General features: G+C 58.0%; 85 protein-coding genes. 36 read left to right on the top strand and 49 right to left on the bottom strand.

The features are described from left to right. Positions 1-384 precede the first annotated feature (384 nt). A complete protein-coding gene (locus ACUNV4_RS03435; protein WP_430877095.1) occupies positions 385-1,332 on the top strand; it encodes an SDR family oxidoreductase in 948 nt (315 codons plus the stop codon). A 245-nt stretch (positions 1,333-1,577) separates the two neighbouring features. Here the strand turns inward: ACUNV4_RS03435 and ACUNV4_RS03430 are convergent, their stop codons facing one another. From ACUNV4_RS03430 to ACUNV4_RS03420, 3 genes are all read right to left on the bottom strand, one after another. Continuing rightward, a complete protein-coding gene (locus ACUNV4_RS03430; protein WP_430877094.1) occupies positions 1,578-3,278 on the bottom strand; it encodes a glycoside hydrolase family 16 protein in 1,701 nt (566 codons plus the stop codon). Positions 3,279-3,810: 532 nt separating this feature from the next. Then, positions 3,811-6,246, bottom strand: a complete 2,436-nt coding sequence (locus tag ACUNV4_RS03425) for an EAL domain-containing protein (protein WP_430877093.1) — start codon at positions 6,244-6,246, stop codon at positions 3,811-3,813. Positions 6,247-6,421: 175 nt separating this feature from the next. Next, positions 6,422-9,826, bottom strand: coding sequence for a methylmalonyl-CoA mutase family protein (locus ACUNV4_RS03420; RefSeq protein ID WP_430877092.1), 3,405 nt, complete (start codon positions 9,824-9,826; stop codon positions 6,422-6,424). A gap of 75 nt (positions 9,827-9,901) precedes the next feature. On the opposite strand from ACUNV4_RS03420, the gene ACUNV4_RS03415 reads away from it, so the two are divergent. From ACUNV4_RS03415 to ACUNV4_RS03385, 7 genes are all read left to right on the top strand, one after another. Further along, the gene (locus ACUNV4_RS03415; RefSeq protein ID WP_430877091.1) at positions 9,902-10,297 is read left to right on the top strand and encodes a MerR family transcriptional regulator; all 396 of its coding nucleotides are present in this window, start codon (positions 9,902-9,904) and stop codon (positions 10,295-10,297) included. A gap of 96 nt (positions 10,298-10,393) precedes the next feature. Then, positions 10,394-11,590 (top strand): acetyl-CoA C-acyltransferase, encoded by a 1,197-nt coding sequence (locus ACUNV4_RS03410; RefSeq protein ID WP_430877090.1) that lies wholly within the window; start codon positions 10,394-10,396, stop codon positions 11,588-11,590. Further along, positions 11,587-12,723, top strand: a complete 1,137-nt coding sequence (locus ACUNV4_RS03405; protein ID WP_430877089.1) for an acyl-CoA dehydrogenase family protein — start codon at positions 11,587-11,589, stop codon at positions 12,721-12,723. The genes ACUNV4_RS03410 and ACUNV4_RS03405 overlap by 4 nt, the downstream gene beginning before the upstream one ends. Before the next feature lie 41 nt (positions 12,724-12,764). Next, the gene (locus tag ACUNV4_RS03400) at positions 12,765-13,379 is read left to right on the top strand and encodes a 2-hydroxychromene-2-carboxylate isomerase (RefSeq protein WP_430877088.1); all 615 of its coding nucleotides are present in this window, start codon (positions 12,765-12,767) and stop codon (positions 13,377-13,379) included. 69 nt (positions 13,380-13,448) lie between these two features. After that, positions 13,449-14,222: an enoyl-CoA hydratase-related protein gene (locus ACUNV4_RS03395; protein ID WP_430877087.1), complete on the top strand. Its 774-nt coding sequence runs from the start codon at positions 13,449-13,451 to the stop codon at positions 14,220-14,222. Positions 14,223-14,352: 130 nt separating this feature from the next. Beyond that, entirely contained in the window at positions 14,353-14,790 is a 438-nt protein-coding gene (locus tag ACUNV4_RS03390; protein ID WP_430877086.1) for a universal stress protein, read from the top strand. A gap of 11 nt (positions 14,791-14,801) precedes the next feature. Next, positions 14,802-16,355, top strand: a complete 1,554-nt coding sequence (locus ACUNV4_RS03385; RefSeq protein WP_430877085.1) for an alanine/glycine:cation symporter family protein — start codon at positions 14,802-14,804, stop codon at positions 16,353-16,355. Between the two features lie 118 nt (positions 16,356-16,473). On the opposite strand, the gene ACUNV4_RS03380 is transcribed toward ACUNV4_RS03385, so the two are convergent. Together ACUNV4_RS03380 and ACUNV4_RS03375 are read right to left on the bottom strand one after the other, a co-directional pair. Then, on the bottom strand, positions 16,474-16,890 hold the full coding sequence (locus ACUNV4_RS03380; protein ID WP_430877084.1) for a response regulator: 417 nt from the start codon (positions 16,888-16,890) through the stop codon (positions 16,474-16,476). A 5-nt stretch (positions 16,891-16,895) separates the two neighbouring features. Beyond that, the gene (locus ACUNV4_RS03375; RefSeq protein ID WP_430877083.1) at positions 16,896-18,305 is read right to left on the bottom strand and encodes a sensor histidine kinase; all 1,410 of its coding nucleotides are present in this window, start codon (positions 18,303-18,305) and stop codon (positions 16,896-16,898) included. 362 nt (positions 18,306-18,667) lie between these two features. Here ACUNV4_RS03375 and ACUNV4_RS03370 point away from each other — a divergent pair, with 362 nt between their 5' ends. Genes ACUNV4_RS03370 through ACUNV4_RS03360 form a run of 3 tightly spaced genes read left to right on the top strand, consistent with a single transcriptional unit; the run spans position 18,668 to position 21,872 of the window. Next, a complete protein-coding gene (locus ACUNV4_RS03370) occupies positions 18,668-20,449 on the top strand; it encodes a vWA domain-containing protein (RefSeq protein WP_430877082.1) in 1,782 nt (593 codons plus the stop codon). 23 nt (positions 20,450-20,472) lie between these two features. Next, positions 20,473-21,045, top strand: coding sequence for a sigma-70 family RNA polymerase sigma factor (locus tag ACUNV4_RS03365; RefSeq protein WP_430877081.1), 573 nt, complete (start codon positions 20,473-20,475; stop codon positions 21,043-21,045). Continuing rightward, on the top strand, positions 21,042-21,872 hold the full coding sequence (locus tag ACUNV4_RS03360) for a hypothetical protein (protein ID WP_430877080.1): 831 nt from the start codon (positions 21,042-21,044) through the stop codon (positions 21,870-21,872). Before ACUNV4_RS03365 ends, ACUNV4_RS03360 begins: the two co-directional genes overlap by 4 nt. Before the next feature lie 15 nt (positions 21,873-21,887). Here the strand turns inward: ACUNV4_RS03360 and ACUNV4_RS03355 are convergent, their stop codons facing one another. The 8 genes from ACUNV4_RS03355 to wbaP all read right to left on the bottom strand — a co-directional run bounded on the left by ACUNV4_RS03355 (position 21,888) and on the right by wbaP (position 33,145). Next, a complete protein-coding gene (locus ACUNV4_RS03355) occupies positions 21,888-24,419 on the bottom strand; it encodes a GumC family protein (RefSeq protein WP_430877079.1) in 2,532 nt (843 codons plus the stop codon). A gap of 64 nt (positions 24,420-24,483) precedes the next feature. Further along, positions 24,484-25,659 (bottom strand): glycosyltransferase, encoded by a 1,176-nt coding sequence (locus tag ACUNV4_RS03350; protein WP_430877078.1) that lies wholly within the window; start codon positions 25,657-25,659, stop codon positions 24,484-24,486. Between the two features lie 18 nt (positions 25,660-25,677). After that, positions 25,678-26,571 (bottom strand): glycosyltransferase family 2 protein, encoded by an 894-nt coding sequence (locus ACUNV4_RS03345; protein ID WP_430877077.1) that lies wholly within the window; start codon positions 26,569-26,571, stop codon positions 25,678-25,680. Beyond that, complete coding sequence (locus ACUNV4_RS03340) at positions 26,568-27,659, bottom strand: glycosyltransferase family 4 protein (RefSeq protein WP_430877076.1); 1,092 nt, start codon at positions 27,657-27,659, stop codon at positions 26,568-26,570. Before ACUNV4_RS03340 ends, ACUNV4_RS03345 begins: the two co-directional genes overlap by 4 nt. Next, positions 27,656-29,176, bottom strand: a complete 1,521-nt coding sequence (locus ACUNV4_RS03335; RefSeq protein ID WP_430877075.1) for a hypothetical protein — start codon at positions 29,174-29,176, stop codon at positions 27,656-27,658. The genes ACUNV4_RS03340 and ACUNV4_RS03335 overlap by 4 nt, the downstream gene beginning before the upstream one ends. 32 nt (positions 29,177-29,208) lie before the next feature. Further along, complete coding sequence (locus ACUNV4_RS03330; protein ID WP_430877074.1) at positions 29,209-30,714, bottom strand: mannose-1-phosphate guanylyltransferase/mannose-6-phosphate isomerase; 1,506 nt, start codon at positions 30,712-30,714, stop codon at positions 29,209-29,211. Next, positions 30,695-31,555, bottom strand: coding sequence for a sulfotransferase family 2 domain-containing protein (locus tag ACUNV4_RS03325; protein WP_430877073.1), 861 nt, complete (start codon positions 31,553-31,555; stop codon positions 30,695-30,697). Before ACUNV4_RS03325 ends, ACUNV4_RS03330 begins: the two co-directional genes overlap by 20 nt. 63 nt (positions 31,556-31,618) lie before the next feature. Then, positions 31,619-33,145, bottom strand: coding sequence for an undecaprenyl-phosphate galactose phosphotransferase WbaP (wbaP, locus tag ACUNV4_RS03320; protein ID WP_430877072.1), 1,527 nt, complete (start codon positions 33,143-33,145; stop codon positions 31,619-31,621). 574 nt (positions 33,146-33,719) lie between these two features. Between wbaP and ACUNV4_RS03315 the strand changes: the two genes are divergently transcribed. From ACUNV4_RS03315 to ACUNV4_RS03300, 4 genes are all read left to right on the top strand, one after another. Further along, the gene (locus tag ACUNV4_RS03315) at positions 33,720-35,204 is read left to right on the top strand and encodes an oligosaccharide flippase family protein (RefSeq protein WP_430877071.1); all 1,485 of its coding nucleotides are present in this window, start codon (positions 33,720-33,722) and stop codon (positions 35,202-35,204) included. Positions 35,205-35,370: 166 nt separating this feature from the next. Next, positions 35,371-36,042 (top strand): sulfotransferase family 2 domain-containing protein, encoded by a 672-nt coding sequence (locus ACUNV4_RS03310; protein WP_430877070.1) that lies wholly within the window; start codon positions 35,371-35,373, stop codon positions 36,040-36,042. A 237-nt stretch (positions 36,043-36,279) separates the two neighbouring features. Then, positions 36,280-38,016 (top strand): DUF1800 domain-containing protein, encoded by a 1,737-nt coding sequence (locus ACUNV4_RS03305; RefSeq protein WP_430877069.1) that lies wholly within the window; start codon positions 36,280-36,282, stop codon positions 38,014-38,016. 8 nt (positions 38,017-38,024) lie between these two features. Then, on the top strand, positions 38,025-39,443 hold the full coding sequence (locus ACUNV4_RS03300; protein ID WP_430877068.1) for a DUF1501 domain-containing protein: 1,419 nt from the start codon (positions 38,025-38,027) through the stop codon (positions 39,441-39,443). Positions 39,444-39,471: 28 nt separating this feature from the next. On the opposite strand, the gene ACUNV4_RS03295 is transcribed toward ACUNV4_RS03300, so the two are convergent. Beyond that, on the bottom strand, positions 39,472-39,795 hold the full coding sequence (locus ACUNV4_RS03295; RefSeq protein ID WP_430877067.1) for a hypothetical protein: 324 nt from the start codon (positions 39,793-39,795) through the stop codon (positions 39,472-39,474). A gap of 405 nt (positions 39,796-40,200) precedes the next feature. Here ACUNV4_RS03295 and ACUNV4_RS03290 point away from each other — a divergent pair, with 405 nt between their 5' ends. Continuing rightward, positions 40,201-40,767, top strand: a complete 567-nt coding sequence (locus ACUNV4_RS03290; RefSeq protein WP_430877066.1) for an HAD family hydrolase — start codon at positions 40,201-40,203, stop codon at positions 40,765-40,767. A gap of 61 nt (positions 40,768-40,828) precedes the next feature. On the opposite strand, the gene ACUNV4_RS03285 is transcribed toward ACUNV4_RS03290, so the two are convergent. From ACUNV4_RS03285 to ACUNV4_RS03275, 3 genes are all read right to left on the bottom strand, one after another. Beyond that, positions 40,829-41,128 carry a hypothetical protein gene (locus ACUNV4_RS03285; RefSeq protein ID WP_430877065.1) on the bottom strand — a complete coding sequence of 100 codons (300 nt, stop codon included), beginning with the start codon at positions 41,126-41,128 and terminating at the stop codon, positions 40,829-40,831. A 172-nt stretch (positions 41,129-41,300) separates the two neighbouring features. Then, positions 41,301-42,851: a M12 family metallo-peptidase gene (locus tag ACUNV4_RS03280; protein WP_430877064.1), complete on the bottom strand. Its 1,551-nt coding sequence runs from the start codon at positions 42,849-42,851 to the stop codon at positions 41,301-41,303. 703 nt (positions 42,852-43,554) lie between these two features. Further along, a complete protein-coding gene (locus ACUNV4_RS03275) occupies positions 43,555-44,262 on the bottom strand; it encodes a GntR family transcriptional regulator (protein WP_430877063.1) in 708 nt (235 codons plus the stop codon). Between the two features lie 130 nt (positions 44,263-44,392). Here ACUNV4_RS03275 and uxuA point away from each other — a divergent pair, with 130 nt between their 5' ends. Continuing rightward, a complete protein-coding gene (gene uxuA / locus ACUNV4_RS03270) occupies positions 44,393-45,613 on the top strand; it encodes a mannonate dehydratase (RefSeq protein WP_430877062.1) in 1,221 nt (406 codons plus the stop codon). Between the two features lie 158 nt (positions 45,614-45,771). On the opposite strand, the gene ACUNV4_RS03265 is transcribed toward uxuA, so the two are convergent. The 4 genes from ACUNV4_RS03265 to ACUNV4_RS03250 form a co-directional block, all read right to left on the bottom strand. Beyond that, positions 45,772-46,209, bottom strand: a complete 438-nt coding sequence (locus ACUNV4_RS03265) for a GFA family protein (RefSeq protein WP_430877061.1) — start codon at positions 46,207-46,209, stop codon at positions 45,772-45,774. A gap of 275 nt (positions 46,210-46,484) precedes the next feature. After that, positions 46,485-47,264, bottom strand: coding sequence for a DUF4159 domain-containing protein (locus ACUNV4_RS03260; RefSeq protein WP_430877060.1), 780 nt, complete (start codon positions 47,262-47,264; stop codon positions 46,485-46,487). Beyond that, complete coding sequence (locus tag ACUNV4_RS03255) at positions 47,261-48,841, bottom strand: M48 family metalloprotease (RefSeq protein WP_430877059.1); 1,581 nt, start codon at positions 48,839-48,841, stop codon at positions 47,261-47,263. Before ACUNV4_RS03255 ends, ACUNV4_RS03260 begins: the two co-directional genes overlap by 4 nt. A gap of 112 nt (positions 48,842-48,953) precedes the next feature. Continuing rightward, positions 48,954-49,475 carry an FKBP-type peptidyl-prolyl cis-trans isomerase gene (locus tag ACUNV4_RS03250; RefSeq protein ID WP_430877058.1) on the bottom strand — a complete coding sequence of 174 codons (522 nt, stop codon included), beginning with the start codon at positions 49,473-49,475 and terminating at the stop codon, positions 48,954-48,956. A gap of 92 nt (positions 49,476-49,567) precedes the next feature. Here ACUNV4_RS03250 and ACUNV4_RS03245 point away from each other — a divergent pair, with 92 nt between their 5' ends. Continuing rightward, positions 49,568-50,551: a DUF6279 family lipoprotein gene (locus tag ACUNV4_RS03245; RefSeq protein ID WP_430877057.1), complete on the top strand. Its 984-nt coding sequence runs from the start codon at positions 49,568-49,570 to the stop codon at positions 50,549-50,551. Between the two features lie 14 nt (positions 50,552-50,565). On the opposite strand, the gene ACUNV4_RS03240 is transcribed toward ACUNV4_RS03245, so the two are convergent. The 3 genes from ACUNV4_RS03240 to ACUNV4_RS03230 all read right to left on the bottom strand — a co-directional run bounded on the left by ACUNV4_RS03240 (position 50,566) and on the right by ACUNV4_RS03230 (position 53,730). After that, positions 50,566-51,765 carry an MFS transporter gene (locus ACUNV4_RS03240; RefSeq protein WP_430877056.1) on the bottom strand — a complete coding sequence of 400 codons (1,200 nt, stop codon included), beginning with the start codon at positions 51,763-51,765 and terminating at the stop codon, positions 50,566-50,568. After that, positions 51,758-52,525 carry a DeoR/GlpR family DNA-binding transcription regulator gene (locus tag ACUNV4_RS03235; RefSeq protein WP_430877055.1) on the bottom strand — a complete coding sequence of 256 codons (768 nt, stop codon included), beginning with the start codon at positions 52,523-52,525 and terminating at the stop codon, positions 51,758-51,760. Before ACUNV4_RS03235 ends, ACUNV4_RS03240 begins: the two co-directional genes overlap by 8 nt. A gap of 92 nt (positions 52,526-52,617) precedes the next feature. Continuing rightward, the gene (locus ACUNV4_RS03230; RefSeq protein ID WP_430877054.1) at positions 52,618-53,730 is read right to left on the bottom strand and encodes a tRNA dihydrouridine synthase; all 1,113 of its coding nucleotides are present in this window, start codon (positions 53,728-53,730) and stop codon (positions 52,618-52,620) included. Positions 53,731-53,902: 172 nt separating this feature from the next. Here ACUNV4_RS03230 and ACUNV4_RS03225 point away from each other — a divergent pair, with 172 nt between their 5' ends. The 4 genes from ACUNV4_RS03225 (at position 53,903) to ACUNV4_RS03210 (ending at position 57,584) form a co-directional block, all read left to right on the top strand. After that, positions 53,903-55,042: a CvfB family protein gene (locus tag ACUNV4_RS03225; RefSeq protein WP_430877053.1), complete on the top strand. Its 1,140-nt coding sequence runs from the start codon at positions 53,903-53,905 to the stop codon at positions 55,040-55,042. Beyond that, on the top strand, positions 55,042-56,004 hold the full coding sequence (gene ylqF, locus ACUNV4_RS03220) for a ribosome biogenesis GTPase YlqF (RefSeq protein ID WP_430877052.1): 963 nt from the start codon (positions 55,042-55,044) through the stop codon (positions 56,002-56,004). Before ACUNV4_RS03225 ends, ylqF begins: the two co-directional genes overlap by 1 nt. A gap of 514 nt (positions 56,005-56,518) precedes the next feature. Next, positions 56,519-56,851 (top strand): hypothetical protein, encoded by a 333-nt coding sequence (locus ACUNV4_RS03215; protein WP_430877051.1) that lies wholly within the window; start codon positions 56,519-56,521, stop codon positions 56,849-56,851. Between the two features lie 58 nt (positions 56,852-56,909). Beyond that, positions 56,910-57,584, top strand: coding sequence for an FKBP-type peptidyl-prolyl cis-trans isomerase (locus tag ACUNV4_RS03210; protein ID WP_430877050.1), 675 nt, complete (start codon positions 56,910-56,912; stop codon positions 57,582-57,584). A gap of 176 nt (positions 57,585-57,760) precedes the next feature. Here ACUNV4_RS03210 and betA read toward each other — a convergent pair whose 3' ends face one another. The 3 genes from betA to ettA form a co-directional block, all read right to left on the bottom strand. After that, positions 57,761-59,449 (bottom strand): choline dehydrogenase, encoded by a 1,689-nt coding sequence (betA, locus tag ACUNV4_RS03205; RefSeq protein WP_430877049.1) that lies wholly within the window; start codon positions 59,447-59,449, stop codon positions 57,761-57,763. A 201-nt stretch (positions 59,450-59,650) separates the two neighbouring features. After that, complete coding sequence (gene upp, locus ACUNV4_RS03200; RefSeq protein WP_430877048.1) at positions 59,651-60,310, bottom strand: uracil phosphoribosyltransferase; 660 nt, start codon at positions 60,308-60,310, stop codon at positions 59,651-59,653. Positions 60,311-60,366: 56 nt separating this feature from the next. Further along, on the bottom strand, positions 60,367-62,034 hold the full coding sequence (gene ettA, locus ACUNV4_RS03195; RefSeq protein WP_430877047.1) for an energy-dependent translational throttle protein EttA: 1,668 nt from the start codon (positions 62,032-62,034) through the stop codon (positions 60,367-60,369). Between the two features lie 205 nt (positions 62,035-62,239). Here ettA and sbmA point away from each other — a divergent pair, with 205 nt between their 5' ends. After that, a complete protein-coding gene (gene sbmA, locus ACUNV4_RS03190; protein ID WP_430877046.1) occupies positions 62,240-63,481 on the top strand; it encodes a peptide antibiotic transporter SbmA in 1,242 nt (413 codons plus the stop codon). Positions 63,482-63,605: 124 nt separating this feature from the next. Here the strand turns inward: sbmA and ACUNV4_RS03185 are convergent, their stop codons facing one another. Further along, entirely contained in the window at positions 63,606-64,130 is a 525-nt protein-coding gene (locus ACUNV4_RS03185; protein WP_430877045.1) for a gamma carbonic anhydrase family protein, read from the bottom strand. Positions 64,131-64,318: 188 nt separating this feature from the next. On the opposite strand from ACUNV4_RS03185, the gene ACUNV4_RS03180 reads away from it, so the two are divergent. Continuing rightward, positions 64,319-64,828, top strand: a complete 510-nt coding sequence (locus ACUNV4_RS03180; RefSeq protein ID WP_430877044.1) for a hypothetical protein — start codon at positions 64,319-64,321, stop codon at positions 64,826-64,828. A 169-nt stretch (positions 64,829-64,997) separates the two neighbouring features. Here the strand turns inward: ACUNV4_RS03180 and ACUNV4_RS03175 are convergent, their stop codons facing one another. The 7 genes from ACUNV4_RS03175 to ACUNV4_RS03145 form a co-directional block, all read right to left on the bottom strand. Further along, positions 64,998-66,371, bottom strand: a complete 1,374-nt coding sequence (locus ACUNV4_RS03175) for a TRAP transporter large permease (RefSeq protein ID WP_430877043.1) — start codon at positions 66,369-66,371, stop codon at positions 64,998-65,000. A 1-nt stretch (position 66,372) separates the two neighbouring features. Next, entirely contained in the window at positions 66,373-66,996 is a 624-nt protein-coding gene (locus ACUNV4_RS03170; protein WP_430877042.1) for a TRAP transporter small permease, read from the bottom strand. A 98-nt stretch (positions 66,997-67,094) separates the two neighbouring features. Further along, positions 67,095-68,090 carry a DctP family TRAP transporter solute-binding subunit gene (locus ACUNV4_RS03165; RefSeq protein WP_430877041.1) on the bottom strand — a complete coding sequence of 332 codons (996 nt, stop codon included), beginning with the start codon at positions 68,088-68,090 and terminating at the stop codon, positions 67,095-67,097. Positions 68,091-68,395: 305 nt separating this feature from the next. After that, positions 68,396-70,081, bottom strand: coding sequence for an ABC transporter ATP-binding protein (locus ACUNV4_RS03160; RefSeq protein ID WP_430877040.1), 1,686 nt, complete (start codon positions 70,079-70,081; stop codon positions 68,396-68,398). Then, positions 70,078-70,908, bottom strand: a complete 831-nt coding sequence (locus ACUNV4_RS03155) for an ABC transporter permease (protein WP_430877039.1) — start codon at positions 70,906-70,908, stop codon at positions 70,078-70,080. The genes ACUNV4_RS03160 and ACUNV4_RS03155 overlap by 4 nt, the downstream gene beginning before the upstream one ends. 2 nt (positions 70,909-70,910) lie before the next feature. Then, positions 70,911-71,897, bottom strand: coding sequence for an ABC transporter permease (locus tag ACUNV4_RS03150; protein ID WP_430877038.1), 987 nt, complete (start codon positions 71,895-71,897; stop codon positions 70,911-70,913). Between the two features lie 15 nt (positions 71,898-71,912). Beyond that, on the bottom strand, positions 71,913-73,511 hold the full coding sequence (locus ACUNV4_RS03145; RefSeq protein WP_430877037.1) for an ABC transporter substrate-binding protein: 1,599 nt from the start codon (positions 73,509-73,511) through the stop codon (positions 71,913-71,915). A gap of 177 nt (positions 73,512-73,688) precedes the next feature. Here ACUNV4_RS03145 and ACUNV4_RS03140 point away from each other — a divergent pair, with 177 nt between their 5' ends. Further along, positions 73,689-75,896 carry a N,N-dimethylformamidase beta subunit family domain-containing protein gene (locus ACUNV4_RS03140; RefSeq protein ID WP_430877036.1) on the top strand — a complete coding sequence of 736 codons (2,208 nt, stop codon included), beginning with the start codon at positions 73,689-73,691 and terminating at the stop codon, positions 75,894-75,896. Positions 75,897-75,901: 5 nt separating this feature from the next. Here ACUNV4_RS03140 and ACUNV4_RS03135 read toward each other — a convergent pair whose 3' ends face one another. The 5 genes from ACUNV4_RS03135 to alkB form a co-directional block, all read right to left on the bottom strand. Beyond that, complete coding sequence (locus ACUNV4_RS03135) at positions 75,902-77,254, bottom strand: amidase (protein WP_430877035.1); 1,353 nt, start codon at positions 77,252-77,254, stop codon at positions 75,902-75,904. Positions 77,255-77,354: 100 nt separating this feature from the next. Further along, positions 77,355-78,215 (bottom strand): esterase/lipase family protein, encoded by an 861-nt coding sequence (locus ACUNV4_RS03130; RefSeq protein WP_430877034.1) that lies wholly within the window; start codon positions 78,213-78,215, stop codon positions 77,355-77,357. A gap of 135 nt (positions 78,216-78,350) precedes the next feature. Then, the gene (locus ACUNV4_RS03125; protein WP_430877033.1) at positions 78,351-79,265 is read right to left on the bottom strand and encodes a DMT family transporter; all 915 of its coding nucleotides are present in this window, start codon (positions 79,263-79,265) and stop codon (positions 78,351-78,353) included. 66 nt (positions 79,266-79,331) lie between these two features. Then, positions 79,332-80,153, bottom strand: coding sequence for a hypothetical protein (locus ACUNV4_RS03120; RefSeq protein WP_430877032.1), 822 nt, complete (start codon positions 80,151-80,153; stop codon positions 79,332-79,334). Between the two features lie 27 nt (positions 80,154-80,180). Then, positions 80,181-80,861, bottom strand: coding sequence for a DNA oxidative demethylase AlkB (gene alkB / locus ACUNV4_RS03115; protein WP_430877031.1), 681 nt, complete (start codon positions 80,859-80,861; stop codon positions 80,181-80,183). A gap of 26 nt (positions 80,862-80,887) precedes the next feature. Here alkB and ACUNV4_RS03110 point away from each other — a divergent pair, with 26 nt between their 5' ends. From ACUNV4_RS03110 to urtE, 7 genes are all read left to right on the top strand, one after another. Continuing rightward, the gene (locus ACUNV4_RS03110) at positions 80,888-81,160 is read left to right on the top strand and encodes a hypothetical protein (protein ID WP_430877030.1); all 273 of its coding nucleotides are present in this window, start codon (positions 80,888-80,890) and stop codon (positions 81,158-81,160) included. 50 nt (positions 81,161-81,210) lie between these two features. Further along, positions 81,211-83,031 carry a glutamine--fructose-6-phosphate transaminase (isomerizing) gene (glmS, locus tag ACUNV4_RS03105; protein WP_430877029.1) on the top strand — a complete coding sequence of 607 codons (1,821 nt, stop codon included), beginning with the start codon at positions 81,211-81,213 and terminating at the stop codon, positions 83,029-83,031. Positions 83,032-83,245: 214 nt separating this feature from the next. Further along, positions 83,246-84,544 (top strand): urea ABC transporter substrate-binding protein, encoded by a 1,299-nt coding sequence (urtA, locus tag ACUNV4_RS03100; RefSeq protein ID WP_430877028.1) that lies wholly within the window; start codon positions 83,246-83,248, stop codon positions 84,542-84,544. 71 nt (positions 84,545-84,615) lie between these two features. Beyond that, entirely contained in the window at positions 84,616-86,262 is a 1,647-nt protein-coding gene (gene urtB / locus ACUNV4_RS03095; protein WP_430877027.1) for an urea ABC transporter permease subunit UrtB, read from the top strand. 2 nt (positions 86,263-86,264) lie between these two features. After that, positions 86,265-87,386, top strand: coding sequence for an urea ABC transporter permease subunit UrtC (gene urtC, locus ACUNV4_RS03090; RefSeq protein WP_430877026.1), 1,122 nt, complete (start codon positions 86,265-86,267; stop codon positions 87,384-87,386). After that, entirely contained in the window at positions 87,383-88,234 is an 852-nt protein-coding gene (gene urtD / locus ACUNV4_RS03085) for an urea ABC transporter ATP-binding protein UrtD (RefSeq protein WP_430877025.1), read from the top strand. Before urtC ends, urtD begins: the two co-directional genes overlap by 4 nt. Continuing rightward, positions 88,228-88,923, top strand: a complete 696-nt coding sequence (urtE, locus tag ACUNV4_RS03080) for an urea ABC transporter ATP-binding subunit UrtE (RefSeq protein ID WP_430877024.1) — start codon at positions 88,228-88,230, stop codon at positions 88,921-88,923. The genes urtD and urtE overlap by 7 nt, the downstream gene beginning before the upstream one ends. A 45-nt stretch (positions 88,924-88,968) precedes the next feature. Here the strand turns inward: urtE and ACUNV4_RS03075 are convergent, their stop codons facing one another. Next, a complete protein-coding gene (locus ACUNV4_RS03075) occupies positions 88,969-89,361 on the bottom strand; it encodes a VOC family protein (RefSeq protein ID WP_430877023.1) in 393 nt (130 codons plus the stop codon). A 90-nt stretch (positions 89,362-89,451) separates the two neighbouring features. Here ACUNV4_RS03075 and soxR point away from each other — a divergent pair, with 90 nt between their 5' ends. Next, entirely contained in the window at positions 89,452-89,922 is a 471-nt protein-coding gene (gene soxR / locus ACUNV4_RS03070) for a redox-sensitive transcriptional activator SoxR (RefSeq protein ID WP_430877022.1), read from the top strand. An 80-nt stretch (positions 89,923-90,002) separates the two neighbouring features. Here soxR and ACUNV4_RS03065 read toward each other — a convergent pair whose 3' ends face one another. The 4 genes from ACUNV4_RS03065 to ACUNV4_RS03050 are packed head-to-tail and all read right to left on the bottom strand — an operon-like array spanning position 90,003 to position 95,474. After that, positions 90,003-92,258, bottom strand: coding sequence for an acetate--CoA ligase family protein (locus ACUNV4_RS03065; RefSeq protein ID WP_430877021.1), 2,256 nt, complete (start codon positions 92,256-92,258; stop codon positions 90,003-90,005). Between the two features lie 7 nt (positions 92,259-92,265). Then, on the bottom strand, positions 92,266-93,339 hold the full coding sequence (locus ACUNV4_RS03060; RefSeq protein WP_430877020.1) for a TRAP transporter substrate-binding protein: 1,074 nt from the start codon (positions 93,337-93,339) through the stop codon (positions 92,266-92,268). Positions 93,340-93,390: 51 nt separating this feature from the next. Further along, complete coding sequence (locus ACUNV4_RS03055) at positions 93,391-94,986, bottom strand: TRAP transporter large permease (RefSeq protein WP_430877019.1); 1,596 nt, start codon at positions 94,984-94,986, stop codon at positions 93,391-93,393. Continuing rightward, complete coding sequence (locus ACUNV4_RS03050) at positions 94,986-95,474, bottom strand: TRAP transporter small permease subunit (protein WP_430877018.1); 489 nt, start codon at positions 95,472-95,474, stop codon at positions 94,986-94,988. The genes ACUNV4_RS03055 and ACUNV4_RS03050 overlap by 1 nt, the downstream gene beginning before the upstream one ends. A 186-nt stretch (positions 95,475-95,660) precedes the next feature. Between ACUNV4_RS03050 and ACUNV4_RS03045 the strand changes: the two genes are divergently transcribed. Beyond that, positions 95,661-96,296 (top strand): hypothetical protein, encoded by a 636-nt coding sequence (locus ACUNV4_RS03045; RefSeq protein ID WP_430877017.1) that lies wholly within the window; start codon positions 95,661-95,663, stop codon positions 96,294-96,296. A 26-nt stretch (positions 96,297-96,322) separates the two neighbouring features. Continuing rightward, complete coding sequence (locus ACUNV4_RS03040; protein WP_430877016.1) at positions 96,323-97,540, top strand: sugar-binding protein; 1,218 nt, start codon at positions 96,323-96,325, stop codon at positions 97,538-97,540. 81 nt (positions 97,541-97,621) lie between these two features. Here the strand turns inward: ACUNV4_RS03040 and ACUNV4_RS03035 are convergent, their stop codons facing one another. Further along, entirely contained in the window at positions 97,622-99,382 is a 1,761-nt protein-coding gene (locus ACUNV4_RS03035) for an ankyrin repeat domain-containing protein (RefSeq protein ID WP_430877015.1), read from the bottom strand. Between the two features lie 158 nt (positions 99,383-99,540). On the opposite strand from ACUNV4_RS03035, the gene ACUNV4_RS03030 reads away from it, so the two are divergent. Beyond that, complete coding sequence (locus tag ACUNV4_RS03030; RefSeq protein WP_430877014.1) at positions 99,541-102,519, top strand: insulinase family protein; 2,979 nt, start codon at positions 99,541-99,543, stop codon at positions 102,517-102,519. Positions 102,520-102,735: 216 nt separating this feature from the next. On the opposite strand, the gene csrA is transcribed toward ACUNV4_RS03030, so the two are convergent. The 3 genes from csrA to ACUNV4_RS03015 all read right to left on the bottom strand — a co-directional run bounded on the left by csrA (position 102,736) and on the right by ACUNV4_RS03015 (position 107,809). Further along, on the bottom strand, positions 102,736-102,945 hold the full coding sequence (gene csrA / locus ACUNV4_RS03025; protein ID WP_430877013.1) for a carbon storage regulator CsrA: 210 nt from the start codon (positions 102,943-102,945) through the stop codon (positions 102,736-102,738). 824 nt (positions 102,946-103,769) lie between these two features. Beyond that, positions 103,770-106,139 (bottom strand): ATP-dependent DNA helicase, encoded by a 2,370-nt coding sequence (locus tag ACUNV4_RS03020; RefSeq protein ID WP_430877012.1) that lies wholly within the window; start codon positions 106,137-106,139, stop codon positions 103,770-103,772. Then, a complete protein-coding gene (locus ACUNV4_RS03015) occupies positions 106,136-107,809 on the bottom strand; it encodes a VRR-NUC domain-containing protein (RefSeq protein WP_430877011.1) in 1,674 nt (557 codons plus the stop codon). Before ACUNV4_RS03015 ends, ACUNV4_RS03020 begins: the two co-directional genes overlap by 4 nt. Positions 107,810-108,069 lie beyond the last annotated feature (260 nt).

The following is a 108,069-nucleotide window of genomic DNA, read 5'->3' as shown; positions in this document are numbered from 1 at the left end:
CACCCTCACACCCTCACACCCTCACACCCTCACACCCTCACACCCTCACACCCTCACACCCTCACCCCTTCATCCCTTCATCCCTTCATCCCTTCATCCCTTCATCCCTTCATCCTTTCATAACCTCACACGGGCACATCGTCACGTTGCCGGGTTCTCGGCAACGACCACATGCGCGATGAGGTGAAGATCAGTCTGCGCATGCGCATTGAGACAATCAGGCAATCATTCGCGACGAATTCGCCTGTTGCCAGACAAGAACGATAGTTATATTCCTGATCAGACTGGCGGTAAAAGCCTCTACGAATCGCTCGAAAGCCGAGCCCTGGAGAATCGGGCAGCCAACTATCGGGTGATGCCCTCACGATCACAAGGAATCAGAAGATGAAAGATGCACTGTTCGGCCCTGCGGGATGGACTCCAGACCGTATCGACTCGCTCGCGGGCAAAACCTTCGTCATTACCGGCGCCAATGCGGGCGCAGGGTTTCAGGCTGCACGCATTCTCCTGTCAAAGAAGGCCAGAGTGGTGATGCTGAATCGCAGCGCCGAGAAGTCGCATGCTGCCGTGAACGATCTGCAGCAGGAATTCGGTACGACAGCCGAAGTGAGTTTCATCCGCATGGATCTGGCGGAGCTCGCATCCGTACGCGCGACGGCAGAGGAAATATCGAGAACCGTGCCACGCATCGATGCACTGATCTGCAATGCTGCCATCGCTCAGGTTCCAGGCCGCAAGCTGACTCCCGACAGGTTCGAGAGTCAACTCGGCACGAACCACTATGGACACTTCGTGCTCTGCGGCATGCTCTTCGACCGAATCGAGGAATCAGGAGGTCGGATCGTCGTTGTGGCCAGTCTCGGTTACAAGATGGGACTGCGCACGATTCGCTTCGACGACATGAACTGGGACGTAGGCTACAGCGCCAACCCGGCCTACAGCCAGAGCAAGCTGGCGCAGATGATGTTCGCCTACGAGTTGCAGGACCGGGTGAAAGAGGCTGGCAGACACATCGAAATCCTTGTCTGTCACCCTGGCTCTTCCGCGACGTCGCTGATCAAGACCAGCGGCGGACTCGGCACCAGGATCATGTTCGGGCTCATGTCACTCTCGCCTCTGGTGCAATCGGCAGAAAAGGGAGCCTATCCGGAAGTCATGTGCGCCACTGAAGAAGGTCTCGAACAGCGCGCCCTCTACGGCCCCACCGGACGCATGGAATGGGTTGGCCCGGTGGGTCGCGGTACGCTCGAACCCTACGCTTACGACAAGCCGGTCATGAACAGACTGTGGGAGCGTTCGGAGAAGGATACCGGCTTTTCCTGGTCGCTCTGATCGGCCATCCCGACACCTCGAAAGACAGGTCTGACACCAGCCAATCCTGTCTCTAGACATGTCGCCCTCTTTACAGTCGGCAGTAACAGCCCTTCAGGATCGGTGGTTCACGGGGCAGGAAAAAAACGCTTCAGGGTGAAATCACTGCCCACAAAAAAGGGCGCCTGAACAAGGGCGCCCTTTTTCTTTCAGCGGCATATCCCTTGCCGCCTGGTTCAGAACAGGCTGCAGAGAGCCCCTTGCTGCTACTTGCGCTTGTAGACCCGTACGTAATCGATCTCCAGAGCAGGATTGGCAAACTCGTTCAGATCGTTGGCGTTGGGGTAGCGCTCGTTGGATGCTCGACCCAGACCACCTGAATTGGTCGGGAAGTTGGTCCAGTTGCCACCCATTGCAAGGTTCAGCATCAGGTAAAGCTCTTCGAAATCCGCTTCGCTGTTGTACATCTCGCTCATCTTCTCACCATCGATGTACCAGACTACCTTGCCCTGAGTCCACTCTACTGCATAGACATGGTAGTCCTGGCTGTAGTCGATACCGGTGTAAACCTGACCACTGGGCTGCGGCTTGATGAAGTTGGCATCGCCGCTATACGTGGCTGTCACGTTCTTGAAGTAGTGGAAAGAGTTGTAGATGTACCAGGGAGCGTGACCCAGGTTCTCCATGATGTCGATTTCAGTCCGCTGAGTACCTTCCCAGGCGCGATTCTCATGGAACAACCAGAAGGCAGGGAACGTACCGACGTGACTTGGAATCTTGATGCGAGCTTCGAAGTAGCCATATTTCTGGCTGAACTTCTCGTGTGTGGACAGAGCGCCTGACAGAAATGTCTGCTGTGTGGAGATCTCATCCAGTGAACCGTAGGTCTTCTTGTTGCTGTGGTTCTTCAACGGGTTCTTGGCAGCCCGGATGGACAACGTCGAGCCGTCGAACTGGAAGGGGTTGTAGACCGGAACGATATCGTTCTGATGTTCGCTGTCCGGACTCAGAACGTTCACGTAGAACTGATCTTCACCATTGATGACACGGTACTCGTATCGTTCGCCGTTGAATTCACCGTCCCAGCGCAGCTGCGAGTGCCATCGATAGGGGTTCAGTGCGGTGCCATTGAATTCGTCACTGAAGACCAGTTCGTAGCCGTCCTTCTGGGTGACTTCGGGATAGTTGTAGGAGGCGGGATCGATCAGGCTCTGGACGCTGGCGGCGTTCTGGTCACCTTGTACGGGTGCCGGTGCCAGGCCCGCGCTGCTGACAGCATCGTTTTGCGCTGTAGAGGTGGAGCTACTGGCAGCACCGGTAACATTGATCTTGACAGTGTCTGACTGTACTGATTTGTTACCGCTGGCGTCAATGGCCTTGACCGTCATCGAATGTTCACCAACCCAGAGGTTGCTGCTGCTGTATTGCAGATTGCTGGTTTCACCTGCGACAGCACCGTCGACAGTGACTTCGTATCGAGAGGCACCTGATACGGCATTCCATTCCCATTTGACCCCACCATTTCCGGTTTCGCTGCCGCGAGGACTCTGTGGCGCCTGGAAACTGCTGCTGGCACTGGCTGCGACCGGTGTCGTGCTGACGGTTGCAGAGTTAGAGGATGAAGTGCTGGATGAGGAACTTCCGCCAACCACGACACTGCGAGCCAGTGATGAAGGGTTGAATCGGGAGTTGACGACGATCTTGACCGTTGCCGTGCTGGAGGAATAATTGCCGTTGGCGTCAATCGCTCGCACTCGCATGGAGTGATCACCCGGCCACAGATCACGACTGTAGTATTGAGGATCGCGGGTGATGCCCTTGTAACTGCCGTCAATGGAGACTTCGTAAGTCACGGCGCCGGGAACACTGGCCCACTCCCACTTGACTACGGATTGGGCAATTTCTGTGCCCCGAGGGTCTTTGGGAACCTCGATGGCATAGCTTGGAGTGGCAAGGAAACCGGACAAGGCTAGTAACAGGCATGACCTAATTACAATCTTCTTACTAGTCATCGTTAATCGTCTAAAGTATCGAAGTGATTTTCGTGAGCAGCACTGGCCCTACCCTGGTGCACCGCCACAATCGTCACTAAACATTTGGATAGGCCGTAAACATCCCCCACGAATCGTTCCTCTCGCGGTAAATGAAATACGGCACATGAAATCAGCCGCCTGCAGAACCGCCCTGAAGATTTCAGGACGCCATGCAGAGGCAAACGTAAACAATCTCAACTGATGGAAAGTCTAAAGGAAAAGACCCACGAATCCGGCCAATCCTGCCTTGTTATTCGTGAGGATTTGGACATGATTAACGAGTGAACAAGTGCCGAAATGGCCGTGCCATAACCTTTGCAATTACTGCACAAGTGTTATTAGTGACTGCTTGGCAACGATAACGCCTTAGCTAAGATGGCGCCAGAATGGGCTTTCAGAACATTTGCAGGAATTATGATGCCTGAATTTCGAGCGACATCACGCTTCGAATTTCTCGCTTAACACCTCAGCTGATCAGCTCAGGCTTACCAAGATGAAATCCTTGCCCGAAGTCGATGCCAATGTTCTTCGCTGCCCGAAGCAACTGCGGGGACTCGATGAACTCGGCCACCGTACGCTTGCCCATTGACCTGCTGATATCACTGATGGCCTTGACCAGGGTGAAATCGGTGTGGTCCTGCAATATATCCTTGATAAGCAGACCATCGATCTTCAGAAACTCGACCGGTAGTTTTCGCAGATAGGCGAACGAGGACAGGCCGGAACCAAAGTCATCAATGCCGAATCGGCAGCCGATCATGGCCAGTTCGCTCATGAAGGCTCCCACCTTGGACAGATTGGCGATGGCGGCAGTCTCGCTGATCTCGAAACACAGCTTGCTGGCCGGCACGTTGCTGTTTTCAATGAATCCGATCAGTCGGGAAGCGAATTCCGGGTCCGTGATGGAGCCCGCGGACAGGTTGATGGCCACATGCCGAATATCTTCCAGCATTCCCGGATTGGCAGAGAGCCAGTTCAGTGTCAGCTTGATCGCCCGCTCGTCCAGGGTTGATATCAGACCGTAACGTTCTGCGGCAGGCAGAAACGCTCTGGGCACCACCAGTTCGCCATCCGGCATCTCCAGACGCAGCAGCATTTCCAGGCGCAGACCACGTGCCTGCCTGTCGTCCAGTGCCATGATCTTCTGGCTGGCCAGGCGCAGCCGGTCGGTTTCCAGGGCGGAATTGATTTCCTCGACCCAATGCGTGGAGACCTTGCGATTACTGGCATTGCCTTCGCCATCACGGTAGACCACCACCCGATTGCGACCTTCGTTCTTGGCGAGATAGCAGGCAGAGTCGGCAGCGGCAAACAGTGACTCGATGCTGTCCCAACGATCATCCACGATCACCAGACCGACACTGACTCCGATGGTGAACCGGTTTTCATGCCAGAGGAACTGGAAATTCTCCACCTCGTGACGAATCTGATTGGCCAGCTTCAGGGCCTCCGGAACATCACATTTGTACAGCAGGATGCCGAATTCATCCCCCCCAAGACGGGCCAGCACATCGCTCTTGCGCACCAGAGAATCGAACAGCTGCGTCAGCTGGCGCAACAGTTCATCTCCTGCCTGGTGACCACAGGTGTCGTTGACGATCTTGAACGAATCGAGATCGAGAAAGCACAGCGCATGCGATTTACGGCTCTGTCTTGATGTACACAGGGCCTCCTTGACGGTCTGCTCGAAACTGCGGCGATTGATCAGGCCGGTCAAGGCGTCATGATTGGCATGGTAGGCCATGGTTTCCGCCTGCCTGACCGTGGCCGTGACATCGCAGCCCACTCCACGGTATCCGACAAATTCCCTGGCCATGTTGAAAACCGGGATACCGCTGTAGCGCACCATGCGCGAATCACCGTTGACCGACCAGCGAAACTCGAAATCCCGGAACGGCTGACAATCGCGCAGCAAGGCCAGATGCTCGGTCCAGTGGGACTCCTCATTGATGTTGGCCGGGTGGTCCAGCAACTGATCCAGCGTTCTACCCACGATGTGCTCGCGTGGGATTCCCAGTACTCGCACCAGACCATCCGAGGCAACCCGGAAGGTCAGCTTGGCATCAAGCTCCCAGAAGAAATCGGCAGCGGCACTGGCATAGTGACGGTAACGCTGTTCATTGGCCCGAATGCGCTTCAGGTCAGCCAGCTGATGGTTGATGACTTCGGCAGGCAACACCGTGCCGCCGTCAGTGACTGGCTCTGACTGGCCGATAATGGCCACATCCACGAAGGACAGCAGTATGGCGTCTGCACTCCCCCAGTGTATGCGAGTGACCTTGGCAATGAGTCGCACCTGGCTGCCGGTCAGCGATGCGGCTTGCAGATTCAGGCGCTGGGTGTCGACGGTCGAGGCTATCTCGCTGCCGCTGCCAGCGGCACTGGAGATCAGTCCCAGCTCCCGGTCTTCGAAGATATCGGCGGCACTGGCATTGTCCATCAAGGCCTGCGCACTGGGATAACCGAACACATTGGCAGCAATGTCATTGGCGTAGAGAACACCATCGCCATCGAGAATGAGACTGCCCTGAATGCCACCATTGACCAGAGCCTGATAATCGAGAGTCTGCTGTGCGGGCGGGCCACCGAGCAGACGAATGTCGATACCAGCCACCTTGTTGTCTGCTGCAATCAGTGGCGTGCGAACGATCATCATGCGTACCGCCCCCCTGTCGCCAGTCAGGCTGATGGTGCTGATGCCCGCCTCTGCCGAAAACATGATCTGACTGTCGAGCGCCATCTGTTCGCGCGCCACCTCGCCTTCGAACAGGTCGAAATCGGTCTTGCCGATGACTTCATCGGGCGACTGCCGACCCACACTGCGCGCAAAGGCCATCGAACAGGCGCGATACACCAGTCGTCCATCCTTGAGTGCGACACGATCAGCAGATTGTCCAGGCACGCCGCCCCGACTCAGCATCTGCACGATCGTTCAACACCTGGCCAACTGGAATTCACGGGGTTCAATTCAACTTCTCTGGTCCTGCCGGAAGTGAATTGATTATAGTTTAATTGTCCATTGGCAATTGCGGATCAGATCAGAGTTTTTTGTTGGTTTTTCGCCACACTGATGACGACTACAAGTTACGCCTGTACTGTCCCCCGACTTCAAAAAGCACCTCTGTCAGTTGTCCGAGTGAGCAGACCTCTACCGCATCCATCAGCGCAGAGAACACGTTTTCACCCGCCATTGCACTATTCCGAACCCGCTGCAGGGCAACAGGCGATCTCTCACGATGCGCCGCATGAAAGGCTTCAAGCCGTGCTATCTGATCCTCCTTTTCCGCATCGGATGAGCGCGCCAGCTCGACAGTCTGTGGTGGCTCTTCCTGCGGGTTGAGAAAGGTATTGACCCCCACGATGGGTAGGGAACCATCGTGTTTTCGATGTTCGTACAGCATGGATTCTTCCTGAATCCTGCCCCGCTGATAGCCGGTTTCCATGGCGCCCAGTACACCACCACGATCGGACAGGCGATCGAATTCCTGCAACACGGCCTGCTCCACCAGATCGGTCAGCTCATCGATGATGAAGCTACCCTGGTTGGGATTTTCATTGCAAGCCAGTCCCCACTCACGGTTGATCACCAGCTGTATGGCCATGGCCCGGCGTACCGATGCATCGGTTGGTGTGGTAATGGCTTCGTCGTAGGCATTGGTATGCAGGGAATTGCAATTGTCGTAGATCGCGATCAGCGCCTGCAGCGTGGTGCGGATATCGTTGAACGCCATCTCCTGAGCATGCAGTGATCGGCCGGATGTCTGGATATGATATTTCAGCTTCTGACTGCGCTCATTCGCACCGTAACGCTCGCGCATGGCCACCGCCCAGATGCGCCTGGCCACCCGCCCCATGACCGTGTATTCGGGATCCATGCCATTGCTGAAAAAGAAGGACAGATTGGGTGCAAAATCGTCGATGGCCATGCCTCTTGCCAGATAGCTCTCGACATAGGTGAAGCCATTGGACAGGGTCAGTGCAAGCTGCGTGATCGGATTGGCACCGGCTTCGGCAATGTGATAACCGGAGATGGACACCGAGTAGAAATTGCGCACCTCATTCTCGATAAACCAGGCTTGTATATCAGCCATCATCTTCAGACTGAACTCTGTCGAGAAGATGCAGGTATTCTGCCCCTGGTCCTCCTTGAGAATATCGGCCTGTACCGTGCCGCGAACCTGTTGAAAGGTCGAGCGCCGAATGCTCTGCCGTTCGCTGTCATTCGCCGCACGGCCCTGTTCCGCTTCGAAACGCGCCAGCTGCTGGCGCAAGGCCGTCACGAAATAGAACGCCAGAATGGTCGGTGCCGGACCGTTGATGGTCATGGAGACAGAGGTTGCCGGATCGCACAGATCGAACCCGTCGTACAGATCCTGCATGTCGTCGACGGTGGCAACAGACACACCGGCATTTCCCACCTTCCCGTAGATATCGGGACGTCGAGCCGGATCATGACCGTAGAGCGTGACGGAATCGAAGGCGGTGGACAGGCGCTTTGCCGGAGCATGCTCCGACAGTGCCTTGAAGCGGCGATTGGTACGCCGAGGCCCGCCCTCACCGGCAAACATGCGGGTTGGATCCTCGCCGCTGCGCTTGAACGGAAAGACGCCGGCCGTGAACGGAAAATGTCCCGGCAGATTGTCGCGCCGCAACCATGCCAGCAGATCCCCGTGATCGGAATAGCGCGGCAAGGCCACCCGTGACACGCGTGTACCCGACAGGCTGGTGACATGGGTACCGGTGCGAACTTCGCGACCCCGTACCTGCGAGACCAGTTCATCGGCAGAGTAGGCCTCCAGGGTGGCGGGCCAGTCTCGCAGCAACTGTCGCGTATCGGCGTCCAATTGCGCCTGGCGCTGATCGATCAATGCCCGCAGCGAAGCCGGAACGGCTTCGTCGACATGTTGCATCGCAGCGTTGTGGCTCGATGCATCATCGACTGCGCGCCGACGCTCTGCCGGCGCCGCCTCCTCCTGCGCCGGGCGTACGATTGCTCCCTCGCCCGATCCCGAGGCAGCATGCAACATGGCTGCTGCCGCCGACAGTTGCTGGATTTCCCGCACCAGTTCGGCCTGTGCGCTGGTCTGAGTATGGTAGTCACGCAGACAGATGGCGATGTCGGACAGGTAGCGTTGCGCCGAGGAGGGAATGATGGCTGACTGTCGGGTACTGGCACGCACGGACACACGTGGCAGAGCCCCGTCGGACAGGCTCAGTCCATGCTCACGCAGCTTTTCTGCCAGCGCCTGATACAGGGCAGTGACGCCATCGTCGTTGAAGCGTGCGGCGATGGTGCCGAACACCGGCATCTCGTCCGGTGTCTGAGCGAAGGCCGCACGGTTGCGCTGTACCTGCTTTCTGACATCACGCAGCGCGTCGTCACCGCCCTTTCGCTCCAGCTTGTTGATGGCCACGATATCGGCAAAATCGAGCATGTCGATCTTTTCCAGCTGGCTGGCAGCGCCGAACTCCGGCGTCATGACATACAGGGAGACATCACTGATATCAACGATACCGGCATCCCCCTGGCCGATTCCGGGCGTTTCCACGATGATCAGATCGACTCCGGCCAGGCGGCAGGCCGCCACCATGTCATCCAGTGCCGCAGGGACTTCTGCGGCTGCAGTGCGCGTCGCCAGCGAGCGCATGTACAGTCGTTCGTGCTCGATGGCATTCATGCGGATACGGTCACCGAGCAGCGCGCCACCGGTCTTGCGTCGCGTGGGGTCGATGGCCAGCACGGCAATGGACAGCGCATCCCGCTGATCCAGCCGCAGGCGTCGCACCAGCTCGTCGGTCAGAGATGACTTGCCCGATCCACCGGTGCCGGTAATGCCCAGTACGGGCGCAGTTCGCGACAGACCGGCGGCAGCCGTGCGTAACGACTGTTGCTGAGCAGGCGTCAGTTCCTCGTTCTCGAGCGCACTGAGCAACCGCGCCAGGGGCCCGTGCGTCGCCTGTCCGAACGTCTGCGACTGTGGCTCAAGCACCGCATCGAGCGCGCTATCTGCCGGCGGCAGCCGGGCCGCGGACAGGCGTCGAGTGGTGTCGATCATGTGCTCGATCATTCCCTGCAACCCCATGCTCTGCCCATCCCGGGGGGAATAGATATGGGCAACACCGTACTCATGCAGTTCGCTGATTTCCTCCGGAACGATGACCCCGCCACCGCCGCCGAAGACAGCGATATGCTGTGCGCCCTGCTCACGCAGGCAGTCGATCATGTACTTGAAATATTCGACGTGACCGCCCTGGTAGGAGCTGATGGCGATGCCCTGCGCATCCTCCTGAATGGCCGCAGTCACGATCTCGGACACCGAGCGGTTGTGTCCCAGATGCACCACCTCAACGCCTGATGCCTGCAGCATGCGTCGCATGATATTGATGGAGGCATCGTGCCCATCGAACAGACTGGCTGCCGTGATGAATCGCAATGGGATTGCCCTGGCATCAGGGACAACGGAAAGTGCGGCGTCGGACATGTCGAGACTCCTTCAGACTGGCCATCAGCATGCCGCCTCTTGACGTTAACGTCAACGTTAACCTACTCTTCCCGCATGAATACTTCTCCCAGTGATCTCGACCCCGTGTTCTCCATTGCCGAGCTGGCTCAGGAAATGGATATCACGACACGCACCATTCGCTTCTACGAAGACAAGGGCCTGTTGCGTCCCGCCCGCCGTGGTCAGCAGCGCGTCTACTCACGAGCAGACAGAACGCGCCTGAAACTGGTTCTGCGTGGCAAACGCCTGGGCTGGCCATTGGACGACATACGCGAGATGATCGAGCTGTACGACACCCCGGACGGTGAGCGCAGGCAGCTGGAAGTGATGTTGCGAAAACTCTCGCACAGCCGTTCAGTCCTGCAACAGCAGCGCGAGGATATCGACCTGGCGCTGCGGGAGCTCGAGGAGATCGAAGAACGTTGCCAGCTGCAGTTGCAACAGACATGAGTGCGGGGACGGACAGGCCATGTGCGGATGTCACGAGCGCACAGCCTCACCCGTTTTCCGACACTTGCCACCCACACCACTCAGGTGATTTTCGCCATGAACACACACTCTTCCGACCCGATCGTCATCGTTGACGCGGCCCGTACTCCCATGGGGGGCTTTCAAGGCACCCTGTCTCCCGCCACTTCTCCACAACTGGGCGCGGTCGCCATTCGTGCGGCCCTGCAGCGAGCCGGGATCAACGGCGAGGATGTGGATGAAGTCATCATGGGCTGTGTCCTGCCTGCCGGCCTCGGTCAGGCACCGGCACGCCAGGCGTCACTGGGAGCCGGCATTCCGCAAGCGGCCGGCTGCACCACCATCAACAAGATGTGCGGCTCCGGCATGAAGGCGCTGATGTTCGCCCATGATCTACTGCTGGCGGGCAACAATAGCGTCATGGTGGCCGGTGGTCTCGAGAGCATGAGCAATGCTCCCTACATTCTGCCAAAGGCGCGCAGCGGATTTCGCATGGGCCATGGCGAGGTCAAGGACCACATGTTTCTCGACGGTCTGGAAGATGCCTACGAACCGGGCAAGCTGATGGGCTGCTTCGCCGAAGCCACGGCCACCCACTATCAGTTCACCCGGGAGGCACAGGATGAGTTCGCCATCACCTCACTCAAGCGCGCGCAGCAAGCCATGCAGTCGGGTGCCTTCGGCAAGGAGATCGAACCGGTCATCCTTGACACCCGCAAGGGTGAACAGCTCATCAGCGAGGACGAGCAGCCGCCGAAAGCCAACCTGGACCGCATCCCGTCCCTGCGCCCTGCGTTCAGCAAGGACGGCACGGTCACCGCTGCCAATTCGAGTTCGATCTCCGATGGTGCTGCGGCCCTTGTATTGATGCGAGAGTCCGAAGCCGAGCGCCGTGGTCTGACCCCGAGAGCCCGTATCCTGGGGCATGCCACTCATGCCCAGGCGCCGGCCTGGTTCACCACGGCACCGGTGTATGCCATGGAGAAGCTGCTGGACAGATTGGGCATGCAGAGCAAGGACATCGATCTGTACGAGATCAATGAAGCCTTTGCGGTTGTCACCATGGCGGCCATGCAGGAAATGTCGCTGCCGCACGAGAAGGTCAACATCCATGGTGGTGCCTGCGCACTGGGACATCCCATTGGCGCTTCGGGTGCACGCATCATCGTCACTCTGCTGAATGCGCTGGAACACCATTCGCAATCCATCGGCATGGCTTCACTGTGTATCGGCGGGGGCGAGGCCACAGCCGTCGCCATCGAGCGACTGTCATGATGAGGCTCAGCGAAGAGCAGCAGCTGATTCGTGACACCGCGCGCGATTTCGCACGCACGGTGCTGGCTCCCGAGGCTGCGAACAATGATCGCGAATCACGATTTCCTGCCGACGCCATCCGGGAAATGGGACAGTTGGGGTTTCTGGGCATGCTGGTGCCCGAAGCATTCGGCGGTGCGGCGGCCGATAACGTGGCCTACGCCCTGGCACTGGAGGAAATCGCCGCCGGTGAAGGCGCCTGCTCCACCGTCATGAGTGTACATAACTCGGTGGGCTGCATGCCCATTCTCCGTTTCGGCACGGATGAACAGAAGACGCAGTACCTGCCGGCCATGGCCGAGGGACGCCTGCTGGCAGCCTTCTGCCTGACCGAACCGGACGCCGGGTCGGATGCCGCGGCCCTGCGCTGCACCGCTGTGCGCGACGGTGATGGTTACCGACTCAATGGCACCAAGCAGTTCATCACCTCGGGCAAACACGCGGATATCGCCATCGTCTTCGCTCGCACCGGAGAGGGCAAGCAGGGTATCAGCAGCTTCATCGTGCGAACCGACAACCCCGGCTATATAGTGAACCGCGTGGAGGACAAGCTTGGCCAACGCGCCTCGGATACCTGCCAGATCCAGTTCGACGACTGTCTTGTCCCCCTCGCCGACCGGCTGGGCGACGAGGGAGATGGCTACCGGATTGCCTTGGCCAATCTGGAAGGCGGGCGCATCGGCATTGCGGCCCAGTCGGTGGGCATGGCCCGAAGTGCCTACGAACACGCGTTGGCATTTGCCCGGGAACGCCGCAGTTTCGGCAAGCCGATCATCGAGCACCAGAGCATCGCCTTCAAGCTGGCCGACATGGCGACCCAGATCGATGCGGCCCGGTTGCTTGTCCTGCGTGCTGCCGATTTGCGCGATGCCGGTGAACCCTGTCTGGTGGAAGCCTCGATGGCCAAACTGTTCGCCAGCGAGATGGCCGAGAAGGTCTGTTCGGAGGCCATACAGATACACGGCGGATATGGCTATTTGCGCGACTACGCAGTTGAACGCATAGCCCGGGATGTGCGAGTCTGTCAGCTGTACGAGGGAACATCCGAGATTCAGCGTCTGGTGATCAGCCGAGCACTGGCTGGACAGAGCTGAACCGAGGCGGATGCCTGCCGAAACGCACTTGCCGGAGCCACATGAGCAGTACTATCGATTTCTATTTTGATTTTTCCTCACCGTATGGCTATCTGGCCAGCGAACGGATCGAAGCCATCGCCGAACGATGCCAGCACCGCCTGGTCTGGCATCCCATTCTACTGGGTGCCGTGTTTCGCGTGACCGGCCAGGCTCCCCTGACCGAGGCGCCGCTCAAGGGCGATTACTCGGTTCACGACTTTGCCCGCTCGGCCCGTGAGCATCAGGTTGCCTATCAGCATCCGCAGACATTTCCGATCGCCTCCGTGGCTGCCAGCCGCGCCGTGCTGTGGCTGCGCGAACATGACGATCAGCGTCTGCAGGCGCTCACCGGACGCATGATCCACGCCCTGTATCGCGCCTATTTCACCCAGGGCCTGGACATCACCGACAACGACGTGATCGCCAGTATTGCCCAGACCCTGGATCTGGACTCGCAAGCCATGATGCAAGCCCTGTCCTCCCCGGCAATCAAGGATGCTCTGCGCCATGAAGTGGAGCAGGCCATCGAACTGGGTGTGTTCGGTTCGCCCATGATGATCGTTGATGGGGAACCCTTCTGGGGACACGACAGACTGGAACAGATGGAACGCTGGATCAAGACCGGTGGCTGGTAAGCGCTTCAACCTCGACCTTCCGGCACGACATTCTCTCCGCTCACCTGACATCAACGACGCAGCTCATACATGGCCTATCTGACAAGCGAGACCGACAAGCGCGGTGTAACCACAGTCACGCTGAACCGTCCCGAACAGCACAATGCAATAGATCGGGCGTTCATCGATGAATTCACGACCCTTTTGCAGCAACTGAACAGCGATACACGCGTCCTCGTGATTGCCGGGGCCGGCAAGAACTTCTGCGCCGGTGCCGACATCAACTGGATGAAAGCCTCCGCCCAGCTCAGTGATGAACAGAACGCCGACGATGCGCGTGCCCTGTCCAACATGCTGGAGACTCTGAACAGCTTTCCGCGTCCCACCATCGCACGCGTTCACGGGGCGGCCCTGGGGGGTGGAACGGGACTGGTGTGCTGCTGCGATATCGTCGTGGCCGACGAAACTGCCCAGTTCGGCTTTTCGGAAGTGCGCCTGGGCATCCTGCCGGCAACCATCAGCCCCTATGCCATTCAGGCTATCGGTCCGCGAGTCGCGCGACGCTACTTTCTGACCGGCGAGCGCATTGACGCCGTCGATGCCTACCGGCTTCGACTGGTGCATGACGTGTGCTCCACGGACAACATGAATCGCCGGGTGGAAGAAAAGATCGAGGCTCTGCTCAGCGGCGCACCGGGTGCCCAGGGTGCGACCAAGCAACTGATCGCCGATGTTACCGGCAAGACCATCGACGACACCTTGCGACAGGAACTCAGCGAACGGCTGGCCGGCATTCGTACCGGCGAAGAGGCACAGGAAGGACTGGCTGCCTTCCTGCAGAAACGCCCCGCCAGCTGGACCTGAATTTCATATTGGACAAACAGTCAACGATCTGTAGACTCAATGGCCACAATGACCATGTGAATTGCAATTTAAGGTTAATCTGCTGTTCGGTTTCGCGAATACTGGTCATTCAACAAGGAGATAGATTTTCATGACAACAAAACTGGTTATCGGTCTGGACGGACATGGTTCCGGAGATCGAGCCCTGGCCTACGGCAAGGGCATGGCAGACCTCATCGGGGATTGCGAGTTGCTCATCGTGTATGTCATCGAGTGGTCGCCCTACTCGTTTCAGACGGCGGAGGAAAACGCGCAACGGCACAAGCGGCGTGAAGAGGAAATCAGCACAGCTACCGAGCGTGTCGTGGCCCCGGCCATACAGAGACTGGAGGCTGCCGGTATCAAGACCCGTGGCATGGTACGTCACGGCGATGTGGCCAGTATTCTCAATGCCGTCTCACTGGAAGAAAATGCCCAGCAGATCATCGTGAGCCGCTCGAGCGAAGGCGGTTTCACCAAACGTCTGTTCGGTTCATCAACAGCCAACCTCGTGATGAGCAGTAGTGTGCCCGTCACGGTTGTCGGATAAGGGAAGATCACATGACATCGATTTCACGCATTCTATTCTCCCTTGTTGCATTGTTGCCTTTCGCCGGCAGCGCCATGGCTCAGGAAACCATGACGCTGGACCAGAAAGTCAACGAAGTGTTTGCCAACTTCACAGGCCCGTTTGTCAGCCTGATCTTCGCACCACTGCCAGGAACCTCCTTTCCCTGGATCGTACTGTGGCTGGTGGTCGCCGCGACCATCTTCACCTTCTACTTCGCTTTCGTGCAATTGCGCTTCTTCGGGCATGCCATCTCACTGGTGAAGGGTGACTACTCTGACCCCAACGATGCCGGTGAGGTCAGTCACTTCCAGGCTCTGGCTACAGCTCTGTCCGGAACGGTCGGTCTGGGCAACATCGCCGGTGTGGCCGTGGCTGTCGGTATCGGTGGTCCGGGCGCTACCTTCTGGATGATTCTGGCCGGCCTCATGGGCATGGCTTCGAAGTTCACCGAATGTACTCTGGGTGTGAAATACAGAAACGAGTATGCCGATGGTTCGGTATCTGGTGGCCCGATGTACTACATGTCCAAGGGCTTCAAGGAACTCGGGCTACCAGGCGGCAAGTTCCTGGCCGTCCTGTTTTCCATCTTCTGCATCCTCGGCGCTCTGGGTGGCGGCAACATGTTCCAGGCCAATCAGGCGCATGCCCAGATCTCCGGTATCGTGGGCGAATACCCCGGATGGATCACGGGTGTCATCTTCGCGCTCATCGTGTTCTCGGTCATTGTCGGCGGTATCAAGTCCATCGCCAACGTGACCGAAAAGGTCGTGCCTTTCATGGGATTGCTTTACGTCGGTGCTGCCATCGTCATCCTGATCGTCAACTATGACAAGATCGGCTGGGCATTCGGTCAGATCTTCGCAGGCGCGTTTACCGGCCTGGGTGTGGCGGGCGGTTTCGTCGGTGCCCTGATTCAGGGCTTCAAGCGTGCGGCATTCTCCAACGAAGCCGGTGTCGGCTCCGCGGCCATTGCGCACTCCGCGGTCAAGACCAAGGAACCGATTACCGAAGGATTCGTCTCCCTGCTCGAACCACTGATCGATACCGTGGTCATCTGCACCATGACGGCTCTGGTCATTACCATCTCGGGTCAGCTGATCGTCGATCCTGCCTCAGGCAACTACGTGCTGAACGAAGCAGGCAGTGCCATTGCCACCGTCGGTGACACTTCCGGCGTCGCTCTGACATCGGCCGCCTTTGGCTCTTCCATCAGCTGGTTCCCGTATGTACTGGCCCTGGCCGTGGTGCTGTTTGCCTTCTCCACGATGATCTCCTGGTCGTACTATGGCCTGAAGGCCTGGACCTATCTGTTCGGTGAGGGCAAGACAGCCGAACTGACCTTCAAGCTCATCTTCTGCGTCTTCATCGTCATCGGCGCCGCCGCCAGTCTGGGCCCCGTCATCGACTTCTCGGATGCAGCGATCTTTGCCATGGCCGTGGTCAACATCACCGCCCTGTACTTCATGATGAAGGTCGTGCGCAAGGAGCTCAACTCGTACAGCGCTCGCCTGAAGAGCGGTGAAATCCGCAAGTTCAAGCACTGAGCTGATCTGAGTTGATGCAGCTGGCCCCGCTGCAGGGAGGTGGCGGGGACTGGCCGAACACGGGAATTTTCTTCCGTGTTCCCTCCACCCGGTATCAGGTGGGCAGGCCGATCTACTGTCAGTGTTCGGGGTGGATGACCTTGGCGGTCTCGAACCAGAAGCTCAGCAGATTGTCGATGTCGGTTCTGATGGTCTTGTTGTCGATGCCCTTGGACATATAGGCATTGGCGTGATTCTGATAGCAGAATTCAATGTCATCCGGGTTGTCAGACGTCGTCATCATGACAATCGGAATCTGCTGGTGCTGTTCATCATGCTTCAGATGTGCCAGTGCCTCTCGGCCATCCATCAACGGCATGCGAATATCCATGACAATGATTCTGGGCCGCACCGTGTTCAACAGGTCGATCGCCTCTCGTCCATTGACAGCTCTGACGATCCTGATATCCGGGCGCAGGCTGTGGATACTGCGCTCCAGCATCATGGCATCGATATCGTCATCTTCGACCAGCAGTATGGTGTTGTCGTGAGCCATGTCAATTAAAAGCCTTGTACGTCGTCGATTTGTTCATCACACGGTAAAGTAAAACATATACGCGTCCCTTTCTGGTAGGAGTCTGAGATTTCTATATCTCCGCCGTGGGCATGGATGACCGTCTTCGCCAGCGACAGACCAATCCCGTTTCCTGCATAGGGAATCTGCTTGCTGTGCAGTCGATGCATGGGCTCGAAAACCCGTTCTCGGAATTCCGGCGCAATTCCGATGCCATTATCACTGATGATGACCTGGATACGACGCTCCGGAAGCTCATGCAACTGTTTCGTCTCGATCCTGATGGCCGGTGTATCGCCTTCCGCCACATACTTCAGACTGTTCTCCAGGATATTGTAAATTACCCGTCTCAACAATTGCGCATCGGCGAACACTTGTCCGGCTGCCTCGACACTGACCGTGGCCTGCGTTTCATCAATCCTCGGCCGCAGTTCTTCGACAGTCTGATGGATCAATTCGGAAATATCGATCATTGAGCGCTCTGGCTCCTTGAAGCCCGTCTTGGTGAAATCCAGCAGGCTGCTGACCATACCGGTCATGCGCTGGACCGACTGCTTGACCATGGCCGCATGTTCGCGGACCAGATTCTTGTCGTCGATGTCCTCGAGAATCTGCTCGTTGAACAGATTGATATGACGCAGGGGCGACTTGAGGTCGTGTGACACGATACCGGCGAACTGCTTGAGCGAGGTGTTGGCGTCGCTCAGGTTGGCGTTGCTTTCAGCGAGCCGGGCATTGAGACCGGCAATCGATTGCAGATGTGCAATACGATTGCGACGCTGAATGTACAAGGTCAGGATGAATACCGACAGAATGATGGTACCGGCAAGACTGACCAAGCCCAGTACGAGCCCCTGCCGGTCGATGTCTTCAATCTGCCCAGTGACCGCTGCAGTCAGGTCGGACAGCAATTGACTGATTTCCCGTAAGGCAAAGGAATCGTCGAGGCGCAGTTGATCGTCGATTTCCATGAGCGTCAGGCCGGAATTGATCAGCGGCCGGACACGTTCCAGCCGCGCCCGGTAGCCGGCAATCATGGCGCGGGTCTCGGTGAGCGTGGCCTCGATCCCCAGTTCATGGGCATTGATTTCCAGTTTGCCCACCAGTTCCGTCGCTTGATCGGCGGAAGCCAAGCCTTCGTCCAGATATTGCAGCTCTGCAGGACGCAGCAGATAATTCTTGAAATTATGAATCAATCCACCGTAGCCCAGTGCCTGTGTCAACTCCAGTGCCAGACTGTAGGTGTTGTCCAGATTGTAGCGAAGCTCCTGCGTGCGCTGCTTGACACTGGCGGTGAACGCGTACTGCACAAGGATCAGGCCCGCAATGATGATAGGCAGCAACAGCAGATAGCCTGCACCGAGCTGCCTGTTTCCCTGGTGGGTCTGTGTACCCATGTCAGGACGACGGTATTTCGCAGCGACTGACAGCCATGACGCCTGTCAAGGAGCTGACCACACCCATGGTCGATGCCGCTTGTTCACCTGAACGTATCACTGATTCTTTTCCCTGAAGTCCCTGTCAGCAGCCATCAAGGCAGTCGATCGCGAATTTCCTGACGCCCTGATACCGTTTTCCACTGCCAAAGACGTGCCTGCGATACCACGATTGTATAGCGAAAGGGTAAGCCGATACCCCCTGCATTTCGTGACACGCCGACTGAACAGTTACAAATCGGGAAAAGGCACCATCGCCTGACCCCTTTTCGGCACGCCGAACGTTCTGATCAATAGACACCACAGGAAAATGTTCTCAGACCATGAAACCAGACACGTTGATCATTGCCGTACTCACCCTTTCGGCAAGCATTGCGCTGCTGAGCGGTTGCCACAGTGATGGCGATGAGACTCTTGCCAACAAGCCGGCGCCGCACCACTCGGTGAAGCTCAGCCGGACCGCGACAATCAGTGCCGAGACTGTGCAGGGAATTGTATTGTCGGATGACAGACAGGCGATTCGGCAGGTCAGCAGCAAACGCCAGGCAAGCGACATGGCCACTGCCCTGCTGCCACCGATGCCGGTGTCAACACAAGAGCGATCAATGATGACTGCAGACCTCTACGGAGGTGAAAACTATGCAGAAATGACTCGCAATGCGACGATCCAGACAGTCTCACAACCGGTTTCAACTTTCAGTATCGATGTCGATACCGGCTCCTACGCCAACGTCAGGCGCTTCCTGCAGGCCGGCCGTCTGCCTCCGGCAAACTCGGTTCGTGAAGAAGAACTGCTCAATTACTTTTCCTACGACTACAACAACGCTTCTGACACAGAGCAGCCTTTCAGTCTGACGACGGAGCTCGGGCGCACCCCCTGGAACGCACGTACTCGTCTGCTGCATATCGGCCTGAAAGGCTATGTACCACCGACCTCAGAGATCGCAGCGGCCAACCTCGTCTTTCTCATCGATGTGTCCGGCTCCATGAACAGCCCCGACAAACTCGGCTTGCTGAAATCCTCCATCAGCCTGATGACGCAACAACTCGATGAAAACGACACCGTCAGTCTGGTGGTCTATGCCGGATCATCAGGCATCGTGCTCGAGCCCACCGCCGGCGATCAGCACCGCAAGATCGATCAGGCGCTGTCCCGACTGAGCGCCGGCGGTTCGACCAACGGTGCCCAGGGCATCGAGCTGGCCTATCAGTTGGCAAGCGAACACTTCAAGGAAGATGGTGTAACCCGTGTCATTCTGGCAACCGACGGTGATTTCAATGTCGGCATCAGTGATGTCGATCAGTTGAAGCAGCTCATCGCGCGTAAACGGGAGTCCGGGATTGCCTTGACGACTCTGGGTTTCGGCACTGGCAATTACAATGATCATCTGATGGAACAACTGGCCGACACGGGCAATGGCGCCTACGCCTACATCGATACCTTGAGTGAAGCGCGCAAGGTGCTGGTGGATCAGTTGCAGGCCACATTGCTGACCATTGCCAGTGACGTGAAGATTCAGATCGAATTCAATCCGGCGGTAGTCAGTGAGTATCGCCTGATCGGCTACAGCAATCGCCAACTGGCCAATGAGGACTTCAACAATGATCGCGTCGATGCTGGAGAGATTGGTGCCGGCCATACCGTGACGGCACTGTACGAGATTGCCCTGCACGGTGAAGGGGGCGAGAGACATTCGCCGAGTCGTTATGGCCGCCAGGACGACAAGGTCTCGAATGAGGCTGACGATGCATCGTTGTCGAGTGAAGTTGCCGAGCTGCGACTGCGCTATAAACTGCCCGGCGAGAACGACAGCCGCTTGAGCACACGCATCGTCAGCCTGGGCGATTCGGGACTACAGAACCTTCAAGCCAACTCTGACAACTTCCGTTTTTCTGCCAGCGTCGCCGCCTTCGGGCAATTGCTGCGAGGTGATGACCGTCTGGCCGACTATGATTATCAGGATGCCCGAAGGCTGGCTGCCAATGCCATGGGCGATGACCCCTTTGGCTATCGTGCCGAATACCTGCGGCTACTGGACCTGGCCGGCAGTCTGGACAGGCTCAGCCGGATGGATCAGTATTCACCGCATCGTGAAGAAGGTTGAACTGAGCCTGACCGGAAAACAGCTTGAGCCACGAACAGGAAGATGAATACTTGATGCTGGCCTATGCCCGCGGGGATGCTGAGGCCTTTGACAGGCTGTATGCCCGTCATGGCCAGCCGCTGTACCGCTTCGTGAAACGCTCATGCGCCAGTGAAGCACTGGCGCATGAGCTGTATCAGGATATCTGGATGCGAGTGATCCATGCACGCAAGACATACTCACCGGAGGCACCCTTTCGCGCCTGGCTGTTTCGCATTGCACGCAACCGCCTGACAGACCATTATCGGCAGCAGTCACGTATCGATTCGCACGAGACGGCTGAAGATCCGGATGCCATGGCCTCGCAGGTGTCTCCGTTGACGAGCACTCCTCTGTCGCCCGAGGTGGTTGCCAGTCTTGGTCAGGAGAGCGAAGTGCTCGAACGGGCCTTGCAACAATTGCCGGCAGTGCAGCGAGAGGCGGTGTTGCTGCGCCACATGGTGGGCATGAGCGTCAAGGAGATTGCTGAGGTCATGGACCAGGGGGCAGAGACCATCAAGAGCCGATTGCGCTATGGCACAGCGCGACTTCGGTTGATTTTGCAGGAGTTGGCATGAGCGAAGATGAGGGAAAAATGCCTGACCAGGGGCTGCCATCCGATGATGATGGTCAGGACATTGGTGCAATGCTCGATGCCGGCAATGAGGTTGTGCCCCATAGTCTGAACCAGCAAATTCTGTCGGCTGCGCGTGAGGCAATTGCAAACGAGAGTACAGCAGACAGTGTCACGACACCCTTGCCCACTGAGGTGACGCAGCTGCAGCCACGACGATCCGCCAATCACCGCTGGCAGACTCGAAACCGCTGGATAGCCATGGCCGCTTCCGTGATCCTCGCGGTGACGGTAGTGCCATTGATGCTGCGTTCTCCGGATTCCAGCCTTGACAACTCTGCCGAACTGGCGTCGCAGAAGATGCTGCAACGCTCGATAGCCATCTCGTTGGATAGCGCAGCCGATGGTCTGGAAGTCGACGAGTCACAATCCCTGACGTCATTTGTACGAGAGTCAATGCCCTCGACCAATCCGTCGACGGATTCCTCGGCGAGCACCTCGTCTGCGCCAATCGCCCGCTCCTCCAGTCCGAGACTGCAGACGCCGGAGGCCTCACCCGTTGTGCCGGCCATTCGGGCACAGAAACGCTCGGCACCCGCTGATGCAGCGGCAGGCCCGGCAACGGACCTTGCCGCAGACAGTGATGAAAGGTCGAGCGCCGACAAGAGCACTGGCGACAGCGACTTCCGCAAGACGCCCGACAGCTGGGTAGCCCGGATTCGACAGCTGCAGAAGGATGGTCGATACGATGAGGCGATAGAGGAGTATGAGTTGTTTCGGGGGCGATATCCGAACCATGAACCCGAGTTGTCCGCACCTCGGCGACCATGACCGGCCTGAGCCAACTTACAGAATGTCCTCCAGCAGGTTTTCAATCTGATACTCACCGGGCTTTACTCGCTTCTGCTGCCTGTCCAGCTCGATTTCCAGGCCCGCCTTTGGAGAATTGATTGCCGCCAGCCTTTCCGGAGTCAGTTCAAATTGTCCGTGAGGCGGACTGGACTCCTGAACTTCCGAAGAATCATAGTAATCGAAGTATCCCTGATGATAACTGTTGCCACCATAGGCCTTGACCTTGTCGACATCGACCTGCGTGAGCAATACACCGGCGACGCGTGCTCCGGCACTTCGTAATCGTTGAATGCCACGCTTCACGTGTTCACTGGAGGTGTCATTGTATTTGACCGCGTAGACCACGGTGTCGCTGAGTGGACACAGCATCAAGGCATCGGCCACGGCCTGAATGGGTGCACAATCAATGATGATGCGATCATAACGCCGGGCAAGCCCCGTCAATATATTGGCAAATCGTTTGGATCCCAGCAGTTCCAGCGGTTGAACCGGAATGGGCCCCGAGGGCAACACGTCCACACAGCCATTCAACATGCCCCGATGAATGCAACTCCATGCCGGCTCCGTATCCAGAATGAGGTTGCTGAGACCATTGGCATTATTCTTCAGACCAACCGATTTCGCTATTCTCGGCTTGCGCATGTCGCAGTCGATCAGAAGCACTTTCTCGATCTGTCCATACGAGTAAGCGAGGTTCAAAGAGACAGTGGACTTGCCCTCTCCGGCGACCGAGGACGTCACCATGACCACCTTCTTGGAGGAAGAGGTGTTGGCCTTGTCCAGACCGATAGACGCCCTGACAGAATTGACGGCTTCGGTGAATGTTCGTCGACTATCCTCCAGGCTCAAGGGGTCGAGCGGGTCCTCTTTTTTCTTTCGGAACTTGCCGGCCTTCATCAGCGGGGTGATTCCCAGCAATACCATGCCCAGCTTGTTCTCGACATCGTAAGTAGTCTTCACCGAATCATCACGAAATTCTCGCCAGAACAAGATCATCAGATACAACAATACCGAACCGGCACAGAACAAGGCCACGATCAGCTTGCGATTGGGTGCTATCGCCTCCAATGGCACAACCGCATAATCGGAGACACGCGCATTGCGTTGTTGCAGTTCTCCGGATGAACGTTCCCGACTGACGCGATTGAAAAACGATTGATAGATCTCTCGGTTGGTCCTGACCTCCCTTTCCAGCGCTTGCACGTCATTGGCCTTGGAGGCAGAATCCAGTATGGCCCGCTTGCTATCTTGCAGTTTCAGCTCCAGGGAGGCCTCTTGCTGAACCAGCAGAAGATAGTTCTTTTCCATCGCCCCAATGGCTGTTGCAATGCTGTCCTTGAACGCAGCAGTGCGCGATGCCAGCTCTGAACTCGCGTCAATGACCAATGGATGACGCACGCCATAGCGATTGAGCAATTCATCCAGCTTGCGTTGCGAAGCATTGACGTCCAGCTTATTGCGCTGCACCAGCGTATCATCACGAATACCCGGCAGGCTCTCAAGTATATTGGACTGCGTACGATAGTCGTTCACATCATCGAAGTTCTGCTGGGCTATCGCCAATTTCCCGCGTACATCCGTGAGCTCACTGGAGAGGCGCAGAACCTCCTGCTCGATCAGGTTGTGTACGCTACCGCCGATGTCCGTCAGGCTGTTCTCCTTCTTGTAGTCGATCAGGCGTCTCTCTGAATCAGCCAGCGTCTCCTTCAGTGCCAGCAATCGCTCATCCAGCCAAGAGGTGTTCTGCGCCCGTTGCTCCGAGCGCATGGAAGCATAATTGTTGATGTACTGTCTGGCGATGGAGTTGGCCACCTGCGCAGCCAGCTGCGGCTCAGCCGAGCGGTACTCTATTCTGACCAAACGCGTGTCTCGCACCGAATAAACCGAAACATTTGCCATGAAGCGATTGATGACCCTGTCCTCTTCATGCTGTCGACGCGCCGCAGCGCTCATACCAGCGGCTGGTCCATCCTCGCTGGTAATCGAAGAATCGTCGGCATCACCTTCACTCACGAGTCCGGGAAACGCGCCCCAGATTGCTGCGCGAAGTTGACCAAGTATGCCGATGGCCCTGGCCTTTAGCCGATCTACAAGCCTGTCGGACTCCTCAGCGACCCCTGTGCTCTCAGTACTCGCGCTGCGCAATTCCGGATGCTTCCATAGACTCAGCGTATCGATGACCTTTCTGGACAACCAACGGGATCTCAGCAATTCGATCTGTGTCTCATAGTAGGCGGTACTGAGCTCCTGCTGCAAGGCACCTTCGAACTGAGACAATGAGGCTCTGTCAGGTTCCTCGAACAACAGCGTGGCCGTACCCAGATAGACCGAGTCAAGCGATCTGACATACAGGCCGGACAACACCGCAGCTATCAGAAACACCAGCAACAATTTCCATTTGCTCTGTTTGACAATGCGGATGTAATCGTCGATGCCGAACAGGGGGCCTTCCGCCGGCGTGCCTCGTTCCTTGCCAGCGCCCTGATACAGATTTTCCTGATCTCTGGTCCAGTCAACGGTATTCATGATCCACCTCGTCTACATCGAATGAGCCTGTCCGCGTTCCTGATCTTCTCGGCATACGATCGCATCAGGCGATCTGCCTTCGTCGGTCGTGATCGAACTCCAGACGTAAAGTCCCTTGCCTGCCCGAGCCCACCATGGCGGATTCCTCAACCCCGTAATCCAGCAACTGATGTCTGAATCTGTCCAGAAACGTCGCCTCACTGAACCCCTTCGCATGCCGAACCAGCGAGGCTGAGTCGAACTGATCATCGGGACAGGATTCAAAGCGTTCTATGGCATCGTTGATACATTCGATCGTCTGCTCAGCGAACAACAGGCCTGTCTGGCCATCGACGACGGAGTCCAGAGCGCCTCCTTTTCCGTAGGCGATGACCGGCCGGCCCGACGCCATGACTTCGACTGGCACGATGCCGAAGTCCTCTTCACCCGGAAAGACCAGTGCACGGCAAGTTGCCATCAGTTCCTTGAGAATCGGAAAATCGACCTTGCCTAGAAAGGTGATATTGCTGCAAGACTCTTTCCTCAATTGATCCAGACAGTCCCCAGCGCCGGCAACCACCAGCTTTCTGCCTGACGCCTTGAACGCGGCCACAAGCAGATCAGGGCGTTTGTAGGAAGCCAGCTCACCAGCCCACAGATAGAATGGCTCCCCGGTAAACTCTTCCACGGGAGCGAAGGCGTCAGTTGCCACGGGCGGGTAGATCACCGCCGAGTCCCGCCGATAGTATTTCCTGATTCTGGCAGATACATGGCTGGAATTGGCAATGAAATGGTCCACGCGAGACGCGGTACTCACATCCCATTGCCGCAGCGAGTGACTGAGAGTGGGCATCATGAGTCTGTTCAACAGGCCGGAACTCTTCTTATAATGGTAGTACTGGTCCCACACGTAGCGCATCGGCGAATGCGTGTAGCAGACGTGCAACCCATTGGGGCCGGGAACGATGCCCTTGGCGGGCCCCGACTCACTGGAAATGATCAGATCGTATCGAGTCACATCCAGTTCTTCCAGTGCCAGTGGCATCAAGGGCAGATACTTCTTGTACATCGTCGAAGCAAATGGAAGCTTCTGTATGAAGGTGGTTCGGATTTCATGAGTATTGATGAAATCGGATACCAGGCTGGGATCGTGTACATGGGTGTAGATATCGGCATCAGGAAACAGCTTCAGCAAGGCTTCGACGACAGCCTCGCCACCCCGCATGTTGATCAACCAGTAATGTATTATTGCTACGCGCACGGTTCTGGTTTCCCTTGTTCAGAGGCTTGTGATATTCATGGGGCTCAGACGTCCCTTCAGCGCATCGATCAGGGCAATCCAGTTTCCCTTGACGCGCCCTTTTCTGTCGATCCAGGCTTCCGGTCTGAATACCCTGACATGATTCGCCAGCATGTTCCTCAGAATCAGGGTGTAGGCCGCTTTGCTGTTCATCGTCCCTTTCCTGCTGAGATAGAACGGGTTGGCTACCTGGCTGTAGCCGAGCCTCACACCCGGCGAGCGCCCACCAGTGACTCCACGATGCACTCCAGTAAATGCCTTTGCCTTCGCAAGCTGTCCCTGCTTGCCGACGCGATAGGAAAAATCCACATCCTCCTGCCAGCCATACAGCGGAAGTGCGAGATCAAACCGTGTAGCACCAATGGCCGCTGTTCTGAAGGCCATGTTGCAGCCATAGAGACCTTGCAATCCGGTTGTTATCGGTAAAGAAGACTGCACGGAATCCTGTGAGGCATCATAGTCATCGACGATCCGTCGACTGTCCTCATAGCTGTATCCGCCTCGGGTGACACCGTCTGCCAGAACACTGCCCTCGACCCCCACCACCTCTGGGTAGCGGGCAAAGGTGGCGCAGACATTCTCAACGGCATGACGAGAAGGCACGTAGTCGTCATCAAGAAACAGCACCACCTCGACATCCTCACGCAGACCGTCGATTCCCGCATTGCGCTGTATGCAAGTACCCTTCTGGCCAATGATCAACTCGTAGTCGATCTGCCTGTCATTCCTCTCGGGAACATCCTCTTCCGAGACAACTGACAATATGACCTGGCAGGGCAATCGTGTCTGCTTGTTCAGATCTTCCATCAATAACCCGACCACATCCGGTCGACCACAGGTTGCCACCACAACCGCCGCTTTGCTGATGCTCATGTGCCTAGTTCCATCAAGTGCCCGAGAATCTTCCGCGAAGATTCATCCCAGCTGTACAGCTTGCTATTGTCCTTGCCCGCATCGATCAGGTTCTGCCTGAGCCCCTGATCACTCCACACGCGGATGATTTCCCGAATCCAATCCTGGGCATTGGATTCCGATGCGTAGATGGCCGCCTCGTTACAGACTTCAGGCAAAGCCCCACAACGACTGACAATGACCGGACACCCCACGACCATCGCTTCCAATGGTGGCAGTCCAAACCCTTCGGTTGTTGATGGAAACGCCAGGCAGACAGCATTCTCCAGCAATGTACGCAATGTCTCATCGGATACCCTTCCTGTGAAAACCACATTGTCCGGCACCTGTATTCCCCTGCATTCAAAATCCTTCTTGCTGCTCGACCCATAGAGAGCCAGAGTCATGTGACGCATGGCAGGATCGGAAAAGGCCTGTAGAAGAAGCTTGATGTTCTTGTGGTCCTGAACCGATGACAACGCCAGAACGTAATCGTTCTTCTGCAGACCCAGGCTCGACACGGGCGCTGAAGACGAACGGAAGCTGCGCATCTGATCAGCGCCGTTATAAACAACGCTGATCTTGTGTTCTCTGGCCACACCGTACTTCACCAACTCTTTCTTGGAAAAACCGGACACGGTCAGAATGCTGCGATGCCTGCGCCCGATCAGCGGTTGCAGCAATTTGTACCAGGCCCTGAAGGGCAAGGAATAGGATGCCGGGGAGCTGTAGACCTGTGCATCGTGAATCAGTGTTACCGCATTCCTGCTTACTACTGGTCCGAGATTGCACAGATTCAGCATGACACTGGAGCGCGATGCCAGCGGAAAATCGAACTGCTCCCACAGACGTTGAGAGAAGATTCCGCAAGTACGAGTTCTGATCCTCTCCAACTGCAACTGCCTGCGTACATTTCGCGGTACCAGCAATTCGACAGACACATCCTTGTATTTCTCGGGATTGTCCAGCAGGCTCTTGTCGATGCTCTTGATGAGTTCTTCGGCGGAACGATGCACGCCGGTTGGAGAGGCGAGCAGAAACTTGCCGTTGATGGATATTCTGGTGGTCATCGGGCTCTCTGTGAACATGGATGAAAGGTGTCCCGCCCATATTCGGATGTAACGGAAGAGAAAGAACCTGGAAATGTCGCGAAACCATCAGCGCTGGAAAGCGCGTTGGCGTGAGCATCACGACACTTTGGCATACTCGGTCGCGAATGGTCCGCCCATTGCGACTTGAAGACAATCGCCACGAGCAGCATCAACAATATTCCCGGGTTCGGTGTGGTGGCCGTGATCATCAGCATCACCAGCATGGTCATCGCCGCCGTCTTCGCTGACAGGCTGATATCTCTTTCCTCACGATCCACGATAGATCGCACCCGGCTTGCAAACAGCGTTACCCAGAGAAAGGCGACCATGAGCACCGTGCCCGGCAATCCGAGCGAACCCAGATAGACAGACGCCCAGCCATTGCCACGCAGGGAGCCAGGACCTACGCCCAGTCCGTACGTCTCCCAGAAGGCGCCCAATGCATAGGCAGCCCAGGCTGCTCGCTCTCTGGCGGAATCCGAATCCAGCTTGTTGGTAAGTACGGAATCGATGATGGCGTTGTAATCAATACCGATATTGATCAACAGCGTTGTCAGGACCAGCAGTACTACGGTGAAAGGAATCAGGTGCAACAGGAATATCTCGACCACGTTGGCTCTGCCGCCCATGAATTTCAGCCAGGCAAAGACACAGAGGAAACCAAATCCGAAGCTGATTCCGGCATATGACGTGGAAGAGAATGTCATGACGGCCAGCATTCCGTTCGCCATGGCCAGAGCCGCCGACAATGAATTCGAGGACAGGACAAAGTGCCTCGAGAAGTAGATGAACAATGTCGCCGTGAATGTTCCGAAGGCTGCCGGCTCAGGGAAGCCGCCAATCGCTCTGGGCAGACTGGCCGTCTCCTGATGCGTCAGCAACGCATAATTGGCCGTTCTGACAAACGCGAGCAGGGAATCCAGACCGAGAATATCCATGACACCCAGAATGATGTTCAGGGTGGCACACACCAGAAGCGCACGATGAAAGACACTTACGGAGTGCTTGTGCAGCAACTTCGTGAACGCGAAAAACGATGCCACGCTCAACAGCAGGTAGAAGGTTTGCGCTAGATTTGATGAAGAGGGTCTCAAGGCGATGACAAAGGTTCGGAAGAAGGAGTCAAGCCGCAGTCCATCCATGTCCCTGGCCAGCGGAAAGACCAGAACATCCCCGGCAAAGGCTCTCACCAGAAAAATGGCGGCAAGCACGCTGTACAGACAGAACAGCATCAGTATGGCGCGGACCTTCATTAAAGGAGACAGCGCAAACACCCCTTGCCTTCCCAGCAAGGGGTGAATGACGCCCAGCACAAGCAGTCCCGCGACAGCCTCGGCGGCTGGAATACTCAGATTGCCGGAGCCATGGATGTTTGCAATTGATGCCATGCCAAAAGGCAGCAAGGCCACACACAGGAACAGAAGCGCGCGTTCACCCATCACCAGCGAAGCCAGTGCGAATGCAGTCACGACAAGTCCAATCAGTGTGATTTCCACGGTAGGTTTCCGTCCTCGTCAGTATGGACAGATCAAGCCGGCGTCATACCGGTGCCAGTCTCTACCGCCGACGCAGAGCCTTCATCCTCAGATTGTGGAGATCTGCCATAGACATCATCGTAGCGAACGATATCGTCTTCTCCCAGGTAGCTGCCGGATTGCACTTCGATCAGTTCCAGCGGTATCCCGCCAGGGTTTTCAAGTCTGTGCACGTTGCCAAGAGGGATATAGCAGGACTGGTTTTCCGTGAGTAGCACCTCCTCATCACCATTGGTGACCAATGCGGTGCCGGATACCACGACCCAATGCTCCGCACGATGAAAATGACTCTGCAGCGACAGCTTTGCGCCGGGGTGTACGGTGATGCGCTTGACCTGAAACCGAGGTCCATTGTTGAGAGACTCATAGTGGCCCCAGGGGCGGTAACAGATTGCATGTGTCTCGGCTTCCTTGCGTTTTGCCTGGACCAGCCTATTGACAAGCTCCTTGGTCATTTCCGTCTTGTCGATATCCGTGACCAGTACGCAATCATCCGTTTCGACGATATTGATACGGCTTACGCCGATGGTAGCCACCATCCGTGAACTCGAATGAACATGAGAGTTCTTCGTATCCATCATCACGACATCCCCCAAAGCAGTATTACCATCGACATCGGCCGGCATGGACTGGTGCATCGCCAGCCAGCTGCCGATATCGGACCACGCACTCTTGAATGGCACCATCCACGCCTGATCAGTGCGTTCCAGCACGGCATAGTCGATGGAGTTCGAAGGCGCCCTGGAGAATGAGGACTCATCGATTCTGATGAAGTCCATGTCAACCACTGCCTTATCGTAACTGTCGGAACAGTGACGAAACATCTCGGGCTCCAACTCCTCAAGTGCCTTCAGGTAAACCGCCGCCTTGAAGACGAACATGCCGGTATTCCAGTAGGTTCCACGCTCGGAAATCAGTCTTCTTGCCAGCTCGAGGCCGGGTTTCTCGATGAAATCGATGACCTTCAAAGGTGCCGACGCATTCTCCCCGGGCAAGTCTTCGGTTCTTATGTACCCTAGCCCCGTAGCAGCGGATTCCGGCTCAGCGCCCAGCAACACGAGCGCCCCCTTGTCCGCGGCCTCTGATGCGGACAGCAAGGCTTCGAGAAAACCGTCCTGATCACTGATCAGATGGTCTGCGGGAAAAACAGCCATCATGGAATCATCAGATCTGGATACCAGGTGTAATGCGGCGACGGCGATAGCAGGCGCAGTATTGCGGGCCACGGGTTCCAGCAAGATGGCGTCGGTATGCACCTCCACGGATTTCATCTGCTCGGCAACGAGAAACCGGTGCTCTTCATTGCATATGACTACCGGCGCATGCTCGCAGGTTCCCAGACAACGCAGTGCCGTTTGCTGAAGGTAAGACTGATCACCCCCCACTGACAGGAACTGCTTCGGATAGGCCGTGCGAGACAAAGGCCACAGTCGGGTACCCGAACCTCCAGCCAGTATGACAGGTGTGATCGGCGCAGTACTAATAAGGTTTGACGACATTCTGATCTCCATTTTTAGTCTTGACGTGTCGGTTTTCCCGTTCGGACTCGTTTGCATCGAGACCGTGATTGGCACTGGCTTGCAAAGCGTATTCGTAGATCCTCAGATCATCACGACACAGCTGGGTGATCTCGTTCAGCAGTTGCTCGCTGATCCTTGACGACGAAGCATTTCTGGCTACGCCCACATTGCGTTTTGGCAGCGCCAGTGAAATTCCCAGTTCCCTCCTGCACGCCTCGACAAAGTCATCTTCCTTGTCCAGTACGCCCACGACCGACAAGCGACGAAGGTTAGAAATGGCCGTACTTACCGCTGCCTCCATGTTGGTGTCTTCTGTGGGCTGCTCCCACTTCATGTCTCCAAAGAAATGGCAGAGCACATGCGCTTCCGAATAGGCCACCGGAGTCTTGACGAATTCCTCCAGACTGACTTTCGAATACCGATCATCGAAGTAGTAGTGGGATATGAGTCTGTCCACCGGATGCCTGAGTAGCGTCACTATCCGATAGCGCCCTTGATAGGCCTCGAGAAAGTTCTTATCGATGCAGAAATGCCCTTGTATATAGCCAATCCCCGACTCGGCATGATAGGCAGCGAGACAGCGCTTGAACTCGAACCACTGGTCCTTGCTCATCTGCTGGCAGGCAGACGTGCTCGCCTCTTCGCTGATCTTGGCGAATGACAACAGGTATTTGGCTCGCAGCATGTGAGACAGGGAGGTGCCGCCAGACTTGGGCACATGTACGAACATGACCTTGCGAGGATAAAGCCGGGTACGAAGGGCTCGAACCTTTTCCCCAAGGCCGCTCAGATTTACGTGTTTTACGATGCTGCTGATCACGATGGCATTTTTTCCGCAGTTGATCTGACAGGAGGATTAGTCAATGGCCATTGCCATCTGTCGTCAGTAGGCGCCCTGGCTCTTTAGCAAGGAAAAGGGCGTTCTGAGCAGAATGACAAAGTCATGCCACAGACTCCAGTTTCGCGCGTACCACACATCCAGAGAGACACGCTCTGTGTACTCCGTGTCACTTCTTCCACTGGACTGCCAAAGCCCAGTGATCCCCGGCAACATCGACAAGTAGTAAGGAAGATGCTCTCCGTACTTTTCACACTCGTTCATCACGATGGGGCGTGGCCCTACCAGGCTCATTTCTCCACGGATCACGTTCCACAATTGCGGCAGCTCGTCCAGGCTGGTTCGCCTGATGAAATGCCCAACAGGGGTTACCCGCGGATCATCCTTCAACTTGTGATTGAGCTCCCACTCCAGTCGCCTTTCAGGATTGAGGCTCAGATAGCGTTCCAGCTCCTTGTCAGCATCCAGCACCATCGAACGAAATTTCAGGCAATGAAACGCAACGCCATGCCTGCCGATTCGCTTGTGACCGTACAGCGCTTTGCCCCCGTCTCTGCGTATGAGCAGGAAAAGACCGATGAGAAGCGGAGATAATACAATTAGCAGCATCGAGGAGACACCGAGATCGAAGGCCCGTTTGCACACTCTGGAACTCTGCCGGTTGATATTGTTCTGCAGCTTGACGATAACCGAATCATGTCGATAAACGCTGACGATCTCCGCCCCATAAAGCGGTAATCCATGAATGGGAGGCGACACAGTCGCGTAGGAACTGGCTACGATATACCGGTTGATCTCATGCCGATAGTCATGCATCTGCTCGCTGGAATCCAGCGCAAACACCACGCAGGTCTTTTCCCTGCCTTCGCAATCACCAGCTGCGTTCGGCAGAACTCTGTTTACCGGTAGGTCGCAAATAACAGAATTTTCGGGGATATTGTTCTCCAGATCGACAAACCCCACAACTTCATGTCCCATCCAGCTATCACTGGCCAGAGCCTTTGCCGTTCTCACCGCGTTGGAACCTGTACCAACAATACAGGTCGGTTTCAGCCACCAGCCCTTCCTTCTCAGATACTGGCGACTCAGGTATCTACCTGCCGGTATGGCAACGATCAGAATCAGCAAGGAGCAGATGACCCACAGCCTTGAGAACTGCAATTTCACAGCAAACATGTAGCCTACTGAAATGGCTGCCAGATAGAAAACGGCCTTCAGAATCTCGAACATCTCTGTCCAGAACGGCCTGAATCGCGTGTAATGGCCCCAACTCCAGGCAAGAGAACATACGACCATCATTCCCACGCCAACCATGAATACAAAACTCACTAGCGAATCGAAGTGAGACGGTGATTGTGGCAGGTCGTAGGCATGGCGAACAAGAGCTGCCAACCAGTACGCTCCCGCTACCGAAACGATTATCCCCGCAATATCGAATCCGAAGAGTGTGTGCATTCTTCGGGAGCGCAGATACTCGGAGCGTTTTCTGGAGGAACCGTCCTGACCAAGAGTTCTGGACAACTCCGACAGCGGCGTCCATATGCTGCTTTGTGGAATCCTGTCACTTTCCATGACAGGTCTCCGTTTGTCGACAGACACTTCCACATCCATTTCAATACCTCTCGTTCCCACACTTCATGAGCTCGAACATACGCAAGAGGTTTCCGAACTAACACTGCCATTTCAGCATCGCGCTGCTGCAAGAATTGCAGCACGGTCATTCATCGAACTGTCGCGAACATCCTTGCAATATCTCTGGCCTTCAATCAATACAGCAACTTATGATGGGCAAGACACCTGCTTCTGAGAACAGGCACACACAATACAAGGCGGGTATATCTGACCTATCGGCTAGTCATCGCCTGATTTGTTGCCCTATGAGAAATATGACTAAATCCTTGTCCCGAATAACGCTTAAACAAAAGTCTAGTGCCTCAGAAACCCCTATGGTTCTCGATGCAAGTCAGCAATCAGACGCCCCTCTCAGGCCTCCTCGGATCATCCATGGATGGAAATTCAAAGTGAAGATGGGTATTCAAACCGTCACATATCAGTAGGTCGATAGTGAAAATTGAAATCATGCTGGTGCATTCCTCAGTCGCACTGTGATAGTTTTCTACGCACGCTGATTGGCGAATCCATAACGATGAAGATGTCCTTGTCCGAGAGTACCGTGTTGGCTGCCAGCTGGTTGGCTGGTGCCAAGCTGATCTCTCGATCCGTTGATATTCTCACTTTGCTGATACTTGCCAGGTTCCTTCTTCCGGCTGACTTCGGCATTGTCGCCATGGCAATGTCTGCAGTACTGATTGCAGAAGCTGTAGCTGAACTTCCGCTGCTGCAGGCGCTGACGCGTGTTCCGCGCCTTACAAGGCGGCTACTCGATACCGCTTTCACACTGGCCTTCATCAGGGGCAGTGTTCTGGCTCTCGTCCTTTTCCTGATATCCTGGCCTCTTGCGGCATTCTATGAGGAACCCAGAGTTCAACCACTGGTGGTGTTTCTGGCTCTGGCTCCCGTACTCAGAGGCTTGGTCAGCCCGAAACTCGCCGTCTATATCAGAAAGCTCGATTTCCGGCCTGAGTCCGCGATCCTGCTCATCAGCCGGGTTTCCACGCTGCTGGTGTCGGCACTCGTCGTCATCATCACGGAAAGCTATTGGGCCATCGCGGCGGGCACTCTCATCAGTCCTCTGGTGATGATCACCTGCTCCTATGCGGTGGCGCCCTATCGACCTCGCTTCAGTCTCAGCGGCTGGAGCGCGTTTGCCGATATCATCGGCTGGAACAGTCTGTCCCAGATATTCTCTGCCTCCAATTGGCAAATGGGTCGGGTCTTGCTGGGAAAGATCGCAGACAAGACAACCCTGGGTAACTACACCATGGCTGCCAACATCGTATCCATCCCGCAACGAGCTCTGATCATGCCGCTGACACGTCCACTCATGTCGGCATTTTCCAAAACGCGGGACCCGATAAAGTTGCGCAGTGGCTATCTGAAAACCATGAGTTCGGTTTGGCTGGTTGCCAGCCCGATCTTCATCACGCTGGCACTGCTATCGCAACCTCTGGTGATCATGGCCCTGGGAGAGAGCTGGGCTGGCATTTCTCATCTACTGGCCTTTGAGGCCATTGCAGCCCTCCTTGCGGTACCCTTTTCCATATTGGCTCCTTTGGCCATGAGCCTGAACCGCACACGACTCGTGGCCATGCGCACCGGCATCGAACTGGCAATCGGACTACCGGTAACCATTGTGGCCATCGTGCAGTATGGCGTAGCCGGCCTGGTGATCTCGCGGGTGGGAATATCCTTGCTGATGCTGCTGGTACACCTCTTTCTCATCAGACAGCTGATCGCACTATCCATAGCAAAACAGAGCCATCAGTTGTTCAGGGCACTGCTTGCATCAGTTCCGCTGATCATTTCGCTGTTGCTGTTCCGGCCATGGATTGATGCTCTGACCATCGGTGCACCACTAGTGTTAGGTACCGGCCTGGCCGCCACGGTGTCATTCGTCGTGTATCTGAGCATCGTATTTGGTTGCTGGCACCTGTCTGGTAGACCGGACGGCCTGGAGCAGCAGTTTCTCAACCTCTACAAGCGATTGATCATCAGGCGTGTTTTTCACTAGGTTCGTGGGCTGAATAGAGAATCCGAAACAGTCAGTACGTGAAGCGCAAGAAAAGGACGGCGAATACTTTTCACTTTTGCAGTGAATAGCGATAGACCACCACACATTTGCATGCCAGTTGAACAGGCCTTGTTGATCGGCCGTCATGACATACGGAGTTGTATCAATGTCCATTTTCAATAGCACACGCTATGAACGCTACAAGAGAATCGCAAAGACCTGGATGCCGGTGAACGACGCCATGTTGTCCATGGCATCGGACAGGATGGGCACCGCTCACCAGAAATTCGTGGAGGACTTTGTATTCATTCATATCAACAAATGCGGAGGCACGAGCATGGAACGCGCATTGGGTATTCCCCTGCTCAATCATGACACCGCGTTGGACCGCAAGAGAAAACTGGGAGATCGGCGCTGGCATGCGAGGTACAAGTTCGCACTGGTGCGTCACCCCTATGACCGATTGATCTCGCTGTATTTCTACAGCCACCGACGTCAGAACCTGACGGCCGAGGAGATGAAAACAAACTTTCCTCACTGGCTGGATGACATCGCAAAGGTCAATCAGTCCGGCAAAGCCATCAAGAACGTCGCACCTCAATGGTCCTGGGTGTCCGACAACTCGGGAAAGTTTTTGCTTGATGATCTGTTCAAACTGGAAGAAATCGATGATCGGCTTCCAGAATTGAACGCTCATCTGGGCAAGCGCCTACAGCTCAAGCGACTGAAAAAAGGTACGACAAAAGCGGTAAAGCCGGATCTTCTCGACGAGCAGTCCAGGAATATCATCCACGAGATTTACAAGGTGGATTTTGATCGACTGAGTTATCACCGCTGAGCCGACAACAACAGGCTTGTTTTCCCGCTCTATCTTCAGGTTCAATAACATCGCTTAACATGACCGAACCAACCACCGATTGATTCCTGTGGCATTGTGTAATACCAAGTGCATTATTTCAGGTGTATGCCGCGATAAGCGACGCCAGCGCACCATTGAAGTGCAACCCTTGAAACTTTTGAATCGAGCGGGTCAGACGACCGCCCCGCTTGATGTATCTATCGGGGAGATTGAATCATGTCATGGAATTCACACACCGGGCAAAAGGGGGGTATGGCCTCCCTGATCCTCGCCGGTACACTATTGAGTGGGTATACCTGCCAGGCGATAAGCGCGCAAGATCCAACGAATTCACTGAAATGGCAAAACGCACCGGTTTTCAATGACGCAATGCTGCTCACCAACCGGGAACAAGCCAACCGGTTTCTTCGACGAGCAAGCTTCGGTGCCACGCTCGAGGAAATCGATGCTCTCGTCGGTCATAGCGCTTCTGCCTGGCTAGCGCATGAAATGGGAAAAGAAAGCAGAGGCATTCTGCCGGACGCCATCGAGCAGGTGAATTCAGGTAAACGTTACGACCTCCGGTACGAGAACGCAGCGGTGTGGGACCAATACATCACAGCGGATGACCAATTACGACAGCGCATGCATTTCGCGCTCTCTCAGATACTGGTCGTATCAAACTACAAGAAAGCCATGAAACCGCTGGAACTGGCTTACTACTCGGACTTGCTGAGCAAGCATGCACTGGGTAATTACAAGGATCTCATCCACGACATCACCTTCTCACCTGCCATGGCCAAGTACCTGACCTATCTGCAGAACAAGAAGGGAGACCCTCGAACGGGCCGCATGCCGGACGAGAACTATGCAAGGGAGCTACTGCAACTGTTCACCCTGGGCTTGCACGAATTGAACATGGACGGGTCAGTCGTTACGGATGCCGATGACAAACCGGTTCCGATCTATTCAAATGAAGACATCGTGGGCTTGGCACGTGTATTCACCGGATTTTCGCTGGCGGGTGACCGATTCGAGCGCTCAAGACGAGAGGACGCGTACAACACGCCATTGCAGTTGTATCCAGAGCAGCATTCCACTCTGGAGAAGTCCTTCCTCGGACTGACGATACCGGAGAATACAGGTGCTCAGGAGAGCGTGGACATGGCGCTGGATCATATTCTATCGCACCCCAACCTGGCACCGTTCGTGGCAAAGCAGCTGATTCAGCGATTTACTCAGAGCGACCCCGAACCGGCGTATATCGAGCGAGTTGCCCGTGCCTTCGACTCCGGGAGCTATACGAGTCAAGACAATATCCTGTTTGGTTCGGGCGAACGGGGCGACCTGCAGGCGACCATTGCGGCCATTCTGCTCGACAAACAGTTTTTCGACGATATCGAGCCTGCCGTCAGCGAAGGCAAGGTACGCGAGCCCGTGCTTCGCTTCGTGCATTTCGCACGCGCCTTTTCTCTCAGCCCCATCAAAACCATTACCGAAGCCAAGTTGAAGAACAATCCGGAATCTACGACCCGATTGAGCCAGGGTCCGTTCAGGGCACCCTCCGTATTCAACTTCTATCGACCGGGTTTCCTTGCACCCGGCTCGTTGACCGCTCGCGAGGGCATTGCGGCTCCAGAGTTTCAGATTGTGAATGAAAGCTACGTGGTGGGTTACGCCAATACCATGCTTGACTTCGTCTGGGACCGAACCACCCACGCCAGTCAGCCTGCCAGTTTCACTCCGGACTACAGCGCCTTGACGGAGGTAGCTGACGAACCCGATGCCGTTGCAGAACACCTGAATGAGCTTCTGTTTGCCGGAGAGATGACAGAATCGACGCGGGCGACGATTCTTGATGCCTTGACAGCGACTCGTATCACCGCACGAAATGCGGATACCGACAGACTCACACGGGCAAGACTGGCGGTGTTCATTGCCGTCACCGCTCCCGAATTCGCCATTGAGAAATAGGTGCCGCCATGACCTGTCAACAACGAAGAACTTTTCTGAAAACCTCTGCAGCCGTGGGCTTCGGTGCAGGTACCTCGGCGTTGAACATGTTGGGAAGCAGCAATGCCATTGCCGACAGTTCATCAGACTACAAGGCCCTGGTGTGTGTGTTCCTCAAAGGCGGGCTTGATCACAACGACACCATTCTGCCGTATGACAGCCACTCCTTCGACGCGCTGGCGAAGACACGATCAGAGTTGTTGAGAGCGTATCGGGTAGGCTCGGGCAATTCCACACGGGATCTGGCCAGGATGCTGCCTCTCCTGGCCAGCAACATCGGCGAGTTCGGTGGCAGGCAATTTGCACTGCCCGCCAATATGGCGGCACTGCACCCCTTGTTCGAGGACGGTGAATTGGCAGTGCTGGGCAATGTCGGCCCGTTGATCAGCCCCAGCTCACGAGACGCGATAGAACGCTTTCAGGTCGAGATCCCCGAAAACCTGTTTTCCCATAATGACCAGCAATCCACCTGGATGTCGATGGGGCCTGAGGGTACACGCCAGGGTTGGGGCGGGCTGATGCTGGACAGAATCACGATGCAGTACCGGAATCAGAACTCATCATTCGCGGCCGTTTCTACTTCCGGGAACGATGTACTGCTTGCCGGCAACGTGGTGCAACAGTTTTCCGTACCACTGGGAAACAACACCACTCCGACCATTCTGAACTTGCCGAATTTTCTGAAAACCGCGAAGAACAGTACAGTCATGAACATCATGAGATCGCATCTGATGTCAGAAGGGAGCCATGATGCAAATCTGTATATTCAGGACATGGCACGCTATAACCACCGCGCCATTTCCCATCTGGAAACCTACGAGGATGCCATGCACTCAGGCATCACACCCAACACGGCATTCCCCAGGACTTCCCTGGGTGAGCAACTCTCGTCTGTGGCCGCCACCATCGCGATACGTCAGGCTCTTGGGGTGAGTCGGCAGATCTTCTATGTCTCGCTCTCAGGATTCGACACGCACAACGAGCAAACCGCCACCTTGCCGACACTGCAGACCGAGATTTCCGAAGCCATAGCATCGTTTCGGTCCTCGATGAACGAGTTGGGCGTATGGGATAACGTCACCCTGTTCACCGCGGGTGACTTCGGGCGCACCGTGACCGACAATGGCAACGGCAGCGACCACGGCTGGGGTGGACATCATTTCATTGCCGGTGGCTCGGTCAACGGTGGCAAGCTCTATGGCGATCTACCTGAATACGACCTGGGAGCTCAGATGTACACCCGATCGCGCGGACGCCTCATACCTACAACGTCGGTTGAACAGTATGCCGCCACATTGGGACGCTGGCTGGGCCTGTCCGAAGCCGATCTGAAATCGGTTTTTCCGAACCTTGATAACTTTTCCGTGCCATTTCTGGACTTTGTGTGATTGGAGGCGTGCAGTAGGGGAAGCTGACTCAGGCCAGCGTTCTCAGAAAAATGACTCGTTTTATGGAGAGATAGAGACCAATCAACGCAAAGAATACCCCACCGATGGAAAAGGCTACGAGTGGTTCGACATCAACCAGATGAAGCAGTACATTCGCAATCAGCGTCGCCAGAAACATGGTAAGCGCCATGTTCTTGCCGAACTGCCTACGGAACTTGCTTGAGGGCGTGTTGGAGGATCTGAAAAAGGGATTCACCTGTTCTGCGCAGAACACAAACGTGAGATACGGCATGAACAGTATGGTGGCAGAATAGACCAGCTCCATATTGATTGCATTCAACAGATCCAACATCTTGATCAGAACTCCGGTACCACCGAAACCAGATACACCGCGGCCTCTCTGAGCTTGAAGTCATCTGATTTCTGCCAAACAGATGTACTCAACTAAACCGACCAACTTCACAAGCTATGCTTGCAAACGTCATTCTAGCAGTAGTCCAATGTCAATGAGAACAAAGGTGCACCCGAATCCGGACACCTTTTCAGGATAATTCTGTGAAAAAAAATTTGCACCATTTTCGAGCATTTCCATGAGATGCACGTTACGATGTTGCGAAGAAAGGGTGTAAATATATTGGCACCATCACTGATGAAGCCAGACCACCTCTCTATTACCCACTTGATATCAAGACTCTGACGTAACAGTCTCAAACAAGACCTGCCTCCCCCAGCAATGCTAAAGAAGAAAAAGTTCTGGATGTTCGACATGGATGGCACTCTTACCTGCGCCATGCATGATTTCGACATCATGCGTAGCGAGCTTGAGCTGCCTGCCGGCGTCCCGATCCTTGAAGCTTTGGCCGCTCTGACTCCGGATACTGCCCGTGAAAAACGCGCGGCGTTGGATGCCATGGAGCTCAGAATGGCTGCAGACGCACGACCTCAGCCTGGTAGCCATCGCCTGCTAACTCAACTCCGCTCGCAGGGTGCAAGCCTGGGCATCGTCACGCGCAATGGTAAGGAAATAGCCCAAGTGACGTTGAAGGCTTGTGGTCTGGATGATTTCTTCGACGAAAGCACCATCGTCAGCAGAGACTGCTGCACGGCGAAACCAGACCCTGCTGGTTTGAATCTGTTGTTGTCACGCTGGGAGGCAAACGCTGACGAAGCAGTGATGGTGGGAGATTATCTGTTTGATCTGCAGGCCGGGCATTCTGCCGGAGTGTCTACCGTGCATATGGATGTGGACGGTGTTCATCCGTGGCCGGAGTTGACCAGTTTGTCGGTAAGCTCGTTGTTGGAGTTGTCGAGGCAGATCATGTGATCAGTAGTTGGCCCCATTGCGTGGTCAGCGATCTGAGCTTCTATCCCGTTCATCAATCAGATCAAGTTATCGATTCAACAAATTTCACACGCTTTTTGTGCAGATACAGGCCTGAAACAAGAAAGATAAATCCGCCGATTGCGAAAGCCGGAATCGGAGATATATCCAGGAAAAACACAAGGGCATTGGCGCAGGCCATAGCAAGAAACATGACCAGAGCCATTTTCTTGCCGTAGTACCAGCGAATACGCTGAGGCAAACCCGCTGGCTTTACAAAAGGAAACAGCCTTTCACCGAAAAATACAAAGGCTGCATAAGGCAGTACTACCATCGTTGCCAGGTAAATCATTTCGCTGCTCACGATCTAACCTCCATGACCACAGTAACCGCAGTGGTTCCAGTCTCTCAGATTTCACATTCCCTTGCTGAACAAAAAAGTTGACGAGATTGGCTTAATTCGATGATCCATTTGTTTGGCAAGTGACTCTGGACAACAAGGACACATCATCCGACTCCAGAAAAATGATGGAAAATCAGGGCACGCCTGTCACGATCTCACAGTCCACACCGGCAAAGTCCGACCCTCCAACACCACCACTACATTCATCCGGCTCTCCGGGTCCGCCATACATCTGATCGTTTTGCTGATCACCCATCAATACATCTGCCCCGGAGTTACCACCCATGATGTCATTTGCCAGACCTCCCGACAGAAAATCATCGCCCGAACCACCCGACATATTATCTATTCCGCCTCCCCCGAAGAGCATGTCATTACCGCCATTGCCCTTGAGAATGTCGAATCCATCCCCTCCCAACAGCGTGTCCTCTCCGTTATCACCATTCAGACGGTCACTGCCTTCGGAGCCCATCAGTACATCATCGCCGGCACTGCCGAAGATCACATCATTCCCGTTCTCTCCATCGATATTGTCGTCACCGCCATTGCCTACCAGCCGATCGTTGCCACTACCACCGCGAATCGTGTCGTCATCAGCACCACCTGTTACAAAATCAGCACCCGGACCGGCATCTATCCAGTCACTGCCATTCGCTCCAAATATGTCATCGTCCCCCTCCATGCCACAAACCGTATCGTTGCCGGCCAGCGCTCTGATTACATCGTTACCGGATGTACCGAGAATCACGTCATCACCAGCTGTAGGAACATCTCCCGCCCCGATATCGACAGTCACTGACTGACCGTTGCACGTTTCCACCGAGCTGGCGCTTTGGCGGAAACCGGCGACACTGGCCTTTGTCATGGTCAACGTAGTCGCATTGTCTGCGGCATCTGTTGCACCAATGGGGACTCCCAATGTTTCACCGTTATAGCTCTGAGAGGGGTTGGACCAGCGATTGATCCCCACGCAATTGTAATTGCAACCATCTGGATAGGCCATGATGGTATGCCAGCTCTCCGATGGTGCAGTGAAGCCGTGCGAGTATTCGAATACGCCACCAGAATTGTTGATGAACCTATCATGCTGGGCCCCGAAATTATGGCCCAGTTCATGTGCAAAAACTGTGGTTTGAATGCAGTACTCAGCCAGTATCGAAAAGCCGTATTCCGGTAACAGGTTCTGCCTGCTGCCCGAATAGCCCCAACCTGCTCTACCGCAGAAAAAGTCCCCGTCACCAATGACAAGCATTACCAGATCTGCCCTGTGCTGGTCCCTGTAGCCATGAACTTCATCCATGAAACCATCTGAGGTAGCCTGCAGCCGGTCAAAGTCCACTTGGGTGTTGTTCGTTTCCTGGTAGGTTATCAATTGTGAATGCACCAGGTCGATCTCAAGGTCGATGCCGCTATCCGCCAGCCCGATATTCACCTCGTCAACCGCGAGCGATAGAGCCTGCTCCAGCAAATTTGCACCACCAGCCCTGCTTGCCGCACCAGCAGTATAGACCACCATCAAATCAACCAGATCTCCATTGTCCTGAGTAGTCCGGCTGCTTTTATTGCTTTCCGAAGAGCGGGGAGCATGCTGCTGCTCCAACTCAATCACCAGAGGTGGGCGCTCACGAAACCCTGATGTTACCGTGACAATTTTCATCTGGTAGACGCCATCCTGTTTCTTCATCACCGACATCGCACCTTGCGAGGTTCTGACGATGAGACTGACATGGTCCCTGTAAACGGCCAGCAGAAAAGAACTCAGGGGGTCATCAGCCACCTGCCCAGACAGCTTGATCTTTGACTCTTCGGTTCTGTCAACCGCCGTTGAACGCAACCGCATTTGAGCTTGTCGTCGATCACCCAGAGCGGGTATCAGCAAATCCGGGAACACTTTGCTTGCATCGGCGGAAAGTTGCAACACGGTGTTCAGACTGGTCTGGTCAATATCCAGATCCTTGATAATCACGGATCCATCGATCAGCCCCGACCCTGCATCGTCACTTGTAGCAGGTATGCCAGCCGAAGTGAAAAGCACCAATTCATTTTCTGCCGCAAGCAGGTTCGACAGAGCCGAGAAAAATATGACAACAGCAGCGACTGCCCGAACCATTCTATTCATGGGGTATATGTAACATTAGAGAGCTAACTGGAGACGATGAAACACAAGCACTAAGCAGCTGACGGGTACGCTCGTGAAACAACAAAATTTCTTGTATCGTAAACCGACGACGAAAAAAGACATTCCTGGCGCATGGTGCATGCCCCATGAACAGACACAAAATCAGCAATAGGCCGCGATATATTCCTATGTTGACCGTTCCAACTCGCGATCGAACATGGATTTGGCTCGACTGTACTCACGCCAAGGCCGGAAAGATAACAGCGAATCATGAAAATGACTCAACGCCCCCCTCTTCAAAATACGCCGGATACTCCCCCGCAATCTCGTGAATGGAATCCAGTATCCCCCGCAGATGCATTCGCATGGTTTCCATCGCCTCCACCGAGCGGCCATTGGCGATGGCCTCCACCACCAGAGCATGTTGGTGAATCAGGCGCTCGACATGATAGTGATTGAATGACAGAAATCGTACCCGGTCCATCTGCGTCTTCACCCCTTCGATGACGCGCCAGGCGTAGGGCTTGCCGGCACCTTCAGCCAGAGTGCGATGAAACTCGTCATCGAGCTTCATGAACTGTTGCGGGGCGGATTGCAGCACACCACGCTGGGCCGCCAGCTGCTGCTCCAGTTCGCGCACCACGGCAGCATCGGCTTCCTGAGCCAACAAGGTGACAATATCGGCCTCGATAGCCTCTCGGACAAATCTTGCATCCTTCACGGCAGTCACCGATATGCGTTTGACGTAGGTACCGCGCTGTGGTCGCACGTCCAGCAGATCATCTGTCTGCAGACGTAGAAAGGCTTCTCGTATTGGCTGGCGGCTGATCTCCAGCTCCCTGGCCAGATCGATATCCGACAGTCGTTCTCCCGGTGGTAACTCGGCGCAGACGATAGCCTGCTTCAGTATCCGGTACACCTGCGCGCTTAGCGGCAACCCTGGTTCGATCGCATCCCGTCCTGATGACTCTGTCATGCTACTGCCACTTGAGCTCGTCACTAATATATTAGTATACTGCCTGAATCATCTTCATGCTGATAGCCCTCAGTCGCAAGGCGACATCCAAAGGTTATCCAGGACAAACACCACTCGAGGACAACACCACATGAAACACACCTGGCGCTGGTTCGGCCCCAACGATCTGGTCAGTATCGACGACATCTGCCAGGCGGGTGCTACCGGCATCGTCTCGGCTCTGCATCACATCGACAATGGTGAAATCTGGAGTCGAGAGGAAATCGCCAAGCGGCAGCAATCCATTGCCACGCGCAAGGATGGCACCCCATCCGGCCTCGACTGGGATGTCGTGGAAAGCGTTCCCGTGTCCGAAGACATCAAGAAGCAGGATGGTCAGTGGCGCACACATATCGACAACTACAAGTTCACGCTGGACAACCTCGCCGCCGCTGGTATCCAGACTGTCTGCTACAACTTCATGCCGATTCTGGACTGGACCCGCACCGATCTTCGCTGGCAACGACCACACGGTGGCACCTGCATGCGCTTCGATCTGACGGATTTCGCACTGTTCGACATCCACCTGCTTGAACGTGAAGGGGCGGCTGCGGATTTCCCGGAAGCCGTTCAGGAAGAAGCGGCCAGACGGTATCGAGGCATGACCGACGAGCAACAGTTGCATCTGCAATCCTCCATCGTCTGCGGACTGCCCGGTGCCAACCAGGAGCTGACCATCGAAGACGTCAAGGCCTTGCTGGCACAATACGATGCCATCGACGCTGATCGTCTGCGACGCCACCATCACGAGTTTCTGGAAATGGTCGCCCCCCATGCTGAAGAGCTGGGCATGCGTCTGTGCTGCCACCCGGACGATCCACCGTATTCCCTGCTGGGTCTGCCGCGTGTGGTGTCTACCGAAGCGGACTACCAGGCCATGCTGGATGCCGTGGATGTGCATGCCAACGGGGTGACTCTGTGCAGCGGATCCCTGGGTGCACGTGCCGACAATGACCTGCCCGGCATGATGCGCAGGCTTGGCTCAAGAGTGCATTTCCTGCACCTGCGCAATGTCACCCGCGATACCGACGACCTGCCCTGCTCCTTCTTCGAGGACGAGCACCTAGCCGGCAGCACCGACATGGTGGCACTGATTGCTGCTGCCCTTGATGAAGAGCAGCGACGCCGCGATGCTGGCCAGAGCGACTGGCAGATTCCGATGCGCCCCGATCACGGTCAGGACATTCTGGACGATCTGGGCCGTCGAACCCAGCCCGGCTACCCTTCCATCGGCCGGCTCAAGGGTCTGGCAGAGCTGCGAGGGGTCGAGCTTGCATTGAGTCATGTACAGGTGCAGCGCAAGACTGCATGAATTCGAGATGGTTCGAAAAAGGTGGTTCGTTAACGGAAAGATCCGCCATCGCAGAGCCTGTCGAATGTACCGGCAGCACCGATCCTCGCCGTTGATTGACAGGGGCCCATGCGGCGTTGCCGACATGGGCCCTGACGAACTTCAATCAACAAAATACCTCATGCCGGTGCCGGCCAGACGAAATCAGGCCGCAGACCCTCATGAATCGGCAGGCCATCATCAGGTCGAGGCTCACCCGTGGAGGGGTCATAAAATGCATGATAGGTCGCTGCCAGATGGTTGGCCGAGTACCCCATCAGATTGGGCACGATGGCTCGAATGCGGTTCTGCTTGTCATCGAGCATGATGGGCGTGCCACAGGTTCCACAGGTACACAGTTCCAGTGGCCCATCAGGATTGCTGGCGTTGAAGGGCTGCCGTTTCAGATTTTCAGGGTGATCGACCACGACGTCATCGTGATTGAAAAACACCACGTGGGTACTGTCCTGCCCGGTAACGCTCTTGCACACGGAACAATGGCAGGTGTGGTTGTCGATGGGATCATTATCGGAATGGCTGTGAATGTGGTCGCAGCCACCGGAAAATTTATGGCTCATGATGTCCTCCAGTACGACGTACAGGGGTTCCAGTGTATTCCTGTGAGGCAGCCTTGTAGTATGGGTATCTCGTACCACAGAAGTAGACACACGACCAACCGTCACTTCCACGCCTCGAAGGAAGCTCAAGGCCTCAAAAGCTGACTGATTCAATGGCTCGTTGTTTCGGTAAAGCCTTGACCCATCACCCCATCACCCCATCACCCCATCAACCCATCACCCCACCAACTCATTACCCCACCAACTCATTACCCCATCAACTCGTCAACTCAGCGTCAATGCGTCAACGCATAAATCAGATAATTGATGCCGACGCGATAGGCATAGGATGTCATAGCCACCGGGTAGGCGGCATCGTCGGCGTGCTCCCAGGCATCACCGGTATCCATATTGAAATTGATGGCCACCATCAGGCGTCCATCCTCGTCGTGGATGCCACGCCAGCGCGGTGGGCCGAACGGCATCTGCACTTGAATGCCGTCCGCCGTGGAATACAGGTGTCGGCGCCCCGGTATCTGAGTACGTTGACTGAGCGAATAATGAATGTTCAGCAACACATCGCTCTCGAGGTCGACGATCGCAAGTCCCGGCAAGGCCTCCTGCATGGCATCCCTGAACACTTGCCAGTCATCGGGCCCGTGGAAATCATCCACGACCAGAAAGCCTCCCCGCCTCAGGTACTCACCCAGACGGGCAGTTTCCGTGTCCGACAGGCGCCAGCGACCGGGTTGCTGGGCAAACAGCCAGGGGTGTTCGAACACGGCATCATCCAGCAGAGACACATGAACACTGTCCGGTGCCACGTCCATCGCCGTGTAGCGAGCCACACCGGCAAGAAAATGGTGTTCCGCCTCCGGCCAGTCGATCCGCCACCAGGCACGCCCCGGCCCCCACCCTGAACGCGGGGCATGCTCATAGACCAGTCGCGCCATATGCACTTCGTGGGTAGGCAAGCCGGGGCGATTGTCAGGGAACAAGGTTGCTTCTGCGGCAAGCGCACGTCCACTCAGCACCGCGAGCACCCCCATCAACACCCAGGGCCGCAAGACGTTCAACGCTGAATCCGCGCATCCAGTATCCGCACCAGCATGCGCTCCGATTGCGGTCGGGTCAGGCGACGACCGGTATCCACTACACGACTCTGACCCGCAGGGATGGCTTGCCGCACCATCATCACCTGTTGCGGGGTGCCTTCCCCGGCACTGATGCCCAGTTGCACCCCGGCGATGTTGCGGGACGTCTGGTTGATCAACTCGACGGCAAAGGTGCCACGACTCGTCAAGCCCTGGCGCACCAGCAAACGCGTCTGCTGCGTGACCGGTGGATCCAGTTTCATCAGAGCCGCACGGGCCTTGTCGGCATCCGCACCCTGCGCCTGTGCGGCCATCGCGTAATAGCGTTTGGCCACATCTTCCTTGCCGGCCCGTTCGGCGTACTGGCCCAGACTCAGCTGCGCTGCCGAGGTGGGCAGCAACTTCACACTGTTGGCATAGTCGGCCTGGGCCGCCCGTGCATTGTTCTGCAATTCGTTGATGCGGCCTCGCTGCAGGTAGTAGTAGTAGAACTCGTCATTGAGCGAGATGGCCTTGTCGAATGATCGCTTGGCGCTGGACAGGTTTTTCTGTGACAGCGCAATATCACCGGCCAGCGAATGAAAATGGGCTTCACGTGGTTCGATCCGGATGGCCGCGCGCAGCAGTTTCGTGGCACTGGCCGTATCCTTCTTCTGGAACGCCAGCTGTGCCTTGTCGAAGGCCTCATAGGCTTTGCGCGAACGCATCAATGGCGCTATCGCGGCCTGGTACTCACGTTCCCCCAAGTCGCCCCCTTGACCCAGTGTGCGCGCTGTTGCCATGTTCTGCTGCACTCGCTTCTCCGAGGGAGGATGACTGGCAAACAACCGGGAAAACGCATCGGTCGGCCGTCCTTCCGAGAGCTTGACGAAGGTGCGCTGCAGTTCGACTGCACCCTGCGGGTCGTAACCAGCCCTGTCCATGTAGGTCATGCCGTAGCGATCGGCCTCCAGTTCCGCGCCCTGCCCATACTGGCTGTTGATGAGTTGAGCACCGACACTGGACAGTACCTGCGCCTGCTGACCGTAGCCTTCCCGCCCGCCCAGAACCGTGGCGGTCAACACGCCCAGTTGCAGTCCGATGCCACGCGTCTGACCCCGGGCCCCATGCTTGGCGGCAGCATGCACGATCTCGTGACCCAATACCGCAGCCAGCTCCGATTCGTTCTGCAGTTGCACCAGCAGACCGCGGTTGATGCTGATCTTGCCGCCGGGCAAGGCCCAGGCATTGGCCGAGGAGTCGTTGATGACATGAAATTCATAGGGCAGCTTGCGATCACTCTGAGCCGCAAGACGCTGCCCGACCGATTGCACATAGGCTTCAACCCCCGGATCGACCACATAATCCCCACCCTGAGCCTGGCGCAGCGGCAGATACTGTTGCGCACCGACCTGCAATTCCCAATCCTCGGAAACCAGCAGGAAATCCTTCTTGCCGGTCACCGGATTCTGCACGCAGGCGCTGAGCAGCAGGACGCTGACCAGAGACATCATGCCCGGCCGTCGCAGGCGACGCGCAGCGGCAAGGCCAGCGGTCACGGGTTCAAGCAATTTCGCCATCGAGTGAATCATTTCACCAGTGCTCCCATGTTGTACGCAATTCGAACGTCTGGCATTGGCCACCTTCGCACAGTGACGGTAACCGAGGTGGTCCGACAGACCTGGCGAACCCTCAGTGCTGATGACCACCGGCACCGTGCGCATGACCGTGGGCACGCTCCTCGGCGGTGGCCTCTCGTACCGAGACGATTTCCACATCGAAAGTCAGATCGACACCGGCCAGCGGATGGTTCATGTCCAGATCGATATTGAATTTCCCCACCTTGGTGATGGTGGCAGGCGTAGGACCCTGTTCACCCCGTAATGTAATAATCTGCCCGACACGGAACGTCTGCTGCTTGCCACCGTCTACCTTCTTCCTGGACAGGCGCTGTTTGCGCTCGGGGTAGCGTCTACCGTAGGCCTTTTCATGCGGAATGGTGAGCGAGAAGTCATCACCGGCCACCTTGCCCATGAAGGCTTCCTGTAGCGGCAGCAGCACACCGCGTTCACCGTAGAGACACAACACGGGATTGCCGGCTTTCGAGGACTCCAGCTTTTGCGCCTTGCCATCGTACAAATCGTAATGAAAAGCCACTACCGTTCCCGGACCGGCCGTCGCTGTGGCCTGCGCAGGGGCTTGATCGTCGGACATGCTTGTTTCTCCGTTATTGTCTCAGGTCTGCCGACCTGCTCGGCTTGGGTTCGAGGGCCACTCCCGGGTGGGCGTTGCAGACGGTTTGCCTCATGATAACCACTACGCAAGGACAGCGGGAGACAACGCAGCGTTCTGCGCACTGGCGCAATGTGTCGATATTGCTGGGCCTGGTACTGCTGCTTTCGGCCTGCACCAACAGCCGACTCATCATCAGCCCGCTCTACAACCGACTGGATGACCGCATTCGTTCGGAATTCCACAAGCTGGGGGATTTCAACGAGGAGCAGACAGCCGCCTTTGAACAGGCACTGGGCACCTTTCATGTCTGGCATCGACAGTCCGAGCTGCCACGCTATGCCGCGCTGCTGGCGCAGATTGCAGATTCCATTGCCCGGCCGGGCGTCACTACCGCCAACGATGTGAAGTCCTGGATGCAGCGTGCGGAAGCCTTCTCGCTGGAGGCGCGGCAATGCTATCCCGCCAACTTCCTCGCCGGTACCGTGCGAACCTTGAGCGACGAGCAGCTCATCCGTATCGAACGCCGCTTCAAGAACGAGCGAAGCAAGAATCGCGAACGCTATGCGTCCCGTACCCCGGAGGAACGGGTGGAATTTCGCCTGGAGCGACTGGACAAATGGCTCGGTCGTATCCAGTTGAATCTGAACACTTCACAACGCCAGCTGCTGCGCGAGAGTCTCAGCCGGCAGACCAGTCTGCGCAAGCAGTATTACACGCTGTCCGATCGCTGGAACCGGCGACTGTTCAACCTGGCCCGGCAGCAGGATCGGCCCGACTACGAGCCCGTACTGCAGGATCACATGGCAACGCTGTGGTCACTGCTGGAATCTCATTACCCGAAGCAATGGCAGGCCAATCGGGACCTGTGGCAAACCACGGTACTGGAACTGGTCAATAGTCTGAGTGAAGGCCAGCGACGTCAGGCCAGTCAATGGCTGGCCACCATGGGCCGTACCCTGCTGGCAGTGTCTAAGGTCAAGCCCTCCTTTCAGGTGGGCACCGATCCAGGCGTAGGCTGCCTGGTAGCACAGTCGGGTGTGGGAGCGGGACAGTAGCGGCTTCCGCTACATCATCCACGCCGACCCTGCCCTTCGCTCTGTTCCAGCCGCAAGTGCCCGGCCAGCAAGGCAGTCAGCAGAGCCAGTGCCGCCAGTAACAGGAAGGCCGCTCGGAGCCCGATCAGCTCAGCCAGAAAACCGATGACCGGAGGTCCGAGCAGCATGCCGCCATAGGCCAGCGTTGCAACACCGGCAATGGCGGGTCCCGGTGGAGTGTCAGGATCGTTGGCAGCACGGGAGAAGACCAGCGGCATCACGATCGCGTAGCCGGCACCCATCAGGGCAAAACCGCACAGGGACCACAACGGTGTGGCAGCAATGACAGCCAGTGCAACACCGCTCATGGCGCAGACGGCGCTGACTCTCACGGTTACCACCGGACCCAGCAGGGAAACAACCCTGTCACCCAGCAAGCGCAGTACAACCATCATCGTGCTGAAGCAGGCGTAGCCCAGCGCTGCCGTATCCAGAGGACTACCCGCCACACTCACCAGATAGATGGCACTCCAGTCTGCCATGGCCCCTTCCCCCAGAGAAATGCCGAAGGCCACCATGCCCACGAAGAACAGGGTCCCTCTGGGCACGGACAGGAATACCGAGGAGCTCGCCACCGCCGCCACCGGCTTTCTGTTCGTGCCGGGAATATTCGACAACAGCAGTGCAAGAGTCAGCAATACCAGGGACAGCAGCAGAAAATGGGCAGAAACATCCAGCCCGAATCGCACTGCGGCAAAGCCACTGGCAGCCCCAAGCCCTGCCCCCAGACTGAACATGGCATGAAAGCCCGACATCACCGACGCACCGATCTCTCGTTCGACCTCGGCCGCCCAGGCATTCATGGCCACATCCATGGACCCGTGTGCAGCACCGAACAGGATGATGGCAAGAACCAACAACGGCAACGCAGGCGCTGCGGCTATTCCGACCAGAGAGAGGGCATACAACACCGCAATGGTCCGCGTCACGAAAGCAGCACCGTAACGCTCGCACAGACCACCTGCCAACGGAAATGACAGGATGGCACCGAATGCCAGTGCCAGCAGCACGAACCCCAGGGTCCCTGCATCCAGGGAAAAGCGCTCGGCCACGGTAGGGATGCGCGATGCCCAAGCGCCGAACAGTGCGCCATTGAGCAGGAACATGGCCGTGACCGCCTGCCAGGGACGCCGCATCAGCACCGGACTGCTCAGGGAAATGCTGCTGTCAGACATGGATGAGTTCCAGTGAATCGAGTGGAAAGCCGGACAGCCTGTCCGCACTGACATCGCTGACCAACAGATCAAGCGCCGCCAAGGGCACCACACAGTAGCGGCTGCGTTGTCCGAATTTATCCGCCGAGGCGATGACCATGGTGCGTAGCGATGCCTGGATCATTGTCCGCTTGACCCCGGCCTCCTCATGATCATCGGCCCCCAGGCCCTGTTCGGCACTGACGCTGCAAGCCCCGATGATGGCCATGTCCGCTGTGCACAGCGCAATCTCGCGCTCTGCCTGTGCACCGGTCGCCATACCGCCGGACTCGCTGAGCCGACCACCAATGAGAATGACCTCTCTGGCACTTCCCATGGCTGCAACGGCAACCGCCGGAGAAGGCGTGATGATGGTGAGCTCCAGTGCTGCCGCCAGCTCTCGGGTAAAAGCCACCGCTGTGGTGCCGCCATCCACCAGAAGCGCACTACGAGGCTGCATGCAAAGCGCCGCCCGTGAAGCCAGCGCCTGCATGGCATCGCTCGTCTCTCGACTGCGGACATGAAATGGCCTTGTCGGACGAGCCACCGGCAAGGCCCCGCCTCGAACGCGTCGCAGCAAGCCATCGTTCTCCAGCGCCAACAGATCGCGCCGGATGGTATCCCCGGACACCCCGAAGCTGTCCACCAGTTCGGTCGCCACCAACTGCCCGGTGCGTTCAAGACGTTCGAGCAGCGCCTCGCGGCGCGTATCGGGGTTGTTCAGATCAAGAGTTTGAGACACAAGAAACGGAGGTAGCAAATGCAGATATTTGCATAATCATGCGCCAAAAAAAGTTTTATTGCAACAATCTGCAAACTTTCTTGATTCACATATCAACCGTCGGCCGACAGCAACAGTGGCTGCTCGAGCAGCAGATCCCGCCGATGCTCGGCAAAGGCGTGGACGATCGGCCCGATTTCACGCTGCTGACGAATTCTGGCAAACAGGTCATTGGCCTCTGGATAAGTGCGCTTCAGGTAAGCCAGCCATTGCTTGGTGCGATTGCCGACATGTCGTGGACTCTGGCTGTCCGAACGCCGGAACTGCGCTTCGACATGGTGTGAAATCTCGATCCACGGCATCGGCAGCGCGGCTGACAGCGGTGCTCGCGACGGCGCTTTTTCATCAGAGGACGGCCGGACAAACTGATGATCGCCCGACTCCCGGTCCCATGCGGAAAACGGCGTCTGCTGTTCCGCGGCGCGGATACGCTGCGCCAGGTCCGGTGCGGACAAGGCTCCGCGTCCCAGCATCAGATGTCGGCAGCCACTGGCCCGCCGTGCGGCATGGCTGTCCTCGACCGTCCAGATCTCACCATTGATGTAGGTAGTGTCGTCATCGGCGGCGACCACCCCGGCCACCTCATGCCACCAGGCCGGTGGCTTGTAACCATCGAACTTGGTGCGCGCATGAATCGCCAGTTCGGTCGCACCCGCTTCACGAATCCCCCCCACGATCTCGGCCAACTGCGCGCTGTTGTCATAGCCCAGACGAATCTTGGCAGTGACCGGCACCTCGGCCGGTACGGCATCACGCACCTGCCTGACGATATTCGCCACTTGGGCAGGCTCGCGTAGCAGAATCGAGCCGCCGAGGCTGTTGTTGACCGTCTTGGCCGGGCAACCGAAATTCAGATCGACTCCGGGAGCCCCCATGGCCACGGCGCGCCGGGCGTTGATTGCCAACACCTCGGCATTGCTGCCCAGCAACTGTGTATAGACCGGCACGCCATGTTCGGTGCGGCCCCCCGTCTCCAGTTCCGGGCACAGACGCAGGAACACACGTTCCGGCAACAGCACATTGGTCACCCGCACGAATTCCGTGACACAGCGCGTATAACCGCCCAGGCCGGTCAACAAGCGGCGCATGGGCGCGTCAATGACGCCTTCCATCGGCGCCAGCACGATGTTACTGCCGGTATTGTCAGGTCCGATATCCGTCGGCATGCCGGACACTGGCTGAGCCGGTTGTACAAAGCCGGGCAGACCAGAGATTTGTGAAGTCGAGCGGGACACGGTACGCAGGAATCTACCAATAGCGAAACAGACGCCATCTTAACCGCATCATTGACGCGACGTAGTAGCATCGCATGCTGCACACGCCTACACTGCGCACATCATGCAAATCGGTCATACACAAGAACTCACGGTTCTGGAACGCAATCGCAATCATCTGCTGCTCGACGGTGGTGATGGCGTCCAGGTTCCCCTGCCTATCGAGGAAGCCGATGCCACGGAACCGGGCGAACAGATCGAGGTCTTCATTTTCGTCGATGCCTCCGGCAAGCCGCTCGCCACTACCCGCAAACCGCTGGTGGAACGCGACCACTGCGCCTCTCTGAAAGTGGTGGACATCACCAATGCCGGTGCCTTTCTGGACTGGGGTCTGAGCAAGAACCTGCTGCTGCCTTTCGCCGAACAACGCCGACCACTGGAAATCGGTCGTTACGAGAGCGTGCTGGTGTATCTGGACAAGAGCCGCCGCCTGGCGGCCAGCAGCCGACTGGATCATCATCTGCCGGAAACCGCCGATGATTTTCGCCCCTGGCAACCGGTGTCCCTGCTGATCTACCAGAGAACCGATCTGGGCCTGAAGGCCGTGGTCGACGATCGTGCCCTTGGTCTGCTGTACAAGGACGAGATCTTTCAGGACATTCGCGTAGGTGAAGCGCATCAGGGCTACATCAAGCGTCTGCGCCATGATGGCCGTATCGATCTGTCCCTGCAGCCGCCGAGCAAGGCACTGCAGCCGGAGCTGTCCGATGCCATCATCAACTATCTGCAGGACCATGACGGTGTCTGCGCTCTGAGCGACAAGAGCTCGCCAGACGCCATTCAGGCCCTGTTTCAGGTCAGCAAGAAGAATTTCAAGAAAGCCCTGAGCAGCCTGTACCGGGAGCGGCGAATCGTCATTCATCCCGAGCATATCGCACTGGCGGATCCTTCAGCCGCATCGGCACCCACCGGGGACTCCCCTGCCTCTGCCCCGGGCCGGAAACCCGTCAGGAAGCCAGCCTCGAAGACTGGCTCAAGCAATGCCAGCGCAGCGCCTCGGCCTCAGGGCAGGAAGCGACAGCCACCCGCCTCTGGTGGCAAGGGCCCCTGGGCAAAGGCCAGATCACGTCACGGCAACGCAAACGCAAATTCCAACACCACCAACACCACCAACACCACCAACACCACCAACACCACCAACACCACCAACAACAACAACAACAACAACAACAACAAGCCTGCCGGCAAGAAGGGTCGTCACTGATGGCCATTCAGTGGTTTCCAGGGCATATGCACAAGGCCCGCAAGGACATGGCCAAGGTGCTGCCGGAGGTTGATGTCATCCTCGAAGTTCTCGACGCCCGTATTCCCTGGAGCAGCGAGAACCCCATGCTCGGCGATATCGCGGCCGACAAGCCGCAATTGCGCGTACTGACCAAGGCAGATCTCGCCGATCCGGCGCTGACCAGCGAGTGGCTGGCACGCCTCGGCGACAACGAAAAACGCGATGCCATTGCCATCTCTGCCAATGAATCCAGCGCCGTGCGAGATATCCCTCATCGTCTTCGGGCCTTGGTACCGACTCCGACCTCCCCTCGCCTCAAGCCCTATGTGGCCATGGTGGTGGGCATCCCCAATGTCGGCAAATCCACACTGATCAACAAGCTCGCCGGGCGCGTCATTGCCAAGACCGGAAACGAACCGGCCATCACCAAACAGCAGCAGTTGATCACTCTCAGCGAAAACTGGCGGCTGCGAGATACACCCGGCGTACTGTGGCCGAAGGTGGAGAACGAGGCCAGTGGCTATCGGCTGGCGGCCACCGGTGCGGTGCGCGATACGGCCATGGACAGTGGTGAAGTGGCTGCCTGGCTGCTGGATCATCTCTGCGTACATTATGGTGCGCAACTGGAGGCGCGTTATGGCAATGACCTGCCTTTGGCGGACAGCGTACAGACGCTGGAGGCCATCGGACGAGTGCGCGGCTGCCTGGGCGGAGGCGGCCTGGTGGACTTCGATCGGGCCGGACGCCTTCTCCTGTCAGAGTTTCGCGCTGGCCAGCTTGGCGGCATCACCCTGGAAACGCCTGCCATGCAGGAAAGTGAACAAGCTGCAACGGAGAAACGCCTGGCAGAGATCGAAGCCAGGCGTGAAGAACGCCGACAGAAGAAAACCGCCGAGCGCGATGCCAGACGCGCTCGCAACAAGGCCTCTCGCGGCCGCTGACCATCACTCACACTGCTTGAGCTCACTGCAGGCGTCGCTCGAACGCTTTGCGCGGACAAGCAAACAAATCCTTCAGCGATCGGGCACTCGGCACTCGGCACTCGGCACTCGGGCAGCCTACCCTGATCCCGTTTGCTCGAACTCGCTGACGAACAGGCAATCAAGCCCTGTTCAGTGCCGCCGGGCACTCTCGAGCAGTTCACGGTGCCATCTTTCTCCACAGTCATCCACTGCCGGCAGACACCCCATTCGGGCGCTTTTCAGCCTGATTCCTGCGACTCACTCCTCAAATCGTTCGGAAGCCCGCCCCCTGTTCATCACGATCGAGAGGCGCACCTCGAAAAACCGACCGTTACGCCGATAGCCTTTTCATCAGCCGGAAATAGATCGATTTTTCGACAACGCTGACAACCTGTCGGAGTTGTCAGACAAGGGGATGAGGATGGTCTGCCACAGGTACCAGACAATCGGGATATTGCTGTTGGGAGCTGCGATGCTCAGCGGCTGCTCAGGCATGAAAACCGCGCCACAGCGCGATGATCAGCATGCAGCACTCGATCGCTGGACCCGCTGCATCGAACGCTACAGCGAACACTACCGCGGACCTGCCCTGTTGGCAGGCAAGCGTGCCCACCGCCACTGCGAAGGCCATCAACGTGATGTCGTCGCCATGTACCCGCATCACTTGAAGAACCAGATTGAATCGCTACTGTCCCAACGAGCTCACGCGATTACGAGCGTACGCATCGTCAAGACCGGCAGCAGCAACTATCTGGAAGCCTTCGAAGATTCACATCTTGACATCTTGAAGAGCCGTCTGACAGGAGCGCATCAGGCTGATCTGTGACATAGTGCGACGTTTGCTACGCTCAACACTTTTCACACCTCAAGGACCCGACCGATCAATGAAACGAACACTACACGCCGTTGCGACGGCAGCCCTGCTCGTGGGCGCCATGCCGGCCATGGCTCAGGACTCCACTCTGGAAACTCCGGAATCCAAGGTCAGCTACGCACTGGGCATGATGATTGGCGAACGCGTCATCAAGCAGTACGGCGAGGTGGATTACGATCTGCTGGTCAAGGCCATGAAGGCCCAGGCAGCCGGTGACGCCACCGACCTGAGCATGGAAGAAGCCCAGATGGTTCTGCAGGAACAGCAACAGGCAGCTGCCGCTGAAGCGGCCGCGGCAGCTCAGGAAGCCGGCATGAGCTATCTGGAAGAGAACAAGGCGCGCGAAGGGGTCATGGTGACCGATAGTGGCCTGCAATACGAAGTACTGTCCGAAGGCGAAGGTCCCAAACCGACCGCTGATGACACCGTCAGCGTGCATTACGTTGGCACTCTGATGGACGGCACGGAGTTCGACAGCTCCATCGCCCGCGGCGAGCCAGCTTCCTTCCCTCTCAAGGGCGTCATCCCCGGCTGGACCGAAGGTCTGCAACTGATGAATGTCGGCAGCAAATACCGCTTCGTCATTCCTTCTGATCTGGCCTACGGTGAACGTGGTGCCGGCCAGGCCATCGGACCCGGCGAGACCCTGATATTCGAAGTCGAATTGCTCGAAATCAAGTCTTAAAGCGCACTTTGCCTGAAGCAGTCGCTCAGGCGCTCCAACCGAAACAGCCCGTCACACCTGTGCGGGCTGTTTCGGTTTTGCAGGGCTCTCAGCGTAGCGATGTGCGGGCTGTTTCGCTTTTGCAGGGCTCAGCGTAGCGATGTCCGAACAGCTCCCGCTGATGACAAGACGCCGTGTCAGGCCCCCTGACGATCGTGACCGCTGGTGGTTCGCTGCGCGGTTTCCCAGTCGTCCGGCTCCCACACCGGTGCATCATTCGCCAGCAGGGATTGGCCGCGGATCAGATCAGCCGCCCGCTCACCCACCATCATGCTGGGTGCATTCAGATTGCCGTTGGTAATGGTGGGAAAGATCGAGGAATCCACCACGCGCAGTCCCTCGGCACCGCGTACCCGACACTGTCCATCGAGCACTGCCATCGGATCGTCGTCGCTGCCCATCTTGACACTGCAGGACGGGTGATAGGCACTCTCGACATTGGCCTTGACCCAGCGGTCGATCGCCTCGTCCGATTCCACGTCAAAGCCCGGCTGAATCTCGTTACCACGAAACGGCGCCAGTGACGGCTGCTGCAGTATTTCCCGGGTCAGACGAATACAGTCTCGCCAGTCCTGCCTGTCCTGCGGGTGCTGCAGGTAGTTGAATCGAATGCTCGGCGCTTCGAAGGGGTTGTCCGAACGGATGGCGATGCGACCGCGGCTCTGTGGTTTGTTGGGACCCACATGCACCTGAAAACCATCGCCCGCAAAGGCTGCCCGACCGTCATAACGCATGGCACCCGGCAGGAAATGGTATTGCACATTGGGGGACTTCAAGCCGGCCCGGGTACGGATGAAACCACAGGATTCGAAATGATTGGTGGCACCCAGCCCTTCATGCGTGGCGACCCAGCGGGCACCGATCAGGCCCTTGCGCCACCAGGACAGTTCCCGGTTGAGCGACACTGGCTGCGTACACTCATACTGGAAATACACCTCCAGATGATCCTGCAGATTGGCACCGACACCCGGAGAATCGATGCGGACAGGCACGCCGGCATTGTTCAGTATCAGGGCCGGGCCGATACCCGAGCGCTGCAGTATGCTGGGTGAGCCGATGGAACCGGCCGAGAGAATGACCTCGCCGCGGGTGAAGATCTTCAGCTGCCGACCGGCCGTGCGATAGCGCACGCCGATGGCACGTTGTCCGTCCATGATCACCTGATCGACCGTGACACGCGGGATGATCTTCAGGTTCGCCCGCCCCTTGATGGGATCCAGATAACTGCGTGAGGCAGAAGCGCGACGCCCCCGGCAAATGGACATGTGCTTCTGACCGAAGCCTTCCTGCTGATAGCCGTTGAAGTCTGCCGTGAACGGGTACCCGGCATCCTGCCCGGCATCGATGAAGGCCTGGTAGAGCGGGTTCAGCCGCATGTCGTTACCGGCATTGACACCCACCGGGCCATCACCACCGCGATAGCGGTTCGGACCGTGATACCAGCTTTCCATTCGCTTGTAATACGGCAGGCAGTTGGCGTAGTTCCAGCCCTCGGCACCGGACTCCTCCCACTCATCGATATCACAGGCATGTCCCCTCACGAAGGCCATGCCGTTAATGGACGAGGAGCCGCCAATGACCTTGCCACGCGGACAATCCAGTCGCCGTCCATCCAGCCCCTCTTCGGGTTCCGACTCGAAGCCCCAGTTGTACTTCGGCATGTTCATCGGAATCGACAGGGCCGTCGGCATGCGGATCAGCAGGCTGTTGTCACTGCCGCCGGCTTCCAGCAGCGCTACCGAGACCGCCGGATCCTCTGACAGTCGTGCCGCCAGTACGCAACCGGCCGACCCTGCCCCGACGATGATGTAATCGAATTCGTTCATGATCTGACCTGTTGGACGAAGGAAGAATGTCGTGATGAAAGCGTGAGCGCCGATGAACGCCCGGAACCGCCATTATCACTGCGACGGCAGGTTTGAACACCCGGAACCGCCAGCCTCATGGCAGCAGCACATTAACGACATCGCCGAATGGACTATCGTCCGATGGCGATCCGGACACGACCGTCCCTGGCCGTGAGTCGCCTACTTGGTGCCGAAGATACGGTCACCGGCATCACCCAGACCGGGCACGATGTAACCGTGGTCGTTGAGTTTCGTGTCAACGGCCGCAGTCACGATGGGCACATCCGGATGCGCTTCATTGAAGGCACGGATACCTTCCGGTGCCGTGATCAGACAGACGAAACGCATGTCCTTCGCCCCGCCCTGCTTCAGGCGATGCACGGCCGAGATCGCGGAATTGGCCGTTGCCAGCATCGGATCCACCACCACGATCAGGCGATCTTCCATGTGGTTGGGCACCTTGTAGTAATACTCCACGGCCTCCAGAGTCTCCGGGTCGCGGTACAGACCGACGTGGCCGACCCGGGCAGACGGGATGACATCGAGCATGCCGTCCAGCATGCCATTGCCGGCCCGCAGAATGGAGATGAAGGCCAGCTTGCGTCCTTGCAGAACCGGGGCGTCCATGCCTTGCACGGGTGTCTCGATGTGCTCGGGCACCAGCGGTAGATCACGGGTGACCTCGAAACACAGCAACCAGGAGATTTCCCGCAGCAGCGCGCGAAAGGCCGAAGAGGATTGCTCCTTGCGGCGCATCAGGGTCAGCTTGTGCTGCACCAGGGGGTGGCGCACGATGGTTGCCTGCAGGCCCATGTCGGCCAGATTCTGTTCAGTGAGCATGGATTCGAATCTCTCTTGGAATAGTGATTGTTCGTGGTGTTACGCTGTCAGCCACATCAACCGGCCAGTTTCTTGTAACGCACCCGCTTGGGCTGCGCGGCAGCCTCACCAAGGCGTTCCCGACGATCGGCTTCATACTCGGTGTAGTTGCCGGCAAAGAAGTTGATCTCACTGGGGTCTTCGTAGGACAGGATGTGCGTGGCCACGCGATCCAGGAACCAGCGATCGTGCGAGATGACGATGGCGCATCCGGCGAAGTCCAGCAAAGCTTCCTCCAGTGCACGCAGGGTTTCCACATCAAGGTCGTTCGAAGGCTCATCGAGCAGCAGCACATTGGCACCTTGCTTCAGGGTCATGGCCAGGTGCAGACGACCCCGCTCACCACCGGAGAGATCCTTGACGAATTTCTGCTGATCGCTGCCCTTGAAGTTGAAGCGGCCCACGTACTGTCGTGCCGGCATCTCGTAATTGTTGATGGAGATCATGTCACTGCCCTGGGCCAGCACGTCGAACACGGTCTTGTCGCCTTCCAGATCATCACGGCTCTGGTCGACATAGGCCAGCTGCACGGTGTCACCGATCACGATATTGCCCGAATCCGGTTCTTCCCGGCCCATCAGCATGCGAAACAGTGTCGATTTACCGGCACCGTTGCCGCCGATGACACCGACAATGGCCCCCTTGGGAATGCTGAAGGACAGATCCTCGATCAGCACACGATCACCGTAGGATTTGGTCACGTTCTCGAAGTCGATGACCTTGTCACCCAGACGCGGCCCGGGCGGAATGTAGATCTCGTTGGTCTCGGAGCGTTTCTGGAATTCCTGTGACTGCATCTCCTCGAATCGCTGCAGGCGAGCCTTGGACTTGGACTGACGCCCCTTGGCACCCTGGCGCACCCATTCCAGTTCGGCCTTCATCGCCTTGGCATGGGATGACTCCTGCTTGGCTTCGGCGTCGAGACGCGCGGACTTCTGGTCCAGCCAGCCCGAGTAGTTGCCTTCATAGGGAATGCCGTGCCCACGGTCGAGCTCCAGAATCCAGCCCGCAACGTTGTCCAGGAAGTAGCGATCGTGGGTGATGGCCACCACGGTACCGTTGAAGTCGTGCAGAAAATGCTCCAGCCAGGCCACCGAATCGGCGTCCAGGTGGTTGGTCGGTTCATCGAGCAGTAACATGTCGGGACCGGAGAGCAGCAGGCGGCACAAAGCGACCCGGCGCTTCTCACCACCGGAGAGATGGGCGACATTCTCGTCCCAGGGCGGCAGACGCAGCGCATCGGCGGCGATATCCATCTGGTGCTGCAGATTATGCGCATCGGAGGCTTCGATGATGGCTTCCAGTCGGCCCTGCTCGGCAGCCAGTGCATCAAAATCGGCATCCGGCTCGGCGTAGGCCGCATAGACCTCATCCAGACGCGTCTGAGCTGCCTTGACCTCGTCCACGGCCTCTTCGACCACTTCGCGCACCGTCTTGGCCGGATCCAGCTGCGGCTCCTGCGGCAGGTAACCGACGTTGATGCCCGGCATGGGCCGTGCTTCACCTTCGATCTCTTCGTCCAGACCTGCCATGATCTTCAGCAGGGTGGATTTACCCGCGCCGTTGAGGCCGAGCACGCCGATCTTGGCGCCGGGAAAGAAGGACAGTGAAATGTCCTTGAGAATCTGTCGCTTGGGCGGCACGATCTTGCCAACCCGGTTCATGGTGTAAACGTACTGAGCCATTGATTATCCGCTGAGCCAAATGACGCCTAGTGTATAGAAAACAACACCGTCACCCCAGTATCGGGTGCGACAGATGCTGTGCCGCCGACGTCTGCCGCCTGCAGGCGGCGAACTTGTGGAATCCGCACTAGACTAAGCGCCACCCAGAAGTGCTTTGCGACGGCAACGACCTTCAAATCCAGTTTTCAACGACTCGTGATACGCCATGTTTCAATCGTTCTTTCCCCGACCCAAGGTTTTCTTCCTGTCTGCGGTGGCCTGGTTCTTCGTGACGCTGGCCATCTGGTATGGTTTCGCCGATTCTCTGGCACCCGCCCTGAGCCTGATGCGCGAAGCCTTGCCGACGATCGAGGGGGAGCGCCCACCGTTTCTTAACCCTGACAAGGTGTGGGTCTATCAGTACATCGTGCTGGTCACGGCGCTGTTCTGCGCAGCCTGGTTCTTCATCGATCGCAATCGCTGGTACTGGTGGGCCGTATGCGGTTCGGCCGTGATCCTGCTGGTCTCCTACTTTCAGGTACAGCTGGGCGTGTGGCTGAACAACTGGTATGGGGACTTCTACGACCTCATTCAGCTGGCCCTGTCCGAACAGGGGGTCAGCAAGATCACTTCCGAGCAGTTCTATGGCCAGTTGATGACCGCCCTGTACATTCTCGTGCCCAATATCATCATTCTGGTCACCTTTGCCTTCTTCACCTCGCACTATGTGTTCCGCTGGCGAACGGCCATGAACGACTACTACATGTCTCACTGGCACAAGCTGCGGAATGTGGAAGGTGCTGCCCAGCGTGTGCAGGAAGACACCATGCGCTTTGCCAGCATCATGGAAGGCCTGGGCTCGGCCTTTGTCAGTTCCATCATGACGCTGATTGCCTTTTTGCCACTGCTGTGGACACTCTCCACCAACATCACCGAGCTGCCACTGGTGGGCGCTGTAGACGGTTCCCTGGTATTCCTGGCCTTGCTCTCTGCCATCTTCGGCACCGTTCTGCTGGCCGCTGTCGGCTACCGACTGCCCGGGCTGGAATTCAACAACCAGAAGGTGGAAGCGGCCTATCGCAAGGAGCTGGTCTATGGTGAGGACCATGACGAGCGCGCCGCACCGCCGGCCATCCGGGATCTGTTTGGCGACGTGCGCCGCAACTACTTCCGACTGTACTTCAACTACCTGTATTTCAACGTCTTCCGCTACGCCTATCTGCAGGGTGCCAATTTCATTCCGCTGGTGGCGCTCGGGCCGACCTTCGTGGCCGGCATGATCACCTTCGGCCTGTTCCAGCAGATCAGTAACGCCTTCGGACGGGTGGAGAATTCCTTCCAGTTCCTGGTCAACTCCTGGACCACCATCGTCGAACTGATGTCCATCCACAAGCGTCTGATGGCCTTTGAAGCACGCATTCATACCGATGACCCGGGCGATGCGGCGGAACCGGCGCTGGAGGCCTGAGGCACAGCCACTGAAAGTCAGGGAGCTCCCGTCGCCCTGCGGCGGGGCCCCGTCCTGCGCTGGATATCCCGGCGCGATACTTCTGCAGACGATGGATCGGGAGCTATCGGCTGAATCGGAAAGTTCAGACCTCGATCGGCCTGAGCTGCTCGTTGTACAAGTCGATCTTCTCGATGTAATGCCGAGCCGACACTGGCAGTCCTTCCAGGGCTGCCTCGCTCAGCGGTTTGATGATCCTTGCGGGAGAACCCAGCACCATCGAACCATCGGGAATGACCATGCCCTCGGTTACCAGGGCATTGGCCCCGACCAGGCAATTCCTGCCGATGACGGCATTGTTCAGCACCACCGCATTCATGCCGATCAGGCTGCCGTCGCCGATGGTGCAGCCGTGCAGCATCACCTTGTGCCCGACCGTGACGTACTCGCCGATGTTCATCGGCACGCCTTCGTCGACGTGCAGCACCGAGCACTCCTGCACATTGCTGCCCTCGCCGATGACGATAGGCGCATTGTCACCACGAATGACGGCGTTGAACCAGATGGAGACATCCTCGCCGATCGTCACATCCCCGATCAGCACGGCATCCGGTGAAATGAAATATCGGCGGCTCAGGGCCGGTTGCTTGTCACCCAGAGCATACAGCATGATGGTTTCATCCGTGTTGTGCGAAACAGGCTCATGGTAACCCGTTGATCCGCCCGTGCCGAGCTGTGAATCGCCCCGCAGAATCAGACGAGCACCCGGGCTGTTCACCGGTCGAGTGAGTGCACCCGCCTTCAGGTTCCGTCCATTGCTCCCGATATAACGGAGGTAACACTTCGCTGGCAGAGCCCATGAGTCACTCGAACGTTCTTGAACAAGGTGCCGCGCAAGCGGCCGCAAAGCCGCCCACGCACCGGCGCAAGATGATCAATGCCGTCTGGCAACCCTTTCTGCAATTCAAGCTGCTGATGTACATGCTGGGCACAACTGCTCTGGTAGCCGTGCTGCTGGGCGCCTTTTTGTATGTCGCCTTCAGTGATCTGGTGGCGGTCATGGCGGGCAGCAACGAATCCACCAGCTACTACGGCGAGATGATCGAGATTCAGCTGGTCCATCTGTTTCGCTATTGCGGTGCGCTGTTCGTGCTCTACATTCTGCTGCTGGCAGCCGTCTGCATTGCCTACACTCATCGGCTGATCGGGCCGCTGCGCCCCTTCACACGTCATGTGGACGCACTCAGTCGCGGCGACTATTCCAGCCGAGTGCGCCTGCGCAAGAGCGATCTGCAGCTCTACGAGGACTACGCGGCCAAGCTCAATGCCCTGGCCGTTCATCTGGAAACCCGCGACAAGCACGGCTGAGGCGTACAGCCATCACGGGAATCCGAACCTGCGAGGCGCAACAGGCCGCGCCTGCCTGATCTCGTGGCAGTCGTCGCCTGTCAGGCCGCAGCGAACGCCGTGACCTGAATCCGGTGAAGCGCCTGCGTCTCCTGTCGCCCCAACCCACCGGCTCTGTCAGCGCGTATACCTACCTGATCAGGATCTCCGGCCCCATCATGACGGTCGGCAACCAGGTGGACAGCGGTGGAAAGTAAGTCACCAGAATCAGGAAGGCAAACAGGATGGCCACGAACGGCAGTGCAGCACGCACCACGTTCAATACGGACAGCTTGGCCACCCCTGCCGTCACGAACAGGTTCAGTCCCACCGGCGGTGTGATCATGCCGATTTCCATGTTCACGACCATGATGATGCCCAGATGGATCGGGTCGATACCCAGTTCCATCGCGATCGGGAACACCAGCGGCGCCACGATGATCAGCAGGCCCGACGGCTCCATGAACTGACCACCGATCAGCAGCAGCAGGTTCACCACCACCAGGAACATGATGGGCCCGAGGCCGGCAGCGAGCATGACTTCGGCGATGGCCTGCGGAATCTGCTCCTCGGTCAGCACATGCTTCAGGATCAGGGCATTGGCGATGATGAACATCAGCATGACCGTCAGCTTGCCCGATTCGAACAGCACCTTGCGTGTATCGGCGTGCAGCCAGACCGTCAGCAGGCTCTGTGGTCGCTTGAACAGGGAATGCGATTTGCCCTCTTCGATATGCAGTGGGCCCATGTCCTTGTAGACGAAATTGGCAATGAAGAAGGCGTACATGGCCGCCACCGCCGCCGCTTCGGTCGGGGTGAACTTGCCACTGTAGATGCCGCCGAGAATGATGACGATCAGCATCAGTCCCCACAGGGCATCCAGTCCCGATCGGCCGATCTCGCCCCAGCCCTTCCAGGGCTGCTTCGGCAGATTCTTGATACGCGCCATGACGTAGATGCCGATCATCAGGAAGACACCGGCCAGCAGGCCGGGAAAGACACCTGCCAGAAACAGCCGGCCGACCGACACGTCGGTGGCCGCGGCGTACACCACCATGACGATGGAGGGCGGAATCAGGATGCCGAGCGTACCGGCGCTGCAGATGACACCGGCAGCAAATTCCTTGGTATAGCCCACCTGGCGCATACCGGCGATGACAATGGTGCCGATGGCGACGACCGTGGCCGGGGATGAACCCGACAGGGCCGCAAACATCATGCAGGCAAACACCGAGGCGATGGCCAGACCACCCCGTACATGCCCGACCACGGCAATGGAAAAACGGATGATGCGCCGCGCCACGCCACCGGTGGACATGAAGCCGGAGGCCAGTACGAAAAACGGGATGGCCAGCAAGGTGTAGTGACCGGTGAAGGCACTGAGCAGAGTCTGCGCCACCGAGGCCAGCGACGCGTCGGAGAAGATCAGCAGAAAACCGATACTGGAAAAGCCGAGAGAGACGGCGATGGGCACGCCCATCAGCATCAGGATGATGACAACGACGAACAGCAGCAGGGCTTCCATGTCAGCGTGCTCCTGGCTGGTCGTCAGGCAGGCCGGCCATCTGCTCGGCATCGATTTCGTGACTTTCCACGATCAGTGCCTGCTCGCCCTTCCAGACGCGCACGCCCACCTGCAGGAAACGATAGGTCAGCAGCAAGGTGCTCAGCGGCATGACGATATAGGGAATGAAGCGCGGCATCTTCTCGTACAGCTCACCTTCGTTGAGCCAGGTGGAGAAAAATTGCAGGAACTGCGGCATGGGTATGTCGTTCACTTCATAGAAGGCACGCTTGCTGGCGAAGGGCCACCAGTAATCCCAGCTGCCCTTGAGCAACAGCAGGCTGAAGGCCACACAGACGCCGACGGCCAGCAGCGTCACGATTCGGCGCCTGGGCGGTGACAGCAACTGCACCAGCACATCGACCCCGATATGAAAATTCTTCTTGACCGCATAGGAGGCGCCGATGAGCACCAGCCAGGCGAACAGGAAAACCGTGGCTTCCAGAGCCCACAGGATATTGGTGTTCATCATCCTGGCAATCACATTGGCAAACGTGATCACCGTCATGAGCCCCAGCAACAGGGCCATCAGGTTCTCTTCGATGCGATCACCGAAGCTTCTATCGGGAACAGATGAGGTGGACATGCAATTCTCTGCAGCTACGGTGAAGGGGCGAGTTGCCAGACCGGATGCCCGGCTTCAGAAGGACCGGCAGCCAGGCAGCTACCGGTCTCGTTCTGCGTCTAGTTGAAAGTCTGGGCGGCTTCGATCATTTCGGCACCGACATCACCTTCGAACTGCTGCCACACGGGCTTGAGCGCCTCGACCCAGGCCGCTCGCTGCTCATCGCTGAGCTGACGGACTTCACCACCGGCCGCCGTGATGGCATCGCGGGCTTCCTCGTTGACGCGAGTAGATTCGGCGTTGCGCGCGGCAGTTACCTCTTCGAGAATCGTGGCCAGTTGCTCACGAACCGGAGCGTCCAGACCGTCCCACCATTCGGCACCGGCAACCACCAGGTAATCCAGTACACCGTGGTTGGACTCGGTGATGCCATCCTGCACTTCGAAGAACTTCTGTCCATAGATGTTGGACCAGGTATTTTCCTGACCATCGACAACGCCGGTCTGCAGCGCACCGTAGACTTCGCTGAAGGCCATTTTCTGTGGGCTCGCCTTGAGCGCGTCGAACTGGGCCACCAGCACATCGGAGGCCTGTACCCGGAACTTCAGCCCAGCAGCATCTTCAGGCAGCATCAGGGGCTTGTTGGCCGACAGCTGCTTCATGCCGTTGTGCCAGAACGCCAGGCCCTGCAGTCCGCGGCGATGCATGGAATCCTTCATGGCCTGTCCGGCCTCGGAGTTCTGGAAGGCATCCACGGCATCAATGTCCTTGAACATGAACGGCAGATCGAAGATGCGGTACTGCTTGGTGAATTTCTCGAACTTGGACAAGGAGGGAGCTGCCAGCTGCACATCGTTGTTGAGCATGGCCTCCAGCACCTTGTCATCATCATAGAGCGTGGAGTTCGGGAACACTTCCATGCAGGCGGTGCCGTTCATCTCGTCGTTGACCCGCTGCTGCAGCAGTGAGGCAGCGATGCCCTTGGGATGCTTGTCCGTATTGGTAACGTGGCTGAACTTGATGACCATCTCGCCGTCATCACACTCGGCCAGGGCCGCGCCGGAAAAGCCGCTCAGCAGCAATGCGCTGGCCAGTACCGTGGTGCGTAATTTCATGATCAATTCCTCTTCGTGGGTTCGGATGGCAAGCCGTCCACCGCGAAATCCGGTGGCGACATCATCGCGATACAGCGGTACTACGCCGCAACGATCCTTGCCATATCTTCGCAACACTGCCGACCACCGGTCGGCAATAGGTGTTGTGCGAATGTTACGACACGCCAGCAAGAATTACAGGTTTCATGGGTAGCTAATTGCAAAGCCGGTGCAGTAACCAGCCATGTCTGTCACGTTTCCAACCTGATGGCCAGCGACTGCAGTCTAGCGCAGTCCCTGGCGCTCGCCTTGACCAGGATCAATGCTCAGCCCTGAGCCGCCCGGATTCTGCGCTGACTCCAGTCACGGCCGGGAATGGCCTCCAGCAATTCCCGGGTATAGGGGTGGCTGGCCTGTTCGAACAGGGTTGCCGTCGGCCCCTGCTCCACCACCTTGCCCAGACGCATGACGGCGATGCGGTCGCACACCTGCGCCGCCACACGCAAGTCGTGAGTGATGAAGACCATGGACAACTGCAGGCGTTCGCGAATATCGGCCAGCAGGGCGAGCACCTGCGCCTGAATGGAGACATCCAGCGCCGAGACCGGCTCGTCGGCGACCAGGATTTCCGGACGCATGGCCAGGGCTCTTGCCAGCCCGATCCGCTGCCGCTGGCCACCGCTGAACTCGTGCGGATAGCGTTCGAAGGCGCGACTGTCCAGGCCGACCAGTTCCAGCATCTCGCGAGCGCGATTGTCGGCCTCCTGCGTTGATTCTCCCATGATCTTCGGCCCTTCGGTCAGGATACGGCCAACAGTGGCTCGGGGGTTGAGTGAGGCATAGGGGTCCTGAAACACCATCTGGATCTTCGACCGATACGGTCGCATGGCGGCGCGATCCAGTGGACACAGATCCTGCCCCCGATAGACGATCTCGCCAGAGTCCGTACCGTGCAGGCGCACGATGCAGCGCGCCAGGGTGGATTTGCCGGATCCGGATTCCCCGACAATGCCGAGTGTTTCGCTCTCGTTGAGCACGACATCGACATGATCGCAGGCATGCACTTCCTTCTGCGCCTTGCCGATGCCGAGAAAACGTCCGCCGGATCGGTAAGTCTTCACCAGCTGACGTACTTGCAGAATGGAGTCGCCACTATCGGTTTTCACCGGTCGAGGTACCAGACCCGGTACCGCGTCGATCAGCGCCCGTGTGTAGTCGTGCTGCGGATGATTCAGGACCTTCTCGACCGTGTCGATCTCGACAATGCGCCCATGCTGCATCACCGCAACCCGGTCGGCGATATCGGCCACCACACCGATATCGTGGGTGATGAACAGGACCCCCGTGTGGTGCTTGGCTTGCAGTTCCCGGATCAGATGCAGTATCTGCGCCTGCGTGGTCACATCCAGAGCGGTGGTGGGCTCATCCGCAATCAGTACCTTGGGTTCCAGTGCCAGCGCCATGGCAATCATGGCACGTTGCCGTTGTCCGCCCGACAGTTCGTGCGGATAGGCGCTCATGATGCGCGGCGGATCGGGCAGATGGACGTCTTCGAGCAGGTTCAGCGCCAGCTCCCGACGGCGCTTGCGCGGCAGCTTCTCGTGAAAGCGGATGACCTCGTCGATCTGATCGCCGATGCGCATGACCGGGTTCAGGGCAGTCATCGGCTCCTGGAAGATCATCGAGATCTCTCCGCCGCGAACCTGGCGCATGCGCTCCTCACTGGCCTGCGTGAGGTCTTCCCCCTGAAACAGGATGCGCCCCTTCTCGTAGAGCACATGCGGTGCCGGCAACAGCCCCATCACGGCGCGTGCTGTCAATGACTTGCCTGAACCGGACTCTCCCACCACGCACAGGATCTCCTGCGGCATCAGGGAATAACTGACATCCTCGACCGCATGGCTGCGTTCACTGCCCAGAGGCAGCTGCACATGCAGACCTTCGATGGACAGGACCGGTGCCGCTGACCCCGCACCGCTGCTGACTGCAGGGTTACCCGTGTTTTCGTTCATGTCCTTTCGCGCAGTCGCGGGTTGAGAGCATCGTTGAGCCCCTCTCCGACCAGATTGATGGCCAGGACGGTCAGCATGATGGCGATGCCGGGAAAGGTGCAGACCCACCAGGCGCTGCGCAACACGGTACGACCGGCACCGATCTGGAAGCCCCAGCTGATGATGTTCGGATCTCCCAGACCCAGAAAGGCCAGTCCGCTTTCGATGAGTATGGCGGTGGCCACCATCAGAGAGCCGGTGACGATGATCGGCGACAGACAGTTCGGCAGTATTTCCCGCACCATGATGCGCCAGTCACTCATGCCGATGATGTGACAGGCCTGTACGAACTCTCGGTTTCGCATGGACATGAATTCACCCCGGACCAGGCGCGCCACGGCCGGCCAACTGACCACGGCGATGGCCAGGATGACACTGTTGATGGACGGTTTCATGATCGCCACGATCAGGATGGCAAAGATGAACGAAGGAATCGTCTGGAACATTTCGGTCAGGCGCATCAGGACATCGTCGATCCAGCCACCGAAATAGCCCGCCAGGGCGCCCAGCAGAACTCCCAAGGTGACCGCTACCGAGGTCGCCAGCAACCCGATCAGCAAGGACACCCGCGCACCGTGCGCCATGCCCGCGGCCACATCCCTGCCCAGCGTGTCGCTGCCGAACAGAAAACCGTTCTCACCCGGCGGCGACATCGCTCGCCCCACCAGCTTGAACGGGTCTTCGGGGTATAACCAGCCAGCGCTGATCGCAATGAGGATCACCAGACTCAGAATGATCAGACCGATGACCGCTGATCGGTTTCGGCAGAAACGCCGCCAGAAAGCCATGTTCAACCTACCTCGATGCGAGGGTCAAGAAACGAATACAGAAGATCCACCACCAGATTGATGGCCACCACCAGCAAGGCAGAGAGCAGAAAGATGCCCAGCAACAGGTTGAGATCGCGAGAGAACAGAGCCTCGAACGCCAGCATGCCCAGACCCGGCCAGGCGAAGACCGACTCCACGATGACCGATCCACCGATCAGCGAGCCCACCTGCACACCGGCCATGGTCACCACCGGCAGCAAGGCATTGCGCAGGATATGCACGAACACGATGCGTCGTTCGGTCAGGCCCTTGGCGCGCGCCGTGGTGACGTAATCCATGCTGGCCTGTTCCAGCATGGAGGCCCGCATGAGGCGGGTATACAGCGCCAGATAGAACAGCGACAGTGTCAGAGTTGGCATGACCAGATGATGGGCAATATCCTTCACGCGATCCCACCCCTCGTAGAACATGGCCACATTTTCCATGCCACTGGTCGGAAACCAGCGCAGCTTCAGGGAGAACACCACGATCATCATCAGACCGACCCAGAACAGCGGCGTGGCGTAGGACACCAGCGCAAAGATGCTGATGACGTTGTCTCGCCAGTTGTTCAGATTGGAGGCGGCGATCAGGCCCAGTACGATACCGAAGCCCACGGCCAGCAGAATGGTGCAGACCATCAGCAGCAGCGTGGGCATGAGTCTGTCCAGAACCAGTTGGGCCACCGGCATGTCGTGCCGAAAGGAATAGCCCAGATCGAAGGTGAGCATGTTCTTCATGTACACGCCCAACTGCACCAGCAGAGGTTTGTCCAGTCCGAACTTCTCCCGCAGTTGCGCCATGTATTCCGGCGTGGCAGAACCTGCCTCGCCAGCCAGCACATCCACGGCATCACCTTCTGCCAGCTGCAACAGGAAGAAGTTGACCACCACGATGGCCACCACTACCGGTACAGCCTGCAGAAGGCGCTTCAGGACATAACGCGATCTTTGCGCCGCTTGACTCATGTTGCCGGTCCGCGTCTAGTCGTCGATCCAGGCACGGTCGAAGGAACCATACGCTCCCATGGCGGAGACGGTATGATCTTTCAGCTTTTCGTTGTAGACCGTCAGGAATTCCATTTCGAACAGGTTCACCACCGGCATGTCTTCCGCCAGGATGGCCTGCAGTTCGGCATAGATCTCACCCCGTCTGACAGGATCGACTTCCACCGCGCCAGTGGCCAGCAGTTCATCCACCTCGGGGTTGGAGTAGCGCGCCGAGTTGACGAACGGAGTGCCCTGCCGAATCTGGTCGGTTCCGTAGTGACGCTGTACACCGATGACCGGATCGGGAAGCTGGTAGAAATAATTGACGTTCAACTCGAAGTCATAGTCGGCATACACGCGCTTGAGCCAGGTGGGTACATCCTCGTAGCGCAGTTCCAGCTTCACACCGATATCGGCCATGGCCTGCTTCATGTACTCGCCCAGACGCCGCCAGTCCTCGCCATAGGGGATCAGATCGATGGTGGCCGTTGCTCTGACGCCATCGCCATCCGGCTTGAGTCCTGCCTCATCCAGCAAGGCATTGGCGGCAGCCACGTCCGGTGATGCCGGGTAATTGGCCGAAGGTGTGTACAGGCCGAGGGGTTTGTAGTTGGAAGTCATGGCACTGGTGGCAGGCTTGCCATATCCGAACCAGATGTTGTCGATCAGGAACTGCCTGTCGACGCTCAGGGAAATGGCCTGACGCAATGCCTTGCTCTCGAACGGCGCTCGGGTGGTATCGAACTCGATCAGAGCCATCGGGTTGATCATGGCATAGCCATCGGTGGTGACCCCGATATCGTCCTGGTCACGCAGACGTATGACGTCGATGTTCGGGATGGCGCCAAAGGCCCCGTAATGCACCTCTCCGCTTTCCATCGCCGCCGTTCGCGTGGACGCATCCGGAATGATACGTGCCACGATGCGATCCAGCAGTGGCAGCCCGTCCTTCCAGTAGTTCTCGTTCTTGTCCAGACGAATGTACTGACCCTTCTTCCATTCGACGAACTTGAACGGTCCGGTACCAACCGGGTTGCCGGACAGTTCCGCTTCGCGGATGTCCTTGCCTTCCAGCAAGTGTTTCGGAACGATGGGGGATTCATAGGCAGACAGCGCACGCATCATGTAGGGCGCGGGCCGTTCCAGATTGAAGATGGCTGTGACCGCATCCGGCGTATCGATGGAGCTGACTTCACGAAACGAGTTGGGTCCACGTGGATGAAACTTCTTCAGTACTTCCATGATGCTGAACTGCACATCGGCTGAACTGAAGGGTTCACCGTCGTGCCAGGTAACCCCTTCCTGCAGTTTGAAGGTCACGGTCAGTCCGTCATCACTGACTTCCCAGGATGCTGCAAGCTCCGGCACCGGATTCAGATCGAGGTCGTAATCGAGCAGGCCATTGTAGATCTTGGGCGCAACCAGACCGATGGGGCCGGAAGTGGACAGATACGGCGCCAGCGAAGGAGGCTCGGGCTGGGCGATCATCACCATGGTGCCGCCAGCGTTCTGACTGATCGCCTGTGAGGATACCGCAACAGCTGCCAAGGCCAGAGCTGCGGTACACAGTTTCTTGACAAGTGACTCTGACATGAGAGACTTCGACGAACAACGCGCCATGGATGACTCCTGGTTTGAAGCGTTAACGGACAGTCGACGGTTACATGACCGCTGGCTGATTACAAGCTCACAAACATAACCTTGCTTACCTTGCGTAGTCAAAACTAATTTTCAGCCACTGCCTGCAAGGCCAGACATCCCCGAAAAGACATGGATTCATCCAGACAGCGTCGTGCCCCACTGATCGGCTACTCGGATCGCCTCTCGGCCAGTGCCGGCGAAACGATCGAATTCAAACTGTCGGCAGACGGTGCCGACCGAACGACGCCGCGACAGGTCCGCAGCTGGCTGATGCACTGCATCTGTGCCGACCCGAACCCGGCGGGTCCCGGGATCATCGAACGTAGCGCCGGAGACTGGTATGAGGACAGCGAACATGCGGTGGTCGAGCAGGCCTTCCAGGCTGGCTCCTGTGGCACCTCCCCCAATGTCGAACTGCCGTCCGATGCCACCATCATCGAGCTGAGCGCGATCATCTGGCCGACCCTGCTCGATGGTTCATCACAGTGCATCCTGTCCTGGGGCGCGCTGGCACTGTGCATCAATGATGACAACATATTGTTCGTGCAACTGGGAGAGCGCGTCCTGTGCCTCGCCGAACCCTTGAGTGAGCGCCGATGGTTCCGGGTGGAACTGATACTGCAACGCAAGGGCGTGCAACTGGAGGCCATCCTGCAGCAATTCTCGATTGACAAGTCTGTCCCCGCAGATCATCAGGGAGGATCAGCAGATTGCAAACGCTCTGCCACGGTCATCGACGCCGCCCAACTGGACCTCCTGCTGGCCGATGCTCATCGAGTCGTGGTGGCGGCAAGACAGATCGACGGTCGCTTGCAGCAGTATTACAACGGCAAGTTGGAAGCACCGTGCATTCGAGCAACAAACCCCTTGCAGGATAGGACCTGGTCGGTTTCATGGGACTTCTCCCGCGACATGCACAGCCGCACCGTGGCCGATTGCGAGTCACGTGAGCTGCCATTGACTCTGCACAACCTGCCGACACGCGCCATGACAGGCAGTCAGTGGCAAGGCGACGAGATGTGCTGGCGTCATGCAGCGGAACAGTACGCAGCCATCCACTTTCATGACGATGACCTGGTGGCGTTCAACTGGTCAAGCACCTTCTCGTTCACCGTTCCCGACGACATGCCCTCGGGGATCTATGTCATGCGTATCAGCGATGGCGACCATGACGATGCCATGCCGTTCTTCGTGTGCGCCCCCGCCGGAAAACCGGGCAACCGCATCTGCATGCTGGTTCCCACCTTCACCTATGCCATCTATGGCAATCATGCCCGACCCGATTGGCATCCGGGCTGGCAGCAGCGCATCGAGGACTGGAATGCCTATCCCTGCAATCCGGCCGAATACCCCGGCTATGGTCTTTCCACCTACAACCATCACCGCGACGGCAGCGGCATCTGTCATGCCTCTCACAGGCGCCCACTATTCAATCTGCGGCCCGGCTACAGTACCTTCGGTGAATCGAGCTGCTCCGGACTGCGACACTTCCAGGCCGACAGCCACCTCTGGGCATGGCTGGATGCCATGAACCTCGGCTTCGACGTCATCACCGATCGCGAACTGCATGAACAGGGAGTTGCCTGCATTGCCGCCTATGATGTGCTGCTGACCTCCAGTCACCCCGAGTACCACACCATGGAATCGCTCGATGCCCTGCAACAGTACCGCGACGGAGGTGGTCATCTGAGCTATCTGGGGGGCAACGGCTTCTACTGGCGCATCGCGGTACACCCCGAGCAGGCCGATGTCCTGGAGATTCGACGCGCGGAGGCCGGCATCAGAGCCTGGGCTTCGGAGCCCGGAGAGTACTATCATGCATTCGACGGACAATACGGCGGTCTCTGGCGTCGCAACGGTCGACCGCCACAACGATTATGCGGACTCGGCTTTTCCGCACAGGGTGAGTTCAACGGCTCCCATTATCGTCGCTGCAACCATGACCCCGCGTTCGACTGGATCTTCCGCGGCATCGACAGCAATATCATCGGTGACTTCGGACTCTCCGGTGGAGGTGCTGCCGGCTTCGAACTGGATCGCGCCGATTACCGCCTCGGCACGCCTACCAATGCCACGATCCTGGCAACCTCGGAAGGACACGGCGATGACTTCATTCTGGTTCCCGAGGAAATGCTCACACACCTCACGACACTGCCCGGTGCGCCGACCGAAGAGCTGCTGCACGCGAACATCATCTGGTTCGAGGTCGCCGGCGGCGGCAGCGTATTTGCGGTCGGCTCGATCACCTTCTGCGGCAGCCTGCCCTGCAATGATTTCGACAATCCGGTATCCCGACTGTTGTTGAACGTGGTGGAGCACGTACTGCACAACGAGTAGGCTGCTCAGCCGTCACGCAACACGCGTTCGACGGCCAAGCCCACCGACAGCAGGCGCGCATCCTGATTCAGCGGCATGGTCAGCTGCAGACCGGTCGGCAAGGTGTCCCCATGCATCGGCAGGCTCAGACCACACATGTCCAGCAGATTGCCGGGCTGGGTATTGCGCGATGCCAGCATGGCCCTTTCATGGCCTGCCGTCTGCTGCAGGTCGGCCACGGGCATCGGCAGGAACGGACAGGTGGGAGACAGCCACAGGTCCACCTGATCGAAGGTTGCACGGGCCTTGTCGACCAACTGACGACGCCGTTGCTGAGCGCCGACATATTCATGGGCCCGCGTCGCCAGGCCGGCTTCTGCCCGACTGACCGTGACGGCATCCACGCCCTGGCGGATGGCCTGGAAGCGCTCGGGGGTCAGCGTGTTGATCAGTTCGGCAGGCACGATGGCACTGAACAGGGGTACCCGCTCATGCACCTCCGGAAACGACAGCTTTACCCGCCTGGCACCATGACGCTCCAGTAGCTGACAGACGCGTTCGAAGTCCTCGGCCACCTGCGGGTCCAGATCGTCCTGAAACAACTCCTCGACGATCCCCAGTCGCAAGCCACTGACACCCGCTCTTGCACTGACCGCCTCCCCGCTCAGCAACGTATGCAGAAGAACGGCATCCGCGACGGTTCGACACAGAGGACCGGCGGAATCCAGTGACGACGACAGCGGAAAGATCCCGTCCAGTGGCCAGATACCGACAGAGCTCTTGTAACCGACAATGCCGGTGAGACAGGCCGGAATGCGTATTGAACCGCCCGTATCCGACCCCAGCCCCAATCCCACCATGCCGCAGGCTGTGGCCACGGCTGAACCACTGGAGGAGCCCCCCGGGATCCGGTGAACCTGTCGATCAACCGGGTTCCAGGGCGTGCCTCTGGAGCTGTTCAGGCCGGTGGCACCGAGTGCGAATTCCACCGTGCGGGTCTTCCCGAGGGGAATCATGCCCGCTCGCCGCAGACGCCGGATCAGGCTGCCTTCGGCACCGGTCAGCTCGGCGGTGTCGGCATTCGAGCCATTCGTGGTTGGCAGCCCCTCCACGGCCATGATGTCCTTGACGCCCATCGGCAAGCCCATCAAGGGTCCCAGGTCCGTGCCACTGGCCAACAGGGCATCCAGCGCGGCAGCTGTCGCCAGCGCGCGCTCGGCATCCAGACACTCGAAGGCATTCAACATCGCGTTGTCATTGACACGCTGCAGGCAGATCTCGACGGTCTTGCGGAAACTCAAGCTGCCACTACGCACCTGCCTGGCCCAGGGTTGGATACCGTCGGCAAACAGGTCGTCTTCATCGTCTCGCATGTTCATCTCTTGCATTCCGGATCAGGATGGGCACAGGCCTCATCGGTTCGTCGATCGCCGTTCCCGGCACAATCGGTTGAGTGGTTCATGAGCGTCATAGCAAGAGTCATCCATTCGGCCGACGAAAACGACAGTCCGGATACTCGGCATGGCTTGCCGTGAAGCGACCGTCAGCCAGATAGCTCAGCACCTGCTCGATGGTCTCTGCATCACTCATGATGAACGGGTGAGATACCGTCAGAACCAGCATGGCGCACATGCCGTCGAGCCGGGCACTGGCCACGGACACCTTGCCATCGTCCGGATTTTCCAGGAATGTTGACAGATACAGATTCACCGATCGGCTTCCGGCGATGACGGCCGTATCGACCGTCGCCGGTCCCAGTTGCAACGGCAGGCTATGGGCATCGGTTCCCAGTTGCTGAATGGCCGGGCCGTTCAACCAGTGAAACCCGGGCACTCCCTGCAGATTGTCCACCACGGCACTGCCATGATTCGGCGGCGCCAGCATGACCACACGCTGCAGTGATTTCAGCCGATGACGACTCAGGTAATCACGCACCAGAATGCCGCCCAGCGAATGGGTCACCATTTGCAGCCGCGAAGCTCCGGCTTGCCCACAGGCCTCGACACCGGCAGGAATCGCCAGGTCGGACAGCAGCTGAATGCGGTGATGCCGAGACGGATAATCGACATTGGCCACTCGATAGCCCGCCCCGTTCAATGCGTCGGCCATCGACTCCATGGACGAGGCGGTACGCGCCAGGCCATGCAGCAGGATCACGCAGTCCTCTGATGGCGGACCGGACAGCTCGACATGTGCCAACGGCAATTCAACTGGCTCGACGGGTTCGACGGGTTCAGCGGATTCAGCGGATTCAACGGTCTCAATGGTCTCATCGGGCTTGACGGGCTTGACACGTTCGACAGCGTCCCTGTCAACGGCATGGCCTGCCGGCGGCGACATCAAGGGCACCATGAGGCATGGCAACAGCACCGTCAGCGATGACAGTCGACACCGGCGTCGGTCTTGCACAACCGGCTTCATGCGCGAATCGATGAACATTCTCCTGATTGACCCCGTGACAGACACCCTGACCGACTAATGGCTGCTGAAGCCACGCCCACTTGGCCCACTGGCCAGATGCTGCTTGCGCCGGGACTCGCGATGCACCGTATAGATGGAGGCAGTCACGATGATGCCTGCCCCGACCCAGGTGCTGACGCCAGGCAATTCGCTGAACAGCAGCCAGCCAAACAGGGTCGCGTAGATCAGACGCACATAATCCAGCGAAGCCAGCAGCGAGGCCTCTCCATAGGAGAAGGCGTAGATATTGGCCTTCTGGGAATAATAGGACACCACGCCGATACCTGCCAGCAAGGCCCATTCGCCGGGTGTAGGTGGTACCCACTGGATGAAGGCGGGAATGGCCATGACAAGTCCCACGCCGATGGCCTGAAAAGCGAGGATGGTGCTGGGCGGATCCGTACGCGACAGCAGCCGTATGATCACCATGACCAGCCCGGCGCAGGCCGCACCGACCAGAGCCATCACCCCGTAGATGCTGAAACCTTCGGCGCCGGGTCTGAGCATGACCATGACGCCGAGAAAGCCCACGATCACCGCGCTCCAGCGATACAGACCGACCACTTCCTTGAGAATGAGAACCGCGAAGATCGTGACGAAGAAACTCTTGGCAAAGGCGATGGCCGTCGCCTCGGCCAGAGGCATGTGAATCACGGCAGTGAACCCGCAGCTCATGGCAACGAGTGCCAACGCAATCCGGGCAAATTGCAACGGCAGTTGCCCTGTGTGAAACGCCCCGGGAAAGGATTTGAACAGCACCGGCCCCAGCATCAGTGTCATGCCCAGCTGTCTCACGAACAGGATCTGGGCCACCGGCAGGTGCTGGCCAGCCAGCTTGATCATCGTCACCATCATGGAAAAGCCGAAGGCTGCCAGCATCAGGATCAGCGCACCCTTGACGTTGTCAGACTGCTTGTCGAAACGCTCCAAGGGTTTTCAGGTTCTGCCATGCACGGTACTGCAGCTTACACCAATGACAACCCCTCAGGCCACGGCCTAATCGCTCGGCGTCGGTTGAGGCAAGGTCACTTTCAATGACGGATCACCCACCACCATCAGTACTTCCTGTACGGAGCGCTGCTCGGGCGCACGTGGATTGAATGCCGTGAAACGAAACAGATGCTCGCCCTGGTCGTTGTCCCCGGTTTCCCAGCGAAACGTGCGCCCGCCCTCTTCATTGGCCTCGAAACTGGCATTGCGTGGCAGTCGATCAATCTGCAGTACCGGATCGAACTCACCGGGCAGACTCGCAAAGACCTTCAATGTGACGGTTCGACCAGCGCTGACCACCTGATTGGGCAGAACGTCCAGCACCGGCGCATCGAGCGAGCCATCCGGCAATACTTCGGTAGACGGTTCTGGCGCCATCACGCCGGTACCAGGCCCGCCATCCGGTCGCGGATTGACATCGGGTCGCCGGATCACGACAAACACGCTATCCAGGTACACATTGGAATCCACATCGCGTACCAGCAGTTCGACCATGGTCTCCGGCGGCATATCCGGTCCTGGCTGCCACTGCAGCTGCAACTGTCCGTCATCCTGCAGCTCCAGACTCGCCCCTGGCGGGGAGACCCCCAGACTGATCTCGATGCGAGGGCCCTGTTCCTGGCGAATCTGCAGCGGCAGCTGCAACTGCTGGCCGGGCTCCAGCACCTGATCCGGCAATGCTTCCAGCGTCGCTGCAGCAACCGAGGGCAGCTGTCCGAGAACGATGACAGCGCCGAGCAGCCACACGGCAACAGCTACACGGTGCACGAGCAACGGTGCACCGGCCATTACCTGCCGCATCCGACTACCTTCCTCTGCCTTCACCATGCCCTCTGTCACCTGTCCATCCTGCCATCAGCCTGCCTTGCGAAAGGTCAGATTCCAGCGCACCGCACCAAAGCGCGGATGTTCGGAAAACTTCAGTTTTCTCACACCATGATAGTGATGACGCGCCGGCCCACCGAATACGACGACATCACCATCACTCAAGTCTACAGCGCTTGAGCGGCCGCGTCGTTCGGGTCCCGTCACGAAAAAGCGTGCATCTATACCCATCGACACGGAAACGATGGGGGCGTCTGCATCAGCCTCGTCCCGATCCTGATGCGCACCCATCTGAGCTCCCGGCTGATACTGGTTGATCAGGCAACCATCCGGCATGAAACCCGGAAACCCCGCGCACTCGGCAGCGTGCTGCGCCAGCGCTCGAAAGGCCTTTGGCATCGCCGGCCAGGATTGGCCTGTCAGCGGATCCAGCGTGCTGTAGCGATAGCCCTGCCTGTCCGATACCCAGCCCAACTGCCCGCAATTGCTGCTCTGCACAGACAGGTAGAAGCCGCGACTCGTCTGCATGCGACGCAGCGGTGAGACCGTCAGGATCGACTCGAGCTCCGGCTGCAGCTCGGCCGTATCGACAAACTGCCGAAGCAACACCATGCCGGGACAGATGTCCACGGTGTCTGAGGCGAACAGATCTCTCATCATCGATGCTTTCTTCATTTCCTGCCCGGCAACGGGCATAATATTGGACTTCACTCCACGCATTCAAGATGATGCGCGACATGATCTCCCCCCCTGTACCCGCTGAACTGGTTGATCACCTGTGCCGGCAGAACGACCTGACACCGACACAGGCCACCCGCCTGATCGAGGAAGTGCTGGCCTTCTACGATGAGTCCAGCGCCGCATTCATCCAGCGCCGCCATTATGAACTGCAGAAGGCAGGACTGGCGAACGCGCAGATCTATCAGATGATCGCGGCTGAACTCGAACATCGACGCTTCAAACTCGACCCGCTGACAGAGCGCCAGATCCGGCGCACCATCTACGGCTGAGCACGACCCACACACCACCGACTCCCTTTCAACAGGCAAAGACACTCGCTATGTGCGGAATCATCGCTTATACCGGCAGCCAGGAAGCCGCCCCTATCCTTCTGGACGGTCTGCACCGGCTGGAGTATCGCGGTTACGACTCGGCCGGCATTGCGCTGCTGCACCGCAAACGGATCCGCTGCTGGAAGGCTGCCGGCAAGATATCCATTCTCCGTCAGCGCTTGCCGGAAACCACCGCCGGACAATGCGGCATCGGCCATACCCGCTGGGCCACTCACGGTGCTCCAACGGACGAAAACGCACACCCGCACACGGACAGTGAGCTGCGAATCGCTGTCGCCCACAACGGCATCATCGAGAACGCCGATGTGCTGCGCGCGCAACTGATGGCCGAGGGCGTCAGTTTCAGCTCGGAGACCGACAGCGAAGTACTGGCCCATCTGCTGGGCGCATTCGACGGCTCGCTGATCGACGCCATGCGCACCGTGCTGCCGCGTATCCAGGGAACCTATGGTCTGGCCGCCATCGATCGAGAGGCACCGGACACCGTCGTCGTGGCGCGACTGGGTAGCCCGGTGATTCTGGGGATCGGTGACGGCGAGATGCTGGCCGCCTCCGACATGTCGGCACTGGCAAGACATACACGCGAGATCGTGCATCTGGATGATGGCGAGGTCGCGGAAATGACACCCCGTGGCTTTCAGGTGACGACCCTGGATGCCCGCCCGAGCCAGAAGAACACGACGCAGCTCAGTGGTGTGCTGGCCGACTATGACAAGGGGGGCTATGCACATTATCTGCACCGGGAAATCCGCGACCAGGCCGACGTGGTGGAACGCACGCTCAGTGGACGCCTGGACACACGCTTCTCCACGGCGCATCTGGGCGGCCTCAATCTGGCGCCACGTGAACTGCTCAATATCCGCCGCATCAAGATCCTCGGCTGCGGTTCGGCCTTCTATGCCGGCATGTCGGGTGCGCACATGATCGAGCAACTGGCGCGCCTGCCGGTCAGCGCCGAGGCGGCCGCCGAATTCCGCTACCGCAACCCGGTCGTGGAACCGGAGACGCTCTATATTGCCGTCAGCCAGTCCGGCGAAACCTTCGACACGCTGGCCGCCTTGCGCGAGATTCGTCGCAAGGGTGGCCATGTACTGGGGATCGTCAACAGTGTCGGCAGCACCATCGCGCGGGAAGTCGATGGTGGCATCTACATGCACGCCGGGCCTGAAGTATCGGTAGCCTCCACCAAGGCCTACACCAGCATGCTGACGGTCTTTGCCCTGCTGGCCCTGATGCTGGGTCGCCTGCGCGATGTCTCACCACAGCGCGGCAATGCACTGGTCGAAGCCCTGCAGGGTCTGCCTGACAAGGTCCGCGAAACACTGGCACTGGAACCCGCCATTGCCAGCCTGGCCCCCATGCTGGTGACTGCCCACAGCGCCTTCTTCCTCGGCCGCACAAGTGCCTACCCGGTGGCACTCGAGGGTGCCCAGAAGCTCAAGGAGATTTCCTATATCCATGCCGAAGCCTATCCATCGTCGGAACTCAAGCATGGCCCCCTCGCCCTGATCAGCAGTCACACACCCTGTATCGTCATGTTGCCCAACGATGAACTGCTGCACAAGTCGCTGTCGACGCTGGAGGAAATTCGCACTCGAGGGGCTCCGGTCATCGCCGTGACCGACGCCGACCACCCCCGCATTCGCGAACTCAGTGACGAGGTGATTCACATTCCTCAGGTCGAACCATTACTGCAACCCGTCATCGCCGGCATTGCCCTGCAGCTGCTGGCCTATCACAGTGCCGTTCTGATGGAACGCGATATCGACCAGCCGCGCAACCTGGCCAAGAGTGTCACCGTCGAATAGCACAATACTGCAAGTCAACACCCATACCGAAAGGCACCACAAAAGCGCATGAAGCGCACCACAATGGAGCGATAAATCCGCCAGCCCACGTTACTCGATAAGCAAGCTGTTGAATTTAAAGAGTTTTTCAGCTTGGCACAGTCCCTGTAGTAACAGTGGCAGCTGTTCAAGAATGAACACATTTTTCTGCCAACTTTACAGGGATAACATTCGCATGCTGTTCAAACGTAATTCACGACGTTCACTCGCAGCCATGGCAGGCATCGGCCTGGCCGGGTTGAGTCTTTCACTGCACGCACAGGACGACACCATCAAGGTAGGCGTCCTGCATTCGCTATCGGGCACCATGGCGATTTCGGAAACCACACTGAAAGACACCATGCTGATGCTCATCGATGAGCAGAATGCCAACGGTGGCCTGCTGGGCAAGCAACTCGAAGCAGTTGTCGTCGACCCTGCCTCCGACTGGCCTCTGTTTGCCGAAAAGGCGCGTGAGCTGATCGAGCAGGAAGGTGTAGTCGCCACTTTCGGCGCCTGGACATCCGTATCCAGAAAATCGGTTCTGCCGGTCTTCGAGGAACTGAACAGCCTGCTGTTCTATCCCGTGCAATATGAAGGCGAGGAATCTTCGAAGAACGTGTTCTACACCGGCGCAGCTCCCAACCAGCAGGCCATTCCGGCAGTCGACTACCTGGCCAATGACATCGGCGTCGAGCGCTGGGTACTGGCGGGCACCGACTATGTATACCCGCGCACCACCAACAAGATCCTCGAGGCCTACCTGAAAGCCAGTGGCGTCAGCGACGAGGACATCATGATCAACTACACGCCTTTCGGACATGCTGACTGGCAGTCCATCGTTGCCGATATCAAGCGCTTCGGTTCCGAGGGCAAGAAGACAGCTGTGGTCTCCACCGTCAATGGTGACGCCAATGTGCCTTTCTACAAGGAGCTGGGCAATCAGGGTATCTCTGCCGAAGACATCCCGGTCGTTGCCTTCTCGGTTGGTGAAGAAGAGCTGTCCGGTTTCGACACGGCCCCTCTGGTCGGTCACCTGGCTGCCTGGAACTACTTCATGAGTGTCGATGCCGAGGTCAACGATGACTTCATCGACAGCTGGATCGAGTTCACCGGTGATGAAGATCGCGTCACCAATGATCCGATGGAAGCCCATTACATCGGCTTCAACATGTGGGTGAAGGCGGTCGAGAAAGCCGGCACCACTGATGCTGCTGCGGTCCAGGATGCCATCATCGGTGTCTCGGTGCCAAACCTGTCCGGTGGCTATTCCGCCATGATGCCCAACCATCACATCACCAAGCCGGTGCTGATCGGCGAGATCCAGGATGACGGCCAGTTCGAAATCGTCTGGGAAACACCCGGTCTGGTAGCAGGCGATGCCTGGTCAGACTTTCTGGACAGCTCCAAGGAGATCATCTCCGACTGGCGCGCACCTCTGTCCTGCGGTAACTACAACGTGACGACCAACGTCTGTTCCGGTCAGAACCTGTAATGCCCCTCGCCGGGTCAGCCTGTGCTGACCCGGCTCCCGTCGTCCCATTTCCCAGGAGACCGAACGCAGTCATGTCACCGCCACTCCACGCATTACAGCGACTGATTCGTGCAGCCACCCTGCTGACGATTCTGGCAGCCGCTTGCAGCATCAATACCGCAGGCGCCGAAGTCCGGACCGGCATCGAGGAACTGGACGACCTGTTCACGCAATTTGTCGAAGGCAGGGGTACCCAGCGAACCGATGCCCTCGATGAACTGGCCGCGCTCGGACGTGATGACACGCGCGAGCTGCTCAACGGTATTCTCGAGGGCGACCTCATGCTGCACAAGGATACCGACACCATTGTCTGGGCCACTGCACAGGGCCGCGAATACAGCATGCAGTCCCTGGACAGGCAGAACGACCTGGGCAGTGATCGCAAACGCAAGCTTTCACGACTCAAGGTCACCAATCAGCTGCGAGGTCACCTGCGCTCGCTGATTGCCGCGCTGGGACTGCGATCCGCAGATCCGATCGAACGTCTGGCCGCCATCAACGACCTGATGGACACACCGGAGGCGCTGCCCGACACCACGCTGCAGGAATTGCTGGACAGCGAAAGCGATGACAAGGTACGTACTGCCCTGCTCTCTCTGCAGGCACGCAAGCTGGCCCTCTCTCCCGAGGCCGATGCACGACGCCAGGCGCTGCAGACACTGAATGACGATCTGTCCAACGGCAGCCGCTCACTGGTGCAGACAATGGCCGAGAGTGATGCCGACGAAAGCGTCAAGACACTGGCCGGGGAAATTGCCCGGGATCAGGCTGCCAGGGTACGCCTGTATGCGCAGGCAGAAACCGTGTTCTTCGGACTCAGCCTCGGCTCGGTGCTGGTACTGGCAGCCATCGGCCTGGCCATCAGCTTCGGCGTCATGGGTGTGATCAACATGGCCCACGGCGAACTGATCATGCTCGGCGCCTACTGCACCTGGGCCATGCAGCAACTGATGCCGAACAACCTGGGACTCTCCTTGCTGCTGTCCATTCCCGTGGCATTCCTGTTTACCGGCATGATCGGCATCCTGATCGAACGCAGCGTCATCCGTTTTCTCTATGGTCGTCCGCTGGAAACGCTGCTGGCCACCTTCGGCATCAGCCTGATACTGCAACAACTGGTTCGCACCTTCATTTCCTCACAGAATGTACCGGTGGCCAATCCTGCCTTCATGAGTGGCGTACTGGAAGTCAACAGCGTTCTGAGTCTGACACTCAACCGACTCTACATACTGGCCTTCTGCCTGATCGTGTTCGGACTGCTGCTGATGCTGCTGAAACGCACACGATTCGGCCTGGAAGTTCGTGCCGTGAGCCAGAATCGTTCCATGGCGCGTGCCATGGGTGTGCCTTCCTCACGCATCGATTCCCTGACCTTCGGCCTCGGTGCCGGTATTGCAGGAATCGCCGGTGTTGCCCTGTCACAGTTGACCAACGTCGGACCGAACCTTGGTCAGGCCTATATCGTTGACAGCTTCATGGTGGTGGTCTTCGGCGGTGTCGGCAATCTCTGGGGCACCCTCATCAGCGGCATGACACTGGGCATTGCCAACAAACTCATGGAACCCTGGGCCGGCGCCATCCTGGCGAAGATTCTGGTTCTGGTATTTCTCATCATGTTCATCCAGAAACGTCCTCGAGGTCTCTTTCCACAACGCGGTCGCGCGGTGGAGGCACACTGATCATGAGCGATACAACGACATCGGCACCCATTCCGAGCATCCGGCCACAACGCTCCCGGCTGTCCAGCATCATCTTCATACTGACGCTGATCGCGCTGATCATCGGCGTGTCCGTGTGCAACCAGTTGCCGGCAGAGCATCCGCTGTATGTCAGCAACTACATGGTGACCCTGCTCGGCAAATACCTGACCTACGCGATTCTGGCAGTAGCCGTCGATCTGGTGTGGGGCTATCTGGGCATTCTGAGCCTGGGTCATGCCGCCTTCTTCGCGCTGGGCGGCTATGCCATGGGCATGCACCTGATGCGACAGATCGGTGACCGCGGTGTCTACGGCAATCCGGATCTGCCGGACTTCATGGTGTTTCTCGATTGGCAGGAACTGCCCTGGTACTGGCTGGGATTCGACAACTTCGCCTTCACCGCATTGATGATCCTGATGGTTCCCGGCCTGCTGGCCTTCGTATTCGGCTGGTTCGCCTTCCGCTCGCGGGTGAACGGCGTCTATCTGTCCATCATTACCCAGGCGCTGACCTACGCTCTGATGCTGGCTTTCTTTCGCAACGAAATGGGATTCGGTGGCAATAACGGTCTGACGGACTTTCGTGAACTGCTCGGCTTCGATCTGCGCTCCGACAGTGTGCGTCTGGGTCTGTTCATCGCCTCCGGCGTGGCACTGTTGCTGGTCTACCTGCTGTGCGACAGCATTCTTCGCTCGCGACTGGGCAAGGTGGCTGTCGCCATCCGTGATGCCGAGGACCGCACCCGCTTCATCGGCTACCGCGTGGAAAGCGTCAAACTGGCATTGTTTGCCCTGTCCGCCATGATTGCCGGAGTCGCCGGCGCACTGTATGTGCCGCAAGTGGGCATCATCAACCCCGGTGAATTTGCACCACTGAACTCCATCGAGGTCGTTGTCTGGGTTGCCATTGGTGGGCGCGGTACGCTGTACGGTGCGGTGCTGGGTGCTCTGGGCGTCAACTATGCCAAGACCTGGTTTACCGGGGCCTTTCCCGAAGCCTGGCTGTTCGCACTCGGACTGCTGTTCGTGGTCGTCACTCTGCTGTTGCCACGGGGCGTTGCCGGTCTGCTCAAATTCAAACGATCTTCACAGGCAGTCTCATGAGTACAACCGACCCCATGACCGGCCCTGCGGTATTCAGGCGCGACAAGGTCTTTGAATTCCTGATTCCCAAACAGGTCGAAGACCTCGATCTGTCCCATGGCACCGCCCTGTACCTGGAAGACATCTCGGTCAATTTCGATGGCTTCCAGGCCATAAACGGTCTGAACTTCTACGTCAATACCGGTGAACTTCGCTGCCTGATCGGCCCCAACGGCGCCGGCAAGACCACGCTGATGGACATCGTGACCGGCAAGACCCGACCGGATACCGGTACCGCCTGGTTCGGTCAGAAGATCAACCTGCTGCGCATGGACGAAGCCGAGATTGCCCAGGCAGGCATCGGTCGCAAGTTCCAGAAACCCACCGTCTTCGAGAACCTGACCGTTTTCGACAACCTCGAACTGTCGATGGCGGGAACACGCAAGCTGTGGGCAACCTACCGTGCCCGGCTGAGCAGCGAGACCATGGACCGGATCGAAGCCATGGCCAGCACCATCAATCTTCTACCACAGTTGCATTCACAGGCTGGCAGCCTCTCCCATGGCCAGAAGCAATGGCTGGAGATCGGCATGCTGATCATGCAGAACCCGGTACTACTACTGGTGGACGAACCGGCCGCCGGCATGACACACCAGGAAATGGATCGCACGGTCGAACTGCTGACCACCCTGGCGGGCGATCACGCCATTGTCGTGGTGGAACATGACATGGACTTCGTGCGCGCCCTGAACTCCCCGGTGACCGTCCTGCATCAGGGCAGCGTACTGGCGGAAGGCAGCATGGCCGAGGTTCAATCCAATCCCGACGTCATGCGCGTCTATCTGGGCACGGAGTCAAGCTCATGCTGACACTGGAAAACATCGATCAATACTACGGCTCCTCGCACACGCTGAAGAACCTGAGCCTGTCGATCACCCCCGGCGCCTGTACCGTCATCATGGGTAGAAATGGCGTCGGCAAGACCACCCTGATGCAATGCATCACCGGTCTGCTACCACTGCGCAATGGCTCGATGAAACTGGCTGACAGAGACATCACGAAAATTGCCGCCGAGGGCCGAGCAGCGGTTGGTATCGGCTATGTGCCGCAAGGTCGACAGATCTTCCCGCTGCTCAGCGTCGAGGAAAACCTGCGAACCGGTCTGCGGGCCCGCTCCGATGGTTCGAAAGTCATACCCGAGTTGGTGTACGAGCTATTCCCGGTACTCAAGGAAATGCTGCGACGTCGCGGTGGAGACCTGTCCGGTGGTCAACAGCAACAGCTGGCCATTGGTCGCGCTCTGGTGACCGAACCGGAGCTGTTGCTGCTGGATGAGCCGACCGAAGGCATACAGCCGAATGTGGTACACGACATCGGTACCATCATCACCCGACTGAACAAGGAGATCGGGCTCACCGTGGTTCTGGTGGAACAGAAGCTGCCTTTCGCCCGCCGTGTCGGCGACGATTTCGTCCTGATGGATCGCGGCGAGGTGGTTGCCAAGGGTGCCATGGACACACTGAGTGAAGATCTGGTGAAGCAGTATCTGACGGTGTGATCGCCGTGGAGGGCTGCCAGCCCTCCACCGATTCTGCAAGCGAACTCAAGCATCCGCAGCGTAGGAGATGACCTCGAACTCCAGGCCATCCTCATCATGGAAATAGAAGCGTCGACCCGGTTCATAGTCGGCGTGCGAGTGCGGCTCCAGACCGCGTTCGATAACGCGCTTCTCGGCAGCATCCAGATTATCCACGACGATACCGACGTGATTCAGTCCGTGCTGCCGGTAATGGCTTTGCGTCGCATCGACGGCCATATCCTGATGTCGGTACAGAGCCAGATATGAACCATGTCCACCCACATGTATCGTGAAGCCAGCGTTCTTGGCCTCCCCCTGCCAGCGGACATGCCAGCCGAACAACTCGCACAACAGATCGGCCGTGGCTTGTGGATCGGGGACCGTCAGATTGATGTGTTCCAGTACGGATTCGTTCATGTCCTGATGTTTCCTTGCCTGATGTGAACTGACAGGCTAATACCTCAAGTAAGGTAGAGGTCAAGCATCATTTTCGGAGCAGTAAGGAACATGAAAAAGGCAGCAGATGCCCTCTCCATCGGCGAACTGGCAAAGCGCGCCGATATGACGGTGACCGCCATCCGATTCTACGAAGCCGAAGGCTTGCTCAGCTCCCTGCGCAATGACGGTGGCCAGAGACGCTTCCAGCGCAGCAGCATACGCCGCCTGGCCTTCGTGAAGATTTCGCAGAATCTGGGGTTCTCCCTGGCAGAGATTCGCGAAGCTCTGGCGACATTGCCCGATTCACGGACGCCGACGAAACGCGACTGGGAACGCCTCAGCAGACACTTTGCCCGGGATATCGATCGCAGGATCGAAGGGTTGCAACAGCTGCGGGAAAAGTTGACCGGCTGCATCGGTTGTGGCTGCCTGTCGCTGGCTCGTTGTCGCCTGTACAACCCGGATGATCGAGCGACGGGGCTCGGCGCCGGGCCCCGCTTTCTGCTGGGCGACAGCCACGACGACCTGCCGTCGTCGTAGCTTCCAAAGGGAAGAATCTCACCAGCATTGCCATGTGGCAGTGCTGGCCACGCCGAGACCCCGACCGCCCTGACCGGACATCAGCCAGGCAGATTGGAGCCGCGTACAGCGACGAAGGCATCCACAGCGGTGCAAGTCTCGGCGCTGCACAGCAGAGGATTGATCTCCAGCTCCACCAGCCGTTCGCCCAGTTGCAAAGCCGCCTGCTGAACGGATTCCAGCGTATCCAGCAATCGGTCGCGATCCACGGCTGCGCGGTTGCGAAATCCGTTGAGCAAAGGGGCGCAGCGCAGACGATCGATGCGGCGATCGAACTCGGCACGTGTTGCCGGTATCAGGCAATGCACGGTGTCGGCCAGCACTTCGGTTGCCACACCACCGGCACCGATGGTCATCAACAGACCATGTACCGGGTCCTGCACCACGCTGACCAGCAACTCCACCACGGCACCGTCCACCTGCTCTTCGATCAGGCAACCGCCCTCACAATCCATTTCGCGAATCGCGCGTTCCAGCTCGCGCCGGTTACCGATGGCCAGCGCAATGGCATTGGCATCACTCTTGTGCAAAACCCCCAGACTCTTGGCAACCACCGGGTAGCTGAACGCCGGTGATGCCTTGTCCAGTGCGCGACTCAGACTCAGTGAAGAGCGCACATCGGCGAAGGACAGGCGCACACTCACCGGCACACTGATACCAAAACGGTTGAGCCAGCGCTTGGCGGTACTCTCATCCAGTTGACGCGGCGGCTGTCGACCGGTGACCGCGCTGTGCACCAGACCCCAGGCTTCCTGACTGGCACGCCGGGCACTTCTGCCGGAACGTTCCGCACCCGCACCTTCGACAAGAGACAGTGCCGCGGCCTTGAACGAGACGTCCGGATTGTCCGGCAACCACACCGGCAGCGGCGACTCGGTGCTGTCGGCCATGTCCAGCCAGCCGGCATTGGCCAGCGCCCGCAGGCCATCATTGAGACCGCACAGGGCAACCACATCCTGTCGAAACAGAGCCTCGACGATCTCCTCCGGCATGTTTTCCGCCAGTGTGGCAATCACGGCACGCACTCCCTGCCAGTGCTGACTGGCTGATAGGAAAGCATCCAGTGCCTGCTGCCAGGAGTCTTGATCACAACGATCCGAACGTGGAAAATCCAGCACCAGCAAGGCCACATCGGCCGGTGACGGGAACTGATCATTGGCCGATATCGTGGCACTGGGCGGCGGTTCATGACACTGCAGCATGGCGACAACCATCCGTTCCATGGCCACTCGGTCATCGCGAATGGCCATGTGATAATCCAGTGGATTGGCCAGGGCCACCTCACCACCGAGCACCTGTTTGAGGGCAATCTTCTGGTCGTCATCCAGCCGCGGGAACTGCAACCCCTGATTGGCACCGAAATCTCCCACCAGTGCCGCTTCCCCGCCGGAACTGGTCATGGACAGCACGCGATAGCCGCCCACCTTGCGCGGCAGATGCAGCACTTTCAGGGTTTCGATGAACTCACCGATGCCTCTGGAACGCAGCAGGCCCAGCCGTTCGATGAAGGCACTGGCAGCCGCATCATCGCCTGACAGCGAACGGGTATGAGACATCAGCGCGGCCCGTGCCAGCGATGTCACTCCGGTCTTCAACACCACGATCCGCTTGCCCATGGCACGAGCACGGCCAGCCAGGGATTCAAAGGCGCGAATGTCGGAAAAACCCTCGATGTGCAGACCCAGAGCTGTCACCCGGTCATCCTCCAGTACCGATGCCGCCAACTCTGCCAGAGTGGTCTGCGCCTGATTGCCGGCCGTGATCAGATAGGCCAGCGGCAGGCCGCGCCGCTGCATGCTCAGATTGATGGCGATGTTGGACGACTGAGTGATCACTGCCACCCCACGCTCGACAGCCTTGCCACCATGCTGGTCCGGCCACAACGAGATGCCATCCAGGTAGTTCAGCAGTCCATAGCTGTTCGGACCGATGAGCGGCATGTCTCCCGCCGCTTCGGTCAGACGCCTCTGTCGCGCTTCGGCATCGCGATCCAGCGCTGCACGCTCACCGAACCCGGTGGCGAAACAGATGGCACCACCGGCGCCTGCAGCTGCCAGAGAGGCAACCAGCTCGATGGTCTGCTCGTTGTTGACGGCAATGAAGGTGGCGTCGGGCACCCCGGGCAGATCATCGAGGCTGGCATAACAGGGCTCACCGGCCAGGCGATTGCGACGCGGGTGCACCGGCCAGACCTCGCCATCGAACCCGGCCTGACGGCATTGCGTGATGACAGACTCTGCCCACTGACCGCCGACCACGGCGATCGAGCGGGGATTCAGCAGGCGCCCGAAACGCACGGGCACCTCAGGACCGCTGCCTGAACATCGCGCCTTGCATGAGGTTGGCGTACTCGATGGCAGGGTCCAGGAAGGCCATATAGCTGTCCATGACAGTCTTGAAGCCTTCATTCTCTTCGGCCAGCTTGTTGATGACATCCGCCGAGGCGACCTTCAGCGCATCGACAACCTCTTCGGGAAATTCCAGGAATTCCACGCCTTCACCGCGAAGCTGTCCCATGGCCTGTGTATTGAAGTAATCGAACTGTGCCAGGGTCTCTGCGGAAGTGGCTTCCGCCGCGCTGGCCACGATGGCCTGCAGATCGGCCGGCAGTTCATCGAAGGCATCCTTGTTGACCACGATTTCCAGGGCCGCACCCGGTTCGTGAAAAGCCGGTACATAGCAGATGCTGGCAACCTTGTACAAACCGAAGGCCTGATCCAGCAGCGGCCCTACCCATTCCGCCGCGTCGATGGCGCCGGACTTGAATGCCGGGAAGATCTCCGGTGGAGGCAACAGTACAGCGTTGACACCCAGGGCGCGCATCGCCTCTCCACCCAGACCGGCGATACGCATGTTCAGGCCCTTGAGGTCTTCCACCGAGTTGATCGGCTTGCTGAACCAGCCGCCGCTCTGTGTCCCACTGTTTCCGGAGTAGAACGGCTTGAGCCCGCGTTCGGCATAGATGTCGTCCCACAGCTCCTGTCCGCCCCCATATCGCAACCAGGCCGCGTGTTCCGTGGCGGACATGCCAAACGGCACGGTACTGAAGAAATGCAGGGCGGGATTCTTGCCGGCCGCATAGTAGGGAGTCGAATGACCGATTTCCGCCGTTCCCTGTTGCACGGCATCTTCCACGGCAAACGGCGGCACCAGCTCACCACTGGAGAACACCTTGAGAGTCAGGCGTCCATCGGACATCGCAGCCACGCGCTCGGCAAAGCTGACGACATTGGTACCTACTCCGGGAGCCTTGGCCGGAAAGCTGGTTGGCAGCTTCCACTCGAACTTGCCTTGGGCAATGGCAGGCGCGCCGGTGATCAATGCGGCCGATGTAGCGGTGCCAGCAGCGCTGGCCTTGATGAAGTCACGACGTTTCATGGGGGTCCTCATTGGAAATCGGGCCAACGCAATCAGCCTGATGTCGCTGGATCAACTCAACTGTTCCGGCAACCAGGTTGCCAGCTGCGGGAACACGGCAACCAAGCATAGCGCAAGCAATTGAAGCACAACAAATGGAATCACCGCTCGGTAGATACCCAGCGTGGTCAGCGACGGTGGCGCTACCGACCGAAAATAGAACAGGGCAAAGCCGAACGGTGGTGTCAGGAAGGAGGTTTGCAGATTGAGCGCCAGCAAAATGGCTATCCAGACCGGGTCAAAATCGCTGGCCAGCAGAATGGGGCCGACGATGGGCACCACGATGAAGATGATCTCGACGAATTCGAGCACGAAGCCCAGCAGAAAGACCACCAGCATCACCACCAGCAGAGTCCCCCACTGGCCACCGGGCAGATCACCCAGCAGATGTTCGATCATTTCGTCGCCACCGAAACCGCGAAAGACCAGCGACAGCATCGAGGCACCGAGAATGATGCCGAAGACCATGGCGGATACCAGTACCGTTTCGCGCAGCACGGCCTGCAACACCTGCCGCTGCCACAGGGCCACGCTGGATACCAGGAGGCCAGCCACCGTGAGCAGAACGATGAAACCGGCCACCATCAGGCCCGCCGGATGGTGCCGAATGCCGCCTGGCAGTACGGCGTTCAGCGTCAACAGCAGACTCAAGGCGATGACCACACACAGATTGAGCCAGCCGACATGACGCTTGCCGGAGACATTGCTGGCGGCCAGCAACAGGGCACCGGCAGCACCGATGGATGCTGCCTCGGTGGGCGTCGCCACACCGGCCAGGATGGAGCCCAGCACGGACAGGATCAGCAGCAGCGGCGGCAGGAACACCTGCAGCAGTACCACCGGTGTCAGCTGATCGGGCAGCCCGACGCCGGCGATGCCCGGTGTTGCCGTCTCGGCCTGAACCTCAACGGGTGGCGTCTGTGCCACAACCGTGCCCCGCCACTTCAGATATACCGCGAGATAAAGACCGTAAAGGCCGACCAGCAACATGCCGGGTATCAGCGCTCCGGCGAACAGATCGGCGACCGATACCGGCTCTGGTGCGAAGTTGCCCGCCGCGTGCTGCGCTTCCAGGTAGGTATTGGAAATCTGGTCGCCCAGCAGAATCAGCACCACCGAGGGTGGAATGATCTGTCCCAGGGTTCCCGAGGCACACACGAGGCCGCTGGACAGACGGGTCGGCAAGCCGGCGCGGGTCATGGCCGGCAGACTGATCAGCCCCAGCATCACGATGGTAGCGCCGATGATGCCGGTGGAAGCGGCAATCAGCGCGCTGACAATGAGCACGGCGAAGGCCAGACTCCTGGCAGATCCACCCAGCAGGCGAGCCATGACCAGCAGCATGCGTTCGGCCGTGTGGGAGCGCTCGAGCAGCACGCCCATGGCAATGAACAGTGGTACCGCAATCAGCAGGGTATTTCCGGTCAGCCCGAAGACGCGCTGCGGAAATGCCTGCAGGAAGCTCAGATCGAAGCTGCCTGCCAGTGAACCGGCAATGGCGACCAGCAAGGGGACGCCCAGCAGCACCAGCATGACGGGCACCCCCGACAGGATGCCTGCCAGCAGTGAGCAGAAGAGAATGATCAGAAACGGATTGGAGGCATGCATCAGCTGGATTGTCCGGACATCAATGACGCGCCGCCCTGCAAAATCAGCAGAATGCAACTGAGTGGAAACAGCGTCTTGACGAGGTAGACTCCCGGCAGACCACCGGTCTCACGTGAGCCCTCCCGGATCTGCCAGGCATAGGCGATATCGGGATAGACCAGATAGAGACACAGCAGAAATACCGGCAGCAGCAATACGAGCACGCTCAGTCTGTCCATACGCCGCCGCAGACGTGCAGACTGATGCTCTCGCCAGACATCCACGCGAACATGTCGATCCATGACCAGTGCCACCGGAATACTGAGCGTGACCAGACTGGCGAAGACATAGGCCGTGAAGTCCTGCAGCTCCAGAAAACCGGCACCGAAACAGTAACGCAGAATGACGATGCTGATCTGGGAACACAGCAGCAACACCAGCAACAGCAGACAGACCCACATTGTCGACTGATGCAGGAATGCGCACAGCTGCAGATATCGGTTTCTCAAGAAGACCTCCCCGCCCCCGGGTAACACTGGAAACTTGTCAGGGCCGCCATCCAGGGCGCGCCAGGCCGGCAAGTTTACCCGCATCAGCAAATCAGCGCCGAGATTCCGGCACACAAGAGCACCCGAGTCGGTGGCACAGACTGCCAGCTCTCGTATACTGGTGGCCACCACCATCCGGAGTACACCATGTTCGGTTCAGACAAGTCAGAGTGCAGAGGAACTGCCAGGCGTGGCATGGGTGTCTGGCCATGGCTGTTGCTGTTGTGCCTGTTCGCGCTCCCCGGCCATGCCCAGTCGCCGGATACCACCGCGCCGCTCATCGAAGTCGAAGAGCTGAACGATGTGGTGGCAGACCGGACGCAGGTATTCACGGTTCGAGTGGAAGAGGATAACGAGCTTCAGGAAGTCACCCTGTATCATCGTCGCGCCGGTGTATTGCCCTATACCGCAGCCCCCATGCAGCCTGTCGGTGAAACCGGCTACTACAGCGTCTCCATTCCGACCGACTATCTGGACTTGCGCACCATCGAATACTACGTCAAGGCCGGAGATCAAAACGGCAACCGGACCGTCAGCGGCTTCGCCTTCGACCCTTACCGTCGCACGCTCAAGGAAGCCACCTTTCCATTGCCGGCTGCAGACTCGTCACCGCTCGCCCTTGAGACCCCGGCGTCTCAGGCCGACGAAACAACACCCCCCTTGCTGCAACGTCGCTGGGTACAGATCACCCTGGGCGTACTGGCTGTAGGCGTGCTGGCAAACCTGGCCAGTGACAGTGGTGAGGAAACTCGCATCGTGCCTCTGACTTTCACACTGGAATGAGAGTGTCACACATGAACCGGATATCGATGACCAGAACTGCACTGGCGGCCTTGTCAACAAGCCTGCTGCTGACGGCCTGTTCGGACGGCGACACGGTCGTCACTCTCGAAGCGACCCCTCAGGTGAGCATCGCCCTGCCCGATGTGCTGATCAACGCCGGTGTTCCGGACATGAACCTGCTTCGCCCCACCATCCAGCTCTCCAATGGTGCCAACCTGAGCATGACACGAATCGGCAATGGCAACAGCTGGCGCGGTGAAGTCAATGTGGAGGCCGGTCGCTCCTACACGGCAACCGTCGTCTGGGTAGAGGACTTCCGCGGCCAGAGCCTGCCACTGGCCGAACTGGTCCAGCAGCTGGAGGTGAGCAACGATGGTGCCGTGGAAATCCTGTCAACCAGCGACTACCGGACTGACATCGATTTCGACTCCGATGGCCGCAGCAATCTGCAGGAACGCCAGAACGACACCGACCCCTTCGTGGCCAATGGCCAGACCGGAGGCAATGTCGACGAGGTCGATGTCATCGTGCCCCGCATTGCGACCGAGAATGTACCGGAGATCGACGGCAGGGAGGTAACGACAGACGAACAGGGAGCCCTGACCGGTCAATGGGCCAATGCGGTACAGTCGGATAACAGTGGCGCGCCGCTGTACATCGACAATCTGATGATCGATAACTTCGGCAATGCCGATGCAGGCGGCCCTCTGCGTCGCTGGGCTGCCCTGCATGACGGTACCTACCTGTACATCGTGGTGCTGGTGGATGACAACAACCAGCGCCACCGGGATTCGGGTACGCAACTGACCCAGGACGACAGTCTCGAGTTCTTCATCGATGGCGACAACAGCAAGCTCGAACAATACGATGACAACGACTTTCACCGCATCCTGCCGGTATCCCTGGCCGACAACGTCACACAGCCCGCGTTCGACGGCGAGGTGTCAGGTCCATCGTCAAGCACCGCGCCACTGGAATACGACTTCGTCACCGGGCCGGGAGCGGGTCCGGACGGACTGCGCACACCGCGCTTCCGGCAGGACATCTACGAACTGAGAGTCGAGCTGGCATCGGCAGGCATCAATGTCGACTCACCCTTCGGCTTCGAGCTGCAGGTGAACGATGATGATGATGGCGGTGGCCGCGATACCAAATGGGGCTGGAAGCATCCGGCCGGCAATGGCAGCAACGTCGACGGCACGATGAACAACCCGTCCCTGATGGGCACGCTGAAGCTGGAGTGATCCCGCGAGCGGCCGAGTGTTTTACTCACTACTCACTACTCACTACTCACTGCTCACTGCTCACTACTCACTGCTCACTGCTCACTGCTCACTGCTCGCAATCAGCATTTTCTTGATCTGGCGCAGATTGCGACTGTCTGCCAGCAGAACCGCATCGATGCCATTGGCATCCCTGATCCGTGTATTGGCACCCGCCCGGATCAGCGAACCGACCACCCGCTGACGATCTCTGCCGACCGCAGCCAGCAAGGCCGTGCGCCCGAACGTGTCTGCAGCATTCAGATCAGCGCCTTTGGCAATCAATTGCAGCACCAGATGCTCGTAACCCTTCTTGGTCGCCTCGATGACCGGGAACGAGCGATTCAGGGTCGGCATGTTGACATCGGCACCCGCATCAACCAGATACTTGGCCACGACCGGCTGCTCCAGGGCGATGGCCGCCGCTAGGGGTGTCTGCCCTTCTCGGCTTCGACCGTTGACATTGGCTCCCACGGCAATCAGGTTCCCCACCAGCTTCACCAGTGTTTCCTGGGGGGCCTGCTGAATGGCGTTCACCAGCACGTCGTTCGGCAGGCGATCGGCCAGCTGACCATCGCGGACCATCATCTGCACGACCGCCGCACATCCGGCACTGACCGTTCGTTCCAGATGCGACTGGCCATGATAGACCGACATGACCGACAGGGACGGATTGTCACGCATGGCCGTTTCGATGCGCGCGATGTTGCACAGCTTCACCTGTTCTGCGAAGTAGGCTTGCAGACTGCTCTCGTAGCTGGACTTGCCCTGCAGATGAGCCAACAGGGCATGACTGCAGGCGGGTCGCCGGATATGGTTGACCAAGGGCTGGCCAGCCACCAGTTCCGGTGATTCCAGGTCACCCGCCTCTTCCAACAGTGATGTCATTCTCTGCACATGGCATTCCCGCGCCGCACGACGATAATCCAGATACAGCTTGCGCTGGTTCTTGCTGTGCTGCGCCGGTGTGGGAGACTGGATCTCCAGCTGATCCTGGCTGCCGGCAAATTGTGGATTGAAGCGCGCCGAGACCATCAGCACGAATCGCTCGCCACCAAGACGACGATCCGTGGCAATGGCATGATCCATGGCTGTCATGCCGCGATAATCCTGCTGGGTAACCGAGGCTCCATGGCTCAACAAAAGGGCCACCACATCGCCATGGTTGCTCGTGATGGCAACCATCAGAGGCGTTCGGCGCTCCGAGCTGAGCGCACCATTGTCGACCGACGCCCCTGCTTCCAGCACACGTTCGACAATCGCAAGATCGCCGATTCTGGACGCCAGCATCAGTGGCGTATTGCCGTTGACCACGGCTTCGGGTTGAGCGCCCTTGGCCAGCAGGGAATCGACCTTCGGCAGATCCTTGTTGGCTATCGCATTCATCAACTGGCTTTCGCGGCTCGACGGCAGGTAACTGCACGCCGGCTTGAGTTTCTCCAGCACGCGTGGGGATATCGAATCACTGGTGCAATTCCAGTTCAGCAGCCCACTGACACGGCTGATGCCGGGGGTGAATGTCATCGATCTTGCGCCGATCTTGTCCTCGAAATCGACGATCAGGACACCGCCACGATTGATCGCCACGCGCTTGACGCTCGTGCCGTAGATGCTTCGGGGTGGCGGCAGCCCTGCGTCGGCGTTGTCATGAGGCATCACACCATGCTTCAGATAATGATCGGACACCCGCAGTTTGACCTGGGAGGTCAGATTGAATGCCTCGGACAGCAAAGCTGCCTTCACATACAGGCCGCGGGTATGCCAGCTATGCAAGGCACCTGCGCCGGTGGCAAGCATGGCTAACACGATGATCAGCAGTTTCACGAGTTGATTGCCGGGGTAAGTTGACTATTCTGGAGTGAGTATCGGGTTCGATTTGCAATCCCCCGCCTTACCTCTTGCGTATCGACTCGGAACACCCCACCCTTGACGGATTGGTTGGCATTTTTGCGAGTTCTGCCACTCGCGATGCCAGATACCGTATGAAACAGATCAAAACTCGCATGCCACAGAATCAGGAGTCCGCCTCACTCATGAATACACCTGTCAGCCACCCCGCCTTTACCCACGTGCGCAGTCACCATATCCAGTCACTGGATATCGATGTGCATGAGTTCCGGCACGACGTCACGGGTACGACCCACGTCCATCTGGCAGCAGACAATCCTGAAAACGTGTTTCTGGTCGGCCTGCGCACAGTGCCTACCGACTCCACCGGTGTGGCACACATTCTGGAACACACCGTGCTGTGCGGCAGCGAGAAGTATCCGGTTCGCGACCCCTTCTTCATGATGATCCGGCGTTCACTCAATACCTTCATGAACGCCTTCACCTCCAGTGACTGGACGGCCTACCCCTTTGCCAGCCAGAACAGGAAAGACTATTTCAATCTGCTGGACGTCTACCTGGACGCCGTATTCTTCTCGCGTCTGCACGAGCTGGACTTTGCCCAGGAAGGCCACCGCGTGGAATTCGACAAGGCCGATGATCCCACCACCGACCTGGTCTTCAAGGGCGTGGTCTTCAACGAGATGAAAGGCGCAATGAGCGCTCCCACCAGCGTCCTGTGGCAAACGCTCAGCAAGCATCTGTTTCCGAACAACACCTACCACTACAACAGTGGTGGCGATCCCGAATGCATTCCGGACCTGAGTTACGACGAACTGAAGTCCTTCTACGACACTCACTATCACCCGTCCAATGCCGTGTTCATGACCTACGGCAATCTGGCACCTGACGAGTTGCAGACGCGCTTTCAGGATCAGGTACTGAACCGTTTCGAGAAGCTGGACCGCACAATCCAGGTGACACCTGCCAAGCGTTATCACGCGCCGATCCGGGTGCAGGAATCCTACGCAACGCAGGATGAGGATCTGGACAACAAGACACATCTGGTGGTCGGCTGGTTGCTGGGTGAGAGTATCGATCTCGACCAACGCCTGCAGGCCCACCTGCTCTCCAGCGTACTGCTCGACAACAGCGCATCACCGCTGATGAAGGCGCTGGAACAGAGCGAATTGGGAAGTTCACCCTCGCCCATGTGCGGTCTGGAAGACAGCAATCGGGAAATGGTCTTCGCCTGTGGTCTCGACGGTTCCGACCCCCAACATGCCCAGGCCACCGAAGCCATGATCCTGGACGTCCTCGAAACCGTGGCGCGAGACGGTGTGCCGCAGGAGCAGATCGAGGCAGTCCTGCATCAGATAGAAATGAGTCAACGGGAAATCCGTGGCGATGGCATGCCTTTCGGTCTGCAACTGGTCCTCAGTGGTCTGTCGTCAGCCATGTTGCGCGGCGATACACTGGCCGCCATCGATCTGGACCCCGCACTGGAGCGTCTGCGCGAAGCCACCCGGGATCGCGACTTCATTCCTCGATTGATCCGCAAGCTGCTGCTGGACAATCCGCATCGGGTCACACTGACACTGTCGCCCGATCGTGCCATCAGTGAACGCCGCAATCAGGCAGAACGTGAACGACTGGCCGGGATGAAAGCCTCATTCGACGCGTCACAGACGACACGGGTCGTGGAACAGGCGGCAGCTCTGGCTGAACGTCAGGCACAGGAGGATGACCCGGAAATTCTGCCCAAGGTCACCCTGGCCGATGTACCTGTTGAGCTGCATATTCCCTCGTGCAAGGAGGACAGCATCCAGCAGGCACCTGCCATTCTGTACGGACAGGGCACCAATGGCCTGGTGTATGAACATGTCGTTGTCGACCTGCCCCAGCTGGATCAGGAGCTGTCTTCCGTGTTGCCGCTGTACACCAGTTTCCTGGCAGAACTGGGTTCCGGCGGACGCGACTACCTGGACACCCAGTCACTGCAGGCGTCGGTCACCGGCGGTATCTCTGCCTACACCCTGCAACGCGGTGCCGTGGATGACGAACAGTCGGTATCCGGATACATGGTGTTGAGAGGCAAGGCTCTGCTGCGCAACACGGATGCACTGTCGAGCCTGATGCTCGATACCCTGACCGATGTGCGATTTGACGAACACGCAAGGATCCGTGAGCTGATTGCGCAGACGCGTGCCAGTCGAGAACAGAGCGTCACGGGCAGTGGCCACATGCTGGCCATGATGGCCGCCGCCAGTGGCATGAGTCCAACCATCAGACTCTCACACCAGCTCAATGGACTGGCAGGCATCAAGGCTCTGAAGGCACTGGATGATACGCTGGACGACGAGTCTGCCATGGCCGCTCTGGCAGAACGGCTGCAGACGCTGCACGGTATTCTGCGAAACGCCCCGCGACGCTTCATGATCGTGGCTGAGGACGAGAACCTTGCCACCATTCAGCAGAGCCTGGGGCGCGCCTTTGGCGATGCGCCGGTAGTCGAGAACTTCGAGCGATTCTCACCTGCCCCTGTGCGAGAGCAAGTGCGTCAGCTGTGGACCACCAGTACCGAAGTGAGCTTCAACGCCAAGGCCTATCCGACGGTTGCATCCACCCATGAGGATGCCGCCGCACTGGCAGTGCTGGGGCCTTTCCTGCGTAACGGCTATCTGCACCGCGCCATCCGCGAGACCGGTGGAGCATACGGTGGTGGAGCCTCACATGATTCCGACACGGCTTCGTTTCGCTTCTACAGTTATCGCGACCCACGCCTGACAGGCACTCTGAATGACTTCGACGAGTCCATCAACTGGCTGCAAGGCACGACCCACCAACCGCGTGAGCTGGAAGAGGCGATACTCAATGTCATCAGCGGAATTGACAAGCCCGGTTCCCCCGCCGGTGAAGCACGCAGCGCCTTTCAGGCGGAACTGTTTGGCCGAACAGCCGAGCATCGACGTGCCTTCAGGCAACAGATCCTGGGAGTCAGCCTGGATGACCTGCAGCGTGTCGGGGCGACCTATTTCGATCCCGCCAAGGCCAGCACCGGTATCGTCACCAATGAGACGACGGCAGCAAGCGATGAGGTGAAGAGTCTCGGTCTGGAAAAATTCGCTCTCTGACAGCAATTGCCGGCAACAGCGACAGGCAGATCTGCCATCACACCCGGTGTGGTGGCGAACTGCGCCGACTGATACTCAACAGAACCCGAGCAATATCATCGGAAATAGAGAGACTTGAACTGAAAAACCCCGTTGATAGCGGGGTTTTTTCATACTTGCATGTCCGCTCACCGGCCTTGCGCCGGTCAAGCGCCCTGCGCCGAGCGCAGGAGAACTTCAGCTACCGCTGGAGTCTTCTTGAACTGGGGCAGAGTCTTCCGGGTCACCAGCCTGTATGCGTTCGTAGATCTCTTCACGATGCACACTGACATCAGGTGGCGCAGTGATACCAATGCGTACCTGTTTGCCTTTCACACTGAGAATGGTGATGGTTACTTCATCGCCAATAACAATTGATTCGTCAGTCCTTCTGCTCAGAATCAACATCCGAGTCACCTCCTAAATACAAAAACAGTAAACAACGTGAAACCGCAGCACCTCCTTTCACACGGGCTGTTAGATTCCATGGGATCGGTTACAACCACCTTTGGAATACCAGTCATTCATTGACCGGTTCCTACCTGTCCCTCTCTTCCTAGTATGACTCATCAGAGAGCGCAGAACACACCATATGCGGGCGAACATGTCCGATTTATAGACCCTTCGCCGTAAAAATCCACCTGTGTTCAACCCTGTTACCTGATGCACAGCAGCAGAATCAAGCACCACATCACGAAAACCATGTATCTGCCTGTACATACAACCAAGCCATGGACATAAGGTACCCGTTTGCTACTGCCGGGACAACATCGATTTGCCCGATCATCGTAATTTCTTTATAGAAATGATTCAAACGGACTAACAGTACACGCTTTGCCTGTGGAAAAACAGTTGTCTTGTTCAGTAGATTCCGATCTGCCTTTCATCATTCCTGAGTTTGCATACTCCAGTCGCCTCTCCATATGACTCTCCACTGCATACGCTTGCAACCGGTTTGCGGGTGTCACAAGTAACACCTGCCAGTCATCTGCTCTGCAAGGGTCGCTCGGCAATCGAACACAAGCATGAAAAAAATACAGCTCCACGGATCAATCTGTAAATAAAGCACGATATAAGCAGATAAACGGTGACGATTCTTCTTGTAACAAGACGCATGAGCCAGCATTCAGATCATCGACGGCCGACTCTCAGAGAACGTTCGAGTTACCACACTACAAGTCGGGCAATTGAACAGCGGTACTGTCGTTCCGTTCAGATGACTTTCCGCCCGACTATGACAAGCCACTCCAGAATTGTTCCACCCGGTCCACCAGGCTTTTTGCCGAGCCCGGCCGATCGAGTTGCCAGTGGCCGGGAAAAAGCCTCTGGTAGAAGGTGGAACGAAACCGCGTATCGACCAGCAACACCACACCGCCATCGGATTCATTACGTATCAATCGCCCCACGGTTTGCAGTACTCGTGTCAATCCGGGATAGCGATAGGCAAAGTCGAAGCCATCGTGACCCTGGCGCTGATAGTGTTCGGAGATCAATCGAGTCTGTGTATCGAGACCTGGCAACCCCGGACTGACCACGATCACCCCGATGAGGCGGTCTCCTGCGTAGTTTATCCCCTCGCCATAGATGCCCCCCTGAATGGCGAAGCCGACACGATGCCCCGGCTCCTCCAGACTGGCAAGAATCTGCGGCTGCTGTTCACGTGAATGTTCCGCGTCCTGCTTCCAGGTCTCGTCCTGCGGATAACGCGACACATAGGCCGAGTAAGCCTGATTCAGATAGGCATGTGAAGGGAAGAACACCAGATAATTGCCCGGCTTGGCTGCACACACTTCGTGAACGAGTTCGATCAGCGCTGGCAGAGAAGCCTGGCGCTGTAGGTATCGTGTATCAATCCAGTCAACGACGCAATGCAATGCGCGTGCGGGATCAAATGGCGAACTCAGTTGCAGGCAGGCTGTCGACTCAGGCAGACCCAGTGCATCACGATAGAAGGTAGCAGGCCTGAGGGTGGCGGAAAAAACCACGGTCGCCTTGAATTGTCTGTACTGTTTTTGCAGCTTGGCGGATGCATCCTGACAAAACAGCATCACTTCCACCTGTTTGCGCCGACCCGAGTTGTAGAATTGCGTGATGTCGCGATGTTGCTCGGCAAACAGTTCGTGGATGACAACATAACGGCACAGAGTGCGGAACAGCTCGTTGCTGCTTTCCTTCAGACCAGGCGCCTGCCCATGGCTGGCAACCATCGCCTCGATCACATCAGCGGCACGTCGACTGATGGCGGCATTCGTCACCTCACTGACCTGGGTCTCCGCCTCCTGTTCCCTGACATGGCTACGCATTTCACGGGCCAGCCTGTCCAGCGCATTGGCTACCTGCGGGTGATGCTGACGACACACAGCCGCCTCATCGAGACACCTCAGTCGATTCAGCTGGGCAGAGTACATCGAGCGAGAGCGATCAAGCAGATTATGCGCTTCATCTATCAGCAGCAATGTATCTGATCGATCCTCGCTGAAATGCTGCAAGCGAACCAGAGGGTCGAACACATAGTTGTAGTCCGCTATGACCACATGCACCCACGGCAGTAACTGCAAGGCGAGTTCGAACGGACAAAGCTGGTGCTGCCAGGCAATCTCATCCAGCACACTGTCGTGCATGATGCCGCAGGCAAGCAACTCCTCTCGTGCGGCAGGCAGGCGATCGAAAAAACCGATGGTCATCGGACACCTGCCCGCCTCGTCCCTGTCACAGCGACCATTGCTGCAGAAGCAGGTAGGCTGCTTGGCCCGAATCTGTACCGCCGAGACGATCAGCCCCGAGGCCTGCATGTGCTGCAACGATTGCAGGGCACTCAAGCGCCCTGCCACCTTGGCAGTGAGATAGGCAATCTGGGCAATGCCACCTTCACCCAGTGACTTGATACCGGGAAACAGGGCACTGACCGTCTTGCCGATGCCGGTGGGGGCCTCACACATCAATACCTGCGCATCACGCGTACAGCGATAGATCGCTGCGGACATGTCACGTTGCCCGGCTCGGAAATCCGCATGAGGAAATTTCATCAGACTGGCGCTGTGCTGCATTTGCCGCCGTTGCGACTGAACCTGCTCCAGCCAGATGACATAGGTCTCGAGGGCAGCCAGTGTGTGCTGCTGCAGGGCTTGCCGGTCCAGCTGACGCAATTGCGTTTCCTGTTCACCGGATCGGATGTTCATGTGTATCAGCTCGAGTTCGACACTCTCGGCGTGCGAGTCGATCGATGTCAGATACAGATGACCGTAAAGATACAACTGCGACCACTGCAATTGCTGTTGCGAAGACGGCAACTGCGCTGCCGGCACCAGTGTCGTCTTGATTTCACTCAGGCGAGGCTGCTGGCGATCGAGCAGATCCACTCGCCCACCCAGGGTCACATCGTGCTGCCTGATACTCAACACCGCTGACAGAATCACCTCAGTCTCTATCGGCGAGTCGCGATGCTTCGACTCTTCACGTGCCTCGCGCTGAATCTTCTGATGGGCCCGCATCCCCTGCCGTGCGGTCGGACCGGCGACGCCTTCAGGAAAGAGATCTCCCGAGCGACACGAGAAAGCGGCCAGCGATGTAACCGACACCCGATGGCTGCCATCCTGACTCATGAACCGGCTGTTCTGTCTGGCTGCTGAGCCCAGCGAACATTGACGACGCGGCACGGTATGCGGCTCTGATCGAAATACTGCATCCATCGCAGCTGATTCTGCTGCAGGGTATCGCCCGGCCCCTTGATTTCGATGAACTCGTAACCGCCCTCCTCACGAAACAGAATCAGATCCGGAAATCCGGAGGTATTCTCGCGGGTGTCACTGAGGATGCGCTGGAAGATGACACGCCAGTGATCTGCCGGAATCCGATCCAGTGCCAGCACCAGTAGGTCGCGATCGATTCTGCCCCAGCGAACCAGTGGATTGCTCTTGCCCTGATGTTGCGCATGGGCATCCACGACCCGTTGGCGAAAGAGATCGGGTGTATCCAGTTCCTCGAAACGTGACATCAGCAGATTCGCTCGGCGACGGGCGAACGAAGGCTGCCGAAAATCTGCCGGTGCGGACTGAAAGGGATTGAAGAATGCCCCTGGCACAGGGTGAAAGATGATGTCCCAGATAAAGAGTCCGAGCACTGCGTTGCTCAGGGCGTTTTCCGTGTATTGGCACTCACCGAACCTGGCGTAGAAATCGCGGGCCGCCAGCTCCACTCGGCCAGGGGAATCGGAAAGCGTCAGCGTTGTAGTTTGTGGTCTGAAGCGAGGCGCCCTTTTGCTCTTCCTGCCACGGAGCTTGTTCAGCTGCTGCTGCAATCGTTCGCCCACCTGACTCTCGGCATCATTGAAAGGATCTTCCAGCAGGCTGGCCAGCAGTCGCGCGGCACTCTCTCGCTCATCGCGCTGCAGATGCAGCCGGATACGTCTTTCGCGCGCCGGCGGATGCAGCGAGTGCGCATACAGTGCCAGCGCATCGGCATCCCGTCCCAGCCGCTCCAGTTGGCGTGCCACTCGATTGCGGTAGCGATCGACACGTCGCTGCAGATGATCATCGTCCACGACCTCGACCGGCAGCTGTCCGATCAGGGCCAGCAGCTGTTCCGGCTGTTTCTGATCGATGGTCTCGAACAGGGCCTCACACTCGAAATAACGCAAGTGCGCATTGAGCTGCGCACGCGTGGCATACGCTCGGGCATCATTGTCCAGACGATAACTCTCGTAGCGTACGGTGCCCAGTTCCTGCAGCACGAACTCGCTACTGTCCTGATACAGATTGCCGAAGAAACCGAGCCGGAAGACATTCCAGTGCTGGTGACCGAACAGGGTGATCCAGTGATCCGCCCCTTGCAGTTCATCGATGGCATTCTGCATCGACAAGACGTCGCTCGACATGACCTGCTCGATCAGCTCGGCTCGAGGACGCGATCGCGCCAAGCCGGGCTCCAGCAGGTCGAGCAATTCCGGCTTGGTGAACGCCGCCAGCAGGGTGCGCGGATCGGTCGGGGCACTGATATCGGCCAGACCGCGGGTAGCCAGCTGCCCGGCAGCCTGCTGCAGGTCGTCGATTTCCGGATAGCGAAGACGGCTCAGCCGGAAAACTGATCCCTTTCTCGTCAGCAGACGAATATAGAGTCTCTGGGCAGATTCCGGGGAGGACTGCACGGAGGCATACCACTGCCGCTCTTCGGGTGTCAGGATGTCACGATAGGTATCGACGACAAATTCTGCCAGACGATGAAAGTTGGCAAGATAGTAATCGTCCGATATCGTTCCCGTTTCCCCGCTCAGCATGGTGGACACTCGAGTATGAACATGCACTCACTGAATTGCCGACATTGGCCCGCATCCATGATACTCGTCACGCTGGTCGCCTGCTCGATTGCCTGGTCAGGGAGCCTGGCCGCGGCGGGTACAACAGGCACGACAGGCACGACAGGCACGACAGGCACGACAGGCACGACAGACACGACTGGCACGACTGGCACGACTGGCACGACTGGCACGACTGGCACGACTGGCACGACTGGCACGACTGGCACGACTGGCACGAC

The organism is Granulosicoccus sp. 3-233 (assembly GCF_052681095.1).
Note: the sequence above shows the minus strand (reverse complement) of the source record. Positions and strands in the feature narration are given on the sequence as shown.

Bases quoted from the DNA above. Each gene is read 5' to 3' on its own strand.
- ACUNV4_RS03385 (WP_430877085.1), top strand. From the start codon at position 14,802: ATGACATCGATTTCACGCATTCTATTCTCCCTTGTTGCATTGTTGCCT.
- ACUNV4_RS03015 (WP_430877011.1), bottom strand. From the start codon at position 107,809: ATGCTGAGCGGGGAAACGGGAACGATATCGGACGATTACTATCTTGCC.
- ACUNV4_RS03295 (WP_430877067.1), bottom strand. From the start codon at position 39,795: ATGTTGGATCTGTTGAATGCAATCAATATGGAGCTGGTCTATTCTGCC.
- urtB (WP_430877027.1), top strand. From the start codon at position 84,616: ATGTCACCGCCACTCCACGCATTACAGCGACTGATTCGTGCAGCCACC.
- ACUNV4_RS03310 (WP_430877070.1), top strand. From the start codon at position 35,371: ATGTCCATTTTCAATAGCACACGCTATGAACGCTACAAGAGAATCGCA.
- urtC (WP_430877026.1), top strand. From the start codon at position 86,265: ATGAGCGATACAACGACATCGGCACCCATTCCGAGCATCCGGCCACAA.
- ACUNV4_RS03055 (WP_430877019.1), bottom strand. From the start codon at position 94,986: ATGCATGCCTCCAATCCGTTTCTGATCATTCTCTTCTGCTCACTGCTG.
- ACUNV4_RS03225 (WP_430877053.1), top strand. From the start codon at position 53,903: ATGCAAATCGGTCATACACAAGAACTCACGGTTCTGGAACGCAATCGC.
- ACUNV4_RS03290 (WP_430877066.1), top strand. From the start codon at position 40,201: ATGTTCGACATGGATGGCACTCTTACCTGCGCCATGCATGATTTCGAC.
- ACUNV4_RS03140 (WP_430877036.1), top strand. From the start codon at position 73,689: ATGGATTCATCCAGACAGCGTCGTGCCCCACTGATCGGCTACTCGGAT.
- ACUNV4_RS03275 (WP_430877063.1), bottom strand. From the start codon at position 44,262: ATGACAGAGTCATCAGGACGGGATGCGATCGAACCAGGGTTGCCGCTA.
- ACUNV4_RS03395 (WP_430877087.1), top strand. From the start codon at position 13,449: ATGGCCTATCTGACAAGCGAGACCGACAAGCGCGGTGTAACCACAGTC.
- ACUNV4_RS03250 (WP_430877058.1), bottom strand. From the start codon at position 49,475: ATGTCCGACGATCAAGCCCCTGCGCAGGCCACAGCGACGGCCGGTCCG.
- ACUNV4_RS03145 (WP_430877037.1), bottom strand. From the start codon at position 73,511: ATGTCAGAGTCACTTGTCAAGAAACTGTGTACCGCAGCTCTGGCCTTG.
- ACUNV4_RS03180 (WP_430877044.1), top strand. From the start codon at position 64,319: ATGAGTCACTCGAACGTTCTTGAACAAGGTGCCGCGCAAGCGGCCGCA.
- ACUNV4_RS03280 (WP_430877064.1), bottom strand. From the start codon at position 42,851: ATGAAGAAACAGGATGGCGTCTACCAGATGAAAATTGTCACGGTAACA.
- urtD (WP_430877025.1), top strand. From the start codon at position 87,383: ATGAGTACAACCGACCCCATGACCGGCCCTGCGGTATTCAGGCGCGAC.
- ACUNV4_RS03315 (WP_430877071.1), top strand. From the start codon at position 33,720: ATGAAGATGTCCTTGTCCGAGAGTACCGTGTTGGCTGCCAGCTGGTTG.
- ACUNV4_RS03040 (WP_430877016.1), top strand. From the start codon at position 96,323: ATGACCAGAACTGCACTGGCGGCCTTGTCAACAAGCCTGCTGCTGACG.
- ACUNV4_RS03045 (WP_430877017.1), top strand. From the start codon at position 95,661: ATGTTCGGTTCAGACAAGTCAGAGTGCAGAGGAACTGCCAGGCGTGGC.
- ylqF (WP_430877052.1), top strand. From the start codon at position 55,042: ATGGCCATTCAGTGGTTTCCAGGGCATATGCACAAGGCCCGCAAGGAC.
- ACUNV4_RS03210 (WP_430877050.1), top strand. From the start codon at position 56,910: ATGAAACGAACACTACACGCCGTTGCGACGGCAGCCCTGCTCGTGGGC.
- ACUNV4_RS03360 (WP_430877080.1), top strand. From the start codon at position 21,042: ATGAGCGAAGATGAGGGAAAAATGCCTGACCAGGGGCTGCCATCCGAT.
- ACUNV4_RS03390 (WP_430877086.1), top strand. From the start codon at position 14,353: ATGACAACAAAACTGGTTATCGGTCTGGACGGACATGGTTCCGGAGAT.
- ACUNV4_RS03130 (WP_430877034.1), bottom strand. From the start codon at position 78,215: ATGTCGCCGCCGGCAGGCCATGCCGTTGACAGGGACGCTGTCGAACGT.
- glmS (WP_430877029.1), top strand. From the start codon at position 81,211: ATGTGCGGAATCATCGCTTATACCGGCAGCCAGGAAGCCGCCCCTATC.
- ACUNV4_RS03230 (WP_430877054.1), bottom strand. From the start codon at position 53,730: ATGCCGACGGATATCGGACCTGACAATACCGGCAGTAACATCGTGCTG.
- ACUNV4_RS03255 (WP_430877059.1), bottom strand. From the start codon at position 48,841: ATGGCGAAATTGCTTGAACCCGTGACCGCTGGCCTTGCCGCTGCGCGT.
- ACUNV4_RS03330 (WP_430877074.1), bottom strand. From the start codon at position 30,714: ATGTCGTCAAACCTTATTAGTACTGCGCCGATCACACCTGTCATACTG.
- ACUNV4_RS03030 (WP_430877014.1), top strand. From the start codon at position 99,541: ATGAAACAGATCAAAACTCGCATGCCACAGAATCAGGAGTCCGCCTCA.
- ACUNV4_RS03245 (WP_430877057.1), top strand. From the start codon at position 49,568: ATGATAACCACTACGCAAGGACAGCGGGAGACAACGCAGCGTTCTGCG.
- ACUNV4_RS03305 (WP_430877069.1), top strand. From the start codon at position 36,280: ATGTCATGGAATTCACACACCGGGCAAAAGGGGGGTATGGCCTCCCTG.
- csrA (WP_430877013.1), bottom strand. From the start codon at position 102,945: ATGTTGATTCTGAGCAGAAGGACTGACGAATCAATTGTTATTGGCGAT.
- ACUNV4_RS03265 (WP_430877061.1), bottom strand. From the start codon at position 46,209: ATGAGCCATAAATTTTCCGGTGGCTGCGACCACATTCACAGCCATTCC.
- ACUNV4_RS03060 (WP_430877020.1), bottom strand. From the start codon at position 93,339: ATGAAACGTCGTGACTTCATCAAGGCCAGCGCTGCTGGCACCGCTACA.
- ACUNV4_RS03380 (WP_430877084.1), bottom strand. From the start codon at position 16,890: ATGGCTCACGACAACACCATACTGCTGGTCGAAGATGACGATATCGAT.
- sbmA (WP_430877046.1), top strand. From the start codon at position 62,240: ATGTTTCAATCGTTCTTTCCCCGACCCAAGGTTTTCTTCCTGTCTGCG.
- ACUNV4_RS03020 (WP_430877012.1), bottom strand. From the start codon at position 106,139: ATGAGTCAGGATGGCAGCCATCGGGTGTCGGTTACATCGCTGGCCGCT.
- wbaP (WP_430877072.1), bottom strand. From the start codon at position 33,145: ATGGAAAGTGACAGGATTCCACAAAGCAGCATATGGACGCCGCTGTCG.
- ACUNV4_RS03340 (WP_430877076.1), bottom strand. From the start codon at position 27,659: ATGACCACCAGAATATCCATCAACGGCAAGTTTCTGCTCGCCTCTCCA.
- ACUNV4_RS03435 (WP_430877095.1), top strand. From the start codon at position 385: ATGAAAGATGCACTGTTCGGCCCTGCGGGATGGACTCCAGACCGTATC.
- ACUNV4_RS03405 (WP_430877089.1), top strand. From the start codon at position 11,587: ATGATGAGGCTCAGCGAAGAGCAGCAGCTGATTCGTGACACCGCGCGC.
- ACUNV4_RS03170 (WP_430877042.1), bottom strand. From the start codon at position 66,996: ATGTCCACCTCATCTGTTCCCGATAGAAGCTTCGGTGATCGCATCGAA.
- ACUNV4_RS03135 (WP_430877035.1), bottom strand. From the start codon at position 77,254: ATGAACATGCGAGACGATGAAGACGACCTGTTTGCCGACGGTATCCAA.
- ACUNV4_RS03215 (WP_430877051.1), top strand. From the start codon at position 56,519: ATGAAAACCGCGCCACAGCGCGATGATCAGCATGCAGCACTCGATCGC.
- ACUNV4_RS03300 (WP_430877068.1), top strand. From the start codon at position 38,025: ATGACCTGTCAACAACGAAGAACTTTTCTGAAAACCTCTGCAGCCGTG.
- ACUNV4_RS03155 (WP_430877039.1), bottom strand. From the start codon at position 70,908: ATGGCTTTCTGGCGGCGTTTCTGCCGAAACCGATCAGCGGTCATCGGT.
- ACUNV4_RS03150 (WP_430877038.1), bottom strand. From the start codon at position 71,897: ATGAGTCAAGCGGCGCAAAGATCGCGTTATGTCCTGAAGCGCCTTCTG.
- ACUNV4_RS03415 (WP_430877091.1), top strand. From the start codon at position 9,902: ATGAATACTTCTCCCAGTGATCTCGACCCCGTGTTCTCCATTGCCGAG.
- ACUNV4_RS03420 (WP_430877092.1), bottom strand. From the start codon at position 9,826: ATGTCCGACGCCGCACTTTCCGTTGTCCCTGATGCCAGGGCAATCCCA.
- ACUNV4_RS03185 (WP_430877045.1), bottom strand. From the start codon at position 64,130: ATGCTGTATGCTCTGGGTGACAAGCAACCGGCCCTGAGCCGCCGATAT.
- ACUNV4_RS03410 (WP_430877090.1), top strand. From the start codon at position 10,394: ATGAACACACACTCTTCCGACCCGATCGTCATCGTTGACGCGGCCCGT.
- uxuA (WP_430877062.1), top strand. From the start codon at position 44,393: ATGAAACACACCTGGCGCTGGTTCGGCCCCAACGATCTGGTCAGTATC.
- betA (WP_430877049.1), bottom strand. From the start codon at position 59,449: ATGAACGAATTCGATTACATCATCGTCGGGGCAGGGTCGGCCGGTTGC.
- upp (WP_430877048.1), bottom strand. From the start codon at position 60,310: ATGCTCACTGAACAGAATCTGGCCGACATGGGCCTGCAGGCAACCATC.
- ACUNV4_RS03240 (WP_430877056.1), bottom strand. From the start codon at position 51,765: ATGTCTGACAGCAGCATTTCCCTGAGCAGTCCGGTGCTGATGCGGCGT.
- ACUNV4_RS03120 (WP_430877032.1), bottom strand. From the start codon at position 80,153: ATGGTGAAGGCAGAGGAAGGTAGTCGGATGCGGCAGGTAATGGCCGGT.
- ettA (WP_430877047.1), bottom strand. From the start codon at position 62,034: ATGGCTCAGTACGTTTACACCATGAACCGGGTTGGCAAGATCGTGCCG.
- ACUNV4_RS03345 (WP_430877077.1), bottom strand. From the start codon at position 26,571: ATGAGCATCAGCAAAGCGGCGGTTGTGGTGGCAACCTGTGGTCGACCG.
- ACUNV4_RS03355 (WP_430877079.1), bottom strand. From the start codon at position 24,419: ATGAATACCGTTGACTGGACCAGAGATCAGGAAAATCTGTATCAGGGC.
- ACUNV4_RS03375 (WP_430877083.1), bottom strand. From the start codon at position 18,305: ATGGGTACACAGACCCACCAGGGAAACAGGCAGCTCGGTGCAGGCTAT.
- ACUNV4_RS03110 (WP_430877030.1), top strand. From the start codon at position 80,888: ATGATCTCCCCCCCTGTACCCGCTGAACTGGTTGATCACCTGTGCCGG.
- ACUNV4_RS03370 (WP_430877082.1), top strand. From the start codon at position 18,668: ATGAAACCAGACACGTTGATCATTGCCGTACTCACCCTTTCGGCAAGC.
- soxR (WP_430877022.1), top strand. From the start codon at position 89,452: ATGAAAAAGGCAGCAGATGCCCTCTCCATCGGCGAACTGGCAAAGCGC.
- ACUNV4_RS03075 (WP_430877023.1), bottom strand. From the start codon at position 89,361: ATGAACGAATCCGTACTGGAACACATCAATCTGACGGTCCCCGATCCA.
- ACUNV4_RS03175 (WP_430877043.1), bottom strand. From the start codon at position 66,371: ATGGAAGCCCTGCTGCTGTTCGTCGTTGTCATCATCCTGATGCTGATG.
- urtE (WP_430877024.1), top strand. From the start codon at position 88,228: ATGCTGACACTGGAAAACATCGATCAATACTACGGCTCCTCGCACACG.
- ACUNV4_RS03165 (WP_430877041.1), bottom strand. From the start codon at position 68,090: ATGAAATTACGCACCACGGTACTGGCCAGCGCATTGCTGCTGAGCGGC.
- urtA (WP_430877028.1), top strand. From the start codon at position 83,246: ATGCTGTTCAAACGTAATTCACGACGTTCACTCGCAGCCATGGCAGGC.
- ACUNV4_RS03400 (WP_430877088.1), top strand. From the start codon at position 12,765: ATGAGCAGTACTATCGATTTCTATTTTGATTTTTCCTCACCGTATGGC.
- ACUNV4_RS03160 (WP_430877040.1), bottom strand. From the start codon at position 70,081: ATGAACGAAAACACGGGTAACCCTGCAGTCAGCAGCGGTGCGGGGTCA.